At 37.5% G+C, this 115343-nt stretch carries 96 protein-coding genes and 3 pseudogenes (1 of these 99 running past the window's edge); 54 read left to right on the top strand and 45 right to left on the bottom strand.

All coding sequences use genetic code 11. From position 1 onward, the window contains the following. Positions 1-433, bottom strand: partial view of a tyrosinase family protein gene (locus ACLCEG_RS01110; RefSeq protein WP_191011655.1) — the beginning only. Its footprint begins 1115 nt before the window's first position; the window shows 433 of its 1548 coding nt (coding positions 1-433); its start codon is at positions 431-433; the stop codon falls past the left edge of the window. 639 nt (positions 434-1072) lie between these two features. On the opposite strand from ACLCEG_RS01110, the gene ACLCEG_RS01115 reads away from it, so the two are divergent. The 4 genes from ACLCEG_RS01115 to ACLCEG_RS01130 are packed head-to-tail and all read left to right on the top strand — an operon-like array spanning position 1073 to position 4357. After that, positions 1073-2092, top strand: coding sequence for an ABC transporter substrate-binding protein (locus ACLCEG_RS01115; RefSeq protein ID WP_410565137.1), 1020 nt, complete (start codon positions 1073-1075; stop codon positions 2090-2092). A 2-nt stretch (positions 2093-2094) separates the two neighbouring features. After that, the gene (locus ACLCEG_RS01120) at positions 2095-3105 is read left to right on the top strand and encodes a FecCD family ABC transporter permease (RefSeq protein WP_410565140.1); all 1011 of its coding nucleotides are present in this window, start codon (positions 2095-2097) and stop codon (positions 3103-3105) included. Next, positions 3102-3866: an ABC transporter ATP-binding protein gene (locus tag ACLCEG_RS01125; protein WP_077166264.1), complete on the top strand. Its 765-nt coding sequence runs from the start codon at positions 3102-3104 to the stop codon at positions 3864-3866. The genes ACLCEG_RS01120 and ACLCEG_RS01125 overlap by 4 nt, the downstream gene beginning before the upstream one ends. Positions 3867-3868: 2 nt before the next feature. Further along, positions 3869-4357: a GNAT family N-acetyltransferase gene (locus ACLCEG_RS01130; protein WP_410565143.1), complete on the top strand. Its 489-nt coding sequence runs from the start codon at positions 3869-3871 to the stop codon at positions 4355-4357. On the opposite strand, the gene ACLCEG_RS01135 is transcribed toward ACLCEG_RS01130, so the two are convergent. Beyond that, the gene (locus ACLCEG_RS01135) at positions 4352-5140 is read right to left on the bottom strand and encodes an AraC family transcriptional regulator (protein ID WP_410565146.1); all 789 of its coding nucleotides are present in this window, start codon (positions 5138-5140) and stop codon (positions 4352-4354) included. The two genes, ACLCEG_RS01130 and ACLCEG_RS01135, sit on opposite strands and share 6 nt — an antisense overlap. A 98-nt stretch (positions 5141-5238) precedes the next feature. On the opposite strand from ACLCEG_RS01135, the gene ACLCEG_RS01140 reads away from it, so the two are divergent. The 20 genes and pseudogenes from ACLCEG_RS01140 (at position 5239) to ACLCEG_RS01235 (ending at position 24640) form a co-directional block, all read left to right on the top strand. Further along, positions 5239-6048, top strand: coding sequence for a sulfite exporter TauE/SafE family protein (locus ACLCEG_RS01140; protein ID WP_410565148.1), 810 nt, complete (start codon positions 5239-5241; stop codon positions 6046-6048). A gap of 182 nt (positions 6049-6230) precedes the next feature. Beyond that, on the top strand, positions 6231-7115 hold the full coding sequence (locus ACLCEG_RS01145; protein ID WP_410565150.1) for a phosphoribosyltransferase family protein: 885 nt from the start codon (positions 6231-6233) through the stop codon (positions 7113-7115). Between the two features lie 11 nt (positions 7116-7126). Next, complete coding sequence (locus ACLCEG_RS01150; protein WP_410565152.1) at positions 7127-8620, top strand: nicotinate phosphoribosyltransferase; 1494 nt, start codon at positions 7127-7129, stop codon at positions 8618-8620. Positions 8621-8681: 61 nt separating this feature from the next. Next, positions 8682-9449 (top strand): NrtR DNA-binding winged helix domain-containing protein, encoded by a 768-nt coding sequence (locus ACLCEG_RS01155; RefSeq protein ID WP_410565155.1) that lies wholly within the window; start codon positions 8682-8684, stop codon positions 9447-9449. 72 nt (positions 9450-9521) lie between these two features. Next, positions 9522-10916, top strand: a complete 1395-nt coding sequence (locus ACLCEG_RS01160) for a methylenetetrahydrofolate reductase C-terminal domain-containing protein (protein ID WP_410565158.1) — start codon at positions 9522-9524, stop codon at positions 10914-10916. A 524-nt stretch (positions 10917-11440) separates the two neighbouring features. Continuing rightward, positions 11441-11757 (top strand): annotated as a pseudogene (locus ACLCEG_RS01165) (hypothetical protein); the annotation flags it as partial. A gap of 254 nt (positions 11758-12011) precedes the next feature. Beyond that, positions 12012-12368, top strand: a complete 357-nt coding sequence (locus ACLCEG_RS01170) for a hypothetical protein (RefSeq protein ID WP_410565160.1) — start codon at positions 12012-12014, stop codon at positions 12366-12368. 134 nt (positions 12369-12502) lie between these two features. Continuing rightward, positions 12503-12847, top strand: coding sequence for a hypothetical protein (locus tag ACLCEG_RS01175; protein WP_410565162.1), 345 nt, complete (start codon positions 12503-12505; stop codon positions 12845-12847). A 68-nt stretch (positions 12848-12915) separates the two neighbouring features. Further along, a complete protein-coding gene (locus tag ACLCEG_RS01180) occupies positions 12916-13269 on the top strand; it encodes a hypothetical protein (RefSeq protein WP_410566524.1) in 354 nt (117 codons plus the stop codon). An 8-nt stretch (positions 13270-13277) separates the two neighbouring features. Then, positions 13278-13469: a hypothetical protein gene (locus tag ACLCEG_RS01185; protein ID WP_410565164.1), complete on the top strand. Its 192-nt coding sequence runs from the start codon at positions 13278-13280 to the stop codon at positions 13467-13469. Between the two features lie 67 nt (positions 13470-13536). After that, positions 13537-13836 (top strand): hypothetical protein, encoded by a 300-nt coding sequence (locus ACLCEG_RS01190; RefSeq protein ID WP_002052381.1) that lies wholly within the window; start codon positions 13537-13539, stop codon positions 13834-13836. Between the two features lie 489 nt (positions 13837-14325). Next, positions 14326-14589: a hypothetical protein gene (locus tag ACLCEG_RS01195; RefSeq protein WP_151766606.1), complete on the top strand. Its 264-nt coding sequence runs from the start codon at positions 14326-14328 to the stop codon at positions 14587-14589. 8 nt (positions 14590-14597) lie between these two features. Further along, positions 14598-14729 (top strand): annotated as a pseudogene (locus ACLCEG_RS01200) (LuxR C-terminal-related transcriptional regulator); the annotation flags it as partial. 92 nt (positions 14730-14821) lie between these two features. After that, complete coding sequence (gene iaaH / locus ACLCEG_RS01205; RefSeq protein WP_410565167.1) at positions 14822-16282, top strand: indoleacetamide hydrolase; 1461 nt, start codon at positions 14822-14824, stop codon at positions 16280-16282. A gap of 682 nt (positions 16283-16964) precedes the next feature. Further along, on the top strand, positions 16965-18026 hold the full coding sequence (locus ACLCEG_RS01210) for an HlyD family secretion protein (RefSeq protein ID WP_031983209.1): 1062 nt from the start codon (positions 16965-16967) through the stop codon (positions 18024-18026). 25 nt (positions 18027-18051) lie between these two features. Next, entirely contained in the window at positions 18052-19599 is a 1548-nt protein-coding gene (locus ACLCEG_RS01215; protein WP_410565170.1) for a DHA2 family efflux MFS transporter permease subunit, read from the top strand. A 188-nt stretch (positions 19600-19787) separates the two neighbouring features. After that, entirely contained in the window at positions 19788-20576 is a 789-nt protein-coding gene (locus tag ACLCEG_RS01220; protein ID WP_171057761.1) for a hypothetical protein, read from the top strand. Continuing rightward, positions 20573-22159, top strand: coding sequence for a GH3 auxin-responsive promoter family protein (locus ACLCEG_RS01225; RefSeq protein WP_410565173.1), 1587 nt, complete (start codon positions 20573-20575; stop codon positions 22157-22159). The genes ACLCEG_RS01220 and ACLCEG_RS01225 overlap by 4 nt, the downstream gene beginning before the upstream one ends. Then, on the top strand, positions 22156-23484 hold the full coding sequence (locus ACLCEG_RS01230; RefSeq protein WP_410565175.1) for a TolC family protein: 1329 nt from the start codon (positions 22156-22158) through the stop codon (positions 23482-23484). Before ACLCEG_RS01225 ends, ACLCEG_RS01230 begins: the two co-directional genes overlap by 4 nt. After that, a complete protein-coding gene (locus tag ACLCEG_RS01235; RefSeq protein WP_410565177.1) occupies positions 23477-24640 on the top strand; it encodes a hypothetical protein in 1164 nt (387 codons plus the stop codon). Before ACLCEG_RS01230 ends, ACLCEG_RS01235 begins: the two co-directional genes overlap by 8 nt. A gap of 199 nt (positions 24641-24839) precedes the next feature. Here ACLCEG_RS01235 and ACLCEG_RS01240 read toward each other — a convergent pair whose 3' ends face one another. After that, complete coding sequence (locus tag ACLCEG_RS01240; RefSeq protein ID WP_410565179.1) at positions 24840-25280, bottom strand: HD domain-containing protein; 441 nt, start codon at positions 25278-25280, stop codon at positions 24840-24842. Between the two features lie 294 nt (positions 25281-25574). On the opposite strand from ACLCEG_RS01240, the gene ACLCEG_RS01245 reads away from it, so the two are divergent. Together ACLCEG_RS01245 and ACLCEG_RS01250 are read left to right on the top strand one after the other, a co-directional pair. Continuing rightward, complete coding sequence (locus tag ACLCEG_RS01245) at positions 25575-26906, top strand: type II toxin-antitoxin system HipA family toxin (RefSeq protein WP_410565181.1); 1332 nt, start codon at positions 25575-25577, stop codon at positions 26904-26906. After that, complete coding sequence (locus ACLCEG_RS01250) at positions 26903-27211, top strand: helix-turn-helix domain-containing protein (RefSeq protein ID WP_004701524.1); 309 nt, start codon at positions 26903-26905, stop codon at positions 27209-27211. Before ACLCEG_RS01245 ends, ACLCEG_RS01250 begins: the two co-directional genes overlap by 4 nt. A gap of 429 nt (positions 27212-27640) precedes the next feature. Here ACLCEG_RS01250 and ACLCEG_RS01255 read toward each other — a convergent pair whose 3' ends face one another. Next, the gene (locus tag ACLCEG_RS01255) at positions 27641-27835 is read right to left on the bottom strand and encodes a hypothetical protein (RefSeq protein ID WP_171493317.1); all 195 of its coding nucleotides are present in this window, start codon (positions 27833-27835) and stop codon (positions 27641-27643) included. Between the two features lie 103 nt (positions 27836-27938). Between ACLCEG_RS01255 and ACLCEG_RS01260 the strand changes: the two genes are divergently transcribed. Further along, the gene (locus ACLCEG_RS01260; RefSeq protein WP_410565184.1) at positions 27939-28487 is read left to right on the top strand and encodes a TetR/AcrR family transcriptional regulator; all 549 of its coding nucleotides are present in this window, start codon (positions 27939-27941) and stop codon (positions 28485-28487) included. 68 nt (positions 28488-28555) lie between these two features. Here the strand turns inward: ACLCEG_RS01260 and ACLCEG_RS01265 are convergent, their stop codons facing one another. Beyond that, positions 28556-33169: a hypothetical protein gene (locus ACLCEG_RS01265; protein WP_410565186.1), complete on the bottom strand. Its 4614-nt coding sequence runs from the start codon at positions 33167-33169 to the stop codon at positions 28556-28558. Positions 33170-33336: 167 nt separating this feature from the next. Here ACLCEG_RS01265 and ACLCEG_RS01270 point away from each other — a divergent pair, with 167 nt between their 5' ends. Next, a complete protein-coding gene (locus tag ACLCEG_RS01270; RefSeq protein WP_410565188.1) occupies positions 33337-33861 on the top strand; it encodes a GNAT family N-acetyltransferase in 525 nt (174 codons plus the stop codon). 155 nt (positions 33862-34016) lie between these two features. Here ACLCEG_RS01270 and ACLCEG_RS01275 read toward each other — a convergent pair whose 3' ends face one another. Further along, positions 34017-34505, bottom strand: coding sequence for a hypothetical protein (locus ACLCEG_RS01275; protein WP_410565190.1), 489 nt, complete (start codon positions 34503-34505; stop codon positions 34017-34019). 243 nt (positions 34506-34748) lie between these two features. Here ACLCEG_RS01275 and ACLCEG_RS01280 point away from each other — a divergent pair, with 243 nt between their 5' ends. Further along, positions 34749-35522: a tetratricopeptide repeat protein gene (locus ACLCEG_RS01280; RefSeq protein ID WP_410565192.1), complete on the top strand. Its 774-nt coding sequence runs from the start codon at positions 34749-34751 to the stop codon at positions 35520-35522. A 73-nt stretch (positions 35523-35595) separates the two neighbouring features. On the opposite strand, the gene adeT1 is transcribed toward ACLCEG_RS01280, so the two are convergent. Both adeT1 and ACLCEG_RS01290 read right to left on the bottom strand, forming a co-directional pair. After that, positions 35596-36591, bottom strand: a complete 996-nt coding sequence (gene adeT1 / locus ACLCEG_RS01285; RefSeq protein WP_410565194.1) for a putative multidrug efflux protein AdeT1 — start codon at positions 36589-36591, stop codon at positions 35596-35598. A gap of 844 nt (positions 36592-37435) precedes the next feature. Then, a complete protein-coding gene (locus tag ACLCEG_RS01290) occupies positions 37436-37810 on the bottom strand; it encodes a hypothetical protein (protein ID WP_039255667.1) in 375 nt (124 codons plus the stop codon). Between the two features lie 674 nt (positions 37811-38484). Between ACLCEG_RS01290 and ACLCEG_RS01295 the strand changes: the two genes are divergently transcribed. From ACLCEG_RS01295 to ACLCEG_RS01320, 6 genes are all read left to right on the top strand, one after another. After that, the gene (locus ACLCEG_RS01295) at positions 38485-38775 is read left to right on the top strand and encodes a hypothetical protein (RefSeq protein WP_004701626.1); all 291 of its coding nucleotides are present in this window, start codon (positions 38485-38487) and stop codon (positions 38773-38775) included. 452 nt (positions 38776-39227) lie between these two features. Then, positions 39228-39761 carry a fimbrial protein gene (locus ACLCEG_RS01300; protein ID WP_004701628.1) on the top strand — a complete coding sequence of 178 codons (534 nt, stop codon included), beginning with the start codon at positions 39228-39230 and terminating at the stop codon, positions 39759-39761. An 85-nt stretch (positions 39762-39846) separates the two neighbouring features. Then, positions 39847-40581 carry a molecular chaperone gene (locus ACLCEG_RS01305; protein ID WP_004701631.1) on the top strand — a complete coding sequence of 245 codons (735 nt, stop codon included), beginning with the start codon at positions 39847-39849 and terminating at the stop codon, positions 40579-40581. A gap of 59 nt (positions 40582-40640) precedes the next feature. Beyond that, on the top strand, positions 40641-43199 hold the full coding sequence (locus ACLCEG_RS01310; protein ID WP_410565197.1) for a fimbria/pilus outer membrane usher protein: 2559 nt from the start codon (positions 40641-40643) through the stop codon (positions 43197-43199). Continuing rightward, a complete protein-coding gene (locus ACLCEG_RS01315) occupies positions 43196-44212 on the top strand; it encodes a fimbrial protein (RefSeq protein ID WP_410565199.1) in 1017 nt (338 codons plus the stop codon). Before ACLCEG_RS01310 ends, ACLCEG_RS01315 begins: the two co-directional genes overlap by 4 nt. Positions 44213-44326: 114 nt before the next feature. After that, a complete protein-coding gene (locus ACLCEG_RS01320; protein ID WP_410565201.1) occupies positions 44327-45283 on the top strand; it encodes a DUF4882 domain-containing protein in 957 nt (318 codons plus the stop codon). Between the two features lie 53 nt (positions 45284-45336). On the opposite strand, the gene ACLCEG_RS01325 is transcribed toward ACLCEG_RS01320, so the two are convergent. Continuing rightward, a complete protein-coding gene (locus ACLCEG_RS01325) occupies positions 45337-46446 on the bottom strand; it encodes an S-(hydroxymethyl)glutathione dehydrogenase/class III alcohol dehydrogenase (RefSeq protein ID WP_077165557.1) in 1110 nt (369 codons plus the stop codon). A 227-nt stretch (positions 46447-46673) separates the two neighbouring features. Continuing rightward, a complete protein-coding gene (locus ACLCEG_RS01330; protein WP_410565203.1) occupies positions 46674-48545 on the bottom strand; it encodes a phage capsid protein in 1872 nt (623 codons plus the stop codon). A 183-nt stretch (positions 48546-48728) separates the two neighbouring features. Between ACLCEG_RS01330 and ACLCEG_RS01335 the strand changes: the two genes are divergently transcribed. After that, positions 48729-49889, top strand: a complete 1161-nt coding sequence (locus tag ACLCEG_RS01335; protein ID WP_410565205.1) for a catalase family protein — start codon at positions 48729-48731, stop codon at positions 49887-49889. A 113-nt stretch (positions 49890-50002) separates the two neighbouring features. On the opposite strand, the gene ACLCEG_RS01340 is transcribed toward ACLCEG_RS01335, so the two are convergent. Together ACLCEG_RS01340 and panB are read right to left on the bottom strand one after the other, a co-directional pair. Continuing rightward, on the bottom strand, positions 50003-50470 hold the full coding sequence (locus ACLCEG_RS01340; protein WP_410565207.1) for a hypothetical protein: 468 nt from the start codon (positions 50468-50470) through the stop codon (positions 50003-50005). 309 nt (positions 50471-50779) lie between these two features. Continuing rightward, complete coding sequence (gene panB / locus ACLCEG_RS01345) at positions 50780-51571, bottom strand: 3-methyl-2-oxobutanoate hydroxymethyltransferase (RefSeq protein WP_151762468.1); 792 nt, start codon at positions 51569-51571, stop codon at positions 50780-50782. Positions 51572-51982: 411 nt separating this feature from the next. Here panB and ACLCEG_RS01350 point away from each other — a divergent pair, with 411 nt between their 5' ends. After that, complete coding sequence (locus ACLCEG_RS01350; RefSeq protein ID WP_077168626.1) at positions 51983-53548, top strand: phospholipase D family protein; 1566 nt, start codon at positions 51983-51985, stop codon at positions 53546-53548. Between the two features lie 10 nt (positions 53549-53558). On the opposite strand, the gene ACLCEG_RS01355 is transcribed toward ACLCEG_RS01350, so the two are convergent. The 3 genes from ACLCEG_RS01355 to adeR all read right to left on the bottom strand — a co-directional run bounded on the left by ACLCEG_RS01355 (position 53559) and on the right by adeR (position 56047). Next, positions 53559-54146 carry a uracil-DNA glycosylase family protein gene (locus tag ACLCEG_RS01355; RefSeq protein WP_019459150.1) on the bottom strand — a complete coding sequence of 196 codons (588 nt, stop codon included), beginning with the start codon at positions 54144-54146 and terminating at the stop codon, positions 53559-53561. Between the two features lie 94 nt (positions 54147-54240). Then, entirely contained in the window at positions 54241-55326 is a 1086-nt protein-coding gene (gene adeS / locus ACLCEG_RS01360; RefSeq protein ID WP_410565210.1) for a two-component sensor histidine kinase AdeS, read from the bottom strand. Next, positions 55316-56047 carry an efflux system response regulator transcription factor AdeR gene (adeR, locus tag ACLCEG_RS01365; protein ID WP_191009917.1) on the bottom strand — a complete coding sequence of 244 codons (732 nt, stop codon included), beginning with the start codon at positions 56045-56047 and terminating at the stop codon, positions 55316-55318. The genes adeS and adeR overlap by 11 nt, the downstream gene beginning before the upstream one ends. Before the next feature lie 143 nt (positions 56048-56190). Here adeR and ACLCEG_RS01370 point away from each other — a divergent pair, with 143 nt between their 5' ends. Continuing rightward, positions 56191-57357, top strand: coding sequence for an efflux RND transporter periplasmic adaptor subunit (locus ACLCEG_RS01370; RefSeq protein WP_410565212.1), 1167 nt, complete (start codon positions 56191-56193; stop codon positions 57355-57357). After that, on the top strand, positions 57354-60461 hold the full coding sequence (locus ACLCEG_RS01375) for an AdeB/AdeJ family multidrug efflux RND transporter permease subunit (protein WP_410565214.1): 3108 nt from the start codon (positions 57354-57356) through the stop codon (positions 60459-60461). The genes ACLCEG_RS01370 and ACLCEG_RS01375 overlap by 4 nt, the downstream gene beginning before the upstream one ends. Before the next feature lie 73 nt (positions 60462-60534). Here the strand turns inward: ACLCEG_RS01375 and ACLCEG_RS01380 are convergent, their stop codons facing one another. The 9 genes from ACLCEG_RS01380 to ppk1 all read right to left on the bottom strand — a co-directional run bounded on the left by ACLCEG_RS01380 (position 60535) and on the right by ppk1 (position 68409). Continuing rightward, positions 60535-60771 (bottom strand): hypothetical protein, encoded by a 237-nt coding sequence (locus ACLCEG_RS01380; protein WP_311071070.1) that lies wholly within the window; start codon positions 60769-60771, stop codon positions 60535-60537. Between the two features lie 253 nt (positions 60772-61024). Continuing rightward, the gene (locus tag ACLCEG_RS01385) at positions 61025-61201 is read right to left on the bottom strand and encodes a hypothetical protein (protein ID WP_002049853.1); all 177 of its coding nucleotides are present in this window, start codon (positions 61199-61201) and stop codon (positions 61025-61027) included. A 579-nt stretch (positions 61202-61780) separates the two neighbouring features. Next, a complete protein-coding gene (locus tag ACLCEG_RS01390; RefSeq protein WP_410565217.1) occupies positions 61781-62833 on the bottom strand; it encodes a dipeptidase in 1053 nt (350 codons plus the stop codon). Between the two features lie 10 nt (positions 62834-62843). After that, positions 62844-64004, bottom strand: coding sequence for a pyrroloquinoline quinone biosynthesis protein PqqE (gene pqqE, locus ACLCEG_RS01395; RefSeq protein WP_410565219.1), 1161 nt, complete (start codon positions 64002-64004; stop codon positions 62844-62846). Next, positions 64001-64285 carry a pyrroloquinoline quinone biosynthesis peptide chaperone PqqD gene (pqqD, locus tag ACLCEG_RS01400; RefSeq protein WP_039253697.1) on the bottom strand — a complete coding sequence of 95 codons (285 nt, stop codon included), beginning with the start codon at positions 64283-64285 and terminating at the stop codon, positions 64001-64003. The genes pqqE and pqqD overlap by 4 nt, the downstream gene beginning before the upstream one ends. Next, positions 64282-65040: a pyrroloquinoline-quinone synthase PqqC gene (pqqC, locus tag ACLCEG_RS01405; protein ID WP_410565222.1), complete on the bottom strand. Its 759-nt coding sequence runs from the start codon at positions 65038-65040 to the stop codon at positions 64282-64284. Before pqqC ends, pqqD begins: the two co-directional genes overlap by 4 nt. A gap of 8 nt (positions 65041-65048) precedes the next feature. Beyond that, a complete protein-coding gene (gene pqqB / locus ACLCEG_RS01410; RefSeq protein WP_086496777.1) occupies positions 65049-65960 on the bottom strand; it encodes a pyrroloquinoline quinone biosynthesis protein PqqB in 912 nt (303 codons plus the stop codon). A gap of 75 nt (positions 65961-66035) precedes the next feature. After that, positions 66036-66110 (bottom strand): pyrroloquinoline quinone precursor peptide PqqA, encoded by a 75-nt coding sequence (gene pqqA, locus ACLCEG_RS01415; protein WP_001982218.1) that lies wholly within the window; start codon positions 66108-66110, stop codon positions 66036-66038. Between the two features lie 223 nt (positions 66111-66333). Beyond that, positions 66334-68409, bottom strand: a complete 2076-nt coding sequence (gene ppk1 / locus ACLCEG_RS01420) for a polyphosphate kinase 1 (RefSeq protein WP_410565225.1) — start codon at positions 68407-68409, stop codon at positions 66334-66336. 307 nt (positions 68410-68716) lie between these two features. Here ppk1 and ACLCEG_RS01425 point away from each other — a divergent pair, with 307 nt between their 5' ends. Then, complete coding sequence (locus ACLCEG_RS01425) at positions 68717-70498, top strand: bifunctional metallophosphatase/5'-nucleotidase (RefSeq protein ID WP_410565228.1); 1782 nt, start codon at positions 68717-68719, stop codon at positions 70496-70498. A gap of 71 nt (positions 70499-70569) precedes the next feature. On the opposite strand, the gene ACLCEG_RS01430 is transcribed toward ACLCEG_RS01425, so the two are convergent. Both ACLCEG_RS01430 and ACLCEG_RS01435 read right to left on the bottom strand, forming a co-directional pair. After that, positions 70570-70971 (bottom strand): transcriptional repressor, encoded by a 402-nt coding sequence (locus tag ACLCEG_RS01430; RefSeq protein WP_004701669.1) that lies wholly within the window; start codon positions 70969-70971, stop codon positions 70570-70572. 140 nt (positions 70972-71111) lie between these two features. After that, entirely contained in the window at positions 71112-73073 is a 1962-nt protein-coding gene (locus ACLCEG_RS01435) for a TonB-dependent receptor plug domain-containing protein (RefSeq protein WP_410565231.1), read from the bottom strand. Between the two features lie 217 nt (positions 73074-73290). On the opposite strand from ACLCEG_RS01435, the gene ACLCEG_RS01440 reads away from it, so the two are divergent. Then, a complete protein-coding gene (locus ACLCEG_RS01440; protein ID WP_410565233.1) occupies positions 73291-76440 on the top strand; it encodes a multidrug efflux RND transporter permease subunit in 3150 nt (1049 codons plus the stop codon). A gap of 47 nt (positions 76441-76487) precedes the next feature. On the opposite strand, the gene ACLCEG_RS01445 is transcribed toward ACLCEG_RS01440, so the two are convergent. From ACLCEG_RS01445 to ACLCEG_RS01465, 5 genes and pseudogenes are all read right to left on the bottom strand, one after another. After that, complete coding sequence (locus tag ACLCEG_RS01445; RefSeq protein ID WP_410566526.1) at positions 76488-76688, bottom strand: phosphopantetheine-binding protein; 201 nt, start codon at positions 76686-76688, stop codon at positions 76488-76490. 18 nt (positions 76689-76706) lie between these two features. After that, positions 76707-77357: pseudogene (locus ACLCEG_RS01450) on the bottom strand (isochorismatase family protein); the annotation flags it as partial. 21 nt (positions 77358-77378) lie between these two features. Then, complete coding sequence (locus tag ACLCEG_RS01455) at positions 77379-79043, bottom strand: (2,3-dihydroxybenzoyl)adenylate synthase (protein WP_410565236.1); 1665 nt, start codon at positions 79041-79043, stop codon at positions 77379-77381. A gap of 11 nt (positions 79044-79054) precedes the next feature. Continuing rightward, the gene (locus ACLCEG_RS01460) at positions 79055-80278 is read right to left on the bottom strand and encodes an isochorismate synthase MenF (protein ID WP_410565238.1); all 1224 of its coding nucleotides are present in this window, start codon (positions 80276-80278) and stop codon (positions 79055-79057) included. Positions 80279-80322: 44 nt separating this feature from the next. After that, on the bottom strand, positions 80323-81093 hold the full coding sequence (locus ACLCEG_RS01465; RefSeq protein ID WP_046812794.1) for an SDR family oxidoreductase: 771 nt from the start codon (positions 81091-81093) through the stop codon (positions 80323-80325). A gap of 266 nt (positions 81094-81359) precedes the next feature. On the opposite strand from ACLCEG_RS01465, the gene fes reads away from it, so the two are divergent. Genes fes through entS form a run of 4 tightly spaced genes read left to right on the top strand, consistent with a single transcriptional unit; the run spans position 81360 to position 91215 of the window. Next, positions 81360-82559 (top strand): enterochelin esterase, encoded by a 1200-nt coding sequence (fes, locus tag ACLCEG_RS01470; protein WP_410565240.1) that lies wholly within the window; start codon positions 81360-81362, stop codon positions 82557-82559. A gap of 29 nt (positions 82560-82588) precedes the next feature. Beyond that, positions 82589-82804 carry an MbtH family protein gene (locus ACLCEG_RS01475; RefSeq protein WP_410565242.1) on the top strand — a complete coding sequence of 72 codons (216 nt, stop codon included), beginning with the start codon at positions 82589-82591 and terminating at the stop codon, positions 82802-82804. 12 nt (positions 82805-82816) lie between these two features. Then, complete coding sequence (locus ACLCEG_RS01480; RefSeq protein WP_410565244.1) at positions 82817-89968, top strand: amino acid adenylation domain-containing protein; 7152 nt, start codon at positions 82817-82819, stop codon at positions 89966-89968. Beyond that, positions 89965-91215 carry an enterobactin transporter EntS gene (entS, locus tag ACLCEG_RS01485; RefSeq protein WP_410565247.1) on the top strand — a complete coding sequence of 417 codons (1251 nt, stop codon included), beginning with the start codon at positions 89965-89967 and terminating at the stop codon, positions 91213-91215. The genes ACLCEG_RS01480 and entS overlap by 4 nt, the downstream gene beginning before the upstream one ends. Positions 91216-91256: 41 nt before the next feature. On the opposite strand, the gene ACLCEG_RS01490 is transcribed toward entS, so the two are convergent. Continuing rightward, a complete protein-coding gene (locus ACLCEG_RS01490; protein ID WP_410565250.1) occupies positions 91257-91994 on the bottom strand; it encodes a 4'-phosphopantetheinyl transferase family protein in 738 nt (245 codons plus the stop codon). A 413-nt stretch (positions 91995-92407) separates the two neighbouring features. On the opposite strand from ACLCEG_RS01490, the gene ACLCEG_RS01495 reads away from it, so the two are divergent. After that, positions 92408-92698 carry a hypothetical protein gene (locus ACLCEG_RS01495; RefSeq protein WP_046812789.1) on the top strand — a complete coding sequence of 97 codons (291 nt, stop codon included), beginning with the start codon at positions 92408-92410 and terminating at the stop codon, positions 92696-92698. A gap of 2 nt (positions 92699-92700) precedes the next feature. After that, the gene (locus ACLCEG_RS01500; protein ID WP_410565252.1) at positions 92701-94305 is read left to right on the top strand and encodes a PepSY-associated TM helix domain-containing protein; all 1605 of its coding nucleotides are present in this window, start codon (positions 92701-92703) and stop codon (positions 94303-94305) included. Between the two features lie 46 nt (positions 94306-94351). Here ACLCEG_RS01500 and modC read toward each other — a convergent pair whose 3' ends face one another. The 4 genes from modC to ACLCEG_RS01520 all read right to left on the bottom strand — a co-directional run bounded on the left by modC (position 94352) and on the right by ACLCEG_RS01520 (position 96991). Continuing rightward, positions 94352-94972, bottom strand: coding sequence for a molybdenum ABC transporter ATP-binding protein (gene modC, locus ACLCEG_RS01505; RefSeq protein WP_410565254.1), 621 nt, complete (start codon positions 94970-94972; stop codon positions 94352-94354). A 4-nt stretch (positions 94973-94976) separates the two neighbouring features. Further along, positions 94977-95669 carry a molybdate ABC transporter permease subunit gene (gene modB, locus ACLCEG_RS01510; RefSeq protein WP_410565256.1) on the bottom strand — a complete coding sequence of 231 codons (693 nt, stop codon included), beginning with the start codon at positions 95667-95669 and terminating at the stop codon, positions 94977-94979. Beyond that, positions 95666-96451 (bottom strand): molybdate ABC transporter substrate-binding protein, encoded by a 786-nt coding sequence (modA, locus tag ACLCEG_RS01515; protein WP_410565259.1) that lies wholly within the window; start codon positions 96449-96451, stop codon positions 95666-95668. The genes modB and modA overlap by 4 nt, the downstream gene beginning before the upstream one ends. Before the next feature lie 189 nt (positions 96452-96640). Next, the gene (locus ACLCEG_RS01520) at positions 96641-96991 is read right to left on the bottom strand and encodes a winged helix-turn-helix domain-containing protein (protein ID WP_004708820.1); all 351 of its coding nucleotides are present in this window, start codon (positions 96989-96991) and stop codon (positions 96641-96643) included. Between the two features lie 222 nt (positions 96992-97213). Here ACLCEG_RS01520 and antA point away from each other — a divergent pair, with 222 nt between their 5' ends. The 4 genes from antA to ACLCEG_RS01540 all read left to right on the top strand — a co-directional run bounded on the left by antA (position 97214) and on the right by ACLCEG_RS01540 (position 101673). Continuing rightward, positions 97214-98629: an anthranilate 1,2-dioxygenase large subunit gene (gene antA / locus ACLCEG_RS01525; protein ID WP_410565262.1), complete on the top strand. Its 1416-nt coding sequence runs from the start codon at positions 97214-97216 to the stop codon at positions 98627-98629. A 2-nt stretch (positions 98630-98631) separates the two neighbouring features. Continuing rightward, positions 98632-99123: an anthranilate 1,2-dioxygenase small subunit gene (gene antB / locus ACLCEG_RS01530; protein WP_139887959.1), complete on the top strand. Its 492-nt coding sequence runs from the start codon at positions 98632-98634 to the stop codon at positions 99121-99123. A gap of 5 nt (positions 99124-99128) precedes the next feature. Further along, complete coding sequence (antC, locus tag ACLCEG_RS01535; protein ID WP_080660818.1) at positions 99129-100163, top strand: anthranilate 1,2-dioxygenase electron transfer component AntC; 1035 nt, start codon at positions 99129-99131, stop codon at positions 100161-100163. 451 nt (positions 100164-100614) lie between these two features. Further along, positions 100615-101673, top strand: a complete 1059-nt coding sequence (locus ACLCEG_RS01540) for an AraC family transcriptional regulator (RefSeq protein ID WP_135924916.1) — start codon at positions 100615-100617, stop codon at positions 101671-101673. Positions 101674-101729: 56 nt separating this feature from the next. Here ACLCEG_RS01540 and ACLCEG_RS01545 read toward each other — a convergent pair whose 3' ends face one another. The 5 genes from ACLCEG_RS01545 to ACLCEG_RS01565 are packed head-to-tail and all read right to left on the bottom strand — an operon-like array spanning position 101730 to position 106618. Further along, on the bottom strand, positions 101730-102677 hold the full coding sequence (locus ACLCEG_RS01545; protein WP_410565265.1) for a transporter: 948 nt from the start codon (positions 102675-102677) through the stop codon (positions 101730-101732). Positions 102678-102730: 53 nt separating this feature from the next. Continuing rightward, positions 102731-103261, bottom strand: coding sequence for a flavin reductase family protein (locus ACLCEG_RS01550; RefSeq protein ID WP_014206712.1), 531 nt, complete (start codon positions 103259-103261; stop codon positions 102731-102733). A gap of 26 nt (positions 103262-103287) precedes the next feature. After that, a complete protein-coding gene (locus ACLCEG_RS01555) occupies positions 103288-104526 on the bottom strand; it encodes a styrene monooxygenase/indole monooxygenase family protein (protein ID WP_410565267.1) in 1239 nt (412 codons plus the stop codon). Positions 104527-104569: 43 nt separating this feature from the next. Then, on the bottom strand, positions 104570-105355 hold the full coding sequence (locus tag ACLCEG_RS01560; RefSeq protein WP_348885330.1) for an SDR family oxidoreductase: 786 nt from the start codon (positions 105353-105355) through the stop codon (positions 104570-104572). 12 nt (positions 105356-105367) lie between these two features. Then, positions 105368-106618, bottom strand: coding sequence for a dienelactone hydrolase family protein (locus tag ACLCEG_RS01565; RefSeq protein ID WP_410565270.1), 1251 nt, complete (start codon positions 106616-106618; stop codon positions 105368-105370). 368 nt (positions 106619-106986) lie between these two features. Between ACLCEG_RS01565 and ACLCEG_RS01570 the strand changes: the two genes are divergently transcribed. Then, a complete protein-coding gene (locus ACLCEG_RS01570) occupies positions 106987-108198 on the top strand; it encodes an OprD family outer membrane porin (RefSeq protein WP_410566528.1) in 1212 nt (403 codons plus the stop codon). 16 nt (positions 108199-108214) lie between these two features. Next, positions 108215-109558, top strand: coding sequence for an MFS transporter (locus tag ACLCEG_RS01575; protein WP_410565273.1), 1344 nt, complete (start codon positions 108215-108217; stop codon positions 109556-109558). A 67-nt stretch (positions 109559-109625) separates the two neighbouring features. Here the strand turns inward: ACLCEG_RS01575 and ACLCEG_RS01580 are convergent, their stop codons facing one another. The 3 genes from ACLCEG_RS01580 to ACLCEG_RS01590 all read right to left on the bottom strand — a co-directional run bounded on the left by ACLCEG_RS01580 (position 109626) and on the right by ACLCEG_RS01590 (position 113178). Continuing rightward, the gene (locus ACLCEG_RS01580; protein ID WP_410565275.1) at positions 109626-110612 is read right to left on the bottom strand and encodes an AraC family transcriptional regulator; all 987 of its coding nucleotides are present in this window, start codon (positions 110610-110612) and stop codon (positions 109626-109628) included. A 325-nt stretch (positions 110613-110937) separates the two neighbouring features. Next, positions 110938-111723, bottom strand: coding sequence for a 3-hydroxybutyrate dehydrogenase (locus ACLCEG_RS01585; RefSeq protein ID WP_019459108.1), 786 nt, complete (start codon positions 111721-111723; stop codon positions 110938-110940). Positions 111724-111756: 33 nt separating this feature from the next. Beyond that, positions 111757-113178, bottom strand: a complete 1422-nt coding sequence (locus ACLCEG_RS01590) for a GntP family permease (RefSeq protein ID WP_004701709.1) — start codon at positions 113176-113178, stop codon at positions 111757-111759. A gap of 542 nt (positions 113179-113720) precedes the next feature. Here ACLCEG_RS01590 and bla point away from each other — a divergent pair. Further along, on the top strand, positions 113721-114575 hold the full coding sequence (bla, locus tag ACLCEG_RS01595) for a putative subclass B3 metallo-beta-lactamase (protein WP_410565278.1): 855 nt from the start codon (positions 113721-113723) through the stop codon (positions 114573-114575). Positions 114576-114711: 136 nt separating this feature from the next. Here bla and ACLCEG_RS01600 read toward each other — a convergent pair whose 3' ends face one another. Then, positions 114712-115155, bottom strand: a complete 444-nt coding sequence (locus tag ACLCEG_RS01600; RefSeq protein ID WP_410565281.1) for a BLUF domain-containing protein — start codon at positions 115153-115155, stop codon at positions 114712-114714. Between the last annotated feature and the right edge of the window lie 188 nt (positions 115156-115343).

Here is a 115343-nt window from a genome sequence, read left to right on the forward strand (position 1 = left end):
AAAGCATCATACGGTGCCAAGGTAAGAAGTTTAGATTGCCATGTTGGCATGTACCCCAAACTTCATCTGTAAAGCCATCGTTTGGAACTGTAGAATTTTGAATATGTTTATAGTAACTATCACATAAGGCTTGACTATTATCTTGTAAGCAACCTGCCATACGGTTTTTAAGATATGTAGTTTTATCAGTACCATGTGTACCCGTACCAAAATAGCCGTGAGTATTTGCCCAATAATTAAAACTTGTACGAAACTCCGGAGATAATGGATTTGCATTATTATTTGCTCGCATTTTTTCCAGACCTTTTTGCAGTGCGCTTACTTTAGCTGGGTCTTTTGCAAACTCCGTGGCACTCATTCGTAGTGAGTCGGCATGTGTTGCTAAGCTCATGCCACATAAAAGAGTGCCTAATATATAATAATTTCTTTTCATGGTTTAAAATCCTTGTCGTGTTTAATATTCTTATAGTTAGTAAGTTATTTGTAGTATGAGAAATTTCCAAATAATTGGATAATTCTTGTACATTAATCTAGCACATAAAATAGTCATTATTAAAGATTTATCTTTAATATTAACTTTAGATTAATTTACTTTTTAAAGCTGTAATTTTTTAGAAAAACTTAATTTTATTATTTTAACTAAGATTTTGTTTATTATTAATTATTTATTTAATTGATAAAATTAAAATGAGAAAATAACTATATTTTTGAGTATTGTGTTTTGTTTTTTAAATTTTTATGTTTTTAGTTCTCATTATTTTTAAATATTTTACTCAATTAGATTTTAAAATAACTGGTATTAGTTAACTCATTATTAGAGAAGTGTGAAAGCCCATAAATTTTTTTCTGACTTGAAACAAGTATGACAACCGGTTGATGGGTAAATTTATTTTTTAATTCTGGCATTTTTATTGCTTAATTATTCATATCTTCAATTAAACATTTAATTTGCACCTCATATAAATGATGATTCAAACCGTTTTGCTCTCTTATGGTGTTTTTTTCACATGAAAATTGCACCAAATAAGCACACTTTTTTATTTTGCACCATATTTGTGCATGGAGAGGTGTAATGAGGTTTTGGGCTTCAATACTCACTTTACTCATTCTAGGTGGATGTTCTTCATCTGAACAAAGTAGAAAAACTAAAGAAAACTTAGCAGTTCGTTCGATATGCGTTTTTGATAGTACAAATACAAAAGTGTGTGTAGCCAAGCCAGCGCAAAGAATTGTTTCTCTATTTGAGTCAGGTTTAGATGGTTTATATATGCTAGGGCAAGGTCATAAAGTGATTGGCATACCAGCCGAAGTATACATTCAACCTTTATTATTTAACGCCTATTCAAAAATAGATCAACGCATTGCCAATAAACAGCTTGCAACGCCTTCACAAGGTGCCAATGCAACCAATATTGAAAGTCTTGTGTTGTTGAAACCCGATTTAGTAATTTTGGGGAGCGGGCAGACCCAAACGATCGCATTATTACGACAGTTTGGTATAGCTGTATATGTAATGGAGTCTGGCACTTACCAGCAAGTGAAAGAAGAATTATCTGAAATTGCTGTTCTAAGCGGTGCTCAAAAGCGTGCTCAGGAAATTTTGAGTTTTTCTGATGAAATTATGGCAGAAGTCGCAGCCAAAACAGCACGTCAGTCAAATAAGCAATCGATTTACTATGCGTGGTCAGGTGGGCGAATTTTTTCCACTTCGGGACGGGAGTCAATTACCAATGACTTTATTGAGCTGGCAGGTGCTTACAACATTGTTCAGACCAATGCCAATCAACCCAACGTAAATCCCGAGACTCTCATTGAATGGAATCCTGACAATATTGTGCTTTGGAATACCAACCCAAAACTGATTTATGAACGCAAAGAATTACAAGGCTTAAGTGCGGTACAAAACCGTAAGGTATTTAATTTGAGCCCTGCATTTATTTATAACCCCCATACCATCAAAATCATTATTACGGCGATTTATTTGAACCACAGCATTTACCCTGAACAGTCCGATTTACCAGTAAGTGCTTTACAACAGCGTATTTTAACCAAGTTGTATGGTGAGCACCTTGCCAAAGCGTTGGTGCAATGAATATGCAAAAACTGAAATATTATTGGTTTTACCCGTTACCTTTCATCATGATTTTTATCTCTTTGCTCATTGGGCCTACGCAAACCTTGAGTGCATGGGACTATTTGCGGTGGGGTGTGCAAGCAGTCTTTGGTACGCCATATTTTGATGCTGAACAATTTAGGCTGATGCAAAACATACTAGTCAATGTCAGATTACCCAGAATTTTACTGACATTTATGGTGGGAGCTGCGTTAGCAACAGCGGGTAACGGTTTACAGGCATTGTTTCGTAACCCTTTGGTTGACTCGTATGTACTTGGTATTTCTTCTGGTGCCGCGTTTGGTGCAGCTTTGGCACTTTCTCTAAGTTGGCTTTCACCAAATCTATCAGCCTTTATTTTTGGTGTTTGTGCTGTTGCTTTAACGTATTTATTTGCACATCAAAAACATGAAAGCCAGACGTCTTTAGTGATGGTAATTTTATCCGGCATGATTGTTTCGGGGCTGTTTTTGGCAGGACTTACAGTTATTCAATATTTAAGTGATCCATTTAAATTACAAGCCATTGTGCAATGGACGATGGGCAACTTACATCAGGCGTCTTGGCAAAAGGTTCAATACGCCGTGCTTCCTATTTGTATTGGCCTTGCTGGATTATTTGCAATACGTTGGCGCTTAAACTTAATGGCACTCGGTGCTGAAGAAGCGCAGGCGGTGGGTGTTAATCCGCGTTGGGAGCAGCTTCTTTTAATTGTACTAGTGACTGTATGTACATCAACTTCTGTGGCTGCTGCTGGTATTATTAGTTTATATGGACTCTTTATGCCGCATATTGTGAGAATGTTGGTGGGGCCAGATCACCGCTACAGTATTCCAGCCAACATGGTGTTGGGCGGCAGTTTCCTACTCATGATTGATAACTTTTCTCGGGTTTTACTAACGTTTGAAATACCAATTGGTATTTTTACCATGCTACTTGGTGCGCCATTTTTCTTATTATTAATGAAAACACAGAGGACTCATTGGGCATGATTCAAATTGATCAGTTAAATTATGCCTATGGGCATAAACAGGTTCTCAAAAACATCCATCTGGAGTTTCCTGAAAATCAGTTTTCCGTCATTTTAGGGCGCAATGGCTGTGGAAAATCGACACTTTTTAAATTGATGGCTGGCTTAGAACCAGTAAAAGATGGGTTGATCCGTTACTCTAGAAAACCATTATCGGACTTTAAAGGTAAAGATCGGGCTGCATTACTCGGCTTTTTACCGCAGTTTCATAAAACTGTATTTCCATTTCTGGTTAAAGATGTGGTGATTACGGGACGTGCCGCTTTCAGCAGATATAGGCCTTCAAAGTCAGACTGGGAGCGTGTAGATCAAGCTTTGCTTGATTTAGATATTGAGCATTTACGCGATCGTCCTTATACCGAGTTATCGGGGGGCGAAAGACAATTGGTCATGATTGCCCGTATTTTAGTGCAAGCCCCAAAAGTCATTTTGCTCGATGAGCCAACCAATCATCTCGATGTTTATTACCAGTCTTATTTAATGAAAAAATTGCGTCAGTTGTCGCGGCAAAATTTTACGGTGATTGCAATTATGCATGATCCTAATTTGGCTTTTTTATTTGCAGATCATTTGTTTTTTATGCGCCAACACGAAGTAGTTAAGCCTGAGTCTAAAACACGAATCACCGATCCGAAGTTTTTAAAAAGTGTCTATGATGTTGAGTTCCATGAAGCCATGATTCAAGACAAAACCATTGTTATCCCTGACCATTCTTGGCTATAAATATGACTTTTCACTATCATCTAGCTGACAAATCAGACTATGCATCTGCTGTAGAATTTGCACTTTATACAAGACATTTATTATTCCCAGAAATCTATCATGGGCAAGTTCCCAAAGATTTAAAAAATTTTGGGCAATATTATGTTAATGATCCATTAGGTTGCTTTATTACGGTAAAAAATAAAAACCGTATTATTGGCACTATTGCATATCGGGCGTATGACCATCGTTTTGATTTAAATTTGCCATCTAATACAGTGGAAGTGGTTAAGTTGTTTGTATTACCTGAATACCGTCGTAAGGGCATCGCAACTCAGCTATGTGACATGTTGTTTAGCCATGCAAAAAACAATGAAATTACGACTTTGTATTTGCACACTCATCCATTTTTGCCAGCGGCTGAAAAGTTTTGGCGTCTACAAGGCTTTGATGTCATTAACCGTGAGTGGATCGAGACCTATGACACCATTCACATGAGTAAATCTTTATAGCGCTTTATTATGCGTATGAAATCTTTTTTGAAAATGTGTAGGCGGATAACCCATAATTTTACTGAACATTGCAGTAAATGCTGCCGAGTGCTCATAGCCCAAACTAAAGGCAATTTCAGTAATCGAGATATCTGCTTTTAATGCATTTAAAGCATAGATGATGCAGACTCGATTACGCCAAGCCTGAAATGACATGCCCGTTTCTGACTTAAACCAGCGGTGAAATGTTCGCTCACTTTTATTATGGACATGTGCCCAATCTTTAGGGCTGCTATGAATATCGGGATGCTCCATAAACTCAGCACACTGATTAGATAGTAATGTGTTGTGAGGCAATGGAATAAACAGAGGCAGGGCTGGTGCAGCTTCTAACTCATATAACAATAAATCGATAACAGCGCCGTCACGGCCTGAACGTTGGTAGTCAACAGGCAGTTGATTTGCTTGAATCAGCAACTGATGCATTAGCGGTGAAACTTGCACGACCTCGCAATAGTTTGCCTGTCTTGGGGCATTACTTATTTCTATATACAAACTATAAGTACTGACTTTAGATAGCCATACCTGATGTGGTTTGCCTGCGGGTATCCATACACCACTGTACGGTAACACGAGCCATTGTCCATCTTCAGTTTCAACTTTCATAAGCCCTTCGGGTGCATATAAGAACTGAGCACGGCGATGGCTATGCGTATCTAACAAAGTATCAGCAGGATAGTCCGATCCTAACGCTAAAACCGCTTGCGGTAGATGGTCTACATCGTTAATTGGAATATTACGCATATATTTTTGTCTGAAATAATTAAAAATATGGCTTTTCTACGTTAGTTTGCCATAGGGCTATTTTATATCATGCCTCTATAAATGTGAGGAAGATAACGATGCTATATGAGCTATTTTTATTTGGACTACTTTCAGGCGTTACCACTTGGTTATTTGGCTTTGGCGGCGGTTTTGTTGCTGTGCCTTTGCTTTATACAGTCATTATTCAAAAGTACAGTAGCGAAAGTATGGTTGGGATACATGCCATGCAAATCGCCGTAGCTACATCAGCTTTTGTGATGCTGTGTTCGGCAAGTTTTGCAACTTTTCGACACTATCGGTCCGGACAGATTGATTGGCAAAAAATCCGCTTTTTATGGAGTGGTATCGCATTGGGTGGAGTTGTCGGTGCGGTAATGGCCTCATTGTTTAATGGAAATTGGCTTCGCTGGATATTTATGGGTTATGTATTCATAACCATTCTAGATTGTTATTACCGACCAGGCTTTATGGTGGCATCAAGACAAACGCAAAACTATGGTCAAAACTGTGAACTCATTAAAGGTGGAATTATTGGTTGGGTTGCAGCGCTTTTAGGTGTGGGTGGCAGTGTAATGACAGTTCCGTTATTACGGCGGCGGGGTAGTTCTATGGCAGAGGCTGCGGCTATTGCAAACATTCTCACGCTGCCTTTGTCTTTAACTGCAACGCTGACCTATTGTGTATTGTCACTTTGGCAATCTACATGGGCAGCCAACGGATTTATCGGTCTAATCTGGTTTGAAGCTGCTTTATTCTTGGTTGCTGGAACATGGATTGGACTATATTTTTCAGAAAAATTTATCTCAAAACTACCTGATTTATGGCGGGCAAAGTTATATCCGCTACTTTTAATGCTGGTTTTGTTCGTGATGCTTTTTGTAAATTAATTTTTTATTTCAATTGCTTGAAGAATAATCTCTCTTAAATATCGAATCACCAAATGCTCTAAAACCGTAAATTTTATGCCTTAAATGGTTTTGAAAAAAGTTTGAAAAATAGACTTGAAATATATAGTGGCTTTATGCCACTATATATTCATCGAAGGTCATCAGACAAAAAAGAGGATAATATGGCTATCCAGCTTTTAGATGCGGCAAGAAATGAAATTCCAGTGAAATTCACGCAGTTTTCTGGTGGAGAGCGTCATGTTCAGATTGATGAGACAACCTTAGGTTCACTATCTGGCAAGGTATTGGTGCGTGCGCAAATGATCTCAAGTCACGATGTGATGGACTATTTGTTACTTGAAAATATATTGCTGAATCACGGGCTAACAGTTGACTTAGAAATTCCATATTTTCCATACGCTCGTCAGGACCGTATTTGTGCAGTAGGCCAAGCGTTCTCGCTCGATGTGATGACGAAGCTACTTAACATCAATGCCGACAAAAAAGCGGGTAAACAAGGCAAGGTGACTGTTTGGGACTGCCATAGTGAAGTAACAACAGCATTACTTGCTGCTAATACTTCTTTTAAAGAAGTTGTAAATGTCAGTTCAGTCGACATCATCGCGAAGAGTGAAGTGCTAAGCACATTATTAAAAGATGAAAAAACAGTGCTGGTTTGCCCAGACAAAGGCGCAAAAGCACGCACACAAATGGTTGCAGACGCTTTTAATCTTGAGCGCAAACAACCCATCACTGTTGTTCAGTGTGATAAAAAACGTGACCCTGTAACTGGCAAAATTTTGGGCACACATGTACATGCGACTGATTTATCAGGCCTAACAGCGGTCATTACCGATGACATTTGCGACGGCGGTGCAACCTTTATTGGTATTGCCAAAGAACTCCGTCGTCTCAATTGCCATAAGGTCGTTCTATACGTGACCCACGGTATTTTCAGTAAAGGAATAGAGGTTTTTGATGGATTGCTTGACCAACTATTTACCTCGGACAGCTTTCCACAACAAGAAACAGACAAAATTTCAGTAATTGCTTTTGCAGCAAAATAAAGAGAACAAAGATGACTATTAAACTTAATCCATTAAACGCTATCGATTTTTATAAAGCTGATCACAGACGTCAGTATCCGAAAGGCACAGAGTATGTATACGCCAACTTTACGCCGCGTTCATCTCGACTTGCTAAAATGTTGCCTGACTTTGACGATAAAGTTGTATTCTTTGGTCTTCAGGGTTTTATCAAACACTTTTTAATCGATACATGGAATGAAGGCTTTTTCAAACAACCTAAAGATAAAGTGGTGGCTGCATATAAACGCCGTATGGATAGCTCATTAGGTGAAGGTGCTGTACCAGTTGACCACATTGAAGCATTACACGACTTGGGCTATTTACCATTACGCATTAAAGCCTTGCCAGAAGGCAGCCGCGTCAATCTGCGTGTACCTGTGCTTACCATCATTAATACCGACCCACGTTTCTTTTGGCTAACCAACTATATTGAAACTGTATTAAGTGCTGAGCTTTGGAAAAGCTGTACTACGGCCACAATTGCCTACGAGTACAAACGCTTATTAACGCAATATGCTGTAAAAACTGGCGCGCCACTCGATTTTGTGCCTGTGCAAGGACACGATTTTAGTAGTCGTGGTATGAGCGGAATTTATGATGCTGCACAATCAGGTGTGGGGCACTTAACTAGTTTTATTGGAACAGATTCGGTCGCTTCAATCGACTACGCAGAAGAATATTACAATGCCACAGGTGTGATTGGGGTATCTGTACCAGCGACTGAACACAGTGTGATGTGTATGGGTACAGAAAACAGTGAGGTAGACACATTTAAGCGTTTAATCTGTGAGCTTTATCCGTCTGGTGTTGTCAGTATTGTGTCTGATACTTGGGACTTTTGGCGAGTGATTACCGAATTTACAGTAGCGTTAAAACCTGAAATTTTGGCAAGACAACCTAATGCTTTAGGTTTGGCGAAATTGGTTTTCCGTCCAGACTCTGGTGATCCAGTTAAAATTATTTGCGGCGATCCAGACGCCAAAGTCGGCAGTCCAGCCTACAAAGGTGCGGTTGAATGTTTATGGGAAGTGTTTGGCGGTACAACAACTGACCAAGGCTATAAAGTACTCAATGAGCGTGTTGGTTTAATTTACGGTGACTCGATTACCCTAGACCGTGCACAGCGTATTTTAGAAGGGCTTGAAGCCAAAGGTTTTGCTTCAAACAATTTGGTGTTTGGTATAGGCAGTTTTACTTATAACTACTTGACTCGCGATACCTTTGGTTTTGCTGTGAAAGCGACTTGGGGACAAGTGAATGGGGTAGGCCGTGAGTTATTTAAAGACCCAATTACTGACTCAGGTGTAAAAAAATCTGCGAAAGGTCTTTTACGCATCGAAGAAAGTGAAAATGGCTTTACTTTGTTTGATGAGCAAACAGTCAAACAAGAACAAGGCGGAGCACTTAAAACAGTCTTTGAAAATGGTAAACTTCAATATGAGTGTACTTTGGATCAAATACGTGAGCGTTTATCCATCGCATAACTGAGTTTAGATGAGCCGTTGCATGTGTATCGGCTCATCATTTTTATTGAAGAGGCTGAACGTGACTATTCAAACTGAACAAGAATTCCTTGCCAGTTATGATCGCCGAGATTATGACGCACCTTTACTCACGGTCGATATGGCTATTTTCTCGGTATTTAATGGTCAGTTGCAGGTATTACTCATTAAGCGACCCAACTTTCCAGCCAAAGACCAATGGGCTTTACCAGGTGGTTTTGCCGATTTAACCCATGACCAAGATTTGATGGCCACAGCCTATCGTAAGCTAGTTGAAAAAACAGGAATTGCTTCACCTTACTTGGAACAAGTTGCTTCTGTCGGCAATGCCAAACGTGACCCGCGTGGCTGGGCCGTGACGATTTTGTATTTTGCTTTAATTGATTTTAATGCCTATCAACATCAAGCTTTGGCTGAGTACAGCGAATGGGTGCCAGTGACAAAAGCACAAGATTTAGCATTGGCTTTTGATCATAATGAATTGCTCAGATTAGCTTTAGAGCGTTTAACCAATAAAACTCGCTATACCGCATTGCCAGCGAGTCTTATGCCTGAATTATTTACGCTAACTGAACTACAAACCATTTATGAAATTATTCTTGGGCAATCCTTAGATAAAAAAGCGTTTAGACGCCGTATGATAGAAGCAGGTGCAGTTGAAGAAACCAACCACAGTAAAATTGTGGGCAAACGACCAGCTCAGCTTTACCGTTATGCACTCGATTCTTTTGATTTTATATTTCCTCGCTCACTCGAATTACCCAGAAATAAAGAGGGTGAAGATAAGCAAAACAATGAGCTTTCTGACTAGCGCATCTTGATGCACTTTGATTTATAATGCCGCGCTTATGATTGATGTCATGTTTTGATCAGCACTTTGCCTATGTCACACGTTTCTCCCTGCTTCCAGCAAAATCAGTTTTTTGTGTTGGTGGAATATCTCACTTCACTACATGAAATTTATCCTGTGAAACATGAGTTTGCAGGATATCCGGCTGCAATGACATTGGCAGATCGCGTACATTCAGATCATGATATCGCGCCACTTGAAGCCAGCAAAAGTTACCCTAACTCAATCGATAAAGTCTTGCACTTTTCAGGCAAGGCCCGAGACATAGAAGATTTTGAGCAATTTTTAGAACAAGCTCAAACAGCCAATATTCAAAACTTGTTATTGCTTACCGGTGATAAACTCAAAGAACACCATAATGGTCGAGATGGACAGCCTCGTAGCCGATACCTAGAGTCGGTAAACGCCGTAATGACTGCCAAGCAGCATGGTGGTTTCCGTATTGGGGTTGCTTTTAACCCATTTAAATATGTTGAAGCTGAGCGTGATGCACAGTATTTAAAACTACATAAGAAAATTAAAGCAGGTGCTGACTTTATCATTACCCAATTGGGCTATGACATTGAAGCATTAAAACAAGCCAAAGCATTTTTAACCAAAAACAATTATTCACAGCAAATACTGGCTTGCGTCATGCCACTGACTTTAGGTCGTGCCAATTTTATGGTGAAGCATAAAGTTGCAGGTATTGTAATTACTCCCCACATGCTAAAAGTCTTGGCAGATGAAAAACAGGCAGGGGATACCGACCGAGTTTATTTACGCTGCGCTTTGCAAATTTTGATATGTAAACACTTAGGATTTGCAGGAATTCACTTATCTGCCTGCCATAAGCCAGAGGAGCAAATGCTGCTTGAAAGCTACGTCGAGCAATACAGACATCTGGAGCTTAAAGCGTTAGAAGAGCTTTGGAATTCACTTTGGCTAGTCACGTCAGGTAAAGAGTTTTCGCCTGAAATTACTCAGTTTTCGCGTCAGCCAACCTCTAAACAATTAATTAAATATCGCCAGCTACATGTTATGCATGAAGCAATGTTTGGATCAAAAATTGCCAAAGGCGTCGGACGTTTTATTTTTAAAGCGTCATTTTGGGAAAACGCTTTGATCGCCAAACTCTTACTTAAAACAGAAGTACTGAGTAAACATAGCCTAGTGGGCTGTGAAAGCTGTGGTCAGTGCCGTTTAAGTGACACCTTATATATTTGCCCTGAAACATGTCCAAAAGGTTTAGCCAACGGGTCTTGTGGTGGTACAACTTTAGACCGCTGTGAATTTGGTGACCGTGAATGCATTCATTCCGTTAAAACAAGGCTTGCTAAAGCGGTTGAACAAACTGAAATATTAAAAGATAAATTGATTCCAACAGTGCCTCTTGAAACTAGGGGAACCAGTTCTTGGAAAAATTGGTATTTAGGGGCTGAGGCTTAAGTTTTATATTAACTGGATACGTTTACGACCCAGTTAATTATGACAAAGTACACGACCAAGACTTCCAAGACCACCTCAGGCAAAACGGTTAGTAATAAAAAGCCCACTCAATGAGTAGGTGTTACAATCCTGCAAAGAATCTTTGTGATGAACTCATGCATTACCACTTTGCAGACTAGTTGTAACGTATGTGATAAATATTAAACAAGTGAACAGTTAGATTTCCGAAATTTAGGGCGCTGGTTCGATGCTCGCCGGGCGCACCATACCAATTGAGTGACAAAACAGATTCATACCTTCGCTGAAAAACTCTCACGACATCCTGAGTTCGCAAGCTAGTTTGCAGCTGCAGAAGAAAGTTACGATCAACAAAACTCAGCGATCTAGCTCAGGCTAAGCAATGGGAACCGTATCTCAAGCAAGTCGGATTCAAAGACACATTGCAGAGGGCAACATGACAGACCTCTACGATGTCAACGTAGCGCTCTTGGATGGTGAGCTCTACGCTTTTGAAAGGGGCTTGTATGTCTAGCATGAGTTTAGCTGAATACCGTGAATTATTTCCAGTGAAGACAAAGAAGCGCCGTTCAGCAAAGCAAGGTACCAGACAGCCAAGTGAAGGCGAGACAGTACTGGCAACACACTTAAAAGCTTGCAAGATCGGTTTTGAACAGGAATATAAATTTCATCTAAAACGGAAATGGAGAGCAGATTTTCTGATTACCGGTACGAAGATTTTGGTTGAGGTGGAAGAGGTGGGATCTGGATAGCAGGTGGTGGGCGTCACACAAGAGGCAAAGGCTATATAGGGGATATGGAGAAATACAACTTGGCGGCAATCTTTATTAATGGATGTATTTTTATATCGTAACTACGGGGCGATTGACTCTTCTACAGTTGAACTTAATATGCAGAAAAATACAGAAATCTTCAGTACTTTATTTGATGGACTATAAGTAAGAAGAAAAAGTAGTTCTTATATTTCGAATGATAGAGATGCTTTATATCGGCATCTCTATCATTTTTTGAGTTATCAAAAGCCTATTAAGTAAAAATTTTTTTAAACTAAATAGTTTTAACACAGAGAAAAAGGTAATGAAATTTAAAGGATATTTGGACTATACCGATGGATCAAAAGATTATATTGAAGTCATTGAGTTCATCATTCGAGAAAAAAACTCGATTGCATTTGAACTTAAAACCTCATGGTCGGAGCAGGGTTTTTGGATTTTTAATGGGGTCGCAAAATTTCAAGGCAATAATGTTTATGAATCAGATCATTTAAAGGGACGAATGGCTTCCGATTTATCAATTGAAGAATCAAGTGAGGCTGTTATTGTTTTTCAAATAATGAATATTGATACAAAGAATTCAGAGGTTGATATTATTGGGTCAGTCAACTATGGATTAGAGGTTTTTAATTTTGAAGGACTGCTAGAAAAAGATATTTAATAAAATAGATCATTAATACCTTGACCCTGTACAGGGTAAATGCTATTTTTGCGTTATAGTGGTCGAAGTTATAGTAGTTCACTAAGTAGATAAAGCTCGCATTCGCGGGCTTTAAATTTATTAAAGCGTAGCATATGAATAAAATACTTCTTTCTTTAATACTTTTACCTATTTGGGGGCATGCAGGATATTGTGAAAATAAAGCACAAATTTATGTCATGACAGCATTTTGGAAAGTTGACAATGTTCCTAAAGAAATTGCTCTAGATAGGGCAAAAGGATTAGAAGTTTTATATACAGATCTTGATACTGGTAAAACCCTAACTAAAGATTTTAAGGAAATAGTTGAAGAAATTTATAGAAATAATGATTACAAAGCTAAGGATCAGGATACATCAGAATATACTTCGCTGATGACATATGACTATGCAACGATATTAGCTACGTGTTTAGCTGAAAATGTTGAAGAATCTCATTAGTTTATATTGTGCTACTGATTTGTATATGTGGAGATAGGTGAGTGAGACTAATACTTATAGTAATTTTAATGTCACTTGGAAGTCTATTGCATGCTGAAAAAAAAGAATCAACGGTCTGTGAAAAGCTTAATAGTGCAGCATATCAAATCATGTTAGAAAGACAGACTGGTATTAAGCCCCTTGATTTGCTTGAAAAGCTAATGATTCCTTTGGACCAAGATAATAAAAATATGATAATCAATTACCATATCAATAACTTTTTTGGTCATGTAAGTGGTTTGGCTTATGAGACATCTCTATATACAAAAGAAGATGAAAAACAAAAAGCGGCTACAGATTTTGGCTTGAGAATTGAAAGAATTTGTACAAAGGATAAAACGGCATTATTTGCTCCTCCGGAATTTCAGACTTTTGAGGAATAATTAGCCTAATGCAAAATCAAATAGACCCAATTAATAATGTTAAGCAATTAGATATTGAGGATAAGCAAAAGCAGGAAAACTCGGTGCTTAACTCTGTGAATCCTGATCTAGTTGAAGTTAAAGATTTAATTGTAGAAATTGGGAAAGATATAGCTGATTTTGCATCATCTGTTTTCGATAACATCGATATCACTTTTTAACTTAAGAGCTCTCTAATAGTGAGTTTTTATGTGTTATAAAAAGATTTCCCATAATAAGGAGATCGAAGTGGAACTTACGCAAATTAAGGCAACAATAGATCGAGAATATGATCTCTTTGTAAATTCACATGAGTTTAAGACGTATCAGCACGATAAAGAAAAGCAAGCTAAATTCTTAGGCCATGCATTAACAACATTGAGATATCCTCATACAAACATCATTATTTTAGGTGGTGGTCGATATAAAGTTGTTGGTCATCATGATTTAAATTTTGATATCGATCTATTCCAAGCTCCATCTTTCTTATCAAAGCAAGCATTTAATACGTGGTTGGCTAACATCCTATCCCAACATTTATTTTCTTAAAATATATTTTAAATACATATTTTAATTTGTATTATCAGTATCAAATACTGGGCTGAAAGTTTATTGTTTTTATGACCCGTTTCTTTTTGAAGCGGGTTTTTTAATTTCGTATTTATGTATATGTATTAGATGAAAGTATATATTATTTTTATCAACTAGCTTATTGTTTACTTCATCAAAACTAGAAGCACATCTACTAACACTCGTACTTTAAGAAGTTATAGTCAATCGGCTAAAAATTCTTGTTATTGTATTTCTGGAATATATTCTGTTGGACCGAGAGGTGGACATTCAAAGATGGGACTTTTGATCCTTATATTGTTAATAGAAAGGCTAAACCGTTCATTGGCTTACAATAAATTAAATTGAAATATGAAGAGCTATTATTCAAAAAATATTCCGTTTGAAAGGTTGTTCATTTAATCAAAGGTTGGAGTTTAAAACCTAAAGATAAAGTCCATTAGTTGATGAAGGGTATATTATTAAAAAATGAAAAATTTAAGTATAGGATTAGTTCTAATTATTTCATTATTTGGTTGTGGAAATTCTACAGCTAAACATCAAGACAAGTTCTTAGTGCATATCCATGAAAATACTCCTGATCCTTACAAAGAGTGTATGGTCACATATATTAAAGATCATTGGGACGAAGTTTGGAAAACTTATAATACTGAAAAAACTAGGGAGGCTCGTAGTGAAACGGATATAGTTAATTTTATGATTGAAAAATATCTATCTGAATGCAAAAAATAATACATTAAGGCTTAAGCGATAAACACGTGGCAAATTTACTTGGTATTAGCTTTACTACATTAAGGACTCATTTGAACAATTCTATGAGAAAAATCGGCTGCAATAATCGCACTGAAATGGTCTTGCTCATTCGACATTAAAGTTTAAGCAATCCTCAATTTTGAGGATGCGAATCAATGAGCAATTTGTACTAAGTTCCTAAAATTACAACTTAAAGGGATTAAAAATTACTATGTTAAATACAAATGAAAAAAATAATGGGATCGAATCACTCGATTTATCAAATGCTTCAGTAGATATCATTACTAAACTCATTCATGAGAGAAAAGTATCTTGTGAAGAGCTTGTGCATCATTACTTCGATAATATTGAAAAACAGCAATCTTTAAATGCATTTATTAGCACAGATAAAGCTTCAGCAATTCAACAAGCTCAATATTGGGATAAATACCTACTGAGTGGAAAACCATGTCCAGCTTTAATGGGTATTTTAATTGCAGTTAAAGATAATATTCATGTTGCAGGTTTCACTAATAGTGCAGGCACACCAGCTTTAGCTCAATTTAGACCTCAAACTTCTGCCCCCGTTATTCAGAAGCTTATTGATCAAGGTGCAATCATTGTTGGTAAAGCCAATATGCACGAATTAGCATTTGGGGTAACAGGTTATAATACTGCCATGCATATAGAAGGCGTTGTGGGTACACGAAATGCAGTAAACCCCTTACACATTGCTGGTGGGTCTTCTTCGGGTAGTGCGGTGGCTGTTGCAGCGGGCATGGTTCCGATTGCTATGGGTACCGATACGGGTGCTTCTATTCGACTGCCAAGTGCCTTAAATGGTTGTGTTGGTTTTCGTCCAACGGTAGGACGATATTCACAAGAGAGTATTACCCCAATTTCACATACACGGGATACAGCTGGCCCTATTGCACACACCGTATCTGACATTATCTTAATTGATCAGCTTATTACTCAAGAGCCAAAGAAAGAACCATTACAGCCTCATCAAATTAGGCTCGGTATCAATTCATACTTTTGGAATAATTTAGACGAAGACGTTCATGAGCAGGCACATATTGCGCTTGAAATGTTAAAGAATGCTGGAGTCGAAATTATTCCTGTCGATATGCCAAATTTAGAACAACTCAATCAAGCTATTTCATTTCCTGTGGCTATCTATGAAGGCAAGTATGATCTGATTCAATATTTGAAAGATCATCATATAAATTTGACCATAGAGACTGTAGTCGATCAGATCTCAAGCCCTGATGTACAGGCAATTTTTAAACTGAATATTCTTCCTGAGTTAACTCTAGATCCGAATGGTCAACTTGTTCCTGTTTTACCTTTGTATCAAAAAGCGATTAGTGAAACTCGACCTCAATTGCTTGAACTCTACCAAAACACATTTAAAGCGCATAACTTGCACGCTTTATTATTCCCGACGTCACCAATTGCGGCGCCACTAGCAAATGAACAAGTTTATTCAATTGAAACTTTCCAGACCCTCATGCGAAATACAGACCCCGGCAGTAATATAGGAATACCAGGGTTGAGTTTACCTATTGGAATGGGTACGAAATCAAAACTGCCAGTTGGTTTAGAAATAGATGGCTTAGCTCATCAGGACAGTGAAATACTTGCTATTGGAATAACTTTAGAAAAAATTTTCAAAGGTTTAAATCAATAAAAAATCACTTAAATTACTATTTTTAAAGGTTTGTTTTTGCTTTTAAATAATGGCTTTGAGATTGTTTTCTGCTTTTATTTTATCTGGAAAAATATAAGTCATTTTACTCGGTAGAGTGACTTAATTATTAAAAATTACCGTTTATCATCTTTAATGATTTTGTTAGATTTCTTATAGTTGTTTTTAAAAAATATAATATTTATAAATTATATATATTCTATATGTATAAGTATAAAAATTTTGATTGTTAACTCATTTTTAAATTACATGTTATTTTAATTAATAATACTTAAATATTACACAATAAAACTTATTTTTAACATTTCTGCAATAAATTAACCAATTTGGAGGTTTGAATAAAATATAAATAATTTTATTAATTTGTTAATTAACAATTATTTATGTTTGATTTTTAAATCGATTTATTAAGAGAAATCTATCGTAATTAGAATTAAATATTTTTTAAATATAGTTTATATAACATGATTTATTGACATAAATAGAAAAAATATATGGCAAAGAGGTCAATGATATTTAATTCACTTCAGAACCATAATTTGCACCAAATTTTACGCTGTCACGATTCATTGAATAAAACCAAGTGAAAAGTTACGTAAATAAGAAACCAATAATTTTATTGGCTTAAATAAAAAATCGAATATTACAAATAAGCGGAATGAATATGGATAACGTAGCTCAGCTAGAAACTGATACTAATTTCCAAAGTCGAAAGAAAATAACATGGGGTGTTTTTAGTGTCCTGCTGTTATTTTTAGTTGCCGGTATCGTATATTATTTTTTGGTATATCGATTCTATCAATCTACTGATAATGCTTATGTGCAAGCCGATGTGACTTGGGTTATGCCAAAGATTTCAGGCGAAGTGATGGAGTTATTAATTAACGATAATCAGGTGGTAAAAAAAGGGGAAACTTTAGCGGTATTAGACCATCGTGACTATCAAGCTCGTTATGACCAAGCCCGTTCTGTGGTCAGCTTAAAAGAAGCCGCATTGGGCGTACAACAACAAAATGAAAAGTCTGCCAAGTCGTCAATTACCGAAGCAAATAGTGGTGTAGTGGCAGCACAAGCCGACCTATCTCGTTTGAAAAAAGAATATGAGCGCTATCAAGATTTATTAAAAGATGGCGTGATTACCCGACAAAATTTTGAAGGGATCCAGTCTCAATATTTAACAGCTCAAGCACAGCTCAGCAAAGCGCAAGCCGCCGTAAATGCAGCAGAAGCTCAATTGGGGAGCTTACAAGCGAGTCGGGCGCAGCTTTTAGCAGATATTCAAAGTGCCAATGCAAATTTAAACCTGTATCAGGTTGATTTAGCTTCATCAAAAGTGGTCAGTCCTGTTTCGGGTAAGATCGGTAGCCTTGCAATTCAAAAAGGTTCACGCGTTTCTCCACAAACTCGCTTAATGGCAATCATTCCTGAAAATAGTTTGTATGTACAAGCAAACTTCAAAGAAACCCAAATTGAAAAAATGCATATCGGTCAAAAAGTGAAGTTAAAACTTGATGCTTATCCGAGCCTCACCTATACCGGAAAAATTGAGAGTTTTTCACCAGCTTCAGGCGCAACTTTTTCACTAATGCCACCAGACAATGCAACGGGCAACTTTAACAAGGTTGTACAGCGTATTCCTGTACGTATTGCCATAGATTCAAGCCCGCATATTGATTTGATTAAACCTGGAATGTCGGTGAGTGCCACCGTTGACCTAAGAACTTAATAAAAAAATTTTAGGTAATAAGAAAATGAATAAGCATGTTGAAGCCGAGTGGAGGTTTCCCGCAAAAACTGCATGGGCAATTTTTGCTGCCATGATTTTTGGCAACTTTATGGCGATTCTTGATATTCAAATTGTGGCAAGTTCTCTAAACGAAGTACAAGCCGGTATGAGTGCAAGTCGTTATGAAGTCACTTGGGTACAAACGGTTTATTTAATAGCCGAAATTATTGCAATTCCAATGTCGAGTATTGTCTCGCGGGTACTTTCGACACGCGTGTATTACACCATGTGTGCAATCGGCTTTACGGTGAGTTCTTTACTTTGTGCTTTGTCATGGAACTTGGAAAGTTTACTGGTGTTCCGTGGCATTCAAGGCTTTATGGGCGGCGGCATGATTCCGACTTCCATGACGGCGTTGTATTTACTGTTCCCCGAACCAAAACGGTCATTGCCTTTGGTTATGTTTGGCATGATCAGTACTTTAGGTCCAGCGATTGGCCCCACCATTGGAGGTTGGCTCACCAATAATTTCTCATGGCACTGGATGTTCCTGATTAATATTATTCCGGGCATTATCATTGCCACGGTCATTTACTCAGGCCCAAATATCGACCGAGCGAACTATTCACTCATCAAAAGCATGGATTGGTTTAGTCTGGTCGGTATGGCGATGTTTTTGGGTGGGCTTGAATATTTCCTCGATGAAGGCGCACGACATGACTGGCTTGCAGACACAGGCGTTCGTATTGCTTTTATGGTCTGCCTGATAGGCGGCATGATTTTCTTCTCTCGAAGTTTTACCCAGCCTAAGCCTTTGCTCGATTTATCGGTATTTAAAAATAAAAACTTTACTTTGAGTGCTATTACTACATTTGTGATTGGCATGGCGCTGTATGGCTTGGGTTACATGATTCCCGTGTTTCTTGGGCAAGTCCGTGAAATGAACAGTAGCCAAATTGGTCACGTCATGATGGTGACAGGCATTGTCATGTTTTGCTTTGCGCCGTTCCTTGCTTGGCTCATTCCTAATTTCGATACCCGTAAAACCGTATTTGTCGGAATGGTTCTGGCTGGCTTTGGTGTATGGCTCAATTCGCATCTCAGCATTCACAGTGATTATGACTTTATGTTTTGGCCGCAAATTTATCGCGGTATTGGTCTTATGATCTGCCTAATTGTGGTGTCGCATTTGGCGATGAGCACTTTGCCACTCAGTAAAGTGGCCGATGCCAGCGGTATTTATAACCTTATGCGTAACATTGGCGGCGCGGTTGGGCTGGCGCTGATTAACTCATCTTTAGACTGGTTGACTGCAATGCATGTCACCCAGATTAATCAGGCGATGACACCACAAAACTGGATTTTTACAGACCGACTTGATCAGCTCACGGCGCAATATCAAGAAGTCGGTGCAAATGCCCAGCAAATCGCGCTGAGTGTGATTTATCGCGACATTCATTTTCAGGCACTGACATCTAGCTTCAATGATTTATTACGCATGCTCGCAATCATCATGTTTGTGACCGCCTTTTTAACCATCTTTATGGACAGGGGGAAGAAAATGAATATGTAAAGTTTTAGCAGTAAAAGACAGCTTTTTAAAGAATGAAAACAATAGGGCATATCAAAACGTATCCCTTCTTAGAAAAAGAACATTTATACGAGTTTCTAACATCGTCGTACGAGCGAGCGGAACTCACAGATCTGGATGTGGGAGATTAAAGTATTATGATTAATACAACATATAAACTGATTTCAAAATTGAACCTGAAAAACACAACTTATGGGCAATATTTTGAAAGAGAGCAAATTGATACTGATCGACTAAAAGTGATGTATTCCATTTACGAACAGTATTATGAAAATACCAGATTTTCTATTTTTGTAGACGATTTTAAAAATAAAAGCGGTGCAATCTTAATTTTTGACTCTGAGACAGATGAGATTGTCGGTTTCTCGACTGTGGTGGTTCAGCACTTCTACTTAAACGGTAAAGACTACACCGTGTTGTTTAGCGGTGATACGGTTATTTTGAAGAAGTTCTGGGGCACGCGTAGCTTACAAAGTACCATGCTCAAACTTATGATTAAGCTTCGAATCAAATATCCTTTTAACGAACTTTATTGGTTACTTATTTCTAAAGGCTATAAGACCTATCTATTACTTGCCAATAACTATTATGTGTATTACCCAAACATTAAAGATGAAAACCAACATCTTTCGGAAGTGGTTGAGCACTACTGTGAAAAATTCTTTGGTGAATATTACGACCGTGAAGCCGGCTTACTCAACTTTGGTGATGACTATCAGCCACTAAAAGGCGAAGTTGCACCTATTACCGCCGAAATGCGAGAAAAGAATCCAAATATTCATTTCTTTGAACAGAAAAATCCAACTTGGAAAGCAGGTACAGAACTGCCATGCATAGGCCGCCTTGGCTGGAAAGATATTGCCCGTTTCCCAGTTAAGCTCATGACGAAGCCGACCAGTAAAGGAAAGTTTGAAGCTTGTGTAACCCATAAAACAAAACGTAGAGAGGCTATCCAATGAAATCTAATGAATGGCTGACTCTAGGCTCGCATCTTATTTTAAAAAAATGGTGTGATGCATCTGACCGTAATTTCCAAAAACAGTTTAATGCTTTAGAAACCACACAACGTCAAATTTTGCATTCGATATTACAGACTTCTACCTTTGCAAAAGATAAAAAGGTTCAAAACTATGAGCAGTTTGTAAAAGCCTTTCCTGCGACTCGCTATAGCGCATGGCGAGAAGACATTCAGCGTTACCGTGAACAAAAGCTTTCGCTGTCTAGCAGTAAGTTGGTTCGTTTCCAGCCGACCAGTGGTTCGAGTGAACAAATCAAGTTTATTCCATATACCAAGCTGTTTTTAGATGAGCTTGACCATGCGATTGCGCCGTGGATGGCAAGTTTATACCGTAAGTGTCCAGAGCTGAGTTCGGGTACACACTACTGGTCGGTGTCATGGTTACCTGAAAGTCAGCGTGAAGTTTTAAAAGATAAAAACTTAAATGATGACAGTGCGCTACTTGGCGTAGGTAAACGCATACTGTCTAAGTTTACCCAAGCGGTTCCAAGCAATGTTGCTTTTGCAGCCAATGCAGATGATGCACTGTTTGCCACCATTTGTTATTTGGTCGCAAACCGTAACTTAACCATGATTTCGGTATGGAGTCCGACTTTTGCGTTGCAATTACTTGAGCGTTTGGAATCATTACAAAAAGATGTGGTTGAGGTTTTACAAAGTGGTAAATGGGGCAACCGTCAGGCTTCACTAAAAGAAGTGACCGCACCGCATAGCCCTGAAAGTGCTCAAGCATTAATTGCAAGTTCAAACGGCGCACAGATCGACTTTAAGAAGCTTTGGCCAAAGTTAAGTCTGGTTTCGAGTTGGGATACCGCAGGCTCAAAAGCTTGGGCCGAAAAATTAAAAGAGAAATTACCCAGTGTTCAGTTTGAAGGCAAAGGGTTATGGGCGACGGAAGGTGTAGTGACTATTCCCTATAACAACCAATACCCATTGGCTTACCAAAGTCATTTCTATGAGTTTGAATACTTAGAGGGTGAGAAACAAGGTCAAATCGTTCCTTCATGGCAACTCAAACAAGGCGATGTGGTGAGCCCGCTCATTACTTCGGGTAATGGTTTGCTACGTTACTGTTTAGATGACTGCTTAAAAGTGACTGGCTTTTTAGAGCAAATTCCATGTTTTGAGTTCCAAGGCCGCCGTTTTGGTGTTGATCTGGTTGGTGAGAAACTTGCACCTGAAACCGCACAACAGTTGTTGTCTCAGTTAAATGAAACGGAATCGAAAGCGATTTCTTTACTGGCGATTGATACCCAGCAACAAGTTAAACCATTTTATTGCGTGCTTTTTGAAGGTGAAATTCATCACAGCATTAGCAATGAATATATCGACAGTATCTTACGCCAAAACTTCCATTATGAACTTGCACGAAACTTGGGGCAGCTTGATGAGCCTCAAATTCGCCAAGCCAATAATGGCTGGAATGCGTATAAGCAACTGGTCATGTTTGATGGCATTATCGAAGGCAATATCAAACCTGAGCCACTTAAAAAAGTCACCCTCAATAGTTTGGAACAACTATGAAAGGGATGAAGTCATTTAATACTCGATTTTTAACACTTCGACACGCCTTGTATTTAGGCGTGTTGGTTGTGTCGAATACACAGGCCATGACTTTAGACGAGGCGTTGTCGGCTAGTTTAAGACATGAAAGTCAGCTTGAAGTCAGCCGTTTAAGCGTAAACCAGTCTACCGCTATGCTTGAACAGGCTAAACAGCGTGATGGACTCAAAGTCAATTTAGTTGGGCAACTTGACTATGAAAGAATAGATACGCCACCAAAAGTCATGTTTCCAACCGAAGGAAACCGTAAAGGACGAAGTTTGCAGTTACAGGCAGATTATCCGATTTATACCTCTGGGCGGCATCGCTTGGGTGTAGATATTGCCGAAAGTCAGCTTTCTGCCCAACACCAAGGTTTGTCAGATCAACGGTCGGAAACCATTTTAAATACGGTCATGGTCTATACCGACGTATTAAAAAAGAAAGCCATTTTAGAACTCAGACAAAAGACCATGGCGAACTTGCAACGGTCTTTATATGAGTCAAAGCGCCGTTTTGATGTCGGTATGATTACCCGTGCAGACTTGGCTCAAGTTTTGGCACAAGTCGCGCAAGGCCAAGCTGATATTACACAGGCGCAGTCTAACTTGACTGTAAGTGAAGCGCAGTTTTATCAAGTAACAGGTACAACACCTGACAACCTTGTTGCGATTAAACAGCTACCAGCTATACCGAATGAACTAGATGAGATTTTGGTGCAAACCAAGAACCATCCGGCTTTAATGCGCGCTAAATATGAAATGCAAGCCGCGGAGAAACAATATGCTTTAACTAAACGAGAACTCTGGCCAACGGTTATGCTGACCAGCCGTGCCGGAAAGCAAGATGAAGCGAGTTATATTGGTTCTGAAAGTAACAACTATATGGTCGGGTTACAGCTCAATGTACCGCTCTATGACGATGGTTTAAATCGCGCCAATGTCAAAAAAGCGCAGGCCGATATCGATTTGGCTCATCAGAAAATACGAAGTCTTGAACTGGACTTAAATAAGCGTACCCGTACCACCTATGCACAGCTTCAAACCATCCGACAAAATAAAGATGCATTGGCAAATGCCATAGAGGCAGCGTCTATTGCCTTTGTCTATACACGTAAAGAGTTTGATGTAGGCACCAAAACCACTTTTGATTTGCTGAATACCGAGCAGAAGCTACTCGATGCTCAAACCCAAAAAACCGTAAATGACCAAGACGAAGTGGTATTTGTCTATCAGTTACTCGACCAAATGGGACGTTTAAATAGTTTGGTTCCTATGCAGACCGCACAACAGGTGAATAATGAATAAAACAAATACACCACTCGTAGAAAATACCCTGATTACTCGTGAAGCAACTTTGGCAGATGACGAGGCTTTACGAGACCTAATAGCTGTTCCGATGACTACTAAAGGCATACAAATTAGCTTTCAGCGTGAACCGAGTTATTTTAGAGCGTCTGACATTGTCTATCGGCATAAACTGCATGTTGTGATTGAAGACCTAGAGAGTCAAAAGAAGCTCGCTTGTTATAGCAATGGCTATCGTCCTTGTTATGTCGATCGAAGTGTTCAAAACTTACGATATGCTGGCGACTTACGGGTAGATCACAACTACCGAGGTAAATCACTGGTGAAGGTATTAGCCAAGCATGTAAAACAGAGCATGCACGAACCCAACTTTAGTCAAATGATTATTTTTGATGATAACCACGCGGCGCGTGCTGCCATCCAAACAGGTAAAACGGGAATGCCCGATTATTATGATGAAGGGCTTATAGAGACACTCAGCCTGACGAGTACTGGTACAAAACGAAAAATCACAGCTTTTCTAAAACAGACTTCTAAACAGAGTAATGTTCAAGAGATTCATAGTTGTGTAGCCGAAGCCGAACATATACCAGCCATGAATCAGTTTATTGTCGATATGGCCGAGTTTTACAACTTTATACCTGCTTATAACTTTGAAGAACTTGCCCAAGGACATCAGTATTTTTCAGGGATGAAACTATCGGACTTTTCACTTTACTTTAACGGTGAAAAACTGGTGGGCATGTTTGGCTTGTGGGATCAGCATAGTATTAAGCAAACCAAGATTTTAAATTATAGTTCGGCCATAGCTATGCTTAGACCCGTTTATAACTTGCTAACCCCAATGACTAAAGGCATGCGTTTGCCTAAGCTGGGTGACTCTATTCAGTACCATGTGCTGCATACGCTTATGTGTCATCCCGAAGATTTGGCTTTGCATCATAAAATGCTCGAAGATGCCTATAACCAGTCAAAACAGCAGGGCGTTGGTGTGGTGAGTTTTACGCTTTCCCATAAAGACCCACGTTATCAGTTAAATCAGTTCTATAAAGGTGAGCGTTTAACGGGTATGCATGGTTTTATTAGCTATGAGGGCGACCCAAGACCAAATTTTGATAAAAACCTGATTCCGTACTTAGAAGTTGGGCGTATTTAACCCTTATATAGCTTCGCCGTAGGTCATAAATGCGCAAAAATTTGCTCAATTCTTATGAATGTTAAATAGATTTGAGCAAATATATGCGCAAAATGGTGAATGCTCGCTAGAGCAATAGACTTTTTAATAGTGATTTTGATTAAGTTACAAAATCAAGATAAAACATTTTAGACTTAATAAATCTAGCGAATTTGACCCTTTAGTCCAACTTATCTTGCGCCGTTGAAACAATTAGAATGGTTTGAAGGTAATAATCGACACGTGAGTGATTATTGTCCTTATGTGAGTTATGCGCATTAAAGGCTGCATCATGAAGTTTCACCACTCGAGCAATCGGATTTAAACCACAACGGAATAAATATTCTTCGCGTGTTTCATCTTCTCGTTTAGTTAATGCATCGACGGCATCGCGGATTTCTTTTCCAAATAAACTTTCGATTTTGTCTAGCGTAAGAGGGGTGTCTTCAACACTATCGTGTAGAAGGGCGGTAATAATGTAGATTTCTGAAAATTGATGCTCGATTAATGAATTGACCACACCTTTAATATGGTACTCAAAGTAATCATAAGGCCCATACTTTTGACCTTGATGAGATTCTTTAGATAATGTCTCTGCGAGTTCAACTTGATTTTGAGTCATTTTTTGCTCTTATCACTTTAAGTATATGACGCGGCCTAATGGGAGAGATGGGTCGCTTAGGTCATAATTTTATACTGAATAGCTACTTTGTTGTGAATACTCTCGTTTGTTTGGAGAGCCTCTGCAACTTGATATTCAACGTATGAAAAAAAATAAAGTAAGTTATTGCTATCTAAAAATTTGAATGCGCAAAAATTTGCTCAAATTTATCTAAAATAAATCAAATTGCGCAAATATATTCACAAAAAATCATTTTTATAGTATTTTTGAGAAAATAATTGCTCATTTACATGAATGAAAAAATTAACAATACAAGCTTTACTAAATAAAAACTGGATAGATATAGCAGAGTTAAAACTGTTAGAGCCTAAGCTAGGTTCGGCTAGTGCCAGTGAACTCGAATATGAATTGGATTATGCCATTCAATATTCAGACAGACGAGATGAGCACGCCTGTAGTTTATCGCTTCCTGTACAAATTCTTATAAAACATGAATCGAATACATGGTTTGGCTTTTTAGATGACATTGTTCCATCTGGAGCCGCACGCCGTTATTGGGTGAACTATCTAGATTTACAACGTTTAACCCATGCAGAGCAAGAAAGTATTCTGTTAGAAAAAGGGGGAATGGCACCCGTTGGTAATTTACGAATTAAGGAAGCATTGCCTGCTCTAAACCCAGAATCAACCTTACATTTACGTTATTTTTCAAAGGATGATGTGGCTGAGCGTAATATTGATTTTCTGGAATATGCTCAACAAATGGGAGCTATTAGTGGTGGTGCAACGGGTGCAGGCGGTGAAGCTCCAAAGTTACTTATTCGTGTTTCACCAGAAGAACAAGTCTGGATTGATACCTACCAAGAAAAATTTGATCAGCCAGATCAACATTATCTAGTTAAATTTCCGCGAAATAAACGTAGTGAGATTGATTGTGACATTCTCAGAGCTGAATATTACTACTATCAAATACTCAATGAGTTAGGTTTCAATACGATAGAAACAACCCAAATGCAGCTCATTGAAGGTACAAAATATCCATCTTTATGGCTACCAAGGTTTGACACAGAGTGGCGTGATCAAAGTTGGCATCGTCATGGTCTAGAATCTGTGTATTCGATACTCAATAAATCTTCAGGCAGTCATCTTAATCATTTTGAAGTCATTGAAGAGCTATGTACGTTACTCACAAGCATTGGTTCAGATTTTGATGCTTCACAATTTGTTTGTGAGTGGTTACAACGAGATTTACTCAATATCATTTTTGGTAACTCAGATAACCACGGTCGTAATACCTCATTCCTAAAAAAATCTGGAAAAGTTTATCTTTCGCCTATTTATGACTTTGCACCTATGAAAGCCGATCCGGAAGTTGTGACCAGATCGACGACTTGGGGAAGTCCATACGAAGAAGGTGGTGAATACCGTTGGGCGCAAATTACTCAAAAACTTGCTACTTGGTGTGATCCTGCCGTATCGCTAGCAACATTAAGGACTTTGGCGAATAATCTGCTTGGCTTAAAACAACGATTAGTTGACAAAGGTGTACCAAAACAAATTATTGAAATGCCAGCGCTGTCATTTGATTACATAGAAGCTAAGTTAAGAAGATGGGAACTGCTATGAATATAAAAAATCAAACCCAAGACCGTCAGCAAGTTCTTATCGATTTATATAAACAATATTTGTTGAGTGAGATTACGCTAGGACAACTACTCTCGTACTTACGCAAAAATGTGTTGGGTTTGTCGCAAGAACAATATGCAACTTTGGTGGGTATAAGCCGTCGGACTTTAACTGACATTGAGCAAGATAAAGGTAAACTGACTCAGTCTGTGTTAGATAAAGTATTTAAGCCACTTGGTTTAAAAGCAGGTCTTGTGCCTACACATGAGCATATTGTGAGTAAAATTATAAAGCCAAGCGAGTAGGTACCTAATGAATATGCATTAGGGTAAGCTCATGAACGTTATAAAAACAGTTTTTGAGCTTATCTAGCCTATAACTTTTTGAAATTTTAAACTTTAACTTAATGATATAAAAGATGATTGTAAATATTACTTAAGAGTTCCCTTAATTATCTAATTAAATGAAAAATAATAACTATTTAAATAATTTCTAGCCAATTTCACATTGACACCTCAAATATTGAAGATTACCATTTGCGGGCTGGCCTACATTGCCAGACGGTCGTCGCAGACCGTATTAAGACCGCATCAGGATTATTTCTTCTGAGGAATAGTTTTGTGCGAAAACTCCCAGTCTCCTCCCGTAGCGGTAGGACGGGAGAGGGACACCCTCGGGTGTGCTGGATGTCTTAACCAGTCTGCGAACCCTCTTCCGTTCTGCCACCATAAATTTTATGCTTTGGCAGAACTCCATATAATAAGGAGTTGGCTTTGCGCACCCATAATTTCTTGGCACCCATTGCCAAAAGCTATAACAACACAGCTTAAAACATTTAACGCAGCTTGATCGCCGTAAGGCTTTTCAGGCTTTAGCTCGTTATTACTTAAAACTTCATCAACAACTAAAACTTGAGATGTGCTAGGCACAGTCTTTACGGCTTTGCTACGCCTTTTTTTCACCTTTAGAAAAGTGGAAGGCTTTTATATCTCATTTATATACAACAAAAATTTAATTTATAACGGTAAAAATATGCAAAATTTAACTCTCCCAACACGTGCATTAAAAGTCGTAAATAAATCAATTGAGCTGTTTCATTACAATGGGTTTCACATCGTCGGCGTGGACAGACTTGTAAAAGAGTCTGGTATTCCAAAAATGACGTTTTATACTTACTTTCAATCTAAAGAACGCTTTATTGAAATTTGCCTGCTCGTACAAAAAGAACGACTCCAAGAAAAAGTCGTTTCTATGGTCGAATACGACGAATACACAAGCGCAGCCGATAAGCTTAAAAAGCTCTATAACTTACACGCAGACATAGACGGGCTGTATTACCTGTTGTTTAAAGCCATTTTTGAAACTAAAAATAACTATCCAAACGCGTACACAACCGCCGTGAGATATAGAACATGGCTCACCAATGAAATATATAGCCAGCTTAGAGCACTTAACTCCGATGTTTCCTTTACCGATGCCAAACTATTTTTATATATGATTGATGGTGCAATCATTCAGCGGTTAAGTTCGGATGAAGTTGATGAGAGAGTGTTGGAGGTGTTTTTGAGAGGGATGGGGTGAAGGAAAGCACCGTACCCTTAATTAAAGTTTAATTGTTGTGGTACGGTTCTTAGATATTTTAAACTGTTTTATGTTAGAAGTCCGAAATCAAGCTTGTCTGTCATATTAGTTATAAATGAATGATTACTAGCTAATAGTTCATCCCACATATCTAAGCAATCATCTAGTGCTTCATCATCTTTATCATTTTCTGCTTGATCATATAATTGTTGAATGACTCTCGTGATAGTATCTACATCCATATGGCTTACTAATTCTTGAGTATTTAACTTAAGAATATTTTGAAGCATCAGGATAATAAGATCACTAAATTGGGCCATATTCATAGAGCTTTCTTCTATTGAATGTAAGACATTATAAATATTATGATTTAAGGCTTTTGAGTCAACATATATTTCAAAAAAATCACGAGCATATCTTTTCGACCAAAACTTTTGATTAAAAAAACGACCTATATTTTTAAGAATTTCCTCGTTTTCTGTATTAACTAAGATCTCAAAGATCTGTTTCATTTTTGAGTGATCATATCCTTTTGTATCATCACTGAGAAGTTGGCTAATTACTGAAGCATAACCCAAAAGACTTTCATGATCTTTGGACTCGAGCCCTTGCTTCAGCTCTTCTTCAAATAAACCATTGAATAACCATCGAGCAATAACTTGTTTATGACCTTCTTTTCTAACATCTTGATATGGAGAACTCACCATCATTTGTACAAGAGCTATAAATGATTCTTTAAATTCAATATCAAAGGCTTTATTAAAATAATAGTAATATCCATTGCTTAGAGTGTTTCTTATGTCTTTTTGACATAATTCTATAAACTTTTGAAAAGCATAATTACGATCATAATTATACATAGATAATAATAAATCAGCAGTTGCCATTCTTACGGCTGCATGTTCATCGTTTAAAGCATTTTCAATAATATGTTTGTGAGAAAGAGCATATTCTTGATCATCCCAAAATTTTTTAGCCAATCCTTTATATGCGCTTCCTCTTGTACAGTTAAGGGTATTTCCATATAAATCATGGCTTGAAATTTCATCTATTTGATTAGATTGACCTCCTTGGTGAATATTTAATTTATTTGGTAATGGGTCATCCGCTGATAAAGCAATATCTTCTAATAGCTTTAGATAGTTAGGAGATAATAATTTAACTCTTCCGGAAAGTAATTGTTGAAGTGCTCGTGAATAACGTGAAGGTGAAAAATGATCGACAACTTGTTCAACTAAGATGATAGGACAGGAAATCCATTGCTCTTTTAAATGCTCTGGAACTTGGTCAGGATTATTGTCGCTTAAACCTGAATACAAAGCATCAATATAATCTTGATGTATATTTTTAGGTAAGGTTAAAGCAAATTCTGCAAAACGTTTAGGTTCAGCATTTACAGCACTTCTAAAATTACTTGAAAACTGCTGAATACTACATTCACTACTTTCCTGATCAAATTTAAAGCCTTTAAATTTTTTTGGATCTGTCAGTATTAATTCTTTCCAAGCTTTATCGGATAACTTTGCTATATCTTTAATTGGCGATTTAATATTACTAACTAGGTTGTTACTTCTATGACAAAAATCATCATCCGTATATTTTTCAAATTTACGGTTAAGTATAGTAATTAGCTGTTTAGACTTTTTAGAAATACGAGATAAATCTAATTTATGCAGTAAATGGTATTGAGTTTTACCCCAATAAGGTATGTAGCGGTTTATACGTGTAGCTTCTAAGCACCATCTAATTTCTTCTAACTCATAATCAGGGGGAAAATAATAAATTGTATTTTCAAGTTGCTCAAAGTTTTTTTGATTACAATGAGGCGAAAATTTTTCAATTAGTTTCCCAGCCAATTTCCAAACAGGTTCTTCGTTATCATTTCCTAATTTGAACTTATCGATTGAGTTGTCTAACAGCCATTCAATTACAAAATCAGCATGATCTATCTCAAGATTTAAAAGAGCATTAGCATATATACGATTAAATATTAGATTGGAATTATTTTTTAATGGAATTAATAATTGAAAAAGTTCAGTAGATTGTAAAGCCATATTCTGAGAAGCTTTAATGACGAGAGTGAACAAGGCTTTGTATATAAAAGTTTCAAACGATGTTCTTACAGCATATTCTTCAGACCATTTAAAATCATCACAATCCTCAATTAGAGGTTCAGAAAAATACTGATCTAAAAAAGGAAAAAAAATCCTTAGCACATCTTGTGAATGGCTTTCAGCAAGTTTCTCAATACACTCTGTGTCGTAATCAGACCATTCTTCTCTTGAGCTTAGTCTTGCATGTAATTCTTCATTGCACATGAGCTTTAATAGATGTAAAGCTCTAAAAGGATATTTTTTTGTTAAATCCTCCCAAAAAATATGGCGACTGCTGACTCCATTTTGAATTAGCTCAATGCGAAGATTAAATAATTCCTCTGAATCATCACTCATTTTCCAACATAAACAATTGTATATCTTTTGATTCCACTCGGATGATTGATTCACGAACTTAGATAATTCATTAATTAACAAGTTGGGGGTTTTATCAGAAACTGAGCTTAAAAGTTCTAGAGCTTTAGATTGCGTATCACCATCCTCATCTAACCAATCACTTAGATAATGACTTTCCGATAGATATTGAACGAGTGTAGGGCAACCGATACAACTTAATCTTAAAAAATGCGGGAGTAGTTGATTATCTTCAATAATCCTATTTATAAGTTTTTTGAGAGGGGTTTTGAAGTTTTCTATATGCCGTAATGTACTAAAGACCAATGACTTTAAGTGGAAACGAATCTCAGAATGGAAAAGAAGAGCCTCAATACAATTACAGAAAGCTCTTTCATCTGCTTCATATAACATTGCGAGTGCATATCTGAGATGCTCTCGTTTTAAAAGGGTTTGTTGATTTTTTGAACCTAATTCATGTAAGAAATCTTCAGGTGAACTAAGACCTTGCGAATATAACTTTTTTCCTATTGCATAATCATGGATTGCTTGATGTCTAAAACTAATTTCTCTATTTTGCTCAGTGAGTAATCCGACAGAAATCATAGCTTTCTTAATTTCTGATGAACCAATTGATAATTGAGTTGATGAAATACTTAATTTGTTGGAATGATTCATCAAATCTATAATTTCATTGAATAAATCTTCACTATCCGCTGTGGAAATTCCATAACTCTCATTGAGCTGTTCAAAGCGATTATCGAGGAAACCTTTGATTAAATCCAATTTGCTTGTAAATTTAGGAGCGCATCCTAAATCATTGGCTAGATCCATATAAATACCTAGCCATAAAGGAATTTTTAAAATATTCTGTTGCTCATTACTCAACTGATCATAGTCTTCAAATTGGCTAACATATGGCTTAATCTGATCTGGCTCAAATAGTTTTAGTTCCAGCTGTTTGACATCACTATTGAGTTCACTGATCCAATTTCTTAGGCGCACATCATCTTCAAGCTCAAAGTTTCTTGTTGCCATAATAATTTTTATATTGGTATTGCTATATTGGCGTAGTAAAAGAATCTCTTTAACCATTTTAATGCATATATCTAAGGCATTTGATGAGTGAAGAGCAGTCCAACGAAGAGCATCTAATTGATCAAGCAAGATGATAATTTCTTGACCCTGTCCATATTTTTCTAAGCATGCAATGGGCGAATATGGAAATCCTAAATCTTTTCCAAATTCATCGAGATTTTTTTGAGGAACTCGTCTATCTAGTCGAATAGGAAGAACAATAGTCCCAGATCGAACAAAATGTTTTTTCAAATCTAATAAGAAAGCACTCTTGCCAACCCCTGCATCAGCTTTAATTATTGTGATTGGGTTATTATTAACAGTATCTAATGTAGTACTGAACTCGGCACGTTGAATGTTTTGTTGTGATATTAAATAAGGCTCGATTGAGCGATCAAATTCATCATTTAGCGTTGCTATTACATCGGATATATGAGGATGACCCGGATAGGTTTTAAAGGAAAAGTGGTGGACTTCTAAATCTGTTTTAAGAATATGAGATGTAATAGGTGTTCTTAACTTACCGTATTTAACAGGGTAACTTTGAAGGAAATGAACAAGATGACTAGGAGGTTGATAAACCAGTTTTTCAGCTAATAATATACATAGTTCATTATCTATATCATCTTCATTAAATTTCTTTATTTCAAAACATTTTAGAAAGTGAAGAGCTTTATCTAAATCGTCAGGATTTGATAGATTTAATTCTAATTTTGTACACAATTCACTAAATAATTTACGTCGTTCTTCACTAATATTTTGAATTTGATAATTGTAAAAATCAGAACTTGAACCTGTACTATGGCTAGCACTTTCACAAATATCTTCTAGTATTCTAAATCCAATTCTAGACACAACTTTGTAAGATCTAGAGCCAGATAAGATGTGTTGTAAACCTTTTGTTAAAAGTTGTTTGGATTGGAGTGTGGCAAGTGTCCAAGCATTATCAGAAAGATTTCCAATTTTGCATTGATGATGTTCTTTAGATCCATCCAGATTGCCAATAATAACATCTACAGCATCTTCATCTGGACCAATAGGCTCTACTTGTACATAAGAAATTTTTTCATCTAATAATTTTAAGAGTTGATATGCCACCCAAGAGGATTCATAACGATTTCCAATTTTTTCTGTAAAGCCACCTGGTTCTAAAGACACAAACACTCCTCAATTTTTAAAATATTTTTATCATTATAATTTATATATTTTTTTTCTAATTTTCCAACAACTAACGTTGATAATATATTGGAAATTCAATATTTTTAAATTTAATAGGTAAAGATTCTAAATTAGAAAATTTTAGTCAAATAACTTCGAGAAAAAATATGAAAGACATCGAAATTTTAGAGATCAATGAAATTGGTGATTATGAGGAAGGTCTATCGTTATTGTTAGAAGATTCTATCAATAGTGGAGCTTCAATAGGTTTCTTAGCTGCCATAGAAAAGAACGATGTCTTAAATTATTGGCGTGAGGTCAATCATAAATTAGCACAAGGTAATAGCCGTCTATGGATCGCCATTCAAGAAGGGAAAATTGTAGGTAGTGTTCAATTATCCTTAGTGAGTAAAAAGAACGGAGTTCATAGAGCCGAAGTTGAAAAACTCATGGTGCTTACATCTGAAAGAAAACAAGGAATAGCAACATTACTAATGAATGAATTAGAAAATTTTGCACGAGAAAAGAACCTGCGCTTACTTGTCTTAGATACACGTGAAGGTGATGTGTCCGAGCTGTTATATAGCAAAATTGGATTTGTCCGCGTGGGTGTAATTCCAAGTTTTGCATTAAGCTCAAATGGGAACTATGACGGTACAGCGATTTATTATAAAAGGCTTGTTGGAAACTAGAAATAACTTCCAAAAACTTACAGAACAGCCGTGAGATATAGAACATAGCTTACTAACGAAATATATAGCCAGCTTAGACTATTTAAGTCAGATACTTCTATTTACGTTAAAGCTTTAAAAAAGCCCTAAACATTTAGGGCTTTTTTAATAATGATCTATTCACATATTTCTACAAAGTTTCGGGCAGTTTTATCTTTACTGTCGCGTAACTTAATAATTTTCTTTCTTTCATCATAAAGACTGTGAACATCATTCACTGTTTCATTTTTAAGCTGGCTTTTGTATGGACCTTCAACTTTGTTCACGTAATTTTCCATGAATACAGTCATCCAACATATTGTATTGAGGTCACCATAGTCATAACCGTTTTTATCTAAGCCTTGAACCCAATCTGGATACTCATCATTTAAAAGGCTCCGTGCTGTTTCTAACTTAACATAGGAATTGTTGAACAAAGAGTTTTTCAAAGCAGCCTCATTGTTCACATTCTTATTTGCTTCAATGATTAATCTATAATTGTCAGTGGCATAATTTTTCAGATCTACTTTCACATACTTATCAATGTCTTCTTTATCTGTTGAAGCCTTACAAGAAGTCAGGAATAAGCAGGAAAGTAAAAGTATTGGTATTAATGTAATTTTCATATTGAGAAGCGGTTATTAAGTGGAGAGTAGTGGTAATTCTGAATATATAACGAAACAGTTGCTTGATCGTAAGGACGACCAAATACATTTTTATACATATATTCGTTAATACCAGAGGTCGAGCAGCCTATAGTTATATATTATGAGGGCTCTTTTGAAGAAGCTTTTATGTCATTCTCCTTATAGATTTAATTATCTGATTTTATTAATTATAAAATATTTAGATAAAAAGAAGGAAGTTAAATGATTTTAAAGAAATTTATATTACTAGTCTTTTTATTGATGCTTGTAAAAAATGAGGCGTTTGCTGGTTCATCTAATGAATTACTTCTAGATGAGGGTAAAGATTATTTTGAAGGTATTAATGGTAAAGAACGAGATTACGATAAAGCTTTAGAACTATTTTTAGTGGCTGCAAAACAAGGAAGTCCTTTAGCAGAAGCTCGAATTGCATATATGTATCAAACCGGAACTGGTGTAAATCAAGACTATACCGAAGCTTTTAAGTGGAACCTTAAAGCTGCAAATAACGGAGAGTTACAAGCACAATATAATTTGGCATTGATGTATAAAGATGGTTTAGGTACAGAAAGAAGCGATTCAAATGCCTTTAAATGGTTTAAACAGGCAGCACTCCAAGGTGATACATCCGCACAAATAAATTTGGGGTTAATGTATCAAAATGGCGAAGGCGTAGATAAGAATGTAGATAAAGCATTCACTTGGTATAAGAGTGCTGCTGCACAAAATGATTTCATGGCTTTTTATTATTTGGGAACATTTTATGAAGAAGGAATCAGTGTTAAAAAAGATGAAAAGCTTGCATTTGATTACTATCGAAAAGCTGCATTATTAGAGTATGGACTTGGCCAATATGAATTAGCTAGATGCTACGAGTATGGCATTGGAACAGATAAGAACATGAGCAAGGCGATAGAGTGGTATGCTAAAGCAGCTCAGAGAGGCAGTGACGAAGCTATCGAAAAATTGAAAGAACTAGAAAGCAAAAAATTTTAGATTCTATTCAATGGAAAGCTGCCAAGGCTATTTAGAATTTACGTATCCAAATTCGCCTTTTCTGCCTCAGTATCTATTCATCATTTAACGCACATTCAAAGTTACTTGGGTTTTCTTTACATCTCACTTTTTTCAAAAAATTCATCATTTTAGGGTCGTAAATACCTGCTTTGGTTAGCTGTATACGTGCTTCACGCATCATTTTCATATAGTTTAATTGTTCATTTTTAGGAATATCCATCCAGTACTTTGAAGGAATATCACTTTCATATTTGGCAATAATGCCAAACGTTCTATTGAGTTGACTGGCTACCCAAGTTCGTGACTTTTGCCCAAAACCTGCTGGAAATTGGTCTTTACGAATAATGAAGTTGGCTGAAATTTGAGTCAAAGGAAAACGAACGATAGCGCCTTTTTCACCTAAACCTTTGTATAGCTCAAAAGGTTTAAATGCCACAATAGGAGCGGGTACAATATCAATTTCATGGTTATTAAACTTTGCGCCAGCGTTGGTGACGTCTACCGATACAGCCTGACCGCCAACCTGTTGCACAAGCTTTGGTTGGGCTTCATCATATTTAAATACTCCAATTTTCTTACCGGCAGCTTTAGCGAGAGTATTGATACTTCTATCATTTACAAATAAATATGCAGGGCCAATAGTCCCTAAACCTGCAATTTCGTAAGGGCCTACCACCATGTTTTTTGCGGCCATGGGTGATGACAACAGCTTATAGGCATTTATTGCCGTTTTCATATTTGTTAATGCGCCAACAGCATCTAAAGATCCTGTGTATTTATTAAATTGGCGCCCACGTAAACCGCTAATAATAGCGCCATCACATTTCCCAACTTTTAAGTCTTCAGCCGCAACACGTTCATCAACATATGCTTTTAAAGATAGATCAGCTCCCCAATTTTTAGCTTCAAGAGCATAATCCTTTGCTAAAGCAAAAGCTTCTCCAGACTTACCAATTGGGTCAAATACACAGACGACTTGTTGTTTGGCATAAAGAGTTGTGGTTAAACAGGCACTTGTAATCAATAAAATAGTTTTAAAACAATCCATATTTAATTATCCATTATTTAAATTATAAAAATTATTTTATGAATCTGGCTTAGATTAGATATGACACCTCAATAAAAATTTAAAAAGAAAAGGTCAAAAGACAGCTTTGAGTTGGATCTTATTTTTTGTGATTTAGCTATGGTTTATATAATTTGAGATCTACCAGCAGGCTAAATTTAAAGAATAGCTGCACACACGTACTATATCAGTTTTTAAGAGCATGTAAATAGGTTTTTAAAAATATTTATATAAATTTCAACAAGATAGAAAATTTTTTGTGTATTACAATTTAGCCTAAGCAAATTAATAACTTTAGGAACCAAAAAGGCAATTTAGCAAAATAATCTCTAGGTAGCCAGTGACCACAAATGCAAGTCTTAAATTTAGGATGTAGTGAGTAACTCAGTTCGCTAGGGCAAATATAAAAGTGTAATTACATTTTGTAGAAGGCTGCCTAGAGAATTATTCTGGCTAAAATTAGAAATAGGGTTGCCAAAGTAATTAAAAGCACTAAGGCCCAGCAGACAGAGGTGCAAGCTTAATAATTGACCACATTGAAGAATAAACGGCGCAGCAACAACGTAGAGTAGCCAGAGTCTTATATAGGTAGATTTCTACATATCTTATTTAACATAATATACATTATGCGAACTGTTATATAATTTGCACTTAGATCTTTGATTTTAAAAGTCCTTCTCATTTTACGTTTACTTCCGTTGCTTCAAGTTGACTTACAACAACGAACTATTTAATGCCTTTGACTAAAGTAACCATGTCAAATATATTGCATGACTAGATGGGAATCTAGTCATGCAATGCTTTCAATTAAAATTGAAACTTAAATTTAAACACAGTTATATCCCGTTAATTGTAATTCTGCTTTAAGAATTTTTGCTGAATCAGTTGTAATGAAATTTTGCAGATAGTTTGTTGATTCAAAATAATATTCATGAACTGGTGTATTCATAACTATCTTATCAACAGTTATAGCTGCATTTGCCATATCACAAACAGGTTTTTTGTCTTTTTCTGACAGGCTTTTTATATCGTTTTCTACACTATTTAGTATCAGTTTTCCATGTACAATCACTGATAACCGTGGATAAACTTTTTCTAACATTTGCAGATATTTCTTTTCATCCTCATAACTTGGATAATCCTGCGCTTGAGCCAAGTTAAATAATGATAGACCAATCAAGCTAATTAGTATGCGTTTCATCTATAAGTTCTTGTAAAGTATATAGACTTTTATTATAACACAATTAAATAAAAATTTTATTGACAATTGAACAATCTTTCTTTTTATGAATCTGATTGCACTAACCTTGTCTTAATTTCACTTAATGTGCTTATTTAAGAATCAAGTTGTATGACTTTAGGGTGCATTGCAGCTTAACACGATACAATGACAATTTATTTAATAATTCTAAATAGCTTTAGTTATTGTTTAAAATGTATTCAATGTTATTTTGATTAATTAAAGTCTTTTATTTTAATTTGTATGATTATCAAAAAAACTAGGACTTGAAATTATAATTATATAGTTAAATTATGACAACCGTATATTGTTATGTTAAATAATATTAATTGTTAAATTATTGCTATCTGCCATTTTGTTTTATAAAAATTAAGAATAATGCAATTAAAGTATTTATTATCAGTAATTTAAATTTACATGGACTGCGATTCATTATTATTGCAAAAGTGTGATTTTATTATCATTTTTGTTAAATTAATTATAAAGTATTAACTATTTATATAAATAAAATAATTATTGAGATGTAGGTCACATATGATTTATTTATTTTTTATTAAAACGAATTTTTATATTGTTTTTAAATGGAAATTATTGTATCTCTTATATTAACTATTTAATAAATAGGTATATATAAAATGAAAAATAATATATTTAAACTTATGGTTTTGGCGGTAATTTCCACTTCCCCACTATTTTGTTATGCAAATAACACAATAATGATTAAAGGAAATATTGTTGAAGACACTTGTTCTACAGTAAATGTTGAAAAAGCATGTGCTCAAATCAATACACTGAATACGACTATCGATACACAATATTTAAATAAAGACAATGTATTCAACTTGGCAAGTCATACTGAAAAAATGGATACGAGTATTGAAACAATAACCGCTAATAAAAAAGTAGTAGTTCTAAATTATCACTAAAATGATTAGTCCAGACTCATTTCTCTGGATGAAGTGCTAACAAAGAAATTAAGGTGAATCGTTTATCATTTGATCAAAATAGTAAACAATTCGCCTTTTATCTTAAAAAATGATTAATTTCTCACAGTTAGTTGGGCAAAGAGATAAATTATCGTATATAATTGTTTTATTGATTTTTTTTCAAATATCTATTCTTTCTAGTACTTCTCTTATGTAATTTTTTTTATACATTAATTAATACACAATTCTTCTTTTAAAACAATTGATTAGATCGATAAAACTATGCTTAAGTTTAGCTCAAAACAGCAGGTTATTTCTTATTATTTAAAAATAGTGTGATGAGGTTTGCATTTTGTTGAAAAAATGTTAGTATCGCCGCATTACTTTTCAAGATGCCAACCTCTGGAAAAGTAAGAGATTAAACTTTTATCCAGACTTTTTGAGAAAACACTATGAAAAAACTTGCTTTGATCGCTGCTCTTTCAGTTGTAGGGATTGCGAACGCTCAAGCGGCTGATGGTACAATTACAATTAATGGTTTAGTAACAGACAAAACTTGTGACATCGTTACACCTGCTGGTAAAGACTTCACAGTTACTCTTCCAACTGTTTCTAAACAAACTTTAGCTGCTGCTGGAAATGTTGCTGGTCGTACTCCTTTCCAAATCAAGTTAGCTAACTGTTCAGAAGGTAAAGTTGCAACTTATTTCGAACCAGGTGCAACTGTTGACTTTAATACTGGTCGTTTACTTAACCAAGACGCTACTGGTGCTAAAAACGTTAATGTTCAACTTTTAGGTAACAACAACCAAGTAATTCCAGTTCTTGCTGCGGGTGCAAATGGTGCTCAAGCGAACTCTCAATGGGTTGACGTTGCTGCAGCTGGTAGTGCAGATCTTAACTACTACGCTGAATACTATGCAACTGGCGCTTCTACTGCTGGTAAAGTGAACACTTCTGTTCAATACACAATTATCTATCAATAATTGATAGACAATAGGGTTTCTATATTTTTATAGAAGCCCTATTTTGTGTACGCTTTCCTGAACTTCCTTGGCTGAGAATCCAGAAATGAAATTGAACAGTTATAATTTTTTGTTAGGTTTGGCATTTGCTTCAGCGCTAGCCGCACCTGCCTCTCATGCAGAAATTGTAATTCATGGCACTCGTGTAATTTATCCATCAGATGCTCGTGAAGTGACGCTACAAGTTAGCAATAACGGTTCAAAACCAGCTCTTGTTCAAGCTTGGATTGATGAAGGCGACCCAAAAAGTACTCCGGATCAATCAAAAGTTCCTTTTATGATTGCTCCTCCAATTTCTCGTGTTGAAGCAACCAAAAGTCAGACTTTTCGTATTACTGCCCTACCTACTGCTTCTCAGTTAAATCAGAAGCAAGAAACAGTTTTATGGTTAAACGTTTTGGATATTCCACCAAGACCAACGTCCAAAGGTGCAGATACGACACCTGATAATTTTCTGCAATTAGCTATTCGCTCACGTATTAAATTCTTCTATCGTCCAGCTTCGATTAAAGATGACGCGAACTTAGCAGCAGATAAGCTTCAATGGGTTAAATCTGGTCAAAACTTAACGGTAAAAAATCCAACACCTTTTCATATCACAATGACTTCTATTTTTCAGAAAGTTGGTGATAAAAAAGTTGATTTATTACCTGAAGGGCTAATGGTTAAGCCTTTTTCTGATGCATCCGTTCAGCTTAAGAATGGCAATGTTCAGGATATGAGTTTTATTAATGTGAATGACTACGGTGGTCGAGTCGAACACACAATAAAACTTCAATAATCAGATTTATATTTTTAATAAATTTTAAGCACCTATTATGTGAGTAGGCGGACTTAGCTATGCCAAAAAAACGGCAAGAATCTTATAAATTATTAAAACGCCATATTTGTTATTACTTGGCTTCTGGCGTTGTTACAATGACAATGCCTGTATTCGTGCACGCTGAAGAAACAGCTGCGAGTGCTCCTGTCGAAGCTGAGTTTGATTCTGCTTTCTTAATTGGCGATGCAAAAAAAGTTGATATTTCTCGTTTTAAATACGGTAATCCTGTTTTACCAGGCGAATATAACGTTGACGTATATGTAAATGGTCAATGGTTTGGTAAACGTCGCATGGTGTTTAAAGCAGTAGATCCAACACAAAATGCTGTAACTTGCTTTACAGGAATGAATCTTCTTGAATACGGCGTAAAGCAAGAGGTTTTATCTAAGCATGCTCCGCTTCAAAAAGAAAATAATACGTGTTACAAAATCGAAGAATGGGTAGAAAACGCATTTTATGAGTTTGATAACTCTCGCTTACGTGTAGATATTTCAATTCCACAAGTCGCATTACAAAAAAATGCTCAAGGTTATGTTGACCCAAGTGTATGGGATCGCGGCATTAATGCAGGCTTTTTATCTTATAATGGTAGTGCTTATAAAACGTTTACTAATTCTAACGATAGAAGTGAAACGTCAAATGCATTTATGGGGATTACAGCCGGATTAAATTTAGCTGGCTGGCAATTACGCCATAATGGTCAGTGGCAATGGCAAGACACTCCTGCTGAAAATCAGTCTAAATCAAGTTACGAAGAAACCAGTACTTATTTACAGCGAGCATTCCCTAAATATCGCGGCGTTTTAACACTTGGTGATAGCTTTACCAACGGCGAAGTATTTGACTCTTATGGTTACCGTGGTATCGATTTTTCAAGTGATGACCGAATGCTACCGAACAGTATGTTGGGGTATGCTCCACGTATTCGTGGTAATGCGAAAACCAACGCAAAAGTTGAAGTTCGCCAACAAGGTCAACTGATTTATCAAACAACAGTAGCACCGGGTAACTTTGAAATTAACGACTTATACCCTACTGGTTTTGGTGGGGAAATTGAAGTCACTGTTATTGAAGCAAATGGTGAAATACAAAAATTTGCTGTGCCTTATGCATCTGTTGTACAGATGTTACGTCCCGGCGTGAACCGTTATTCATTAACAGTCGGTCAATTCCGTGATCGTGATATTGATCTTAATCCTTGGGTAGTTCAAGGTAAATATCAACAAGGTATTAACAACTACTTAACGGGTTATACTGGAATTCAAGCTTCTGAAAATTATACAGCTTTATTGTTAGGTGCTGCTTTTGCAACCCCTATTGGTGCTGTTGCATTTGACGTTACCCACTCTGAAGCGGACTTTGAAAAACAAGCTTCACAATCAGGTCAAAGTTTCCGTTTAAGTTATAGCAAGTTAATTTCTCCAACCAATACAAATTTAACACTTGCAGCTTATCGCTACTCAACAGAAAACTTCTATAAATTACGTGATGCCCTGCTTATTCGTGATTTAGAAGACAAAGGGATCAATACTTACGCTGCTGGTCGCCAACGTAGTGAATTCCAAATTACCTTAAACCAAGGTCTTCCTGAAGGTTGGGGTAACTTCTACATGGTAGGTTCATGGGTCGATTATTGGAACCGTAGTGAAACTACTACACAATATCAAGTTGGTTATAGCAATAATTACCATGGTTTAACTTATGGCTTATCTGCGATTAACCGTCAAGTTGAATATGGTTCAAACACTCAATCACGTGATACTCAGTACTTGATGACACTATCTTTCCCAATGAACTTTAAAAAGAATTCAGTCAATGTAAACATTACTGCATCTGAAGATAGTCGTACAGTGGGTGCAAGTGGTATGGTGGGTGATCGCTTTAGTTATGGTGCTTCAATGTCGCATCAAGACTATACAAATCCATCATTTAACGTAAATGGTCGTTATCGTACCAACTATACAACTGTTGGTGGTTCTTATAGTGTGGCTGATTCTTACCAACAAGCAATGGTTAGTTTAACTGGTAGTGTTGTTGCCCACTCAGAAGGTGTTTTGTTTGGCCCTGAACAAGGACAAACGATGGTACTTGTTCACGCACCTGAAGCAGCAGGAGCAAAAGTAAGTAATACAGTGGGTCTAAGTATTAACAAAGCGGGTTATGCAGTAGTCCCATATGTTACTCCTTACCGTCTTAATGACATTACGCTTGATCCTCAAGAAATGTCTAGCAAAGTAGAACTTGAAGAAACGAGTCAACGAATTGCACCGTTTGCTGGTGCAATTGCTAAAGTGGACTTTGCAACCAAAACTGGTTATGCAGTTTATATTACTAGTAAAACTGTAGATGGCAACAGCTTGCCGTTTGCAGCACAAGTCTTTAACCAAAAAGACGAAGCTGTAGGTATTGTTGCACAAGGTAGTATGATTTACTTACGTACCCCACAAGCTCAAGATCGCCTCTATGTAAAATGGGGTGATGAAAGCAATGAGCGTTGTTCGGTTGAGTACAATGTGAGTAACCAGTTGCAAAATAAGCAACAAAGCGTGGTAATGACTGAGGCTGTTTGCAAATGAAAAAATTACTTTTAAATAGTGGTGCTTTAGTAGTATTAGGTTTTTGTATTAATACAGGTGCTCAAGCATCATGTACGACTAGTAGCGGTTTCAGAACAATTGATGTTCCAATGCAGGTTGGACGAGTTGTGGTTCGACCAAGTGATCCTGTAGGTAAAGTTTTAGTTAAATCACTTTTTGAGATTAGACCAGATCCTTATACAATGTATACCTGTAATTCTTCGGATATGATGGTTGCTCAGTTATTACAAAATTACCCAATTAGCATACTTGGGGATAGCATCTACTCAACAAATATCCCAGGAATTGGTATTCGTCTTTATCGTGAGGCATTTAATGCCGGAAATTTTTCTGGTTACTATCCTTATACTCGTCGTGTCCCAAGTACTCGTATTACTCTTGCTGAAGGTTATTTTGTTGTAGAAATTGTGAAAACAGCTGAAAACACTGGATCTGGAACTTTAGTCCCTGGTGTTTATAGTACTTATTATGCCGGAAATCGAAGTGATCGCCCTTTTTTAACCAGTACTGTACATGGCAATGCAATTACAATCGCTTCTTCTTCTTGCGAATGGCGCGGTGCTATTAATAAACAGGTACAGTTGCCAACTGTTACAAAAGCAGGATTTAAAGGTGTTGGTTCAACCCAAGGCGACCAGTCATTCGATCTAAATATTTTATGTAATGGTGGTATCAACCCTACTGGCTATGAAGAGAAAAACCTCATTAGCTTGAGTTTTGATTATCAACAGGATGGCACTAATACCCAAGTTTTAAAAAATCTTGAACCAAATGCAACTAAAGCAAATGGTGTTGGGGTTCAACTTTTATGGAATTATCAAAATAAGAATCAGCTTATTGGTACAGGCGATAAACTAGAGTTGGGAACAGTGAAATCAAATCAAACTTTTGAATATAACGTGCCATTGACTGCTCGTTACTATCAAACAGCAACAAATGTGACTGCTGGTAAAGTACGTGCAATGGCTACTGTAACGATTCAATATGATTAATCATATTGAATCGTGATTAAATAGAATAAAATTTAAAATCATAAATATTAATAATAAATTTTACTTTAACACTATTTTCTAAAAATTTAACACTTTACTCGTTAGGAATATTTTATGAAAAAAATAGGTATAATTGCTGTTAGTGCAGTGACATTATGTTGGGCTATGTATGAGGTATACCCTGATAGGACCAATACAGCACCGCGTAATGAATCTTACCAAAAAGTTGCGTCTAAAAGCATTTCATCGACTACAAAGAATGAAAAATTAGCACCTCAAATCCTTTTGGCTCAAGCTACCTCTCTTAATTCTTCTGCCCCAGTCTGCAAATATAATTTTGACGCGACTCAAGAAGATTATGATTTATGGAATAGTGAACACTCTGATTATTTTCCTATGAAAATATTTCCATTGATAAATGGTCAAAAATTTGGTTTTAAAGTAGATCCTATACTAGAAAATGAGTACGACTACGTAGATTATGTAGCTAGAAGTAAAGCTAGTCTTAATTCAAATAATGATATTGGAGATTTCTATATACAGAATACAGGTATCATTGCCTTTGAAATGGAGCTTAAAGTCCCAACAATAGCAGTTGGCAACTCCTCCTATATCTCTAATATTGATTTTACAGGTGTAACAAATAATGGTTACACAGTTAGATCAAACTACGGTTTTCATACGGGAACTTATGATCCAGACTTTGGTGAGAACCCTCCTACTTTAAATTATTCTGTAGCCTATCGAGTTAGTGATAATAGCGGACCTGATCATCGATACTTCAAGAGTCAAAATATGACAAATAATATAAATGGATATCAACGTTTAGGCATCTATATCAACCAGAATACTAAGCAGGTCGGTTTTATTTTAAATGGTGTTGATCAGGGCTATCAATCTACTTTACCAGCTCCACTTGAGAATATACATTTTTCTATTATGAGTGGTATAGCAATATATTCTAACCAACTATTTGGCCAAGAGTTGTCGAGTGAACTCATTACTGACCGTAATGCGCTACAGTTTAGCTATCCTCAAGGTACAACTGACATGTGTGGTAATGCCCTCTAAGATATAAAACTATAAGTCATAAAAAAGGGCTGAATCACAGCCCTTTTTCTTTTTTAAAAATGAATGACAGTACGAATTGATTTACCTTCATGCATTAAATCAAAAGCTTCGTTAATGTCTTGCAGAGGCATAGTATGAGTCACAAATGGTTCAAGTTGAATTTCACCTTTCATCGCATCTTCGACCATTTTAGGAAGTTGTGTACGGCCTTTCACACCACCAAAAGCAGTACCTAACCATTTACGGCCTGTCACTAACTGAAATGGGCGTGTCGAAATTTCTTGACCTGCACCCGCTACACCAATAATAACGGATTGTCCCCAACCACGATGTGCGCACTCTAGAGCCGAGCGCATAACGTTTACGTTACCAATACATTCAAATGAATGATCTACACCCCAGCCTGTCATTTCTACAATCACTTGCTGAATAGGTTGATCATAATCTTTAGGGTTTAAGAAATCTGTGGCACCAAACTGTTTAGCAAGTTCAAATTTATCTGGGTTTGTGTCAATTACAATAATACGTCCTGCTTTTGCTTGACGTGCACCTTGTACAACAGCTAGGCCAATACCTCCTAAGCCAAATACCGCAACCGAGTCACCTTCTTGTACTTTAGCTGTGTTATGCACGGCGCCAATACCAGTCGTCACGCCACATCCAAGTAAACAAACTTGCTCGTGATTCGCCTCAGGATTGATCTTAGCTAAAGATACTTCAGCAACTACCGTATATTCACTAAAAGTTGAACAACCCATGTAGTGGTAAATCGGCTCACCATTATATGAAAAACGTGTAGTTCCATCTGGCATTACACCTTTACCTTGTGTAGCACGTACGGCAACACATAGGTTTGTTTTTCCAGATTTACAGAATAAGCATTCTTTACATTCTGCAGTATAAAGCGGAATAACATGATCACCCGGCTGAACGCTTGTTACGCCCTCACCCACTTCAACCACAACACCTGCGCCCTCATGACCTAAAATCGCAGGGAAAACACCCTCAGGATCGTCACCAGATAGTGTAAAAGCATCGGTATGACATACCCCTGTATGAGTAATTTTTATGAGAACTTCACCTGCTTGAGGTGGTGCAACATCAACTTCAACAATTTCTAAAGGTTTTCCTGGGGCAAAGGCGACAGCTGCACGAGATTTCATCTTTGGGTTTCCTTTAAATCATTCGGTATTTATAGTCGAGCAAAATAGATTATATATTGGTAATACAAGAGCTTAATTTTGCTTAAATTAAATTGGCTTTCATGACAATCCATCACAGCATAGCCAGTCAAGTACGTCTAGGCAAGCATGTTTTTCAAAAACAAGAAGCCTCTTATGTTAAGAGGCTTCTGATTAAATTATTTATATATTAAGTAGTTTATCTTTACTTATAGGTAAATATCTGGTGGATATGGTGTGTTATCACTAATAGGTGTATATAGCGTATTTTCAACAAAAAAGGCATCTGGAGCTTGAGTAGTATCAATCGTAATCGAGTCAAACATCACTTGTGGATATGCCCAGATAAACTGCTTCATCAGACCAAGCGATAAGTTGTTTTGCATATCTCCAAAAATCCGTTGCCAGATCGGTGTACGATATGGTTTGTTTTTATCGAACCCGTAGATATAAGCAATAGATGCATCTGGTACAAATCCTGATAAATAAGCCACTTTATTTACAGGGTAGCCTAAATCTTGAGTTGGTATTTGTGAAACAGCCTGATGAGCTAAATCTAGTTTCGCTTCTAAAAGCCAATCATAGGCTTCCGTCATGATGTAATCAAAATTTGGATAAGAATAGTATTCACTTGGATAGTTGATATAAGTTGCTAAGGTCTGTATTGGAGAACGGATAGATGGGAAAAAGATTAATGGACACACTTGAGCATTTGAATATTTTGCTTTAATCGCTGTTCGAATATCTTGGCATGTTTGTCCTAATTTATTTCGTAACCATGACTTAAACTCATCGTACGGCGTTCCAGTCTTATTCATTGCATCATAAATTGTCCCCAAGTCCGGCGCATATAAACCTGTATCTGCATTAAAAGCTAACTTAGTTGGATAGTCATAGACACATGGTAAGTTCGTATCCGTGTTGTACCACCACCAAGGCTCACCAATTTGCATGTTGACATCACACCCGCCCGTCACCAAGGTATCTGCGAACTCAATAAAAACTTTGTGTAAGTATGCCAAAGCATTTTGATCACATAAACTAAAGAAATAACTTGGAGGCTGGTAGCCTGTTTTACCCAAATTACTATTCCAGTCGCGCTGTGCCCAAAACTCATTTGCTCCTAACGAGTACATTTCAAAACTTACCCCAAAAACGGGTTGCATATTTGCATTATGCAGAGCTTGAGCATATTTCTCATGCCATTTACGGGTACATGGGTTAACGACATCTTGTCCTGTAACGAGTGTGTCTGGAATCTGGAATCTATTAATATCACTTCTCCAGATCATTTCAGGATAATGTGACATACCACAGTAATGATTAATAAAACCGTGATATCCCAAAGCAGCCATGTTATCTACTATTCGCTGTGGATTCAGATCGTAATGGTCGTCATAGCTAGTACATAAGCCATAATTATGCTGAGGTACAATCACTCGGCTTAGATTTAACTGTGCATTTGTACCAGTAACGACTGAATTGGTAATACGAATATAACCATCTTCTGACTGACTCAAGGGCAATGATGAGTGGGCGTTATAGCTACTTGTAAACGCTGAAAAAGAAATTCGCTGAATATTGGTAACTGGAAAGCTGTCTGTAGCCGAGAAACCTGCTTTGACTGTATCCCAGTTAATATGAATATGAGCAGATCTTGAAGATGGATTATTGGCGTAGTTGAACAAAACAATATACGCGATTTTATCTACCCCATTGTCGTTATAGTAAACAGTTAGAGTTGGCGTTAATGACTCGTTATTTAAAACAGGCATAGAGGATGAAAGTTCAATGTCAAAGTCCCATATCACCCCTGAATAGCTATACTTAGTTTCATAAGCTAAAAGTTTATGATCTTTAGTGTCATACGAGTTCCAACTAATACCTGCTAAGTCAGTGGTCATACGTGAGCGGAAAGTTGCCTCAAAACCATTGCCATAATTGGTAATAGCAAAAGACATACTTTGTGGGCCATCTATTGTCCAATAGCTTGGACTGAACCTGTCAATAAGTATATTTTGAGTAATGGGTTGAGGAGAAACCGTAGAATTATTTTGTACATTTTGTGAGTTATTTATCATGTCATAATGCTCTTAATGGCTTTAAGAAGTCTTATATTAAATAATTATTTTATTTATATTGTTTGGATAAGTAACAATTGAGTTTAATCTACGAAGAGTAGATAATTATTATGATTATTAAAATAATATGAACCTAACACATTATTTTAATTCTAAAGTGGACTTTGCAATAAGGAGCAATGAATGCCAAATCCTTCTCGGTTGGGACACTTTAGAATAGTGTTACTTTTGACTCCAGCTTTATCATTAATAAGTGGTTGCAGTGATACAGCATTTCATAAAAATAATAAGCCTACAGTTATTTCTTCAAGTATTGCGAAATCTTATCCTGAGCCAGATACATACTTGGGTGAAAAGCTGCAACCAAATGAAAAGTTAGTGGCTCAGCAAATATCCGCAGTTATTGAAGAATCTATCCGAAAAGAATACTCACCCGGCAAAGCCTTAAGAGATGCACATCCTAAAGCACATGGCTGTGTTCGTGCCGAGTTTCATGTACTTAAAAATATTCCAACTCAACTTGCAAAAGGTGTATTTGTTCCCGATAAAAGCTATGAGGCATGGATTCGCTTTTCAAATGCATCTAACGATGCTTCTCAAGCAGATATTGAAAAAGATGCCCGCGGCATGGCTATAAAAGTCTTGGGTGTACCGGGTGACAAAATTTTAGAGAGTGAAAAGGAAGCGACAACTCATGATTTTATCATGATCAATCATCCAGTCTTTTTTGTAAATGACGGTCAAAGATATCTTTCATTTATTCATGATGTGAACAATAAGGGGTTCTTTAATAAACTCCACATTCCTTTTGCCCTAGGTTTAAAAGGAACAATCAATGCTTTAGGAGCTCGTAATTCTAAAATTTCCAATCCACTCTATGCACGTTACTGGTCTATGGTGCCCTATCAATTAGGATTAGGTAATGACCGTCAAGCTGTTAAATATTCAGTAAGAAATTGCTCGGCGGTGTCCCCAGCTTTCCCTGATCATCCAAGCCATAATTTTTTAAGAGATGCTTTAAAAGATACTTTGCATAAGCAAGATGTTTGTATGGAATTTTTAATACAGCCAAGAACTTCAAATAAAATGCAAGTTGAAGATGCAATGACTGAGTGGAAAGAAACGGAAGCACCCTTTTACCAAGTTGCGACTCTTCATATACCAAAACAGAGCTTTGATACACCTGAGCAAAATCAATTTTGTGAAAATCTCTCTTTTACGCCGTGGCATGCTTTATCTGAGCATAAGCCTTTAGGTGGAATAAACAGAATGCGTAAAATTATTTACGAAGATATAAGTAGAACTAGACATGAGATGAATTCTGCTCTACGTCAAGAACCGTGAAAAATTAGCTCAACTTAAAAAATTTTGAATAAAAAAACCGCCCCAGAAGGCGGTTGCTGAATTTTAACAGCGATACATAGAAGTGTGGTGGAAACACTTCTATATTCTTTAAATTATTTTCTTTCTTTTACCATTTTTTTAAAATCTTCCGATTTAAAATACTTAATGATCAGTTCACCATCATCATTTTTCTGTGCAGTTTCTGAAGAATTTTTATGGTGGTCAAACTCACTATTAAACTTAAAATCTGGGGGAATTAATTTTGAAATAGACGGGAGTCGAGTTTCTCCACCAGTAGTGATTCTTTCAATAAATCCTGCTAGCCATAAAATATACTCATCTTTATTTTTATAACTAGGCATCAAACTAATATCAATTTTAACGGCGCACTGATCTAGTGGTTTGGTTAGACACTCTTCAAAATCAATGAAGTTATATTTAAGCTTAAACTTGGTGTCTTTAATTTCTTTACGAATCACTGCTATTAAGTTGTTTAGTTGTTCGGTGGGAATATTTGAAAAAAGATCTTGATCTTTAAATCGTTTATAAACCTTTTCAGCAATCATCAAATATTGGGGCATGTCCTATCTCCTTTTTACCTTCCTTCTTGGTCGGTTGCTTACTCAGCCTTTTAAAGAAGTATGATACAAAACATGTGTTTTCTTGTGATTCTTAAATATCTAAATGTAATTAATGTGTAGTTGTGAAATTCTATTGATAAATAATTCACAGTATTTGGACTGAAGATGTGGTGTGTCTCGGTTTTTAACGATAAATTTTTAGTGTTGGTAATAGCATCTTTCAAAATACTTAACTACATCAATTTTAAAAAAAGAAGATAATCATTTTTTTAACTTTTGATTATCTTCCCTTATGTTTAAATCAATTTTCTAAATATATTGATGTGCTTCGCTTGGGAAAGAACCTTCTTTTACAGCTTTAACATATTCTTTAATAGCAGACTCAATACTTGATTGTCCTTCCATGAAATTTTTCACAAATTTTGCAGGCTTATCGTTTAAACCCAACATATCATGTAAGACCAGTACTTGAGCATCTGTATCGGCACCAGCACCAATTCCAATCACTGGTATAGAAACTGATTGACTGATTTGTGTTGCAACAATAGAAGGTACACATTCAATCAACAGCATTGCTGCTCCAGCTTCTTCTAAATGCTTTGCTGTATTAATTAAATTTTTTGCTTGGTCTTCAGTTTTACCTTGAACTTTAAATCCACCCAAAACATTTACAGATTGAGGTGTTAATCCAATATGAGCACATACAGGTACGCCATTTTGAGTTAATTTATGAATTGATTCAGCAAGCCATGAATCCCCTTCGATTTTTACCATATGTGCTCCGGCTTGCATTAAAAGGCCAGCATTTTTTAGTGCATCTTCCAGCGTTCCATAGGTCATAAATGACATATCAGAAATAATAAATGCGGTAGTATTTCCGCTTTTAACACAAGCAGTGTGATATACCATTTGTTCAGTTGTTACAGGTAAAGTGCTGTCATATCCCTGTAATACCATACCTAAAGTATCTCCAACTAGCAAAACGTCTACTCCTGCATTATTTGCGACCTTAGCAAAGGTAGAGTCATAACAAGTCAGAACAGCTATTTTTTGTTTTTGTTCTTTCATAGCTTTTAATGTCGTTAAAGTTATCGTTTTCATAGCTAGTGATTCTAATCTTTAAAGAAGGATTTAAAGGTTAGTCTTTTTTGAAAGGTAAAATTTACTAAAAAATAATATATAAAATAACAACATTAGAAAAATCTTCTAAAGATGAGGTAAAAATTAATTTATTTTTCTTTATTATATTGATTAGTATAATTACAATTTTTTCTTAATTTATGAATTATTATCAAAGTATTATGCCCCTTTTATTTTGAATTTTTATTTTACAACTATTAAATTCAACTTGAGTATTTAAAGAGATTTAATTAAAAAACTTATATATATTAATTATATAGGTGTATTTTTTACATTGTAAAAGATAAGCTTCACTTCTATTTTTTCCGCTTTCTTTTTAGTTTCATAAAAATATGCAAAAAATAGTCAAATTGGTAATGTTAACCAAAATATATGACTAAATTTCATCAGATGTACGAGCAATATAGTACTATGGCCTTAAGTGCTTGGGGTTTTACTGATTTACCTTCTTATACAGATAGATACGATCCTAATGAGAAAGATATAGTGATAAAGACAAATAGCTGGTTGAATGATGATGCAGCAGAAGAAAAAACGCGTCAGGGTCTTACCGCCTTTGTAGCCCTCGATGATGCATTTATGAGTATCGCCTCACGTATATATGTCATTAGAAATGCCAAGGAAAGCATAGATCTACAATATTATATTTGGACTAATGATTTTGTAGGTAACCTGATTCTGCATGAGTTACTTAAAGCGGCAGATCGAGGAATAAAAGTTCGACTGTTAATTGATGATCAAAACGGTATAAAGCTTGATGGCATATTAAGAAGTCTTTTACAGCACTCCAACTTTGAAATCAGACTCTTTAATCCTTATAAATTTAGATACTTAAGAATATTTGATTATATTTTTCGCTTCAAAAAAGTGAATCACCGCATGCATAATAAACTTATTATTGCGGATGCCACGATTGCAGTAACAGGCGGTAGAAATATTAGTAGTGAATACTTTGAAGCAAGCAGTAAGTTTCAATTTACTGATATGGATATTTTGTTCTATGGAGATGCTGTAAGACATGCCCAAGCTGTATTTACTGATTTTTGGGAAAGTACCTTAAGTGTAAATGCAACTGATATTATTGGAACTTGTGCTGAGTATCATTTAAAAGCTCTAAGAGAGCATTATGAACAATTACATCATGAAGGCCAAAGCCTCACAGAAGATAAGCTTTATGATGCCCAGAGTTATTTAAAAGAGCTTTTAGAGCATAATCCTATTCAGTGGTCTAAAGCACACTTTGTGGCAGACTCACCCAAGAAGATTTTAGGAACAGCAACTGAACATGAAATGCTATATGGGCAAGTCATGTCTATTATGGGTAAACCTAAGCAGCATTTAGAATTAGCTTCGGCTTATTTTGTACCAACCCAACAAGGTACATATTACTTAAAACAACTACGAGTTGAAGGAATTAAAGTTCGCGCGTTAACCAACTCTTTTGCCGCAAATGATGTTGCGATCGTACATGCTTTTTATAGTCAATACCGCGTAGAAATGCTTAAAAATGGTGTTGAGCTTTATGAGTTTAAACCTGTGCTAGAACGGCGGCGTAGAACTTGGTACGAAATCGTAACGGGTAGCGTTATACCAGCAAAAGGTAAAAATAAATCCAGTTTGCATGCTAAATTTTTTGATGTAGACGGCAAAGTATTTATTGGTTCTTTTAACTTTGACCCCCGCTCTACCTATTTAAATACCGAAGTTGGCTTAGTGATTGAGTCTAATCAATTACAAACCCAAATTTCCGTTATGTTAGATCAACACTTAACTCAAGTGGCCTATCAACTGAAATTAAATAGCGAAGGACAAATTGTCTGGCTCGATTATCAGTCGAATGGGCAAGTGATTGAATATAATAAAGACCCGGGAACTAGCCGCTTTCAACGAACAATGATTAAAGCTGTTTCTTACCTACCTATTGAATGGATGATGTAATTTTTCAATATTACAAGAATCCGATTTTATTAAAGAATTGTTGATAGGCCTCTGCTTTTTTCTCAAGTGCTAATGGATATGCTCTAGAAGAAGATGGTAACCGATATAAATCAATATTGCGGTCTGCAAAGTAAGTTGATGTTGATGTCCCAATTAAAGGTTTTTCCGTATTTTCAGGTAAAACCGAAATTAAGGTATCAGTTGCTTTATCGCCTGTCGTCATAATTGTCTGGCACAAAGGAATTTGCTGAAGTAAAGCAGCCAAGTCTGTTGGAGCCACAATTTCCAGAAATTTATCGGAAGCATTACCCTTGAGCCGTTTAATTTGATAAGCCGTATCGAAAATAGCAATACCTGTTTCAGTTAAAAACTCTCGGATACGTTCTTCATTAAATGTTTTTTGATTTTCACTTAAGAAATAGGTTTTATCTTTGAAGAAAATTAGGCCAAAAATTCTCCACATGTCATTTTGAAAATTTGGATAATAAAAATCCATCTTCCATTTATTACGAGGTGGTGGAAAACTCCCTAGCATTAGTAAACGAGCATTTTCAGGTAAAAATGGTTGTAGTGGATGGGTTTCTATCTCAATTATCATAAAAAATCAGTATTTACTTCAAAATTTATAAATAACTTAACGCATTTTCAGATTAATCACGAGTCAATATATGCAAATTCTGTTAATCAAAACGTTAAGTTACTTCATTTGACTCTTGTTGAGGTATGCTGATTTTAAAAATGCTATGTGAGTTCTCGTTGATGTAATCTACCCTTCCTTTATGTGCAATCACTAGCGCTTGTACAACCGAAAGCCCTAAACCAGTTCCACCTAATTCTTTATTTCTTGACTGCTCAAGCCGAAAAAAAGGATTAAATAATTCTTTATGATGCTCAGCTGAAATGCCTGGGCCTTCATCTTCTATTTCTAAAACCCAATACTGTTGATCACATTGGGTTGAAATTTTTAACTTGCCCGGATTTGCATATCGCGTGGCATTATCAAGTAAAGCAATTAAAACTTGTTCTATTCGTCTATGATCGCACTTCACTTCTGGTGCCTGAATATTGAAAGTTACTTTAAGTTGAGCAGTCTGTAATTTTTCTTGAAACATATGCACGACTTTATAGGCAGTCTCATTAAAATTTATCGTTTCAATATTAAGTCTGAGTTGTTGGTTTTCAAATAGGCTTAAAGTGCGTAAGTCTTCCACAAGGTTTGATAAGCCTTCAACTTGACTCAGTAAATTTTTAAATAAAACCGGATCTGGTTTAAAAACACCATCGATAATACCCTGTAGCCGTCCTTGTAAAATGGTGACAGGTGTTCTTAGCTCATGTGCAATCGCAGCATTCCAGACATGAGCGTTCTGTACAGAAGTTTCAAGCTTTTGTGCCATATCATTAAAATTATGCATGAGTTCAGCAATTTCAGAAGTATGATGCATAGAGCTTTCTACACGTGCAGTTAAATCACCCTGACTAATTTTTTTTGCTGCATCTGCTAGTAGGTTAATTGGCACAATAAAACGTTGAGCAAGCTTAATTCCTAAAATAATGGAAAATGCCGTACCAAATAGAAGTACGGCGAACAGCCATATGCCGTCTAAGTAGTGAAAAAACTCATCGCTCTCTTTTAATTTTTTAAGAGAAATAAGACCGACTTCGATCGCAACATAATAAGTACCATAACCTAATATGAGCGAACTCAACGTAACAATTAGACTCGTAAAGCTAAGTGCAATAATCAGTTGTTTACTAATGCCGGTTTTATTTTTCATGCGGATTATCCAAACGGTAGCCTACTCCACGAACATTAATCAGCATGTTCTCTAAACCTAGCTCTTCCATTTTCTTTCGTAGCTTGCTGACATGGCTATCAACAGTACGTTCAAGAGCATCTCGATCTGGTAAGCAATGATTCATCAGTTCCGAGCGGGTAAAAACTTTATGTGGATGAGGTAGCATCAACAGCAAAATTTTGTATTCAGTTAGGGTCAAATTAAGCGCTTGTTGCTTGTTATCTAAATATATATAGGCAGTATGTATTTCGGTATTTACTTCAATATTTTTATAAATCAGATTTCGGTTAGACATTTGCTGATTTTGTTGGGTGCGCCGTAATACTGCTTGTACGCGTGCAACCACTTCATTGGGATTAAATGGTTTTACAACAAAGTCATCTGCCCCAATTCTTAGAGCCATGACTTTATCAATTTCTTGATCTAAAGCAGTCAACATAATTACAGGTGTGGCTGCTTTTTGCCGAATTTTATTTAGAACTTCCCATCCACTTAATTCGGGCATTTTTATATCGAGTATGACTAAATCAATAGGTTGACTTGTATGTATTTCAATGGCTTGTTTACCATTCATGGCACGTACAACACGCATGCCTTCACGTTTTAAATAATGCTCAATTATATCGCCAATATCATAGTCATCTTCAACCACAAGAATAAGCTTATCCTGACAATTAAACGTAAAGGTTGACTCAAACATAGCAATAAAACGCGATAAAAATTTGATTTATGATACGCGCATTTTTTCTTAAGTCTCCACACTTTTTCCACATATTAGTGATTTTGGTTACACACACATCAAAAATAATGCAAGCATCTAGAAGTCCATTAGGTGTTACAAAAGTGCAGAAGCATTTTTTAGTTCCATTCATATTCTCAATTAGTCTTGTTTTGCATGGCTGTGGTAAAGAACAAGCGACAGATCAAGCACAAGCGCAAGAAGCTAAAGTCACCGTTTTAGCAATTCAGCCACAGTCTGTGAACTTTAGTGAAAATCTACCTGCACGTGTTCAGGCTTTCCGTACAGCCGAAATTCGTCCTCAGGTAGGCGGTATTGTTGAAAAAGTTCTGTTCACCCAAGGTAGTGAAGTCAAGGCTGGACAGCCTTTATATAAAATAAACTCGGAAATTTTTGAAGCTGATGTAAATAGTAATCGAGCTGGCCTAAATAAAGCAGAAGCAGAAGTTAATCGTTTAAAAGTACAACTTGAGCGCTATCAACAACTGTTACCAAGCAACGCAATTAGTAAGCAAGAAGTAAGTAATGCCGAGTCGCAATATCGACAAGCGATTGCAGATGTTGCCCAAATGAAAGCCTTGCTGGCTCGTCAAAATCTAAATTTACAGTACGCCACAGTACGAGCACCAATTTCAGGCCGTATTGGTAAATCGTTTGTGACCGAAGGTGCTCTAGTCAGCCAAGCTGATAGCAATACAATGGCTACCATTCAACAAATTGACCGTGTTTATGTCGATGTAAAACAATCTATTGGTGAATATGAGCGCTTAAAGGAAGCTTTACAAAGTGGTGAGTTATCTGCCAACAATCAAAAAGGTGTACAAATCTTAAATAGTTTGGGACAGCCTTATAACGTATCGGCAAAAATGCTTTTTGAAGATATTAATGTCGACCCTGAAACAGGTGATGTCACTATCCGTATTGAAGTGTCTAATCCTGAGCGAAAATTATTACCAGGCATGTATGTTCGCGTCAACATTGAACGCGCCTCTGTTCCTCAGGCCTTACTTGTTCCGGAACAAGCTATTCAGCGCAATATGAACGGCGACCCACAAGTTTATGTTGTAAATGCCAAAGGTAGTGCAGATGTACGCCCTGTAGAGCTAGGCCAACAATATCAACAATTTTATCTCATCAATAAAGGTCTAAATGCTGGAGATAAAGTTGTCGTTGAAGGGATTGAGCGTATTCAGCCCAACCAAAAGCTAGCGATTTCAGCATGGAAAGCCGCTTCGGCAGCAAATACGGTGAAGCAAGGAGATGCTAAATGATGTCTCAATTCTTTATTCGCCGTCCTGTTTTTGCATGGGTAATTGCAATTTTTATTATTTTATTTGGTGTACTGAGTATTCCAAAGTTGCCTATTGCACGCTTTCCAAGTGTTGCACCTCCTCAGGTGAATATTACGGCAAGCTATCCTGGCGCTACTCCTAAAACAATTAATGATAGTGTTATTACGCTCATTGAACGGGAAATGTCTGGAGTAAAAAATTTACTCTACTATAGCGCTACAACTGATTCGTCAGGGACTGCTGAAATTACTGCGACGTTTAAACCGGGTACTGATGTCGACATGGCTCAAGTTGACGTACAGAATAAGATTAAAGCGGTTGAAGCCCGCTTACCGCAAGTTGTTCGTCAACAAGGTTTAGCAGTCGAAGCATCATCCTCGGGCTTTTTAATGCTGGTCGGTTTAAACTCACCTAATCATCGTTATTCAGAAGTCGATTTAAGTGATTATTTAGTCCGTAATGTGGTCGAAGAGCTTAAACGTGTTGAAGGTGTTGGCAAGATTCAATCTTTTGGTGCTGAAAAAGCAATGCGGATTTGGGTGGATCCCAATAAATTGGTTTCTTATGGACTCTCAATTAGTGATGTAAACAATGCGATTCGCAGCAATAACATTGATATTGCACCGGGTCGGCTTGGTGACCGCCCTTTAGTCAATGGGCAGTTAATAACAGTGCCTTTATCTGCTCAAGGTCAACTCGAAACAGTTGAACAGTTTAAAAACATTAGTTTAAAGAGCAATATTAGCGGAGCTCATATTAAGTTATCTGATGTAGCCGATGTAGAAATGGGCGCACAATCATATAACTTCGCAATTTTAGAAAATGGTAAGCCTGCGACGGCTGCGGCAATTCAGCTTAGTCCTGGTGCAAATGCAGTAAAAACAGCTGATGCAGTAAAACAGAAACTTGATGAATTAAAACCAAACCTGCCTGAAGGTATGCAATTCAGTATTCCTTATGACACTGCACCTTTTGTTAAAATCTCAATAGAAAAAGTAGTTCATACCTTACTTGAAGCCATGGCGCTGGTTTTTATTGTGATGTATGTATTTCTTCATAATGTTCGCTACACCTTAATCCCTGCGATTGTAGCGCCAATTGCCCTGCTCGGCACCTTTACCATCATGCTTTTGACAGGTTACTCAATTAATGTGCTGACCATGTTCGGTATGGTGCTTGCAATCGGGATTATTGTCGATGACGCGATTGTGGTGGTGGAGAATGTTGAACGGATTATGGCAACGGAAGGCTTATCGCCCAAAGAAGCGACCTCCAAGGCCATGACAGAGATTACCAGCCCGATTATTGGTATTACCTTAGTGTTGGCGGCTGTATTTCTACCTATGGCTTTGGCAAGTGGTTCGGTCGGCATTATCTATCGTCAGTTTACGATTACCATGTCGGTTTCAATTTTATTCTCGGCATTTTTAGCTTTAACCCTTACTCCCGCACTTTGTGCAACGTTGCTAAAACCAATTGATGCTCATCATCAAAAGAAAGGGTTTTTCGCATGGTTTGATCGAAGCTTTGATAAAGTCACAAAAAAGTATGAAGTTATTCTGCTAAAAGTTGTTAAGCATACAATTCCGACTCTCATCATTTTTGTGGTGATTACAGGTTTAACTTTTGCTGGTATGAGATATTGGCCAACCGCTTTTATGCCTGAAGAAGATCAGGGTTGGTTTTTAACTTCGTTCCAATTGCCTTCAGATGCAACTGCTGAACGCACTCAAAAAATTGTTAAAGAATTTGAAGATCATTTAAATGAACAGTCCGATGTAACAAGCAATATTTCAATTATGGGTTGGGGATTTAGTGGTGCTGGTCAAAACGTTGCGCTCGCTTTTACAACCTTAAAAGATTTTGGTGAACGTAATAAATCTACGACCGACTATACCAATTTCGTTAATGCAGAAATGGCGAAAAGCAAGGAAGGTACAACGATGTCAGTACTTCCTCCAGCCATTGATGAATTAGGTACCTCTTCAGGTTTTAGTTTGCGCTTACAAGATAAAGCAAATTTAGGAATGCCAGCTTTAATCGCAGCACAAACAAAACTCATGGAAATGGCGGCTCAAAACAAAAAGTTTTATATGGTTTACCCTGAAGGTCTGCCACAAGGCGACAATATTAGCTTGAAAATAGACCGTGAGAAATTAAATACCTTAGGTGTAAGCTTTGCTTCTGTTTCAGATATTATTTCGACTTCTATGGGATCTATGTATATCAATGACTTCCCAAATCAGGGGCGTATGCAACAAGTCATTGTTCAAGCCAATGCACAATCGCGTATGCATTTAAAAGATATTTTGAGCTTGAAAGTTGCTGGTGCAAATGGACAACTGGTGTCTTTATCTGAGGTGGTCACTCCGCAGTGGAACAAGTTACCGCAGCAATATAATCGCTATAATGGCCGCCCTTCATTAAGTATTTCTGGCGTTCCTAATATTGGAGTTTCTTCAGGCGATGCAATGCGAGAAATGGAAAAATTGATTGCTAAGCTTCCTCAAGGCATTGGCTATGAATGGACGGGTATTTCTTTGCAGGAAAAACAGTCTGAATCGCAAATGGCATTTCTTATTGCTTTATCGATGTTGGTCGTGTTTTTAGTGTTAGCTGCACTTTATGAAAGCTGGTCAATTCCACTTTCAGTTATGTTGGTTGTTCCTTTAGGTATTTTTGGAGCTATTTTGGCCATTATGTTAAGAGGAATGCCAAATGATATTTTCTTCAAAATTGGTCTGATTACTATTATTGGTTTGTCTGCCAAAAATGCGATTTTAATTGTTGAGTTTGCAAAAATGCTTAAAGAAGAGGGTATGAGCTTAATTGAAGCGGCGGTTGCGGCAGCGAAGTTACGTTTACGTCCAATTTTAATGACTTCCCTTGCCTTTACTTGTGGTGTAATTCCGTTGGTAATTGCAAGTGGTGCGAGTTCAGAAACTCAGCATGCTCTAGGGACTGGTGTATTTGGAGGTATGATCTCTGCAACTATTCTGGCTGTATTTTTCGTGCCGGTCTTCTTTATTTTTGTATTGGGAGCCGCAGAGAAACTATTTTTAAAGAAGAAAACTAATCCATAAAACTGATTGAGGCGAAACAGTTAAGTGTTTCGCCTCAATCATTTCTTTTATATTCATGTTAAAACCAAATCGTTTAAGAGTTTAAGACTTTAAAAACTTTACCTGTTCTTGGATGAGCAAAAGTATTGTCTTGATCTAAATTGATGACTTTGTCTGAAATCACAATCTTGGAAAGCGGTAACCAGTTTTGCTCTATTGCGGTTGAAGCCAAATTTTTTTCAAGCGCATTTTCAAAAATTTGCTCTACCACGATTTCCATACCACACATACTTTTTGCATTAACTTCTTTTAAAATATGACGTTTAGACATTTTAGTCTCCATTTTTTTATTCTTAACATTAAAAATAATAAAGGGTGTTTTGCTACAACATGTAAAATTTAGCATTTGAAGTGTTTTTTTTGTTTTAAACATATTTATTTAATAATTAAATGAATAGTGAAATAATTATTTAAAATAGGAGTTATTATTAAACTAGCTTATAAAAAAGCTTCATTATTTTAAGTAAATTTAATTTATAAGACTATATTTAAAGGGTCTACGTATGAACCCCCTTTATTTAACTTTAAACCTGTACAGCATTGTCGAGTGAACTATCATCTTTATTTTTATTATTATCCTTACTAATCAAAGAGTCAGTATCGCTATCGGTACTAAAGCTCTTACTGTTTTTTTGCTTCTTCTTGTACACGCACATGCCAATAGCAATACCTGTTCCTAGTACTAAAATTGATTTTAACATTTTGCACCTCTTCAGTTGACGGAGAAACTTTTGAGAAATCAACTTAAATTAATAGCACATTCTTTGTTATTTAAGGGCTTTGATTTGAGTCGCTTTTGTAAGGTATTTAATTTTTATGTTAATTGAAGAGTGTAATAGTTTCAAAAATAAATTTTGATACAAAGCAAAAAGCCTATTCTAAAAATAGAATAGGCTTTCTACCGTATTTCAGGATTAAGCAGTATTATTAATTGTTTTATGCAATCTTATTTATCTTTAAATACAATTCCAATGTATTTAATGCTGAACTTTTAGTCAAGATGGGAAAGGGATCATTTGTAATTAATTGGTCATTCTTGTGATGAGATTCACATTTTATAATTGAGCAATAAAAAACGCCCATTTCTACTTCTCATAAAGAAATGGGCGCACGTGAAAACCACTAAAGACCTGAAATACCAAATGTTCTTACATTTAGTAATATCGATTCTAATTAATTTACCGAATGGTTGACAATTAAACCATTTGTACTTTTTTTAGTCATTTCGGCCAATAAAAAATGCAAAATAATTCGCTATTTTCAATATGTTTAGCAATAAATTATTTACTTAGAATGCGATTTAGTACGGTTAACCAGTTAGAAAAACAAATTTTTTCTATAGTCTCATTTGAATAATGCCTTTTTTGCATTGCTTCAATGAGTAGGTGTAGCCCCCTCACATCTTCAATTTCATGGCTAATGAGTGCTCCATCAAAGTCGGAACCAAAACCAACATGATCTATCCCTATTTCGTCTATTAAATAGTCTAGATGTTCTAAAATGACATCAATAGATGTGTTTGCATCACGCTGTCCATCTTTACGTAAAAAAGCCACATCAAAATTTAATCCAACTATCCCTTTAGAGTCTCTGATCGCTTTGAGTTGCTCATCTGTTAGATTTCTGGCCTGTGGACATAAGGCATGGACATTCGAATGAGTCGCGACAATGGGCTGTTGAAGAATGTTAGCGGTATCCCAAAAAGCTTTTTCGTTCATATGGGATACATCAACCACCATTTTTTTATCAGCACAGCGCTTTATAAATGCTTTGCCCTCGTGTGTAAGACCTATCCCTGTATCAGGAGAATGGGGAAACTTAGCGTTTAAACCATGTCCAAAACGACTGGGTCTATTCCAAAGCGGCCCGATGCTACGAAGCCCTGCATCATAAAATACATCGAGTAAATCTGGATTAAGTTGTAGTGCTTCGGCGCCTTCCATATGCAATACAATCGCTAACTTTTGTTTTGCTAAGCAGTGCTGAATATCCTGAACAGTTGTGCAAATTTGAATATCGTTAGAATATTCGGCCAGTTGTTTTGCTAAATCGAGTTGTTCCAGACAAATTTGTTCAATTTGCTGTTGTGTGAAGTCACATGAATTTTGGTCAAAAAGCTTATAAGGGTGATGCTGCTGAACATAGGCAAAAGGCGGCAAGAAAATAGCAAACATGCCGCCAATAAAACCCGCTTCTTGACAGCGTTTTAAATCGAGATGCCCTGCTAAACGTTCCTGAATAAATGCTTGAGCAGGATTGCGATGATCGCTTAACCAAAGGCGCGTTAGTAAATCGTTATGACCATCAAAAACAGGAACTGAGCTATGATTCATATTTACGTTCTCACCGCTCTTCATCTGCAATATTTTGAACAGGAATGTTTTGCTGACCCGTAAATTGCTTTGAATTTTTAGTATTACGAAACACCAGTTTTTCTAGACAGGAATCGAGCTCACTCTCGGCACGTGCTTGTTCAATAAGCTGATGATATGGCGATTTACCACAGACAGGGTCTGCATTGCTTGCATCGCCTGTTAACATATAGGCTTGGCAACGACACCCGCCAAAGTCACGATCTTTATCTGGGCAACTACGGCAACCTTCTGGCATCCATGCATCGCCACGGAAGTGGTTAAAACCTTTAGATTTATACCAAATATCGGAAAGGCTTTGTTCACGAACATTTGGGAAAGAAATAGGTAACTGTCTAGCGGCGTGACAAGGCAAAGCCATACCATCTGGTGCAACGGTAAAGAAAATTTTACCCCAGCCATTCATACAGGCTTTTGGTCTTTCTTCGTAATAGTCAGGCACCACAAAAATAAGTTTGCAAGGATGATTTTGTGCTTTTAACTTGTCGCGATATTCATTGGTAATACGCTCTGCACGTATGAGTTGTTCTTGTGTTGGTAATAAACCTTGACGGTTTAAAAATGCCCAACCATAAAACTGACAAATTGCTAACTCGACTGTATCTGCATTAAGTTCAAGGCAAAGTTCGATAATTTTATCAATTTGGTCAATGTTATGTCGATGAATCACAAAATTAAGAACCATCGGATAATCATATTTCTTAACAAGTCGGCACATTTCATACTTTTGTTCAAAAGCATGTTTCGAACCTGCCAAAGCGTCATTAACAACTGGGTCACTTGCTTGAAAGCTAATTTGAATATGGTCTAGGCCAGCTTGCTTTAAATGGGAAATACGCTGTTCGGTAAGGCCCATACCAGAGGTAATCAGGTTGGTATAAAACCCAAGTTGGTGTGCGTGCACCACAAGCTGTTCCAGATCTTGACGCACTAAAGGCTCACCACCTGAAAACCCGAGTTGCACAGCACCCATTTGACGCGCTTGATCGAAAACGTCAAACCACTCTTGTGTGGTCAATTCATTTTTGTGCTGTGCATAGTCTAAAGGGTTTGAACAATATGGACATTGTAGCGGACAACGATACGTTAGCTCCGCTAGTAGCCATAATGGTAAACCAACACCATTGGTCATATAAAATCAATCCAGTGCTGTTGCTGGGCAACTAACATGTAATCAATAACATCGTTGTCAATTTCAGCTATATCGCCAAATTGTTGTTTGAGCTGGGCAATAATGGCAGAAACGTTATTTTTCCCATCAATATATTGTCCAATGGCCCCTGCACTTTCATTTAACTTGATCATGCCTTCAGGATATAAAATCACAAAGCCATTTTGAGCGGGTTCAAATTGGAAACGATAACCTTGTCGCCATGTTGGCACAAGATTTACATCAAATTGTTCTTTATTCATTTAAATAGTCCTTTGTGCCATACACGTTCTTGAGTCACACTGTGATACGGTGCTTCATTGTGTACGTATGCCAGTGTTAAGGCATCTAAAATGCTCCATAAAATATCCAGTTTAAACTGTAATATTTCTAGCATTCTTTGTTGTTGCTCATGGGTAGTAAATGAATCAAGCGTGATTGTTAAACCATGCTCAACATCACGGCGTGCTTGACTTAAACGAGAGCGGAAATATTCATAGCCCTTATCATCAATCCAAGGATAATGCTGTGGCCATGATTCAAGGCGAGACTGATGAATCTGTGGGGCAAAAAGTTCAGTTAAAGAGCTGCTTGCTGCCTCGCGCCATGATGCACGGCGTGCAAAATTTACATAGGCATCTACAGCAAAGCGAACACCTGGCAAAACCAATTCTTCGGAAATAACTTGTTCACGGCTTAAACCTACAGCTTCAGCTAAACGTAGCCATGCCCCTCGGCCACCACCATCAGGATATTCGCCATCCTGATCAATCATGCGTTGAATCCATTCTTGACGAACCCGCTGATCTGGGCAATTTGCCATAATCGCGGCATCTTTTAGCGGAATATTGATCTGATAATAATAGCGGTTTGCAACCCAAGCCTGAATTTGTTGTTGGGTCGCTTTACCTTCATACATCATGACATGAAATGGATGATAGATATGATAATACTGACCTTTATCAATAATGGCCTGTTTAAATTGTTCTGTTGTTAAAGCTTCAGGTGTTTGAGTCATGATTCACCTTAGAGTTCGATTTGCATGCCGTCATAGGCAACTTCTACACCATTTGCCTTTAGTTCGGCAAATTGAGCAGAGTCTTCATTTAAAATCGGATTGGTATTGTTAATATGAATTAGTACTTTTTTCGGTGTATTGAGTTGGTTCAAATAAGACAACGAACCACCTTCACCACTAATGTATAAATGACCCATTTCACGGCCAGTTTTTTTACCTACACCCGTTTGCTGCATTTCATCATCGGTCCAGAGTGTACCGTCAATCATGACACAATCTGAATTTTGCATAATCTGCATGATTTGATCGTCAATCTTTCCGAGCCCTGGCGCATAAAACAACTGTTTTTGTGTTTTATGATCTTTGATGATTAAAGCAATATTGTCGCCTTCATGCGGGTCATGGCGATGTGGTGAATATGGTGGTGCAGCGCTTTGAATAATTAAAGGTAAAAATTCTAGATTTTCGAAACCATCAATTCTAAAAGCTTGTTTAGGATTAATTTCATTGTATTGAAGACCTCCATTCCAGTGCTTCAACATATTAAAGACTGGAAAACCTGTGGTCAGGTCTTGATAGACCATTTCTGTACACCACACATTCATTGGGCAGCCTTCACGTAGAGTTAAAAGTCCAGTGGTATGGTCAAGCTGGCTATCCATTAAAATAACGTTGGTAATGCCCGTGTCACGTAATTTACGCGCAGGTTGAGCTGCTTTAAAGTCAAATAATTGCTGACGGATATCTGGTGATGCGTTTAATAAAATCCAGTCTACGCCGTTTTCTGAAACCGCAATTGAAGATTGAGTACGTACTTTGGCATTCATCGTACCTGTACGAACACCATGACAATTAGGACAATTACAGTTCCACTGAGGGAAGCCGCCTCCAGCTGCTGAACCTAAAATATAAATATACATAAAATTAATATCTTATTAGAAAGACATAAGCCCTAGAATAAAACTAGGGCTTATGACAGATTTGAATAGAAATAATTAACGTGCTTCAAAGTACATTGTTACTTCGAAACCAATACGTAAATCAGTGAAAGCTGGTTTTGTCCATTGCATAAATTTTTCTCCAGTCAGGATTAATCTTGTGAAATGAATCACTTGATCAAATCTTATAAAGCAATTAAAAATTTATTCTAATTAAAAATGTCACGTTTGTAGATAAGCTTGGTACAAGATATTGTTCGATAATTGTGTTTTTTGTCCAAATTTTAATAACTCCTTATCAATTAAAGGTGATTAAAAGGCCATAGCAGATGTATATTCTTCTATGACGGATGTTTTACACGGCTGAGTTCATTAAGTGTTGCTGCGCAATATAAAGCTCTTGCCCCTCTTTAGGCTGACATTGCACCCAAGTTCCATCGGCTTGTAGCTCCCACGCTTGACGATTATCTTTTAGATAATTGTTTAGCCCATCTTCAATCACTTGTTTCTTTAATTTTTTACTTTCGATTGGGAAACAAGTTTCGATACGAGAGAACAAATTACGTTCCATCCAGTCTGCACTAGCGCAAAACACTTTGGTATCGCCATCATTATAAAAATAGTAAACCCGAGTATGTTCTAAATAACGGCCAACAATTGAACGTACTCGAATATTATCTGACAGTCCTGTAACTTGTGGTCTTAAACAGCAAATGGAACGAATAATTAAATCAATTTGTACACCTGCTTGAGAGGCTTTATAAAGCGCGCTGATGAGCTGTGGTTCAGTAAGCGCATTCACTTTAATGATGATATGTGCCTTCTTGCCAGCAAGACTATTTTTAATTTCCTGCTCAATAAGCTCTAGCAATTGAGAGTGCAAGGTAAATGGTGCATGAAAAAGTTTTTTAAGCTTTGCCATTTTGCCCATACCAGTAAGTTCTTGGAAAATCTTATGCACGTCTTCACAAATTTCAGCATCACTCGTAAGCAGGCCAAAATCGGTATAAATTTTGGCATTCACTGCATGATAGTTACCTGTACCTAAGTGGACATATCTTTTCATTTTGTCTTGTTCACGGCGAACAACTAAAATCATTTTAGCGTGAGTTTTATAACCAACAATGCCGTAAACCACAACTGCGCCCGCTTCTTGCAATACGTTAGCTACTTCAATATTGGACTCTTCGTCAAAACGTGCCCGTAACTCAATGACCGCAGTAACTTCTTTTCCATTACGTGCAGCTTCTGCAAGAAGTTGAACGATTTCCGAGTTCGCTCCACTACGGTATAAGGTTTGTTTTATTGCCAAGACATTCGGATCTTGGGCAGCTTCCCGAAGAAACTTGATGACTGGTGCAAATGAGTCAAACGGATGATGAAGTAAAACATCACCTGCTTTTAACACATCAAAAATTGGCTTTTTGCTATAGAGGAGTTTTGGTAAAACTTGTTGATATGGTTTATAGCGTAAATCTGGCAAATCAAAGTTTGAAATAAAACGGGCTAGGTTGACGGGACCATCGACGTAATAAAGATGTTCAGCATCTAAATCAAATTGCTCTAATAAATAGTTTGCAATTTCTTCAGGACATTTTTTTGCAACTTCCAAACGAACCGCTTGACCAAAACGGCGTGAAGATAACTCACCTTTTAAAGCCACGGCCAAGTCTTCTACATCTTCTGAGACGGTTAAATCAGCATTTCGAGTAACGCGAAATTGATGACAACCTGTGGCTTTCATGCCCGGAAATAAATCTGAAATGTGCTGATGAATAATAGCCGAGAGCAAAATGTAATGTTCTGCACCACCAGAAATATGCTCTGGAATTTTAACCAGTCTTGGTAAAGAGCGTGGTGCTGGGACAATCGCTAAATCAATTTGGCGTCCGAAAGCGTCTTTACCTTCCAAAGTCACAATGAAGTTAAGACTTTTATTAACTAACCGTGGAAATGGATGCGCCGGATCTAGACTAATTGGAGTAACGACAGGTTGTACTTCTTTAAAAAAGTATTCTTTAATCCAGTTTTTATGTTTCTCTAATATATCGCCGTGCTGAATAAAATGAACGCCATAGCCTTGTAGCTGTGGCAACAAGGTATAATTTAAAATGTTATATTGTTCTTCAACGGCTTCATGTGCATTTTTCGAAATTTGTTTTAATACTTCTGCTAATGGCAAGCCTTCTGGCCCAGTTGCTTGACTCATTAAGCTAATTTTCTGGATTAAACTTGCAACACGGATTTCAAAAAATTCATCCAGATTACGTGAAAAAATAATTAAAAAATTTAAACGTTCAAGTAATGGGTGTTCAATATCTTTGGCCTGAGCAAGCACTCGCTTATGAAACTCTAATAAAGAGAGTTCTCTATTAATATACGTTTCTAAATTATGCTGGTTTGGGCTAGATAATGTAGGTAATGATGTCATTCTTGACTCTTATAATTGATAAAAATTGTACATGAATAAAAAAGATTAATTTAATAATGTATAACCGATTTTATTCACCGGACATTTTGTAACTATTTTATTGCAAATTCATGAATTTTTTATGAAAACCTTAAAAATTACGATCTATTTTAACCTTTTGCTTATTTCCTTACGTTTATGGGTATCTATTATCATCTTAGCATTAATTTTTTAAAGATCATCTGATTTTGATAAAGATTTAGTTTTCATTAAATATTCATATAGTATGCGTATTTTTTATGCATCTTAATTCACCAATTGATAAAAAATGACGACTTTAAATATATTATTTAAGACAACATCTTTATGTCTGGCAATGGCTTTATTAGCTGGTTGTAATGATAACAATGACAGTGATTCAAATACATCTGCACCCCGAAGTAACCAGACGGTCGATATTTTAGCTTTTAATGACTTTCATGGAAATTTAGAACCGCCTAAACGCTACGTTGATGCAACTAACCCAAATGATGCATCTCAGACAGTACGTATTCCAGTTGGGGGTGTGAGTTACTTTGCAGACGCAATTAAGAAACTTAGAGCTCAAAACCCTAATAATGCTGTTGTTTCAGCGGGTGACTTAATTAGCGCTTCCCCACTCACTTCTTCACTATTTTTAGATGAACCTACCATTGATGTCATGAATGATATTCAAATTGACTTTAATGCAGTCGGTAACCATGAGTTTGACCGTGGTACAGATGAGTTACGTCGCTTGCAAAATGGTGGCTGTCAACAATATACAAGTACAGCACCCTGCCAAATTAATAAAAACTTTAGTGGTGCAAAATTTAATTTCCTTGCCGCCAACGTCGCAATGAAAAACGATTCAAGCAAAACGATTTTTCCAGCTTATAAAGTCAAAACTTATGGCGGAATTCCGGTTGCATTTATTGGTTTAACGCTTAAAGCAACTCCAAGTATTGTTTCAGCTGCTGGTATTAAAGACGTTGAGTTTCGTGATGAAGCCGATACGGTAAATGCCCTAATTCCTGAACTACAAAAACAAGGAATTCAAGCTTTTGTAGTGGTAGTCCATGAAGGTGCAGCACCAAGTACTAAACTTAATCAAAAAACATGTGATGGTTTAAGTGGGCCGATTTTAGGTATTTTAGATCGCTTAAATCCGGCAGTGGATATTGTTGTTTCAGGTCACACGCATCAATCTTATATTTGTGACTATGCAACTAAAAATCCAGCTAAACCATTCTTACTTACTTCCGCTGGCCAATATGGCACGCTTATTACCGATATTAAGATTGAGCTAGATGGTAAAACTGGTGACATTATTAAAAAAGATGCTAAACAAGTTCCGGTTCAAAGTGAGGCCTATACTTCAGGTACAACCACTGTAAGCCTTACAGATCTTTATCAAAAATTTAGTAAGACACCAAGTATCGAAGCAATTTTAGATAAATACCGTCAAGCAGTAACGACCATTTCTGGGCGTGTGGTTGGAACGTCTACTGCCGTTGTGAGCCGTACTCAGGCTGAAAGTGGTGAAAGTCCGCTAGGCGATATGATTGCTGATGCACAACAAGCCTCTGCTCTTAAAGCAAGCGACCAAGGTTCAGACTTTACACTCATGAACCCAGGTGGTGTACGTGCCGACCTACTGATTAACAGCAGTAACCAAATTACCTTTGGTGATATTTTTGCGGTTCAACCTTTTGGTAATTCGATTGTGACGCTGAGCTTAACCGGTAAACAAATTCGTGATGTGCTTGAGCAGCAATGGTCTGGTGGGAATGCAAACTCTCCTAAAATTTTACAGCCTTCTAAAGAGCTAAGTTATCAATATTCGGCAAATACAACTATTTCACCGAGAGCAAGCAATATTATGGTGGCAGGCTCTCCATTAGTTGACACCAAGGTATACCGTGTAACAGTCAATAGCTTCTTGGCAGATGGTGGTGACAACTTTACTGTGTTAAAAGATGGTCAGAACCGTGTTGGTGGTGGTCAAGATATTGATGCCTTTGAAAGCTATGTTGCTAAAAATTCACCACTCATTATTCCGGCTACAACTCGAATTAAAGTCATCAAATAATTTCATTTAATGACGAATAAAGGACAGTACGAAGCTGTCCTTTATTTTTATATGAAAAGCTAAACGAGCTTTTATTCAGTATAGAGATTAAGCTCTACACTGCTGATGTCTGCTCCAGTATTTGCAAAAATAATATCCATAACTTCGTGCAATAGTTCCTTCACTTTTTCATGTTCAAAGCTTGAAGTTTCTGCTGTTTTTAAGCAAATCAGATTACAACTCATTTTGTCTTTTCTGAGCTTATAAATACTTTTACTTTTTCCCAAAAACACTCTTTTGACGAGTTTGCGATTTTCAAACTCAGATAAAATTCGGTAAATGGTGCCTAGTGTAATTTTATATTCATTTTTAATTTGTGCATAAATGCTATCCGCACTTAAGCCATGTGGGTTCTGATTTAAAATTTCAAAAACCTGTATTCTCGATTTTTTTATAGGTAATCCATTTAATAATGATTTTGATATTGTCGTCATGTTAATTAACCTTAAAGTTTAGAAATATAGAAATTTTTAAAAATTATTTTGTCTATATTTACTTGAAAATTATGGATGTTTTCTAACTGAAAAGCTCAAAGCCTATTCCCCTATGAATAAGCTTTGAGTCTAGATTTAACTTAGAAACTATAAGTCGCTTTCACAAAGTAATTGCGGCCATAAAGTTTGGTATTAAAAGTTTTGTTTTTATCTTCCAAGTCAACATCGGTCAGGTTTTTCACACCGTAGTCGAGTGTTAAACGTGGCGAAATTGGCGAGGTAAACGTAAGGTCATAGGTCGTATAAGCTGGTAACTCCTTAGTTGCAGAGTACATTTGTTTGCCTACATAACTCACGCCTGCATTTACACGGAAATCTTGAACTGGTGCCCAAGAAATAGAGCCATTGGTAAGCCATTCTGGTCGTTCGGTTAAGTCTTTACCTGTAGTTTTGTTTTTCGCATCCAGATAAGTTGCGTTTGCCTTAACGCCTAAATTGTCAGTGAAATCATATCCACCTGTAAGCTCAACACCTTTGAGTTCTGCGCGGCTCACATTGGTCCAGATTTTTCTAAAATCACCTACTAAACGCGGGTCACCATCACTCAAGGTAATTGCTTCAATCAAGTTCTTCACATCGTTTTGGAAAACTGTAACGCCAGCATTCCAGTTTGGACGCGTCACAATTAAGGATGCTTCATAGTTTGTACTTTCTTCGGGTGCTAAATTTGGATTACCCCGAATATGACAGCTACCTCCACATGAAATCATCGAGTAGTTAATGTCTAACTGAGCGGGAGCCGGAACTTTATAAGCTTGTCCCACGCCACCTTTAAGTATGACTCCTTCAGCGAGTTGATATGCTAAATAGGCTTTACCAGTCGTTTTACCATCAAAGTCATCAAAGTCGTCGTAACGACCACCTAATGTTAAGGTAAGTGCATCATTAATATGGGTATCGTTTTGCACAAAAATACCGTAGCTTTTTTGCTGATTTTTTCCAGTGCCGATATAACTTACAACATCTGTAATTTTCTGGTCTTTATAATCGAAACCAGCAGTCGTGTTATTCATGAGCCAGTCAAAGTTGGCAAAAGCACGACCAATTAAATTTTCTTGTTTATAGTGACGGCTTTGCGGCGCATCGTACTCACTGTCATAGTCATAGATTTTAGCTGTTTCTTTACCAATATAAGCTTCTGTTTTTCCCCAAGCCCATTTACCACGGTGAGCAATGCCTACATTGGTTCGCTTCATTTCAGATTCTTGAATAGATGTAGCTGCATCTTGCGTCAGCGGGCGTTTATCGTTGTTATAACCCAAATCTAAATCTAGAGTTTGCTGATCATTAATATTCCAGCTTAAAGTACCATTTACGTTTTTGGTGTCTTTTTCTACAAAATATGCACCATCTGGATCTGGCTGGCCTTTTCTATACCACGCATCGCGGTTATAGGCGTCACCTGCCAGAGTAAAACTTAAATTATCGGTTAAACCACCATATAGGTTAAATCCATACCGGTACTGGTTTTTACCATCGCCTCGGTCAGCCCGGTTATATTGACCAAAAATAGAACCGTGTAATTGTCCATCTTCTGCTTTTTTAGTAATGATGTTAATGACGCCGCCCATCGCATCTGCTCCATAGAGTGATGACATAGGCCCACGAATCACTTCAACACGCTCAATGCTATTTAAAGGAATTGCGCTCCAGTCAAAGTCATTACCTCGCCACATGGCGCCATTAGATGACATGCGTTTACCGTTTAAAAGAATTAAGGTGTAGTTCCCCGAGGTATTCAGCATTCCCCGTATAACGATTTTATCTTGGCCACTGTTATAGTTATAAACCCCAGCTTGTTTTTGTAAAACATCGGCAAGGCTGAGTGCCGCACTACGTTCAATATCTTCACTTGTGATGACACTAATGGATGCGGGTGCTTTATCTACATCTTGTTCTTTTAAAGCAGCAGAAACCACAATAGTTTTAAGTTTTTGAACAGGTTCATTTGTACCCTGTTGCTCAATATCTGTATTTGCTTGGACTGCGAATGGAAGCAGTGTTGAGAGAGCGACCACCAGCGCCTTTTTCGTTAATGTCATTTCTCGGTCCTTATATTTTATAACGATTACCATATGATAATTGTTATCATTTATGATGTGCCGAGCATGATAGCCTCATGACTTTTATTGTTCAAGATAAAAGTAATTATTATTTATATAATGATAATCATTATTGTTTGTTTTGTTTAAAAAAGTTAACATTGCAATTTGGTGTGCCTAAAAACCTATTGAAAACAAGCTTAAAGTAGACATAACAATGCTCTCTCGATTTTTTATTTATCACCCCATTTTTGTATCTGTCATTGCCATCACTATTCTTATTTTTGGTTTTTTTTCTATTCGTGCAATGCCGGTTGAGCGCTATCCAAACCTTGCTCCTCCAAGCGTTAGAGTAGTTGCTAATTACCGAGGTGCGTCTGCTGAAACTGTTGAAGAAAGCGTAACTCAGATTTTAGAACAACAAATCAAAGGACTGGATAACTTACTCTATTTCACATCAAATAGTGAATCTTCAGGAACGGCCAGTATTGATATTCATTTTAAAATTGGTACAGATATTGATAAGGCACAACTACAAGTACAAAACCGCATTAACAGTGCATTAAACCGTCTCCCCGAGCAAGTACAACGGCAAGGGGTAAATATTTGGAAAACCACAGGTGATATGCTGTTAATTGTGGGTCTATACGATGAGACTGGTAAAGCCAGCAATATCGAATTATCGGACTATATGGTCAATCACTTTGAACAACCACTCTCACAATTGCAAGGAATTGGTGAGGTGAATGTGTTTGGTTCAAGTTATGCCATGCGTATTTGGTTAAATCCAAATCAGCTTAGAAATTATCAACTTATGCCGAGTGATATTGAACAGGCACTTGAAGATTACAATACTCAAATTGCTGCTGGCTCAATTGGTGCCATGCCTTCGGCTTCTGACCAGAATATTTATGCCAAAGTTACTGCAGGTTCTCGGCTAAAAACAGTCGATGATTTTAAATCGGTTGTGGTTAAAGCCAATGTAGATGGGAGTCTGGTTTATTTAAAAGATGTAGCGAGAGTCGAGTTAGGTGCCGAAAACTATGAAAGTATTAATACACTAAATGGCTACCCTTCTGCTGGTTTAGGCATTTCACTCAGTCCCGATGCGAACGCAATTGAAACCTCTGGTCTAATTAAAGCAAAAATTGAACAGCTCAAGCAGCACCTACCCGCTGGATATAAAGTGGTTTATCCGCGGGACAATACGCCGTTTATTGAAGAGTCGATTAAACAAGTCATCATTACTCTGCTTGAAGCAGTAGTTTTAGTCGTCATTGTGATGTATCTCTTTTTACAAAATTGGCGCACTACACTTATTCCAACCATTACTGTACCTATTGTGATTTGCGGTACCTTTGTTGTGTTGTATTTATCTGGAATGAGTATTAATACACTTACCCTGTTTGCACTAGTTCTAGCAATCGGATTATTGGTCGATGACACGATTGTCGTGGTTGAAAATGTTGAACGGCTTATGCATGAGCAACAATTAAGTGTTCGGGATGCATGTTTAGCATCGATGCAGGAAATTACTGGTGCATTAATTGGTATTACCTTGGTACTAACCGCCGTATTTATCCCGATGGCTTTTTTTAGTGGTTCAACGGGCATGATTTACCGCCAGTTTTCAATCACCTTAGCGGCTGCGATGTTGTTATCTTTATTGGTAGCCATGTTTATTACGCCAGCTTTGTGTGCTGTCTTACTAAAAAAACAAACTCAACAACCTAAATGGGGACAAAAACTTGAGACTTTGCTTGAAAAAGTTAAAGTTGGTTTTAGTTTTTTAGCAAAAAGTTTAATCAAATTTAAAGCACTTTCATGTCTTGTAGTGTTAGCTTTAGCTGCTGTTTTAATTGTGATTTATCGTAGTTTGCCGACGAGCTTTATTCCAAATGAAGATCAAGGTTTGTTGGCTGTGCCTTATAGTTTGCATAACAGTGCTTCTATGAGCCAAACACAAGAAGTAGGTAAACTGGTCAATAACTATTTCTTTGAACATGAAGCCAAAAATATCAATACCGTCTTAGTAGTTAATGGACAAAATTTTTCGGGAAGCGGTCCAAATTTAGGTATGGCCTTTGTTTCGCTTAAACATTGGAATGAGCGTAAAGGAGAAGCCAATACTGCAAGTGCTATTCGCGAACGTGCGCAAGATTACTTGCAAAAAAACTTACCAGCCAAAGTTATGGTGGGTATGCCGGCAAGTGTTTCTGGTTTGGGCCAATCTGATGCCTTAGAACTTTGGCTCAGAGATGTGAATGGTCAAGGACGCAATGAACTCATTAAACAATATAAAGCTTTAGAAAAAGAATCTCATAATTATCCTGCGTTTGAAAATTTAAGCCCGCTTGTAAGTGAAAATAAGGCTGAAGTTTTTATTCAACTCGATCAGAATAAAGCCAAGATATTAGGGATTGATCAACAAGCGATTCGTTCAACTTTATCGACTGCTTGGGGTGGAAACTATGTGGGTGATTTTGTTGAAAGAGGCAAAATTAAACGAATCATTATGCAAGGTGATGCTGAATTTCGCTCTAAACCTGAAGATTTAGCGTATTGGCATGTCCGTAATAATACAGGTGGAATGCTTTCTCTTGCACATTTTGGTCGAAGCGAATGGATTGGTGGTCCAGAAACACTAACAAGATTTATGGGACTTGCTGCAATACAACTTGAAGCAAATGTTAGTTCTGGCTTTAGCTCAGGTCAGGCAATGCAACAGTTAAGTGATATGGTGAGTAAACAGTCTGGTGTAGATGTCGCATGGAGTGGCCTCTCTTTACAAGAGCAGCAATCGAGCCAGCAAGCCTTGTTTTTATATATTATCTCTATTTTATTTATTTTCTTATGTTTAGCTGCTTTATATGAAAGCTGGAAAGTGCCTCTTATTATTTTGCTTGGGCTTCCGCTAGGAATTACTGGAACTATTATATTTGCTCAAATCTTTAACTTACCAAACGATGTGTATTTCCAAATCGCGTTACTAACGGGTATTGGTTTGTCTTGTAAAAACGCGATTTTAATTGTGGAGTTCGCAACTAAAGCCATAAAACAAGGTAAAGGCTATGTTACTGCTGCATGTGAGGCTTTAGCTTTACGCTTACGTCCAATTTTAATGACGTCTTTAGCTTTTGGAGCTGGTGTTATTCCCCTTGTCGTTGCTACAGGTGCTGGTGCAGTGAGTCGCCATGAAATTGGTATGAGTATATTTGGCAGTGTGATTATTGGAACCTTACTAGTCCCTGTATTTACGGTGTTTTTCTTTGTTTTGGTACATAGTTTACCGGCTTTGCAATGGTCGCTTGGACGGGTTTGGTTTAGACGTGTATCTAAATATAGAAAAGATCATTCCTCTTTATAAAACAAAAAAAAGCAGATCAATGATCTGCTTTTTTTTATTGTTTAAATTTAAGCGACTAGTTTCTCAATCCATACTTCTAAAGTTGGTTGTTCTGCTAAATCTTCAAAGCTCACTTGAGCACCATAAGTCTGCCATTTACCCACTAAAGTCATGAGTCGTACCGAATCAAGCCCAAGCATGAGTAGATCATCATTTAACTGAATGTCCGAAGCTGGAATCTGTAGTTGCTCACTTACCGCTTGAACAATCCCAGCTTGGGTTAATGGCGAGGCTGCTTGTTCAAGTGTCCAAGCGCGAGTCACTTGTTGAGTTGTCATGACTTGAGCACAACGTGTACTTGCATATTTTAATGCCATGTCGTGTTCTTCACGGCTAAAGTCAGCGAGTGCATCACCACATAAAAATGGTTGTATGTTGAGCATAAATGCTTCTGCGGCACTCATGAGGCAGCCAATATGGGCATAAACACCACAAATAATAAGTTGATCACGACCTGACTCGCGCATGAGTTGTTCAAGTGGTGAAAATTTAAATGCGCTATAACGCCATTTTGTTAAAACGGTATCATTTTTCTGGGGCGATATTTCCGGCAAAATCTGAGTAATATACGGGTCATCTTTTAGACCAGTTCCCCAAAAATCAGTTAATAACTGGCGATGTTCAGGTGTCTGATTACCAGGTTGTGCGGTATAGACCACAGGGATATTAAACTTACGGGCAGTTTCAATCAGTTCTTTAGTATTTTTAATAAGCTCTGGAATAGGTGCTTGAGTTTGGTCATAAAAATCTAAAAAATACTGCTGCATATCGTGCACTAATAAAACGGCGCGATTAGTATGTAACTGCCAATGGGTTTTATTAGGGGTAAACTCATGGGCTTGAGGCATGCTGTAACTGGTAATTTTGGGAATACTCATCAAATTTTTCCTTTTTTATCTTTAAGCAAGAACATTGGTTTTAGTTTCAAGTTGTTGACGTAATCTTTTTTTGTCGATTTTTCCAAAGGCTGTATATGGAAACTGTTCGATAAATTCCACTCGATCGGGAATTTTGTAGGTAGCAAGACCGTAGTCTTTAAGATGCTGACGAACTGACATAGCAAGGCGAATTGGACTTGGATCATTGGTTTGTGATTGCCATGCAATAAAGGCACAGCTTTTTTCACCCATAATCTCATCAGGCATAGCAACCAGTGCTGCAAGGCGAATTTGTGGATGAGTTAATAAAGCTTGTTCCACTTCTTCAGTCGCAATTTTTTCACCAGCACGATTGATTTGTTCTTTCGAACGTCCTTCCACAACAATGCAGCCATCTTCACGAATACGAACTAGGTCGCCTGTACGATAAAAACCATCTGGTGTAAAAGAACGAGCGTTGTGCTCTGACGCTTGGTAATAGCCACGAATGGTATAGGGGCCACGAGCGAGCAAATGCCCTACTTGTCCAGCTTCTACGGGTTGGTCATGATCATCTAGTACTAAAATTTCATCATCTGGCGAGATTTTTAAACCTTGGGTATGAATAATTTGTTCTTTTGACATGCCAAAACGCGTGTAGTTCACAAGGCCTTCAGCCATTCCAAAGACTTGTTGCAAATTAACCTTAAACTCATCAATTAAACGTAAGGCAACAGCATCGGGTAAACGCGCGCCTCCGACTTGTAAACAACGTAGAGTCGATAATATTGGATCTTGATCTTTGGTTGCTTTGTCCATCCACGGTCGAACCAATGCAGGAACTAAACAAGCATCTGTCACACCGTGTTTTTTAATAAGTGGAAATGCAGTTTCAGGGCTTGGATCTGTACCTAAAACCACCGCGCCACCAGCATAAAAAATGCCTAAAGAACCAGCCGAGCTCATTGAAAAGTTATGTGCCGCAGGTAAAACCATCAGTAAACGTGAAGTCTGATTGAGTTCGCAAATTTTGGCACTTTCACGCACACTGTAGAGATAATCATCATGAGTACGTGGAATCAGTTTAGGAACACCGGTACTTCCACCTGAAAGTTGTAAAAAAGCCACTTGATCTGCTGTAGTTGGCGAGATTGCTTCCGCTAGAATTTCTGTTTCTTTTAATAGGTTTTCGATAGCAACAAAATTACCAGCATCTCCAAGTACAAATACATACTCTAAGCAAGCTGCAGTTTGCTGAAGTTTTGTGGCAAGTTCTCGATAATCAAATTTTTGTGCACCAAAATCTGCACAGAAATAAGCTTTAGCTTGCGTCTGTTTAAAAAAGCTACTGAGTTCGGCATATCGATGGGCAGGTAAAGACATGATAGGTAAAGCACCTAATCGAATCAGTGCAAAAAATAGAATATAGAACTGATAGCGGTTTGGCATTTGTACGACGGCTTTATCGCCCGCACGTAAGCCATATTGATATAAATGGCTTGCACAACAGTCAACTAAGCTATCAAATTCTTCATAGCTACCAGCTTTATCACCATCATAAATTGCAATATTTTTCGCATACTTTTGAGCACTTTCACGCAAGAAATCACTCAAGTTTTGTCCAAGCCAATAACCTTTTTTACGGTAAACCTCAGCAAATTCAGCTGGATATGGCACAGCGCCAACTAAATAATTCTTAGTTGTCATTTATTTATTCCTTATCGTGGTAATTGGTCTGGTGAAATGTGCAAGCCATCAAGTACAGTACGGAACTTTGCAGCAGTTTCGGCATGTTCAGCTTGTGGACGTGAGGCTTCCACAATTCCGGCACCGGCAAATAAACGGGCAATATTTTGATAAATACGAGCACAGCGAACAGTCACCGACCATTCACCGTTACCTTCGGCATCGGCCCAACCCATGGTTCCAGCGAATAGTTCACGGTTAAATGGTTCAAGTTGATGAATCAAATTTTTTGCTACAAAGCTTGGCTCACCACAAATTGCAGGTGTCGGATGTAGACGTTCAATTAAGTCAAAAACATGAGTATCGGCTTGCTTAAGCTCACCCGTAATGTGTGAGGCCAAGTGCCAAAGACGTTTGGTGCGAATAAGTGAAGGCTGTTTGGGCACATGCAGTTGCTTGCAGAAAGGTGTGAGTTCATCAGCAATCATTTCGATGACAAGAGCATGCTCATGTTGATCTTTTTGTGAAGCTAGTAAAGCTCTTGCATTATTTTGGTCAACAATCGGATCATCATCGCGTGCTAATGTGCCCGCAACAGGTTTACTCCAGATTTTATTATTTTGCTTTGCAATTAATAGTTCAGGACTTGCACCAACAAACCAACCTTCGCTTTGAGGGTGTCTTGCGACTGCATAGTTATATCCTTCAGGATTATGCTTGGCCAAGTTATAAAATACATCTGAGACTGGAAGATTCTCTTCAAATTCAAGTTGTAAAATACGAGCAAGTACTGCTTTATCTAGCTTTTGTGCCCGCATTTGTTGTACTAAATATTCAACCTGCTGTTTATAGTGTTCACCTGAAGGTAAATAATCGGCCTGCTTTAAGATTAAGTCATCAAGATTAATATCGGTTTGTGAAAATAAAGCTTTCTGGTAAACCTTGGCATCTTGCATCAGCATTAAATTGACATCTGCCGATGAACTAAATGGCAACCCACCCATAACCTTGGCATCGCTATAACCATCTGCAATTGCTTGTTGTAATTGTAGACGGGCTTCGTTTAGCCACTCTTTTAGCTGAGTGTCTTTTGTAACCTCAATATCTTTAAGTTTTTGATGACTCGATATGATGTATTCAGGAGTCGTAAATATAAAACCAGCGTTATCAGTGCAATTTAAAACTTCTTTTGCGAGTGTAATTCTGCTTTCTGTAAAATTTTCTCGTTGGATAAAATACGGATGCTGTACCGACATCTCGCAACTCCTTATAAAATTATTTTGTTGTGATGAATTAATATTTAAACGCCTAATGTGGCTCCCCCATCGACCACAATTTCTTGCATAGTAATTTGTGCTGCTTGGTCTGAAAGTAAAAAGCTAACGGTATTAGCAATATCTTCAGGCTGAGCAAGTTTTCTAAGTGGAATACCAGTACGGTACTGGTTTAAGTCACCATCAATAACAGCAGGTGGAGGTGAATTATCTGTCCAAAGCTGCTGCTGCATTTGAGTGAGCGTAGAGCCTGGTGAAACAATATTGAGCCTGACTTGGTGAGGTGCGATTTCAAGTGCAAGATTACGGCAGTAATGGCTCAGTGCAGCTTTACTGGTCGCATACATGCCAAGTTGTATACGTGGCATACGTGAACTGTTCGAGCTAATCGTGACAATGCTTCCCTGCTTTTTTTCACAAAAATGTTTAGCAAGTTGTTGACTAATCGCAATGGGTGCCATGACATTTACAGCAAAAAGTGTTTGCCAGTCTTCTGTTTTTGCCTCAAGCATAGACCGCATAATTAATACGCCCGCTGCATTTACTAAGCCTGTAATGTTGTGCTTTTCCAAAAGCTCCGCAATCAAATTTTGAGTAGTTTGTTGCTGTGTAATGTCTTGTGAAATTCCTTGCCAACGTGATATTTCATAGTTTTCTAGCTTTTGAATGATTTCCCATTGTTCTGGGTTTTCCTGTTGGTCAATACCAATCACTTGATACCCTTGCTGCAATAATTTTTTTGCAATAGCAGCTCCAATACCTCTTGCAGCACCAGTGACTACGATGGTAGAGCTCATGTTTTACTCCAGTTTGACTCGAATAGTAAATTCCGCCACATAATTGCAAATAATTATCATTATTATCAAGTGCGATAAATATCAAACATAAGATTACAATCTAAATCAAGTTATTTATTAACCAAGAAACCAACTTATTTCATTGATTTTTAATAAATTTAATAAAACCCGTCTTTTTTTATTGATTATAATGATAATTGTTTCCATTTACTAATGATAATCATTTTGTTAATTTGACCGCGCTTTCTTGTCGAGATGGACTCAAAATGAAGCCATTTTCTCATCCCTTACATCCCCTATTTCAACAACTCAATGTTGGGAGTGAGGTCTGGTGGAATACCGTTAAAAAAATAGGTAGTCCGCTAGTTAACCTACAAAAAAATAAAGCGCTATGTACCTTTGTTTGGCGTAGTCCTGAGCCTAAAGAAAGTATCTTTGTCTATATTGATATTTATTCACAAAGCCCTTCTATCTATCAAAAGTGGAATCGTTTTAGCCGTATAGCTGGGACAGATGTGTACTTCTTTGAAATAGAGCTGCCCTTAGCTTGGACTGGTAGTTATGTTGTAGTGACCACTATTGAAGAAGCGCCAGAAACAGATTGTTCGGCAACACGCCGCTTATGGTGGCAAAAGGAGCTTAAACAAAATGCTCAAATTGACTCATTTAATCAACATGAGTTTTATACGGGACATCTGGCCCGATACATCAATCAAATTCAACTCGAAAACACAAAAGCTTTCATAGACGATTGCCCAATTACAAAGACATTTCAATGGTCAAGTCGTTTATGCCAACAGGACTATTTGGTCGATATTTTTATTAGTCATCAATCAACTCAAGAAGACTTGCCACTCGTTATATTGCTTGATGGCCAAATCTGGAGTCGAGAGCTTTCAATTCTGCCCGAAATTCAACATTTGACTGATTCAAATAAGATTCGTCCAGCAGTTTATGTTTTTGTTCATAGTTTAAATAGTCAACAACGCCAACAAGATTATGGCTGCCATGATGCATTTAGTCAGGCGTTGGTTGAAGAACTCATTGAAATACTCCTAAAAGAATATTCGTTTATTTCTAAAACCGACATTACGTTATGTGGTCAAAGTCTAGGTGGTTTATGTGCTTTACATAGCGCTTTGCTGTTTCCGACCATTTTTACTTCACTAATTTTGCAATCTGGATCTTATTGGTGGTCAGATTTTTCAAACAGTATTTTAGGGCGAAAACACAAAGGTAATTTTTTAGAACTGCTTCAAAACTTATCTGATCAATTATCAAAAACAACTCAAATTTATATCAGTGCCGGCACGTATGAAACCGATATGCGGGACGATGCCCTTCAGCTTTATCAACAATTGCAATCATTCAATCAAGTGAGTTTTCAGACTTTTCCGGGCGGACATGATGCTGTGAATTGGCGTACTGACTTGCTTAAGGCATTGCAACAAACACTTTCACTATAACCATTTGTTTCATCAAGGATAACAATATCATGAGTAACTTACAGGAAAATTATATCAATCCATTTGATAACGAAAGTTTATCTTTTCAAGTTCTAAAAAATCAGCAAGGTGAGTTCAGTTTATGGCCTGCTCAACATCAGGTGCCATCGGGGTGGGATATTCAGCATGGACCAGATACGCGGGCTTCATGTATTACATATGTAGAAAAGCATTGGTTAACCATTAATCCTTTTCAACAAGCGTAATGGAGAACAGTCATGAATCAAGCATTACATAATGAATTTACTCAAGAGCTTTCTGGGCCAACACGCTTTGAGCTTACTTCTACACAATTGGGGATATTTCTTGCCGATCATTTAAGTTCTATTAATGATCTATATACCATTGCTCACTGTCTTGAACTTCCTAAATCGGTTGATCTTTCATTATTTAAACAAGCCATTCAAATTGGTTTAAATGAAGCCGATACGGTCATTGCTTCATATTCATCTGACGCGTCTCAACCGTTTATTGAGCTTAACAATCAAGTTCAAATAAAAATAGAAGAATTTAATTTTTGTCATTTAACACCTAAAAAAGCTCAGCAACGTTTATGGGATTGGATGCCAACAGATCGGTTATGCGCAAAATCACTTAAAGAAACCGATAATCACTTATACCGTCAGGTGTTATTTACGACGCATGACAAAGTGTATTGGTATCAGCGTTATCATCACATCATGCTTGATGGTTTTAGCATGATTAACCTGACTAAACGTATTGTTGATTTATACCAGCAATTACAATCAGGAAAAGATCTTAGTCCTTCGCCTTTTATTGAAGTTCGACATGTTATTCAAGAACGTCAGGCTTATGAAAATAGCCATCAATTTAAAATAGACCAAGCTTTCTGGAAGTCATATTGCCAAGATTTACCGAGTCCTGTCACTTTAAGTACTCATCACTTGGCAGCAAAAACAACAGCACGATTTGTTAAGCATCACCTTCGTTTTTCTTCAGGAATTTTAGCCTTGATACAACAGATTGCTTCAAATCTTAAAGTTGGTTTGAATGACATTATGATGTCATTGTCATTACAATATATTTACAAAATGACCGACAAAGCAGAATTGGTTGTCGGTATTCCATTTATGCGCCGTTTAGGTTCAAAAGCAATTCGCTCGACTTTACCCGCAGTAAATGTATTACCGGTAAAGTTCAGTGTGAGTGAAAAAGACAGTTGGATGAGCTCAGCGCTGCATGTACAAACTCAGCTGCAACAGATACGTCCACATCAAAAATATTATGCTGAACAGATTTTAAGAGATTTAAATAGTATCGACATTCATGAACGAATGTACGGCCCTATTTTGAACTATAAAGCTTTTGACCAAGATTTAGTGTTAGATGGTGAAAAGGTCAAAACACACCACATTTCTACAGGACCAATTGATGATTTTGAGTTTTCTTTTATTGTTCAAGACCAAGAGCTGATTATAGAACTTCGTGCAGATGCAGAGCGCTATACACAAGATGAGCTCTTTATGCATGGCCAACGTTTAACTCTATTGCTTGAACAAGCGCTGATTCAACCAGAACAACAATGGAAAAGTTTTAATATTACGCCACAGCAAGAACTTGCTGCCCTGACCCAAAGTGGTATTGGTCCGCGTGTTAGTCACCCTGAACAATATAATAATGTTCTAGATATTTTTTATGAACAAGTTAAAAAGTATCCCGAACGTACGGCAATCGTGAGTGGCGAACGTCCAAACCTTGTGCATCTGAGTTTTGCTGAGCTTGCAGTACAAGTGAATCAACTCACTCGTTTTTTACAAGAAAATGGAGCCAAAAAGCAAACTGTCATTGCTGGCGCTATTCCTCGTTCGATTGATTCAGTTGTGGTGATGTTATCTGTACTCAATTCTGGTGCGAGTTTCTTGCCTCTCGATTTAGATTATCCAATCGATCGTATGCAAATGATGTGTGAAGATGTCAATCCATTATTTGTATTAACCACCCAAACTCTCGCACAGCAATTACCTAAAAATATTCAACAGCTATATCTTGATCATGAAGACGTTCAAACGCAAATTCGAAAGCAAGATGCGAGTGATATTCCTGCCGAAAATCGTAAATTTAATTTCCAAGACGTCGCTTATGTAATTTTTACCTCGGGAAGTACGGGCCGTCCTAAAGGGGTAATGAACACACATGGTTCTTTACTCAACCTCATTTTGTCACATAAACCAACCATTTACTGGCCTGTATTAGAAGCTGTAAATGAGCGTTTCCCTGAGCGTCCGTTACGTGCAGCACATACACACTCTTTCTCATTTGACTCATCTTGGCTACAAGTTTTCTGGATGCTCTGGGGCCAAGAGCTACATATTTTTGATGAAAACATGCGTCGAGATGCATTTGGTTTAGTGCAAGAAATTCAGCAACGACAAATCGATACACTTGATTTACCGCCATCTTTTTGTGCGCAAATGATGACGAATGGTTTATTTGCTGAAAATCAGCATCACCCAAGTCTTATTTTGATTGGTGGTGAAGCTGCACCTTTAGCTTTATGGCAACAGCTGAATGCTCAGCCAGCGCTTTTTGCTCATAACTTATATGGCCCAACAGAATATACGGTTGATACTTTCCGAGCAGAATTAAAACAGACAGCTCGCCCTGTCATTGGTAACCCGATTGGTAATACACAGGCCTATGTACTAGATCGCCACTTGCAACGATGCCCAACAGGCGTGATTGGTGAACTTTATATTTCTGGCTTTGGGATCGCCAATGGTTATTTAGGTCGAGCTGACTTAAGTGCTGCCCGTTTTGTAGCAAATCCATTTGAACATGGACAGCGCATGTACCGCACAGGTGATTTAGTCCGCTGGAATAGCGCGGGTAAACTTGAATTTATGGGGCGCTGTGATGACCAGATTAAAATTCGTGGTTATCGAGTTGAAATTGGTGAAGTTGAAAATGCACTTTCGATTTTAGCCAATGTTGAAAGTGCAGTCGTGATTGCAGAACCGATTAATAATAGTCATCGTTTACTCGGTTATTGTGTGGTCAAAGATATTGAACTCGATGAAAAAACCAGTGAGCAATTAAGTCAGCAATATTTAAGTCAGTTACGTCAAAACTTACCTGAATATATGGTGCCTTCTGCCCTAACGGTTATGTCCGAATTTCCACGAAATGTAAGTGGCAAAGTCGATAAAAAAGCACTGCCAAAGCCTCAAATTCGTACCCATAGCCGAATGGCCGAAACGTCTGAACAACAACTTTTATGTCAAATTACCGCATCTGTTCTTAAGCTTGACGCAATTGGGATTGATGATGACTTCTTTATGGCAGGTGGCGATAGTATTTCGGCCATTATGCTTTGTACTCAATTACGCCAACGTGGTTACGGCTTAAGACCAAGTGATGTATTCCAATTTAAAACAGTCGCCGCTATGGCACCGCAACTCACCCGTTTAGATGAACAACAAGCGGCCGTTTCAAAACCGTTATTTTCAGTAGACCTAGAGCAAAAAGTTCAAGAAAAATATGGAAAAAACAGCACGATTTTACCTTTGCTTCCTTTGCAAAAAGGCATGCTGTTCTTATCTCAAGTAGAAAATCAATCGAACTATAATGCCTTTACTCGTCTTAGTTTAAATGGAGACATTGACCCGGTACGTTTACAGCAAGCGTTGATTACCGTATTAAAACGTCACCCTCAATTAGGTGGGCATTTTGATAGTGAATTAGCTGAAGAACCTGTTTTTATCTATTCATTACATCCTACTCGAGCTTGGCCAGTTCAGTTTTGTTCGGTCACTCCCGATTTGCTTGAGCAAACCATTCAAGAAGCATTGCAGCAACCGATTCACCTCGACCAACCCTATGGCTTAATTCGGGCAACCTTAATTCAACATGCTCCAGAACAGTCAGAATTATTGATTATAGTGCATCATCTGTTAACTGATGGTTGGTCAACTCCGCTGTTTTTACAAGACTTTATTAAGGCTTATCAGCAGACTAACCAACAACTGCCAGTGCTTGAACATAGTTATGAAACAGTGATTAAAGCTTTATCTGGACGTGACCATGAAACATCAAAAGTAATTTGGCAACGTGATTTAGCAGATTTACAGCCACTTATTTTATTTAATCAAGCACAGCAAGTTGTACAGGAAACTTCATATCGTTTAAGTGCTGAGTTGGGTGCGAAACTTCAACACAAATTACGCCAGCAAGGCATCACGCTCAATGTCTTCATGCAAATGATTTGGGCAATGACTTTAAATATTTATGCTCATCGTGAAGATATTGTGTTTGGTACACCTGTTTCTGGGCGTTCAGCACCTATTAATGGTTTAGAACAGCAAATCGGATTGTTTTTAAATACGATTCCAGTGCGTGTGAAGCTCAACATGCAGCAATCACTTTGGGAACAATTACCTCATTTACAGCAATTGCATGTTGAACATTTAGAACATGATGGTTTAGGCCTACACGGTATTCAACAATTAATAGCTCAAGGCAATCTTTTTGATAGTTTATTAGTTGTAGAAAACTACCCAGATAGCCAATATTTACAGCAAAAACTTGGTAATGCTGCAATTTCAAAGCTCACAAATCGCGGTTATAGTCACTATCCACTTGCGTTACTGGTCATCCCTGATCATCAAATTGAGCTGTTGCTCGAACAGCGTGGTGTAATTGATCAGCCTGAGCATTTCCTTGAGCGAATGGTTCAATTGATTGAAATTGCATTAAATGAACCAGAGACATCTCTAGCTCACTATCGCTTACAACTGGCCGAAGAACGCGATTTAATCCAGAAAACGAATCAAACTCAATATGAAGTTCGTCCAACAACATTACAGCAATTACTCAGAGAACAAGCTCGAATTACGCCTGAACAAACGGCGTTATGTGATGAACATCATCAGCTCAGTTTTAGTGACGTACGTTTTCAAGTTTGTGCTTTAGCTCAGCAATTGCAAAAAATGGGCGTGCAGGCTGGAGACATAGTTGCCGTTGCCCTGCCAAGATCAATCAAACTCAGTATTGCTATTTTAGCGGTGATTGAAGCAGGTGCAGCTTATTTACCTATTGATTTACAACATCCGTCTGAACGCATCAAATTTATGTTGCAGGATGCCAAATCTAAACTTGTGATTGGTGAACAAAAAGATCTAGCTGCTATTGCCCCTCAATCAATAGCTACCTTTGCTTTTAATGAATTGTTTGATGAAACAAAGGTTGATTTAAGCAGCTATAAAACGACAGTTATTACCCCACAGCATCCGGCATATTTAATCTATACATCGGGTACAACAGGTCAGCCAAAAGGCGTCATGGTTTCTCACCAAGCCATTGTGAACCGTATTTTATGGATGCAATCAGAGTATCCACTGTCAGCAACCGATACGATTTTGCAAAAAACGCCATGTACTTTTGATGTTTCGGTATGGGAGTTTTTCTGGTCATATTTAGTGGGTGCACGATTGGTTATGGCACCTGTGGATGCACACCGTGATCCATTGGCATTGTTAACCCTCATTCAAAAATATCAGGTAACAACATTACATTTTGTACCTTCAATGTTGGTTGTTTTTGAAAATGCTGCTACCGAAATTTTGTCATCTGCTCAGCGCCAAAGTTTGGCAATCCGCCGAGTGTTCTGTAGTGGTGAGGCCTTACCAACGGCTTTAGCAAAATCATTTACAGAGCACTTTAACTGTGAATTGCATAACTTATATGGCCCAACGGAAGCTGCAGTAGATGTGAGTTATATGGATGCAACACTGGGACTACATCCAGAAGAAAGTAGCGTTGCAATTGGCTATCCAGTCTGGAATACCCAGCTTTATATCTTGGATCAATACTTACGCCCCGTTCCTGTTGGAGTAGATGGTGAGCTTTATTTAGCAGGCCATCAACTGGCCATGGGTTATTTGCATCGAGCGGACTTAACAGCAACACGTTTTGTGGCAAATCCATTCGCAGCAGGTCAACGCATGTACCGCACTGGTGATATTGCCCGTTGGCATGCAGACGGAAGTATTCAATATGTGGGACGTGCTGACGACCAATTAAAGATACGTGGGCAACGTATTGAACTGGGTGAAATTGAACAACAATTACGCTTACTCAGCGGTCTTGATGTGGTTGTACACCCTATTTCTTCTGAACAAAATAAAGCTGATGTTCAGTTAGTTGCTTACTTGCAAACAACAGCACCTGTGGACATTGAGCAGCTAAAGAAACAATTGGCGAAACAGCTTCCAACTTATATGGTGCCTACACACTATGTGCTAGTTGAGAAATTCCCATTAAGTCATAATGGGAAGCTAGATCGTAAAGCGCTGCCCCAACCAAAAATTAATCCTACAAATACAGAAAAACAGTACGCCACCACTGCTTTTGAACACGAACTGACACGTATTTTCCAACAAGTTTTAAATACGGATCAAAATATTGGTGTGAACGAAGATTTCTTTGCGATTGGTGGGCATTCCATTTTGGTGATGAGGCTTGCAATTGAGATCCGAAAAGTATTTAAGCGGACCATTCCAATAGGTCAATTGATGAGTCATGTCACGATTCAACGTTTATCGGCTTTACTGCTTACACAAGAACGTTTGGCAGAAGTTGAACAAACTGGCATGCAACCTGTTTTACCCATCCGTTCTGGCTCTGGGCATCCATTGTTCTGTTTTTACCCAGGTTCTGGTTCCGCATGGCAATATACGGTATTGAACCGTTATCTACATCCTGATTTACCAATTATCGGTTTGCAGTCTCCTCGACCAGATGGCCTATTGGCAAATAGCAATGACATGGACAAACTGGTTGAAAAACAACTTGAGATTATTCGCAAGCAACAACCAACTGGACCTTATACTTTATTAGGTTATTCGCTTGGCGGCACTGTGGCTTATGCAGTTGCAGCAAAGCTCACTGAACAAGGTGAAAAAGTTGATTATCTAGGCTTATTAGACACTTACCCTGCTGAAATTCATCAGTGGTTAGATTTGTCGGTAGAGGAAATGAATGCAGAAGCCGAACAAGAGCAGCTTCAATTCTTCAATGATATTTTAGCCGATGCAGATACGGCATTAAGTGAAGAAACTCGCCGTTTACAAGAGGATATTTTTGCAAACTATCGTGATGCCGTCCGTTTATTAAAACCTTATAAAATGCCAAACTTTAATGGTGAACTACACTTAGTTGTTGCTGAAAAAGACCTGCTGCCGTATATCCAACCAGAACAACAATGGTCGCCTTTAGTTAAAAAACTCAATATTGTTCGACTGAGTGAAGCGGACCATACCGATATATTGTCTCCGCAGCAGCTTGAAACACTTGGCCCGATTTTAAACCGCATGATTTGTCAGGCGCGCGGTTTAGAGGAGCACACGCCATGAGCTTCAAATCTATATTGACCGATTTTAGTCTTTTAAAACGTAATGCCCATTTCAGGCATGTATTTATTGCCCGCACATTGTCATTATTAACCATTGGCATGTTGGTCGTGGCTATTCCAAAACAGGTCTATGAGATTACGGGTAACTCGCTTAACGTTGCCGTCGCAATGGCTTTTGAAGGCATAGCCATGTTTATTGGCTTGTTACTTGGTGGTTTGCTGTCAGATCGCAAAGATCGAAAATGGCTGATTTTATTAGCACGTGGTGTCTGTGGTTTAGGCTTTGCAGGCCTCGCCATCAACGCCATGTTTGAGTACCCTTCACTCTATGCGATTTATTTTCTATCAGCATGGGATGGTTTCTTTGGTGCACTGGGTGTAACTGCAATGATGGCGATTATGCCTGTGATTGTAGGCCGTGAAAATATTGTACAAGCCCGTGCGATCAGTATGGTATCTGTACGGCTTGCAACTGTTATTTCACCAGCAATCGGCGGTATTTTAATTGCTGCTAGCGGTGTTGCAACCGTATATTGGGTCTCAACGTTAGGTACTTTACTTACTGTATTTTTATTGATGGGGCTACCTGCGCTTAAACCACAACATGCATCAAATGGTGAAAGTCCTCTTCGCCAATTAGCTCAAGGATTTAAATTTGTTTTTAAAAATAAAGTGGTCGGTAGCACCATTTTAATTGGAACATTGCTGAGTTTTAGCAGTGCTATTCGTATTATTTTTCCGCAAATGGCAGATGAAATTTTTCACGGCGGCGCATTTGAACTCGGACTTATGTATTCGGCCGTGCCTTTAGGCTCAACTTTAGGTGCCTTACTCAGTGGATGGACAACACGGTTACTCAGACCCGGCTTAGTTATGCTCTATACGTGTTTAGGTGTTTTTGGTTGTATGATTATGATTGGGCTTTCACCTTGGCTCATCGTGACTTTACCAATTTTATGTGTGTTTGGATATTTGATGTCGATTGCCAACTTGCTTCAATACAGCATTGTGCAAGGACATACGCCTGATGAATATCTAGGGCGGATTAACGCCATCTGGCTCGCACAAGATGCGTTAGGCGATTCGATTGCCACTACAACTTTAGGTCTTTTAACTCGGTTTTTACCAATATCAGGAAGTATCCTCTTCTTTGGCATACTAAGCTTTGCAGTAGGATTTATGTTCCTATTCAACTCTCAAGATATGCGTGAAACAGGATTCCAAGATCCTAAATTACAAGAAAATTAATCTCTAAATAAAAAGAAGGCAATTCGTTGCCTTCTTTTGCTTTAAGCAAAATTTCGTGCCTGAAAAACCCAAGTCATAATATGGTCTTGCTCTACGGCCCAGCCACCGTCATAGCATTCTAAGAGTTGATAGCCTTGCTGAATTTCTGGCAAAAAAGTTAGCGTTAATGTTTTATTTTCAAAATTAATATCAACTATAGATGCTTCTAAGAAATCGATATATTGCTTTGCAGTGGGATAAACCGCTTTATATAGACTTTCTTTTATAGAAAAAATTAAGCTCACATAATGGGCAAAATCAAAACCAAAACACTCACAGGCTTTATTTTTCCATAATTCAAGCTCACATGGCGTTAAGATTAGATGTGCACTCTCTTGAGCAAATTCTGAGGTCACCCAGTGCTCAATATCAATTCCCAAATAAACCGCATTGCTAGATAGCGCAACAATTAACTTATTTTGTGAATGACTAATGCTCCCCAAAACATGAGTTGGCCAGATGGGCAAATGTTCGTGCATAGAAGTTATTGACTGATCTAGACCGAAATGATGATTTAAAACAGCCTGAGCTAAGACCCTGCCACATAAGTACTCATTTTGACGTTCGACACGCGCTTGAGCAATTTTTAGGGGATGCTCTAATCGTTGGTCTATATGCAAATGCGTTGTTTGCGATAAATCTAGCCCATAACAAAATAGCTGTGATGTAAGAAAAATAGGACTCGAGATTTCATAAATTGATTTACTGATTTGTTCAGGAATGTATAGATAATTGCTCAATGTATTCGACTTCAAAATAAATATTTTTAATGAGTTACCTCCTATCTTAACTTACTCACCACGAACATATAAATAATTATATTTATCATTTGATAATAATTATTATTTACTTATACTGTTGGGTAAATTTTGACTTTAATTTACTTATAAACATCGATTATGAAACTTATAGGACTTTTTTTGACCCTGTTGGGAGCGGTCAGTATCTATTGTAGTCATAGCAACCAAAATCTGTTATCTCAACATCTTCCTACTTTCTTTAAGTATTTGGGTCTAGTGCTATTAGGCATTGGATTTATTGCGCTCTTTGCAAGCTTACCGAAAGTGGTTGCCGCTTTTTGCTGGTTCATGCTCATCATTTTTGCGTGGTCGTTTCTTCCTTTTATGGCGCTTTTTAAACGGAAACTGGTTTCATGAAAGCTAAAATTCAGTCTCCGATCCAGCCAGACTGGTGGAGTAAAACTTTTGCTGGTGGCGTTTTTGGTCTAAGTCTTTCTATCGCTATTGGTAATTTAATTGTTTTATTGGGCCAATCTTATGTTGCCATGGATTTATTGGTGCAAGTAGGTATGTGGAGTGTTCCTTGGTTTTGGATGCCTATTATGTTTGGCAGTTATTTTTTTACGACTGGACGAAAAGCGCTTATCTATTTATTCATTGCGAATGCCCTAGCGTATAGCTGTATTTTTGTCTTACGGGGTTAAATATGAAAGTACGTTCAGACATCATGAAATTAGCAAAAAATATGCATACTTGGGTGGGTGTATGTGCAGGTATTTTGCTTTTTATCTGTTTCTTTGCTGGTGGGCTCAGCATGTTTCAGCACCATATTAGTATGTGGGCTACGCCAACACAGCAAGTATTACCGAAAGTCTCACCCGATCAATATAATGAACTCATTCAAAAAGTACAGACTGCCTATCCTGCTGCACAAAAGAACTTCACACTCAATTTATCGTCCAATGAATTTCACTATGCACCCATTACGTGGAGCGAGCATGAACGTGGAGATGGCTTTAATGCTGCTCAGTCTACGTGGATGGCAAGCTTAGATAATAAAGGTCAATTAATCGTTGCTCAAGAAAACTTATCTAAAGCAGGCTGGCTAATCGAACAGTTGCATGAAACAGCAGGCATACCGGGCATGGTCGGCCATCACGGTTTAGGTCTCTATGTGATGGGCGTGGTTTCAATTTTATATTTTCTTGCTTTACTTTCAGGAGTGATTATTCTTTTACCAACTTTGGTAAAGGATTACTTTGCCATTCGGCCCGGTAAAAATAAAAAGCGCTTTTGGTTAGATGTGCATAACGTGATTGGAATTACGAGCTTACCGTTCCACATCATTATTAGTATTAGCGTTATTGTCTTTGCTTTTCATGACTTTTTTTATGATGCGATTGGACAACTTGCCCTCAAAGGACAGCCAGTTTTTCAGCGTTCTCCCCCTGCGCTTATTCAACCTAAACAAACGCACATTGATGTGCAGCAAATATTAGCTCAAGCTAAAAAAGTAGCGCCTGAATATTCAGTTGACTATATCCAGTTCAGTGGCCTAGACAAACCGGAAAAAGCCAATGCACGTATTGCCCTGTATAGTTCAGATCAGATGTTGCGCGGTGCAAATCATGACTTTATGCGTATGAATCCATATGCAGTTGAGCACTTTAATCATAAAGGCATTAACACACAGACTGATGCTGGGAATAAGTTAATCAACGCCATGTTTAGTCTACATTTTGGAAGTTTTGGTGGTACGGGCGTACGCTGGATTTATTTTGTGTTAGGTGTAGGTGGCGCTTTCTTGTTTTATACAGGTAACATTCTTTGGGTTGAAACCCGCGCACGTAAACAAAAGCGTGCTGAAGATCCTGTTCCTGTTCAACGTAAAGATGTAGTGTTTCTTGCGAACTTAACGATAGGTGCATGTTTAGGGTGTGTTTTAGCTGTCGTAGGTACAATGTTGGCCAGTCGTTGGCTTTTCGCAGCGCTTAACATTGAAAGCATGAATCACCTCTTTATGTATGGTTATTATGTGATTTTCCTACTGAGTTTGATTTATACCTTTGTGATTGGCTATGCAAAAGCTTTACCACAACTGCTGTTAACCTTGGTTTTGGTGTTATTTGCGATTCCGCTTACATCCCTTTTAGCCTACTTCATTCCTCAAAGTGGCTTATGGATACATGGCGGAGAAATCTTAGTGGTTGATTTCTTAGCTATCATTTTTGCTTTTGCTTTCTGGCGTTTTTATCAGCAAGCTCAAGATCGTCGAAAATCTGCTCCAACGGGCAGTTTATGGGCTAGCTAACAACCATAAATCAACATGGCTGAAATAATGTGTGAAATATGAAAAATTATAAAACCCACATTGTTTCGGTCAGTTGTTTAATTTCTTGAATATCATGACTCACATAAATCATTGGAATTTTTATTTCCTGTTTTACTTTCTGAAAAAAAGGAATAATTTCAGCTTTATGATTCGCATCTAGTGCCGATAAAGGCTCATCAAGCAATAACAGCTTAGGTGAATATAATAATGCTCGACCCAGTGCCACGCGCTGCTTTTCCCCACCTGAAAGTTTGATAGGCATACGTTGTAATAAATGCCCTAACTTTAATAATTCAATAATGTAATCTGCTTCAAAGTGACGTTCTTGTTGGGATAGGTGCTTAAGACCAAATAATAAGTTTTGCTTTACCGTTTTATGCGGAAAAAGTTGAGCATCTTGAAAAACCAATCCAACATGCCGCTTTTGTGTGCTCAAATTAATGTTTTGATTTGAATCAAACCATGTTTGGCCCTGTATTTTAATGAGTCCACTACGCGGTGTGTTCAGCCCTGCAATGGCATGTAAAATCGATGTTTTACCTGACCCAGAGGCACCAAATAGCCCAATAACAGTAGCATCTGACTGGAAACTAGCTTCAATATGAAATTGACCCATCTGTAGCTGAAAACGGCAATCTATCAACATAATCTTACCGCCCTAAGCGCTTCTTTTGATAACGATGAAACCACTGTGCAAACCATAGCGCTAAAAAAGCCACGCTTAACGATAAAATAATTAGCCTTTGAATAGCGGCCTCGGTATCGGGTTGTTGCATTAAGCTATACATGGCCAAAGGCAAAGTACGTGTTTCATTTGAAATATTACCTACAAAAGTAATAGTGGCTCCAAACTCACCTAAACTGCGGCAAAAACATAAAATAGCACCAATTAAAATACCACTGCTGGCAAGCGGCATCGTGACATGAAAAAATGCCCCTAAAGATGAGGCACCTAGTGTCTTTGCTGCCATTTCTAAACGTTGATCGACCAGTTCAATCGCTAGACGAATAGATTGAACCAATAGCGGAAAACCCATTACTGCTGATGCCAGAACGGCACCTTTCCAGTTAAATGCAAAATCAATTCCGAGTGGCGCCAAATATTGCCCAACAACACCGCGGCTCCCAAAAACTTGTAAAAGCAAATAACCAGGAACCACTGGCGGTAGCACTAAAGGTAAAAACACCAATGTTTCAATAAATGACTTACCCCAGAACTCTTTACGTGCCAAAAACCATCCCACACAAATTGCAGGAATAATGCTGACCACAAGACAACTTGCTGCAACCTTACAAGAAAGTTGCAGAACGCTGAGTTCTTCTGGGGTTAAAGAGAACATCATGGTTTATCTGGGGTGAGCACACTAAAGCCATATTTTTTAAAGACAGCTTTGGCTTGGTTGCTTTGCAAAAATTGATAGAACTTTGTTGAGTTTGGATTCTTTTTAACCATTCCTACAGGATAAGTAATTGGCGAATGCGTATTTTCTGGAAATACGCCAGCTACTGTTACATCTTTACTAATCGCAGCATCGGTTGCATAGACAATACCCACCTGACATTCACCACGCGCAACAAAATTTAATGCCGCTCGAACATCTTCTGTTTCAACTAACTTTGGCTCAATACGGCTCCACCAACCTAGGTTAGTAAAAGCTTGTTTAGCATATTTGCCTACAGGCACACTTTTGGTATCTCCTGTACAAATCTTTCCAGTAAAGACTTTATTGGGATCAGTGGTTTTATCTAATTTTATATTTAATGGTCTTCCTTTAGGTGTAATTAAAACCAAACGGTTACCTAATAAATTTATACGGCCATTTGCTGCAACTTGTTTTTTGTTTTGTAGATAATCCATCCACTGTGTATCTGCTGAAATAAAAATATCTGCGGGCGCACCTGCTTCAATTTGCTTAGCTAAGGTCGATGAGCCTGCATATGAAGTTTTAACTTCTACTTTATTCTGTTTTTCGTAAATTTTTTCTAAATCGTTAATTGCATTCGTTAAGCTTGCTGCTGCATAAACAGTAACTGATTCAGCCTTGGCTGAGATATTAAAAACCAATCCAATGCTGAGGACTGAACAGGCTAAAGCTAATTTTTTTATCTTTGTATTACTCACCATTATTGTTACCTTTTTTGTGTTTTTTGCAGCGATATATACTCAAAAATATAGCGCTACATAAAGATTATGAAAAGCATAATTCGTTAACTATTGATGACTGGAATGTATTAGTGCTTTTGCAGCATGCACGTGATATTAAGCAAAAGCTATACCAAATTAAAAGATTTCATCGTTATGCAATCTTTTATCTTAACCTTTTAAATAATTACTCATGATTTGATAATCACGCTCTAAGGCTTGTCGAGCATTGATTTCCATTTGGCGGTAATGCTTTAAGACTTTGTGGCCCAAAGCTGTGACGGCTGCCCCACCACCATGTGTTCCACCCGTTTGTGTTTCCACTAAAGCTGTTTCGAAGCATTGATTCATGGTGTCGACCAACTGCCATGCACGGCGGTAGCTCATATTCATAGATTTTGCTGCCTGTGAGATTGAACCCGTTCTCTCAATTGCTTCAAGTAAGTCTGCCTTACCCGGACCAAATGCAATATTTTGCTCTAAAAGAATTCTAATTTGTAATTTTAAGTTTTGTTCTTTCATAGACTTAGTTCACAAAGTTTCATTTTTATGCTGCTTAACATTATAGGGAACTTTAATAGGTTAAAACACATACAAATTTAAATCTCTACTTTTTCTTCAAAAGAATCCGATTAAAAAATCAAAACTGCACAAAGTGGATAAAGATCTGGAAAAAACGGATAGAGAGGAATGCTTAATCGCGGTTCAATCAGTTAAAAGCTGATTGATTGGAGGATTGAGTAAATGACCTCATCTAATTTAAAACAATGGAATGATTTTATAGATGGATGTATCGACTTCCGTCCTAACGATGGTGTGTTTCGTATTGCACGTGACATGTTTACCGAGCCAGAACTATTTGACTTGGAAATGGAACTTATTTTTGAAAAAGTTTGGATTTACGCATGTCATGAAAGTGAAATTCCAAACAATCATGATTTCTTAACAGTTCAAATTGGTCGTCAACCGATTATTGTGAGCCGTGATGGTAAAGGCGAACTACATGCCATGGTCAATGCTTGTGAACACCGCGGCGCAACCTTAACACGCGTTGCTAAAGGCAACCAGTCAACCTTTACATGTCCGTTCCATGCTTGGTGTTATAAGTCAGATGGCCGCTTGGTGAAAGTCAAAGCACCTGCTGAATATTGTGAAGATTTTGATAAATCAAGCCGAGGTTTAAAACAAGGCCGTATTGCCAGCTACCGTGGATTTGTATTTGTAAGCCTCGATACTAAAGCAACAGATTCTCTAGAAGACTTTTTGGGCGATGCAAAACTGTTCCTTGATTTAATGGTTAATCAGTCGCCAACAGGTGAACTCGAAGTACTTCAAGGCAAGTCATCTTATACATTTGCAGGTAACTGGAAGCTACAAAATGAAAATGGCTTAGATGGTTACCATGTCAGTACCGTTCACTATAACTACGTCTCTACAGTTCAACACCGTCAGCAAGTCAATGCATCAAAAGGTGAAGAACTCGATACGCTTGACTATAGCAAGTTAGGGGCCGGTGACTCAGAAACTGACGATGGCTGGTTTAGTTTCAAAAATGGCCATAGTGTTTTATTCAGTGATATGCCGAACCCAACTGTTCGACCGGGCTATAGCACAGTTATGCCGTATATGGTCGAAAAATACGGCGACAAATATGCTGAATGGGCAATGCATCGTTTAAGAAACTTAAACTTGTACCCTAGCCTATTTTTCATGGACCAAATTAGTTCACAGCTTCGTATTGTTCGCCCTGTGGCATGGAATAAAACTGAAGTCATCAGCCAATGTATTGGCGTTAAAGGTGAATCTGCTGAAGCACGCCGTAACCGTATTCGCCAGTTTGAAGATTTCTTTAATGTATCAGGCCTTGGTACACCAGACGATTTAGTTGAATTCCGTGAGCAACAAAAAGGTTTTCAGGCACGTCTTGAACGTTGGAGCGATATTTCGCGTGGTTGTCAGTCTTGGGAATATGGCGCAACTAAAAACTCACAAGATTTAGGCATTCAACCCGTCATTACTGGCCGAGAGTTTACCCACGAAGGACTCTATGTAAACCAGCATGGACATTGGCAACGTCTGATGCTCGACGGATTAAACAAGAAAGCATTGAAAATGCAAGATATTACTTTTGAAAACAATGCCCTAATGGATGAGGTGTAACCATGTCACAAGAACTACATTTTGCTGTATCTCAGTTTTTGTACAAAAAAGCAGAGCTTTGTGATGCTTATGACTGGGATGCCTATCTAGAGCTTTATGATGAAGATAGTGAATATCATATTCCACAGTGGATTGATGACCATAACTATGTTCAAGATCCAAATCAGGGTTTGTCTTATATTTATTATGCAGACCGTACAGGACTTGAAGACCGTGTATTCCGTATTCGTACAGGAAAAGCTGCTTCTGCAACACCGTTACCACGTACGTTACACAGCATGAATAACATTCGAGTTAAAACACTGGAAGATGGATTAATTGAAGCAAAAGTTGCATGGCAAACGCTTTATAACCGTCAAGGTTTAGAAGGCTGTTTTTACGGACACGCTACTTATCTTTTACGCCAAACAGCAGATGGTTTCCGTATTCGTCGTCAGCACAGCATTTTGCTCAATGACAAAATTGATTCCGTTTTAGACTTCTATCACGTTTAAGGGGAATGAAAATGGGACATTCAGTTGCACTTAACTTTGCCGATGGCAAAACCTTTTTCATTTCAGTAAATAACGACGAATTGTTGCTTGATGCGGCAGTTCGTCAGGGAATTAACCTGCCGTTAGACTGCCGTGAAGGTGTTTGTGGTACCTGTCAGGGACAGTGTGAAACTGGTATTTATGAACAAGAATATGTCGATGAAGATGCATTAAGTGAACGTGATTTGGCCGAACGAAAAATGTTAGCTTGCCAGACCCGTGTAAAATCAGATGCAGCTTTTTATTTCGATCATGATTCTGCTATTTGTAACGCTGGTGATACTTTAAAAATTGAAACCAAAGTGACTGCGGTTGAGCTAGTTTCTGAAACCACAGCAATTTTGCATCTTGATGCAAGTAGTCATGCTGCACAACTTCAGTTTTTACCGGGTCAATATGCTCGTTTGCAAATACCGAATACAGAAGACTGGCGCTCATATTCATTTGCAAATAGACCAAATGCAACCAATCAATTGCAATTTCTCATTCGTCTCTTGCCAGACGGTGTGATGAGTAATTACTTGCGTGACCGTTGTCAGGTCGGACAAAGCTTACTTATTGAAGCACCGCTTGGTAGTTTTTATTTACGTGAAGTACAGCGACCACTGGTTTTTGTAGCAGGTGGAACGGGATTATCCGCATTTTTAGGAATGCTTGATAACTTGGTTGAGCAGCCTAACTCACCTGCCGTTCAGTTGTACTACGGCGTAAATAGTGAAACCGACTTGTGTGAACAACAGCGTTTACATGCCTATGCTGAACAGCTACCCAACTTTAGTTATCACCCGATTGTGACTAAGGCAACGGAAACTTGGCAAGGTAAAGCAGGCTATATCCATGAGCACTTAAATAAAGATCAACTGGCCGAGCAGGCTTTTGATATGTATTTATGTGGTCCACCACCAATGATTGAAGCCGTTAAAAATTGGTTAGATGAGCAATCTTTGCAAAACTACCGTATTTACAGCGAGAAATTTTTACAGAGCAATACATCACGTTAAAGTATAAATAGCTTAAAAATCACTAAACCTGAAATGATTCAATATACTCTTATAAGGGGTATATTGAATTTTTGCACTTAAATTAAAAGTTTTTATATATCAATAATATAAATCAATAGATTCCGACAAAATAAATTGACCAGTTCGCTCGGATTTGCTATAAATTTTGATAGATCTTAAGGAATAAGATCATGATGAGATTAAGTTAAAGTACCTTTTATATCCCCCTATTCTATTTCTCGAATGTATTAAATTGATGGATAAAATCCAACTTAAAAATTTGAGAAAATCATATTAATTAGCGGTTAAATTGGTCTGTATTTTGCTTATATCTCATTGTATTTTACGCGTAACTTAATTTTTTTTAAGTGCCGTATTTACTTGATGTACAGCGAAATTTTAAAGCTTTTGTAACACAGGTAAATACAGGAGTGAGCCAAAAGGGATATATATGAACCAAGCCAACTCCCACGAACTCAATGGACGTCATTTTCAAAATGAGTCTATCTTTACTGATCATAATTTGGTGTTCGATCACCACGATTTAAGCGAAACCTGCCGAAATGTAGGCCAAATTTTTAAACCGCATGATCTTAAAATCTCTCATCAGAAGCGAGATTTCAGTGCAACTATGCACCATGTTAAAACAGGTGCGCTATCTATTAGTCGCTTAGAATATGGCGCAGATGTCATTATTGAACCAGATCATCTGGATAACTTTTACTTAATTCAAATTCCAACTCAAGGCTACGCAGAAATCGAGTTTGGTTCGCAAAAGTTTATTTCTTATTCTCAAGTTGCTTCTCTTATTTCACCTCAGCAATCTTTGCGTATGCGCTGGCATGCGAACTCACCACAGCTTATTCTAAAAGTTTCAAAGGATGATTTTACTTACCATTGCCGTCAACACATTGCCGATTCAGAAAATAACTTACTCGTTTTTGACCCAAAATTAGATTTTTCTACCCAAGGTGGAGCCTATTTTTTGCAGCTTGTTAGAACCTTAATGGATGCTTTAGCATGTGAGCAACACCCTCTCCATCATCCTTTAGCCTTTAAACAGTTTGAGTCAAATTTATTTAATGCACTGATTTATGGTCAGCCCAACAATGCATTACATAAGCTTGATCATTATAAAGAAAAAACCGTTTCTCCTTATTTCGTGAAGCGTACAGAAGCCTACATTAAAGAACATTTGCATGAGCCGCTCAATGTCGAGATTTTAGCTGAACATGCAGGCGTGAGCGTAAGAACTCTATTTACTGGTTTTAAAAACTATTTGGGGACCACCCCAATGTCTTATTTAAAAGAATTACGCTTTGAACAAGCTCATTTAGAACTCATGCATAATGAAAATCTGTCGGTTACTGACGTTGCATTTAAATGGGGATTTACTCACTTAGGTCGTTTTTCTCAAGAATATAAACGCCGTTATGGTGAGTTACCTTCGTCTACTCGCCGTTCTGGTCACAGTGAAGGTTCAGGCTTAATTACTTCAATTTTTTCTTAAACTAAAATAGATAAAAGCCTTTTATATTTGTTGATATAAAAGGCTTTTTTTATGATTTAAAAATGATGGACATAACGAACTTGTAGTCGCGTACCTTCTGGACGGTTTTCAGCATCTTGCTCAAAATAAGCATTTGCAACCAAGTGATCATTTTTAGAAAAACTATACATGGCGCCTGGGCCAATAGCCCAAACTTGTTCACGTCGACCTTTGACTTTCTCACCATCGACTTCTGTATCTGTCACTTGTTTTAACCAATAGCCATTTAGTCCTAAGCGGAACTGTTCGGTAATGGCATAATCTGTTGCGAAGTTTGCATGAATTGCTTGCCCAGCTTGCATATCATTTGCTCCAGCAAAAGCATAGCTTGGGTCATCATTTTTAAAATTATAGAGATAATGGATACGCGTGGAAGCGGTCCATTTGGGATTAAACCAATATGTGGCAGCCCAATAAGGATCAAATGAAACAGCGTTATTACTTGGGTTAATATCTTTTTGCTGGTCGTATTCCCCAGTAGGTAAATTCACCTGAAACTCAAAACGATATACAAACTTAGGCCCTTGTGCACCCATGATTGGATCGAACTGAATAAAAGGTCCAATCATAATGTCCCCAAAGCCGCTTTGGGCCTTAATGGCAGCATTATTCAAGCCATCATCCATGTCCATTTTACTGACAAAAGGAATTAAAAAATTCATACCTAGGCTGGCTTTATCTTTTACTCGGACATTCGATAAATAACTAATCTGTTCAACCAATACTTGATAATTTAAATCTGTTTTAGGTAAACCTAATTTTTGTCCATTGGCATCGACCAGTTTATTACTATCGTAATTTTGAAAGTAAGTTTGAGCATACCAACCGGGCCCTGCGGGTAATCCGCCATCGAGAAAGCTAGTCATACCTAAATTTACGGTCGGTAAATCATAGGCATGAGAAACCAATGGCAAACCCAATAATGTCCCTGCTAAAAAGCCATGTTTAATTAAAGTGCTTTTCATCTTCTTATTTCCTATAAAAAAATCACGACCGGATTGATCGTGATTGTGGTGAATTAATGTGCTAATTCTGGATGCTCAGCGGCAATCCGATACTTTCCTGCGTGGAACACCAATGGTTCACCTTGGCGTTGTTGGTATTGTTCAATTTGACCAATGAAAATCAGGTGATCTCCGCCTTCATACTGATTTACATTGCGGCAAACCAAGGTTGCGAGTGCATCGGACAAAATTGGAACACCTGCATTGCATTGTTGATGGGCAATACCTGCAAATTTATCTTCAGCACCTCGAGCAAAATGTCCCGAAAGCTGGTGATGCTCCTGTGCCAACATGTGAATGGCAAAATATTCAGCCTCTACAAAATCTGACAAACTTGGCGCTGTTTTTGAAAGACTCCACAAAATTAATGGCGGATCTAAAGACAGCGATGAAAAGGAATTGGCTGTCATTCCTATTTTCCGACCATCTTTACCACGAGTTGTAATCACGGTAACGCCAGTTGCAAACTGTCCAAGCAAATTACGGATTTCTCTTGGGTTTTCAGCATTAATCGCTTGTAAAGCTAAAGTTTCAATTGTGTCCATTTTTCATATCTCCCTTTGACTATGACCTAGGCTACTTTTGCTGCGGTTTTTGAGGCCATGAATGCTTGAGCTTGATCTGCATCGAACCACCAAGGAGCAAAGGCACGAGGGTCATCAAAGTTATTAGCCATAATGGAAGCAATGCTTTGGTTTTGGCTTGCAGCTGCTAGGAGTTCAACAACATGGGGCTGCGGTGGTACTAATAGGCTATTGGTCCAAGCCACGACTTTTTCTGCATAAGCCCAATAACGTTCAAAAGTTTGAACCATCCATTGTTCGCTAAAGTTTTGATTATCATTGGCTAAAATGGCATCGAAATAGATTTTGCTACACTTAGCAGCGTTGTTTGAGCCTTGACCAGTAATCGGATCATTCACCACCAAGGCATCTGCCATACCAAAAATTTTCTTGCCAGACGGTAAGGTTAAAACGGGTTTACGTACTGTCGGCGGGAAACGTCCTGCTAAATATCCACCAGCATCGGTTAACTCAACATTCGCGCAGCGTTCATATTCCCAAGGTACAAATTTCTTGAGTAAATCCAAACTGCATTGCAGATGCTGTTCAGGTGTTTTGACATCTTGCCAGCAATCCATTGGCCCATTTGGAATACCTTCAAACACCATAATGTCGCAAGGACCATTTACTGTAAGTGCTGGAAATGAAAAGTATTCGCCCACTTCTGGAATAATATTAAAAGTCACACGAGAGTATGGCGAAATTGGCTTCATGTTTTTGACATAGGTCAATGCCAAAGCGCGCTGCGGTTTATCGAAAACACTTCGTACATCATCACGCTCAAACTGTTTAACGACTTCACCTTTACCAGCCGCGAGTAATACAAGTTCGTAGTCGTTTGCGAGTTGTTCTAACTCGTCTATTCCCACATCCTGAATTACCAATCGGCCACCACAGCGTTCAAATTCTTCCATCCAATATGGCATTTTGACGCGTTGATCGACCGATTGAGCGTAACGCTCAAGCCGAGCACTCCATTCAAATGCTTTACCACCATTTTCAGGATTAACTAAAGCCAGCCCGATGCCTTCTACCGCTGGACATTGTTCTTCCCAAAAATTTAGTCCCAAGTCACGTTCAGTTTGTAAAGCGGTATGAAACATACACTGGCTTGACATGACTTTACCTTGACGGATTTCATCGGCAGTTCGGTTGGTGATCATGGTCACGTCATAGCCTGTATCCAATAAACCTAAACCAAGCTGTAAACCAGACTGCCCTGCTCCAACAATTGCAATACGGCGCATAATATTCTCCATAATTTTCTAAATGTGCTTTTAAAACGCTGTGCTATTCGGCTAAACGTGGAATAGCGGGCTGTGATCCTTCAGGGCCCATCACTGAATATCCGCCATCGACCGCATAATCAGCTCCGGTGACAAAACTCGCAGCGGGTGACAATAAAAACAAAACAACATTGGCAACTTCTTCGGGATGACCCAATCGGCCTAGCAAGTGATAATCGGCTGCCACGCTATCGGCCTTTTCACGGTTATTGCCACTGACTTCTGCAATGACACGAGACCATGTCCAACCCGGTGAAACTGAGTTGACGCGAATACCATCGGCAGCAAAATCCATTGCCATGCTTTGTGTGAGTTGACGTATCGCGGCTTTAGAAACTGGATATAACCAGCGCCCTGTTTGTGCCACTTTGGCCGAGATTGAAGTAAAATTAACGATTGAACCTTGCTGCTTTTTTAGGTCATTGTATAAAGCACGGCTCAGCTCAACTGTAGAGACCAAATTAATATCGAGTGCTTGTAACCAGTCCTGACGTGAAGATTTAAAACCGTCATCTAAGTAAGTACATGCCAAATTCACCAAGTAACTCACTTCACCTAAATGTTGGTGAATATCCGCCACAGCTTGTCGAATAGCCGCATCACTGGTTAAATCGGTTTGAATAAACATCACATCATGGTTAAAGCTTTCTGCAATTGCCTTGCCTTTGGCATCAATATCTAAGATAGCGACATGAGCACCTGCACTGACCAAAGCTTGTACAACAGCTTTACCAATAAGTGTTGCGCCGCCGCTCACCACAGCGACTTTTCCTTTTAAATCTATATTCATTACTGATACTCCTTAATTGACTGGCTTGCCTTCACTACTTGACCAAGATGGCATCAACGTATTTGAAGGAAGATCTTCATCAAGAAGTTTTCGTGCTGTCTCGACACCTGCAACTGGTAAGCCTGTTGGGTCTAATAAACCAATTTGAACGAGCACCGATGCTTGGTCCCAGTAAATATGCTCATGGCACAACTTTGAACCTCTGAACTGAATTACACCCAACATTGGAATTTCGACATATTTACCAGTCGGTTTTACACCCGGTAATAACCAGTCAATTTCAGCGTCGTGGGTAAAGCTCATAATGAACTCGTCTACCACTTGCGTTGAGCCAACCGTACGAGAGATCGAAGTAATCTTCATATCTTTCGGGTTTTGGTGAACAAAGTGATATTGATAAAAACGAGCGAGCTGGCTTTGACCTACACCGCCAGTTAAGGTTGGAATATGGTTGACATACGGTTCTGCGACCATTGTTGCCATGGTTGCTGGCACGTCACGCGTATCGAATTCATGATGAATATGCTCTTCCCATAGCGCAACTAAGTCATATTTCGGTCCAATCGTGTCATGTAGAGCGGTTACTGTACGTTCGTGGGCAAAGCGTGCTGAAGGTTTGTGATAATGATTGCTTTTAGGGCGTGCAAAAGCATGATCAACACCTTCATAAACATAGGCTTGTACGTTTGAATATTGGTTGGCTGCATTCACAATCGCTTGCCTTGCATCTGGCGGTGTAAATTGGTCCAGTTCTGCAATATGTAAAACCAAACGTCCTTTTACGTTAGCTAACTCATCTAACGCTTTTTCAATGCCTACACCGTAATAACCTACGGCACATGCCACGTCAGAAAGTCGGCAGCCTGCTAGATACGCCAGCTTTCCACCTAAACAATAGCCCACTACGCCGAGACCTGTAGAAGTGTCACATTCTGGTCGAGTCTTTAAAAAAGCTAAGCTGTCCTGAATATCTTCAACCCCAAGATTTTCATCATATTGCTGATAAAGTTCAAAAGCCTTTTGAAAATCTTCTGGTGTATAACCCAGTTCTATATTAGGTGCGACACGCCAAAATAAATCAGGAACCAAAACGGTATAACCTTCTTCTGCAAGAAATTCTGCTTTTTCTCGCATGGCTGCATTCACCCCAAAGATTTCCTGACAAAGCACCACACCGGGTCCTTTTCCTGTTTCTGGCGTCGCTAGATATGCACTGAACTGCTTTCCAGATGCTGTTTTAATTTGAATGGTTTGACCAGCCATAGTGTCAACTCCTGACATTGTTATGGCTTTATCTTCTATCCGAAATTTTTTTTAGACTGTCCAAAAGCTGCAAGCTCTATCCAATATCTGCGCAATTATCAAAATTTATCAAACTGGATAAAACACTAAAAATAAGAAAACTAATAAATTTCATAACTTTAAACTAAAAAATTAAATTAATGCTTTTTATCTCATTTGGAAAAAATGGATGAAGATTAGGACTTATTGGATAGTGACGATTGGCTAAAAATAGTTCAATCAAGTCATGTAATTCGTTTGATTACATAAAAAAAGCCCAGTCATTTTCTAAATTAAGGCGTTTATTTATGCATCGACCATGGCCAATTTATGGACAACAAAAAACGTTAATGCTCATCAATATTTTATGTTGCAGTGCATTTTCTACTCAGGCTTATTCAGCGGATGAAGAATGGAAATTTACATCAAAAAATGCATATATAGACAGAAACTATGACAATCCAGATGTAAAAGATACAGGTAGCTGGTCACAATCAGTTTCTCTATTTTACAACTCAAATATGCATGATACGCCGTTAGAAATTGGTGGAACCCCAATTCAAATTGGCGCAAATGCTTCAGCACAATATGCGGTTCGATTAAGCCAAGATAAACATGTTGCAGATACGGTATTACCTTTTGATAAAGCGACGCAGTCACAAGCACCCGATTATCTAAAATATGGCGCAACCTTAAAGTTAGGCTATAACAAGATGCTACTCAGCATGGGTGAATTATGGCTAGATTTACCCGTAACCACTGTAGATGCAAGTCGACAACTCCTGACATCTTATTGGGGAACTAACCTTAAGAGCCAGCTAAACGATAAGCTTTTTGCAGAAATTGGCCGCATTGAAAAAGTATCACCGCGAAATGAAGAAGATTTCCATCGATTTTCATTTACTTCAAAAGGTGTGACTGGCTATTCCGACGGACTTAACTACATAGATCTTCGCTATCAATTTACGCCTACATTGAAGGGTGAATATTACTTTGGAAATATGGAGGATTTATATAACAAACATTATGTCGGCGTTGACCACATATGGAAAAATTCTAATTTTTCAGTTAATTCAAAGTTCAAATATTTCAATGCCAAAGATAATGGAAATCTTTTTGACATCGATGCACAAAATGTAGGGCTACTAGAAACGCTTAAAGTAAAAAATCATAGTTTTGGTGTGGGTTATCAGCAAATTATTGGTGAGTCTGCTTACCCGTTACCAGATGGTTTCTTGCCTGAAACTTATTTCATTAACTGGAACACGACTGGTTTCTTCAAACAAGATGAAAAGTCCTATCACTTTATTTATGGCTATGACTTTAAAGATTATGTGCCTGGCTTAAATACCACTTTCAAATATGTATATGGCGATCACTTTAAGACAGCAGATGGCTTAAAAAATAAAGAAAGTGAAGCAAACGTTATTGTCAATTATGCCCTTCAACAGCCATTCCTCAAAGGCTTAGCTCTTCAGTACATCTTCATCAATTATGACGTTAAGCATGGAAATGATTTCTCTGAAAACCGTTTCTTCGTCAATTACAGCAAAAAATTTTAATGAATAAGGAATACGTATGAAAACGATAGATGCAAACACGATTATCAACCGTGAGAAACTGTCTCCACTACAGTGGATGGTTTTTATCCTAGGCTTTTTTGTCTTTTTCTGTGATGGTCTAGACACAGGAATTATTGGTTTTGTTGCCCCTGCATTGCTCGATGATTGGGGAATTACCAAGCCTCAACTTGCTCCGGTTTTAAGTGCTGCCTTAGTCGGTATGTCGATCGGTGCAATCATTTCTGGGCCTTTGTCCGATAAATTTGGACGTAAAGGCGTCATTGTTTTTACAAGTCTTTTATTTTCCATATTTACGATTTTGTGTGGCTTTGCTAATTCAACCCAAGACTTAATGATTTATCGTTTTATTACAGGTGTTGGTTTAGGTGCAGCCATGCCAAACATCAGTACCATTGTGTCTGAATATATGCCTGTAAAGCGTAAAGCATTCCTTACTGGTCTTGCTGGCTGTGGTTTTATGCTGGGTATTTCTTGTGGTGGTGTCCTTTCAGCTTATCTATTAGAAAGCTATGGCTGGGCCAAAGTAATTATTATCGGCGGAAGCATTCCGCTCATTTTGGTGGTTGCTTTATTGCTTAAATTACCTGAATCAACTCAATACTTAATTACACGTCATCAACAAGACAAAGCTCAGCGTATTTTAGAAAACATTCAAGGTCATTCTTTTCAAGAGCCGGTAAAACTTGTTTTAACTCAAGCAGAAAACACCTCTGATGAAAATCCAGTTAAAGTGGTTTTAGGAAAATATCTGTGGGGTTCAAGCATGCTTTGGCTCTGCTGCTTTACCAGTTTATTGGTGTTTTATCTTTTAACAAGCTGGATGCCAACGATTTTAAAAACAGCAGGTTTTAGTACTCAACAGTTTAGTTTAATTGCAGCGATTTTCCCTTTAGGTGGTGTGATTGGTGCAACCATTATGGGATGGTACATGGATAAACTGAACCCAACTACAGTCATTAAATATTCATATCTTATCGCTTTTGGACTATTCATTGTTGCAGGTCTCGTGAGTTCAAATATTTTCTTGTTAGGTCTAACTATTTTCTTAATTGGGGCCTTACTGGCAGGTGCTCAGTCTTCATTACTGCCACTTGCAGCTATGTTCTATCCAGCAGTGTGCCGTGCAGTTGGCGTTTCATGGATGCATGGTATTGGTCGTATTGGTGCAATTTTAGGAGCTTTCTTTGGCTCTCTTATTTTCACTTTCAACCTAAGCTTAAGCGGTATTTTCTTTATTCTTGCATTACCAACCTTCATCTCATTTATTGCGCTTAGCCTGAAAGTGATTTATGAGAAATCTAAAAACAAACAAGTGTTAAAGCTTGAAGAAAGTCTATAAATATTAAGCGATAAATAAAAAACTGATTTAGTTGCCTAAATCAGTTTTTTAATGGGAAAATTAAATATCAGAAAATTTTGCCTTTGGTCTCACTTGGATTTTCGCCGAACTCTTCGCGATATTCTTGAGAAAAACGACTTAAATGGTTAAAGCCCCAGTCATAAGCAAGCTTTGAAATAGAAACCTTTCTATCTGCTCCAGTTGTGCTCAAGATTTTATAAATTTGTTGGAGACGATATTTTTTCAAATACGACATTGGACTGGTGCCGTAGTACTGTTGAAATTCATCATACAATTTTGTTTTTGAAACCCCAGCCAGACGCTGCAAATCTTCTGCACAGATTTCTTCGTGAGCATGTTCAATAATAAAATTACGAACCTTACGAATATACGCTGGCTCGTCTTGATGTGAGAGTGACTTTAAGGCTTCAGAATAATTATTTTCTTGAGACAATAATAACGCTTTAATTACAAAATTTTCATAATCTTCAGACAACATCTGCAAACCATAAAAATTGCTATATTGCGATTTTAACTGTACAAAATTTTGAATGTTCTTCCACCATGCACCAATAAGTTGCTCAGAGTCTAAGTGCATTTCAGGATTAAAAATAATAGGACTTTCAATTGGTTTATTGAGTAAATCTGCAAGAACAATCTGCATACTGCGTTCAGGAATAACCACCTGAAATTTTCTGCAATCTTTATCGATAATCAAATCTTGCTGATCGTTATTTGAAACAATAAGGCCCCTGTTTTCATCAGATTGATAATGAGCACCACGAATGTTGAGAGCTTGTCGACCTTGTATCGGCAAACTAATGCTATACGCTTTTAAATTTGAGATGTTAATAGCAACGTTTGCACCATAACTGATTGTACCGATTGCCATTTTTTTATTAGGCAAACGCATTCCGTCATAGTGAAAATCGAGAGTGTCTTTGTAAATTGTGTCTAGACGGTGTTCACCACAAATTGTGGACATCAGATTTTGCGCAAATTCAGCTTTGCGTGAATAATGATTGAGTTCCGTCTGTTGGCTGAGTGATATCATATCCTTTTCACCTAGCTAAATAACTTATTGCTTAAAAAGCAACTTGTATGCCAATTAATATCCTTTAATTGACGAGTTTTCCTGAAAATACCGAATCAAGAAAGAGAGTAAAGATTACTTTCTCATACTCTATTAAATTTTAAAAATGGAAATAAGTTAAATACCTTTAAAGTATAATTTTATACCTTAACGAACTTATTTTATTAGATTTTTTATAAACAAATAGAGTAGATATAAATCATTATTTTGAACAGCAGACTATCATAAATTTTTAACGAATAAAAAAACCGCCTATTTAAAATAAGCGGCTTTTAAAACACTTAAATTATTGTGCTGTGTAGCCACCATCCATAACGACAGCTTGGCCTGTTACTCCACCAGCTTTGCTACTCGCAAGGAAAATCGCATAGTCAGCAATTTCTTCAACAGATAACAAACGCTTTTGAGGAACCATTGCCAAAATTACGTCTTCCAGTGCACTGTCTAAACTTACATTACGGGTTTTAGCCAAATCTGCAATTTGGCCACGAACCAATGGCGTATCTACATAACCCGGACATAAAGCATTTACCGTAATACCATCACGTGCACATTCCAATGCCGCAACTTTTGTTAGACCAATCACGCCATGTTTCGCGCTGTTATAACCTGCCTTTCCAGCAAAACCAATCAAACCATTAATTGAAGCCATATTAATAATACGGCCATATTTTTGAGCTTTCATGATTGGTAAAACATGTTTAATACCAATAAATGCCCCTGTTAACATGACCTGAACTAACTTTTGAAAAACAGCCGTTGGAAACTCTTCAATAGGTGCAACATGTTGGAAACCAGCATTATTAATTAAGATATCAACCGTGCCAAAGGTCTTTTGAGTAAGCTCAATTGCTTGTTTATAAGCGTCTTCATCGGTCACATCACATGGTGCAGATAATGCTTCAAGGCCTTGCTCTTTAAGTGAATTCGCCGTTTCTTGGCACTTTTCGGCATTCATATCAGAAATAACAACTTTGGCACCTTCTTGAGCAAATTTCTTAGCAATCTCTAGACCGATACCACTTGCAGAACCTGTAATAAAAGCAACTTTACCGTCTAAAAGTTTAGTCATCTATTTACTCCTTAATACTTATAACGTGCTGATTTAAACAATACCCGTTACGGTAAAGACCGTAATCACTACAAATACTGCTAATGTTTTAATTACCGTAACTGCAAAAATATCTTTATACGATTGTTTATGGGTTAAGCCTGTAACAGCAAGTAAAGTAATGACAGCACCATTATGTGGAAGCGTATCCATACCACCCGACGCCATCGCAACTACACGGTGCATAACTTCTGGTGGAATACCCGCAGCTAAAATCGCGGCGTTATAATGTTCAGCCATCGCACTTAAAGCAATACTCATACCACCAGAAGCTGAACCGGTAATACCTGCTAAAACGGTTGTCGTCACCGCCCCATTCACTAAAGGATTTGTGAAGGTACTGCTCATTGCATGACTAATCATGGCAAAGCCCGGTAATGACGCAATAATTGCACCAAAGCCATACTCAGAAGCCGTATTCATCACTGCTAAAAGTGAGCCGCCAATACTGGCATTAATACCTTCTTTAAAGTTCGTCACTACACGTTGGTAATCAAACAAAATTGCAGTAATAATCCCGACAATTAGCGCAAGACCAACCGCCCAGATCGCACCAGTTTTTGCAACATCTACGGTGTAATCAGCAAGACCAACTGAGGCAAAATCAAAGCCATTTGGATACCACTCTTTGATTGCTTTAGACAAATATTTGTTCATTACTGCAACAAGAATGAGCGGTACAAATGCTAGAAACTGACGAGCCTTACTTCCATTATTTTGTAGAGCCATATCAGCTTCAATTTCTTGAGACTGCATATTGTCTATACCAAAACCAGAGAATCCTTCCCCAGCTTTTGCAGCAGCACGGCGACGCCATTCTAAGTAGCTTAAACCCATGCATAAAACAAAAATAGCACCAATAATTCCTAGAAATGGTGCGGCATAAATATTGGTACCAAAGAAAGTGGTTGGAATTACGTTTTGGATTTGTGGAGTACCCGGCAATGCATCCATGGTGAATGTAAATGCACCAAGCGCGATGGTTCCCGGAATTAAACGTTTTGGAATATTGGCTTGTCTAAATAGCTGGTTGGCAAATGGATAAATTGCGAATACAGCCACAAATAAACTCACGCCACTATAGGTTAAAATTGCACCTAAAAGTACAACGGTTAAAATTGCTTTTTTTGCTCCAATCCATCTTACAATGGTTCTAGCAATAGACTCAGCAATTCCTGACATTTCAACAACTTTACCGAAAATTGCGCCAAGCAAGAACACAAGAAAGTAATCTTTAATAAAGTTCACCATTTTGGGCATAAAGACACCCGAATAAAACGGTAAAACATTGGCTGGGTTAATAAGTAAAACTGCAAGTAAGGCACAAATGGGTGCCATGAGAATGACTGAAAAGCCCTTGTAAGCTGTGTACATTAACAGCCCAAGTGAAAGTAGAATTACAAATAATTCCCACATATATTCTTTCTCCCTAAAGAATAGATATTAGGTTCAATAAAATTACCAAAAGATATTTAGGTTATCCCAAACCTAAAATGATAAAAATCACAGTATCTATGAGAGGTAATAGGTAAATGAGCTTAAAAATAAAATATCACTAAAATATTTAAAAACAATGTAATTTATTTAAATTTTAAAATAACAATAAAATACAATGACTTATATTTCTTAAATGGTAAAAGCACAACTATTTAAAACCATTATTTTTTAATAAAACTTATTAATTATTGAGTAAATTAAATTAATATCTCTATATTATTTAATAAAAATAATTAAATAATATATTTTTTAAATTAGTTTATTTACATCATTAAATTAATAAATATTAAGAAGGTTAACTTCTCATTACTAAATACATTCCATCCTTTACATTAACAATTAAGCAGAAATTTTTTATATGAATAATCAGGTTTTTTATGAATAGATTAGGGCCTAATTATGGCAAAGGCGTTAAAATATAAAACTTTAATTACTGCGACCAACCTACGAGTCCAATAAAGATGAAGAAAAAGATGTTGTTTATAGGAAGTATATTGTTGACTTCTTTATCTACCTCAGCTGCACCATTAAAGTTACCCGATGACTGGACTCAAAATACTCAGCCATTCCAAATTACTGAAAATATATACTATGTAGGTACTCATGGTCTTGCAGCTTATTTGTTAGCTTCTGGTCACCAAGCCCTATTGATAGATACGGGCCTTCCAGAAAATACAGAGCAAATAGAGCAGAACATTAAACAATTAGGTTTTAAGTTATCAGATGTAAAAATTATGGTTACGAGCCATGCTCATTGGGACCATGTAGGTGCACTTGCACGCATTAAACAAGATACTGGTGCTAAATTAATTGCAATGCAGCAGGATGTTAACGCTTTAGAAATAGGAAAACCTATAGGTGAAAACACCTTCCAAACTATTCCTTTTACTCCAGTTAAAGTTGATAAAGTCATTCACGATGGAGAAGTAGTTAAACTAGGAAAATTAAAACTTAAAGCTACTCTTACCCCGGGCCATACTCCGGGTTGTACAACTTGGTCAACTGAAATTAAATCTAACGGTAAGAACCTAAATGTTGTTTTCCCCTGCAGTCTCTCTGTAGCTGGCAATGTTTTACAAAATAATCATCAGTATCCAAATATTGTTGCAGATTATCGTAAGAGTTTTGAGCGTTTGAAAAACATGAAGGCAGATATTGTGCTTACTAGCCATCCAGAAGTTGCAGATGTCTTGGGCAATAAGGCACGTAAAGACGCTGGACAAACCAATGCATTTATTCAACCAGAAAAACTTTCTAGTATTGTAAAAGATGCAGAAATGGCGTTTGAAAAATCACTAGTTAGTAGTCATCCATAAACATTAAGTTGTCATATTTATATTTGATAAAAATTTAAAAGCCCTGATCATGCAGGGCTTTTTTAGAAGCTGTAATATAATCGCCCTTTACTATTTTCTTTTTCTAGTTATATCTAAACAAAAATTATAATATTGATTAAACTTGATATTGATCCGCTTTCAAATTGGGTTGATCTACAAGTAACTCAATAAAAGATGGAATTGATGTAGTGTTAAGCAAATATGGATTAAATTCATCAACATGATGATGAAAAAAGAAATCTTTTATTTTTGTATTGATAGGAGCAAATTTCATACTCCAATGTTTAAATAACCGTTGTTCAGATGGTTCCAAAAAGATGATCTCACAGTTTTGATGTCTCGAATCTTTCAAAATTGATTTATAGAACAATGTCTCAACTTGCTCTTTCTCTCCTTCTAAGTATTGTAAGAAGTAACCATTACCATAGTAAAGCACACCAGTAATGTCATTTTGAGAATTAAATTTGACAGCTTCTGTAAGAATATCAATTAAATCTTGTTTTATTTGACTATGTTCACTATTGGTTTTACTTGCATACATAAAGCCTATTAAACTCATAGCGATAACTCGAAGATAAATGTCAATGGTGCATTCTGACACTTACATACTATCCTTACAATGCAACCTACTTAAAACCTTGTATTTCAAAAGTAAAGATTATTAACATTTTGAAAATGACAAACTTTAACAAGCAGAAATCTTTTGTAAATGAATGCCAACTTAATCAACTAAACAGATACTTTTGA

This window comes from Acinetobacter sp. H1(2024) (genome assembly GCF_046557555.1).
In the GTDB taxonomy this organism is placed as follows: domain Bacteria; phylum Pseudomonadota; class Gammaproteobacteria; order Pseudomonadales; family Moraxellaceae; genus Acinetobacter; species Acinetobacter seifertii.

Excerpts from the sequence above, each read along its gene's own strand:
- ACLCEG_RS01320 (WP_410565201.1), top strand. The coding sequence starts at position 44,327 with ATGAAAAAAATAGGTATAATTGCTGTTAGTGCAGTGACATTATGTTGG.
- ACLCEG_RS01290 (WP_039255667.1), bottom strand. The coding sequence starts at position 37,810 with ATGAAACGCATACTAATTAGCTTGATTGGTCTATCATTATTTAACTTG.
- pqqE (WP_410565219.1), bottom strand. The coding sequence starts at position 64,004 with ATGACCAATGGTGTTGGTTTACCATTATGGCTACTAGCGGAGCTAACG.
- ACLCEG_RS01580 (WP_410565275.1), bottom strand. The coding sequence starts at position 110,612 with ATGATATCACTCAGCCAACAGACGGAACTCAATCATTATTCACGCAAA.
- ACLCEG_RS01250 (WP_004701524.1), top strand. The coding sequence starts at position 26,903 with ATGAATATAAAAAATCAAACCCAAGACCGTCAGCAAGTTCTTATCGAT.
- modA (WP_410565259.1), bottom strand. The coding sequence starts at position 96,451 with ATGGTGAGTAATACAAAGATAAAAAAATTAGCTTTAGCCTGTTCAGTC.
- ACLCEG_RS01140 (WP_410565148.1), top strand. The coding sequence starts at position 5,239 with ATGCTATATGAGCTATTTTTATTTGGACTACTTTCAGGCGTTACCACT.
- ACLCEG_RS01340 (WP_410565207.1), bottom strand. The coding sequence starts at position 50,470 with ATGCCCCAATATTTGATGATTGCTGAAAAGGTTTATAAACGATTTAAA.
- iaaH (WP_410565167.1), top strand. The coding sequence starts at position 14,822 with ATGTTAAATACAAATGAAAAAAATAATGGGATCGAATCACTCGATTTA.
- pqqD (WP_039253697.1), bottom strand. The coding sequence starts at position 64,285 with ATGAATAAAGAACAATTTGATGTAAATCTTGTGCCAACATGGCGACAA.
- ACLCEG_RS01480 (WP_410565244.1), top strand. The coding sequence starts at position 82,817 with ATGAATCAAGCATTACATAATGAATTTACTCAAGAGCTTTCTGGGCCA.
- ACLCEG_RS01375 (WP_410565214.1), top strand. The coding sequence starts at position 57,354 with ATGATGTCTCAATTCTTTATTCGCCGTCCTGTTTTTGCATGGGTAATT.
- ACLCEG_RS01245 (WP_410565181.1), top strand. The coding sequence starts at position 25,575 with ATGAAAAAATTAACAATACAAGCTTTACTAAATAAAAACTGGATAGAT.
- ACLCEG_RS01150 (WP_410565152.1), top strand. The coding sequence starts at position 7,127 with ATGACTATTAAACTTAATCCATTAAACGCTATCGATTTTTATAAAGCT.
- ACLCEG_RS01280 (WP_410565192.1), top strand. The coding sequence starts at position 34,749 with ATGATTTTAAAGAAATTTATATTACTAGTCTTTTTATTGATGCTTGTA.
- entS (WP_410565247.1), top strand. The coding sequence starts at position 89,965 with ATGAGCTTCAAATCTATATTGACCGATTTTAGTCTTTTAAAACGTAAT.
- ACLCEG_RS01300 (WP_004701628.1), top strand. The coding sequence starts at position 39,228 with ATGAAAAAACTTGCTTTGATCGCTGCTCTTTCAGTTGTAGGGATTGCG.
- ACLCEG_RS01230 (WP_410565175.1), top strand. The coding sequence starts at position 22,156 with ATGAAAGGGATGAAGTCATTTAATACTCGATTTTTAACACTTCGACAC.
- ACLCEG_RS01380 (WP_311071070.1), bottom strand. The coding sequence starts at position 60,771 with ATGTCTAAACGTCATATTTTAAAAGAAGTTAATGCAAAAAGTATGTGT.
- antB (WP_139887959.1), top strand. The coding sequence starts at position 98,632 with ATGTCACAAGAACTACATTTTGCTGTATCTCAGTTTTTGTACAAAAAA.
- ACLCEG_RS01215 (WP_410565170.1), top strand. The coding sequence starts at position 18,052 with ATGAATAAGCATGTTGAAGCCGAGTGGAGGTTTCCCGCAAAAACTGCA.
- ACLCEG_RS01585 (WP_019459108.1), bottom strand. The coding sequence starts at position 111,723 with ATGACTAAACTTTTAGACGGTAAAGTTGCTTTTATTACAGGTTCTGCA.
- ACLCEG_RS01555 (WP_410565267.1), bottom strand. The coding sequence starts at position 104,526 with ATGCGCCGTATTGCAATTGTTGGAGCAGGGCAGTCTGGTTTACAGCTT.
- ACLCEG_RS01435 (WP_410565231.1), bottom strand. The coding sequence starts at position 73,073 with ATGACATTAACGAAAAAGGCGCTGGTGGTCGCTCTCTCAACACTGCTT.
- ACLCEG_RS01185 (WP_410565164.1), top strand. The coding sequence starts at position 13,278 with ATGCAAAATCAAATAGACCCAATTAATAATGTTAAGCAATTAGATATT.
- adeR (WP_191009917.1), bottom strand. The coding sequence starts at position 56,047 with ATGTTTGAGTCAACCTTTACGTTTAATTGTCAGGATAAGCTTATTCTT.
- panB (WP_151762468.1), bottom strand. The coding sequence starts at position 51,571 with ATGAAAACGATAACTTTAACGACATTAAAAGCTATGAAAGAACAAAAA.
- ACLCEG_RS01295 (WP_004701626.1), top strand. The coding sequence starts at position 38,485 with ATGAAAAATAATATATTTAAACTTATGGTTTTGGCGGTAATTTCCACT.
- antA (WP_410565262.1), top strand. The coding sequence starts at position 97,214 with ATGACCTCATCTAATTTAAAACAATGGAATGATTTTATAGATGGATGT.
- ACLCEG_RS01550 (WP_014206712.1), bottom strand. The coding sequence starts at position 103,261 with ATGGACACAATTGAAACTTTAGCTTTACAAGCGATTAATGCTGAAAAC.
- ACLCEG_RS01560 (WP_348885330.1), bottom strand. The coding sequence starts at position 105,355 with ATGAATATAGATTTAAAAGGAAAAGTCGCTGTGGTGAGCGGCGGCGCA.
- fes (WP_410565240.1), top strand. The coding sequence starts at position 81,360 with ATGAAGCCATTTTCTCATCCCTTACATCCCCTATTTCAACAACTCAAT.
- ACLCEG_RS01475 (WP_410565242.1), top strand. The coding sequence starts at position 82,589 with ATGAGTAACTTACAGGAAAATTATATCAATCCATTTGATAACGAAAGT.
- ACLCEG_RS01135 (WP_410565146.1), bottom strand. The coding sequence starts at position 5,140 with ATGCGTAATATTCCAATTAACGATGTAGACCATCTACCGCAAGCGGTT.
- ACLCEG_RS01425 (WP_410565228.1), top strand. The coding sequence starts at position 68,717 with ATGACGACTTTAAATATATTATTTAAGACAACATCTTTATGTCTGGCA.
- ppk1 (WP_410565225.1), bottom strand. The coding sequence starts at position 68,409 with ATGACATCATTACCTACATTATCTAGCCCAAACCAGCATAATTTAGAA.
- ACLCEG_RS01330 (WP_410565203.1), bottom strand. The coding sequence starts at position 48,545 with ATGATAAATAACTCACAAAATGTACAAAATAATTCTACGGTTTCTCCT.
- ACLCEG_RS01195 (WP_151766606.1), top strand. The coding sequence starts at position 14,326 with ATGAAAAATTTAAGTATAGGATTAGTTCTAATTATTTCATTATTTGGT.
- ACLCEG_RS01570 (WP_410566528.1), top strand. The coding sequence starts at position 106,987 with ATGCTCATCAATATTTTATGTTGCAGTGCATTTTCTACTCAGGCTTAT.
- ACLCEG_RS01160 (WP_410565158.1), top strand. The coding sequence starts at position 9,522 with ATGTCACACGTTTCTCCCTGCTTCCAGCAAAATCAGTTTTTTGTGTTG.
- ACLCEG_RS01430 (WP_004701669.1), bottom strand. The coding sequence starts at position 70,971 with ATGACGACAATATCAAAATCATTATTAAATGGATTACCTATAAAAAAA.
- ACLCEG_RS01325 (WP_077165557.1), bottom strand. The coding sequence starts at position 46,446 with ATGAAATCTCGTGCAGCTGTCGCCTTTGCCCCAGGAAAACCTTTAGAA.
- ACLCEG_RS01575 (WP_410565273.1), top strand. The coding sequence starts at position 108,215 with ATGAAAACGATAGATGCAAACACGATTATCAACCGTGAGAAACTGTCT.
- ACLCEG_RS01270 (WP_410565188.1), top strand. The coding sequence starts at position 33,337 with ATGAAAGACATCGAAATTTTAGAGATCAATGAAATTGGTGATTATGAG.
- antC (WP_080660818.1), top strand. The coding sequence starts at position 99,129 with ATGAAAATGGGACATTCAGTTGCACTTAACTTTGCCGATGGCAAAACC.
- ACLCEG_RS01335 (WP_410565205.1), top strand. The coding sequence starts at position 48,729 with ATGCCAAATCCTTCTCGGTTGGGACACTTTAGAATAGTGTTACTTTTG.
- ACLCEG_RS01235 (WP_410565177.1), top strand. The coding sequence starts at position 23,477 with ATGAATAAAACAAATACACCACTCGTAGAAAATACCCTGATTACTCGT.
- ACLCEG_RS01385 (WP_002049853.1), bottom strand. The coding sequence starts at position 61,201 with ATGTTAAAATCAATTTTAGTACTAGGAACAGGTATTGCTATTGGCATG.
- ACLCEG_RS01495 (WP_046812789.1), top strand. The coding sequence starts at position 92,408 with ATGAAAGCTAAAATTCAGTCTCCGATCCAGCCAGACTGGTGGAGTAAA.
- modC (WP_410565254.1), bottom strand. The coding sequence starts at position 94,972 with ATGTTGATAGATTGCCGTTTTCAGCTACAGATGGGTCAATTTCATATT.
- ACLCEG_RS01565 (WP_410565270.1), bottom strand. The coding sequence starts at position 106,618 with ATGGCTGGTCAAACCATTCAAATTAAAACAGCATCTGGAAAGCAGTTC.
- ACLCEG_RS01545 (WP_410565265.1), bottom strand. The coding sequence starts at position 102,677 with ATGAAAAGCACTTTAATTAAACATGGCTTTTTAGCAGGGACATTATTG.
- ACLCEG_RS01305 (WP_004701631.1), top strand. The coding sequence starts at position 39,847 with ATGAAATTGAACAGTTATAATTTTTTGTTAGGTTTGGCATTTGCTTCA.
- ACLCEG_RS01260 (WP_410565184.1), top strand. The coding sequence starts at position 27,939 with ATGCAAAATTTAACTCTCCCAACACGTGCATTAAAAGTCGTAAATAAA.
- ACLCEG_RS01180 (WP_410566524.1), top strand. The coding sequence starts at position 12,916 with ATGTCACTTGGAAGTCTATTGCATGCTGAAAAAAAAGAATCAACGGTC.
- adeT1 (WP_410565194.1), bottom strand. The coding sequence starts at position 36,591 with ATGGATTGTTTTAAAACTATTTTATTGATTACAAGTGCCTGTTTAACC.
- ACLCEG_RS01315 (WP_410565199.1), top strand. The coding sequence starts at position 43,196 with ATGAAAAAATTACTTTTAAATAGTGGTGCTTTAGTAGTATTAGGTTTT.
- ACLCEG_RS01115 (WP_410565137.1), top strand. The coding sequence starts at position 1,073 with ATGAGGTTTTGGGCTTCAATACTCACTTTACTCATTCTAGGTGGATGT.
- bla (WP_410565278.1), top strand. The coding sequence starts at position 113,721 with ATGAAGAAAAAGATGTTGTTTATAGGAAGTATATTGTTGACTTCTTTA.
- ACLCEG_RS01170 (WP_410565160.1), top strand. The coding sequence starts at position 12,012 with ATGAAATTTAAAGGATATTTGGACTATACCGATGGATCAAAAGATTAT.
- ACLCEG_RS01590 (WP_004701709.1), bottom strand. The coding sequence starts at position 113,178 with ATGTGGGAATTATTTGTAATTCTACTTTCACTTGGGCTGTTAATGTAC.
- ACLCEG_RS01175 (WP_410565162.1), top strand. The coding sequence starts at position 12,503 with ATGAATAAAATACTTCTTTCTTTAATACTTTTACCTATTTGGGGGCAT.
- ACLCEG_RS01440 (WP_410565233.1), top strand. The coding sequence starts at position 73,291 with ATGCTCTCTCGATTTTTTATTTATCACCCCATTTTTGTATCTGTCATT.
- ACLCEG_RS01500 (WP_410565252.1), top strand. The coding sequence starts at position 92,701 with ATGAAAGTACGTTCAGACATCATGAAATTAGCAAAAAATATGCATACT.
- ACLCEG_RS01125 (WP_077166264.1), top strand. The coding sequence starts at position 3,102 with ATGATTCAAATTGATCAGTTAAATTATGCCTATGGGCATAAACAGGTT.
- ACLCEG_RS01390 (WP_410565217.1), bottom strand. The coding sequence starts at position 62,833 with ATGAATCATAGCTCAGTTCCTGTTTTTGATGGTCATAACGATTTACTA.
- ACLCEG_RS01225 (WP_410565173.1), top strand. The coding sequence starts at position 20,573 with ATGAAATCTAATGAATGGCTGACTCTAGGCTCGCATCTTATTTTAAAA.
- ACLCEG_RS01600 (WP_410565281.1), bottom strand. The coding sequence starts at position 115,155 with ATGAGTTTAATAGGCTTTATGTATGCAAGTAAAACCAATAGTGAACAT.
- ACLCEG_RS01275 (WP_410565190.1), bottom strand. The coding sequence starts at position 34,505 with ATGAAAATTACATTAATACCAATACTTTTACTTTCCTGCTTATTCCTG.
- ACLCEG_RS01455 (WP_410565236.1), bottom strand. The coding sequence starts at position 79,043 with ATGACAACTAAGAATTATTTAGTTGGCGCTGTGCCATATCCAGCTGAA.
- ACLCEG_RS01350 (WP_077168626.1), top strand. The coding sequence starts at position 51,983 with ATGACTAAATTTCATCAGATGTACGAGCAATATAGTACTATGGCCTTA.
- ACLCEG_RS01240 (WP_410565179.1), bottom strand. The coding sequence starts at position 25,280 with ATGACTCAAAATCAAGTTGAACTCGCAGAGACATTATCTAAAGAATCT.
- ACLCEG_RS01540 (WP_135924916.1), top strand. The coding sequence starts at position 100,615 with ATGAACCAAGCCAACTCCCACGAACTCAATGGACGTCATTTTCAAAAT.
- adeS (WP_410565210.1), bottom strand. The coding sequence starts at position 55,326 with ATGAAAAATAAAACCGGCATTAGTAAACAACTGATTATTGCACTTAGC.
- ACLCEG_RS01310 (WP_410565197.1), top strand. The coding sequence starts at position 40,641 with ATGCCAAAAAAACGGCAAGAATCTTATAAATTATTAAAACGCCATATT.
- ACLCEG_RS01120 (WP_410565140.1), top strand. The coding sequence starts at position 2,095 with ATGCAAAAACTGAAATATTATTGGTTTTACCCGTTACCTTTCATCATG.
- ACLCEG_RS01465 (WP_046812794.1), bottom strand. The coding sequence starts at position 81,093 with ATGAGCTCTACCATCGTAGTCACTGGTGCTGCAAGAGGTATTGGAGCT.
- ACLCEG_RS01520 (WP_004708820.1), bottom strand. The coding sequence starts at position 96,991 with ATGAAAGAACAAAACTTAAAATTACAAATTAGAATTCTTTTAGAGCAA.
- pqqB (WP_086496777.1), bottom strand. The coding sequence starts at position 65,960 with ATGTATATTTATATTTTAGGTTCAGCAGCTGGAGGCGGCTTCCCTCAG.
- ACLCEG_RS01355 (WP_019459150.1), bottom strand. The coding sequence starts at position 54,146 with ATGATAATTGAGATAGAAACCCATCCACTACAACCATTTTTACCTGAA.
- ACLCEG_RS01130 (WP_410565143.1), top strand. The coding sequence starts at position 3,869 with ATGACTTTTCACTATCATCTAGCTGACAAATCAGACTATGCATCTGCT.
- pqqC (WP_410565222.1), bottom strand. The coding sequence starts at position 65,040 with ATGACTCAAACACCTGAAGCTTTAACAACAGAACAATTTAAACAGGCC.
- modB (WP_410565256.1), bottom strand. The coding sequence starts at position 95,669 with ATGATGTTCTCTTTAACCCCAGAAGAACTCAGCGTTCTGCAACTTTCT.
- ACLCEG_RS01460 (WP_410565238.1), bottom strand. The coding sequence starts at position 80,278 with ATGTCGGTACAGCATCCGTATTTTATCCAACGAGAAAATTTTACAGAA.
- ACLCEG_RS01210 (WP_031983209.1), top strand. The coding sequence starts at position 16,965 with ATGGATAACGTAGCTCAGCTAGAAACTGATACTAATTTCCAAAGTCGA.
- ACLCEG_RS01145 (WP_410565150.1), top strand. The coding sequence starts at position 6,231 with ATGGCTATCCAGCTTTTAGATGCGGCAAGAAATGAAATTCCAGTGAAA.